The 115343-nt window shown below is 63.2% G+C and carries 97 protein-coding genes, 1 pseudogene and 1 riboswitch (2 of these 99 cut by a window edge); of the genes and pseudogenes, 56 read left to right on the forward strand and 42 right to left on the reverse strand.

Annotated elements, in window-relative coordinates; all coding sequences use genetic code 11:
* Window positions 1-185, reverse strand: partial view of a PhnD/SsuA/transferrin family substrate-binding protein gene (locus LFL96_RS32095; RefSeq protein ID WP_281001911.1) — the 5' end (the start) only. 637 nt of this gene lie to the left of the window's left edge; 185 of the gene's 822 nt are visible here — the first part of the coding sequence; it begins with the start codon at window positions 183-185; the stop codon falls past the left edge of the window.
* 46 nt (window positions 186-231) lie between these two features.
* Window positions 232-510, reverse strand: coding sequence for a DUF1488 family protein (locus tag LFL96_RS32100; protein WP_281001912.1), 279 nt, complete (start codon window positions 508-510; stop codon window positions 232-234).
* 202 nt (window positions 511-712) lie between these two features.
* On the opposite strand from LFL96_RS32100, the gene LFL96_RS32105 reads away from it, so the two are divergent.
* Window positions 713-1459 (forward strand): DUF2278 family protein, encoded by a 747-nt coding sequence (locus LFL96_RS32105; protein WP_281001913.1) that lies wholly within the window; start codon window positions 713-715, stop codon window positions 1457-1459.
* A gap of 107 nt (window positions 1460-1566) precedes the next feature.
* Here LFL96_RS32105 and LFL96_RS32110 read toward each other — a convergent pair whose 3' ends face one another.
* Window positions 1567-2400: an oxidoreductase gene (locus LFL96_RS32110; RefSeq protein WP_281001914.1), complete on the reverse strand. Its 834-nt coding sequence runs from the start codon at window positions 2398-2400 to the stop codon at window positions 1567-1569.
* Window positions 2401-2493: 93 nt separating this feature from the next.
* Here LFL96_RS32110 and LFL96_RS32115 point away from each other — a divergent pair, with 93 nt between their 5' ends.
* The 3 genes from LFL96_RS32115 to LFL96_RS32125 all read left to right on the forward strand — a co-directional run bounded on the left by LFL96_RS32115 (window position 2494) and on the right by LFL96_RS32125 (window position 5355).
* Complete coding sequence (locus LFL96_RS32115) at window positions 2494-3465, forward strand: AraC family transcriptional regulator (RefSeq protein WP_281001915.1); 972 nt, start codon at window positions 2494-2496, stop codon at window positions 3463-3465.
* A 137-nt stretch (window positions 3466-3602) separates the two neighbouring features.
* Window positions 3603-3827 carry a hypothetical protein gene (locus LFL96_RS32120; protein ID WP_281001916.1) on the forward strand — a complete coding sequence of 75 codons (225 nt, stop codon included), beginning with the start codon at window positions 3603-3605 and terminating at the stop codon, window positions 3825-3827.
* Window positions 3828-3891: 64 nt separating this feature from the next.
* Window positions 3892-3959: riboswitch (Fluoride riboswitch) on the forward strand.
* A 76-nt stretch (window positions 3960-4035) separates the two neighbouring features.
* Entirely contained in the window at window positions 4036-5355 is a 1320-nt protein-coding gene (locus LFL96_RS32125) for a voltage-gated chloride channel family protein (RefSeq protein ID WP_281001917.1), read from the forward strand.
* Between the two features lie 57 nt (window positions 5356-5412).
* Here the strand turns inward: LFL96_RS32125 and LFL96_RS32130 are convergent, their stop codons facing one another.
* From LFL96_RS32130 to aceE, 3 genes are all read right to left on the reverse strand, one after another.
* On the reverse strand, window positions 5413-6447 hold the full coding sequence (locus LFL96_RS32130; RefSeq protein ID WP_281001918.1) for an NADP-dependent oxidoreductase: 1035 nt from the start codon (window positions 6445-6447) through the stop codon (window positions 5413-5415).
* Window positions 6448-6801: 354 nt separating this feature from the next.
* Window positions 6802-7764 (reverse strand): HPP family protein, encoded by a 963-nt coding sequence (locus tag LFL96_RS32135; protein ID WP_281001919.1) that lies wholly within the window; start codon window positions 7762-7764, stop codon window positions 6802-6804.
* A 40-nt stretch (window positions 7765-7804) separates the two neighbouring features.
* Window positions 7805-10489, reverse strand: a complete 2685-nt coding sequence (gene aceE / locus LFL96_RS32140) for a pyruvate dehydrogenase (acetyl-transferring), homodimeric type (RefSeq protein WP_281003919.1) — start codon at window positions 10487-10489, stop codon at window positions 7805-7807.
* Window positions 10490-10658: 169 nt separating this feature from the next.
* Here aceE and LFL96_RS32145 point away from each other — a divergent pair, with 169 nt between their 5' ends.
* Window positions 10659-11111, forward strand: a complete 453-nt coding sequence (locus LFL96_RS32145; protein WP_281001920.1) for a MarR family transcriptional regulator — start codon at window positions 10659-10661, stop codon at window positions 11109-11111.
* Window positions 11112-11128: 17 nt separating this feature from the next.
* On the opposite strand, the gene LFL96_RS32150 is transcribed toward LFL96_RS32145, so the two are convergent.
* The 7 genes from LFL96_RS32150 to LFL96_RS32180 all read right to left on the reverse strand — a co-directional run bounded on the left by LFL96_RS32150 (window position 11129) and on the right by LFL96_RS32180 (window position 20056).
* Complete coding sequence (locus tag LFL96_RS32150; RefSeq protein WP_281001921.1) at window positions 11129-12169, reverse strand: pyruvate dehydrogenase; 1041 nt, start codon at window positions 12167-12169, stop codon at window positions 11129-11131.
* Between the two features lie 282 nt (window positions 12170-12451).
* Entirely contained in the window at window positions 12452-14011 is a 1560-nt protein-coding gene (locus LFL96_RS32155) for a DHA2 family efflux MFS transporter permease subunit (protein ID WP_281001922.1), read from the reverse strand.
* A 30-nt stretch (window positions 14012-14041) separates the two neighbouring features.
* On the reverse strand, window positions 14042-15340 hold the full coding sequence (locus LFL96_RS32160) for an efflux RND transporter periplasmic adaptor subunit (protein WP_281001923.1): 1299 nt from the start codon (window positions 15338-15340) through the stop codon (window positions 14042-14044).
* A gap of 57 nt (window positions 15341-15397) precedes the next feature.
* Entirely contained in the window at window positions 15398-16888 is a 1491-nt protein-coding gene (locus LFL96_RS32165; protein WP_348638436.1) for an efflux transporter outer membrane subunit, read from the reverse strand.
* Between the two features lie 121 nt (window positions 16889-17009).
* The gene (locus tag LFL96_RS32170) at window positions 17010-18014 is read right to left on the reverse strand and encodes an AraC family transcriptional regulator (RefSeq protein ID WP_281001924.1); all 1005 of its coding nucleotides are present in this window, start codon (window positions 18012-18014) and stop codon (window positions 17010-17012) included.
* Window positions 18015-18098: 84 nt separating this feature from the next.
* A complete protein-coding gene (locus LFL96_RS32175) occupies window positions 18099-19199 on the reverse strand; it encodes an NADH:flavin oxidoreductase/NADH oxidase (RefSeq protein ID WP_281001925.1) in 1101 nt (366 codons plus the stop codon).
* A 143-nt stretch (window positions 19200-19342) separates the two neighbouring features.
* Window positions 19343-20056: an alpha/beta hydrolase gene (locus tag LFL96_RS32180; protein WP_281001926.1), complete on the reverse strand. Its 714-nt coding sequence runs from the start codon at window positions 20054-20056 to the stop codon at window positions 19343-19345.
* A 395-nt stretch (window positions 20057-20451) separates the two neighbouring features.
* Between LFL96_RS32180 and mdeB the strand changes: the two genes are divergently transcribed.
* From mdeB to ribB, 3 genes are all read left to right on the forward strand, one after another.
* Complete coding sequence (gene mdeB / locus LFL96_RS32185) at window positions 20452-23166, forward strand: alpha-ketoglutarate dehydrogenase (protein WP_281001927.1); 2715 nt, start codon at window positions 20452-20454, stop codon at window positions 23164-23166.
* A gap of 272 nt (window positions 23167-23438) precedes the next feature.
* A complete protein-coding gene (locus LFL96_RS32190) occupies window positions 23439-23948 on the forward strand; it encodes an Lrp/AsnC family transcriptional regulator (RefSeq protein ID WP_281001928.1) in 510 nt (169 codons plus the stop codon).
* A gap of 24 nt (window positions 23949-23972) precedes the next feature.
* Window positions 23973-25121 (forward strand): 3,4-dihydroxy-2-butanone-4-phosphate synthase, encoded by a 1149-nt coding sequence (gene ribB / locus LFL96_RS32195; protein WP_281001929.1) that lies wholly within the window; start codon window positions 23973-23975, stop codon window positions 25119-25121.
* Window positions 25122-25182: 61 nt separating this feature from the next.
* Here the strand turns inward: ribB and LFL96_RS32200 are convergent, their stop codons facing one another.
* Window positions 25183-26031, reverse strand: coding sequence for a helix-turn-helix transcriptional regulator (locus LFL96_RS32200; protein WP_281001930.1), 849 nt, complete (start codon window positions 26029-26031; stop codon window positions 25183-25185).
* 191 nt (window positions 26032-26222) lie between these two features.
* Here LFL96_RS32200 and LFL96_RS32205 point away from each other — a divergent pair, with 191 nt between their 5' ends.
* The 7 genes from LFL96_RS32205 to LFL96_RS32235 all read left to right on the forward strand — a co-directional run bounded on the left by LFL96_RS32205 (window position 26223) and on the right by LFL96_RS32235 (window position 33379).
* The gene (locus tag LFL96_RS32205; RefSeq protein WP_281001931.1) at window positions 26223-26993 is read left to right on the forward strand and encodes an enoyl-CoA hydratase/isomerase family protein; all 771 of its coding nucleotides are present in this window, start codon (window positions 26223-26225) and stop codon (window positions 26991-26993) included.
* A complete protein-coding gene (locus tag LFL96_RS32210; protein ID WP_281001932.1) occupies window positions 26990-27778 on the forward strand; it encodes a creatininase family protein in 789 nt (262 codons plus the stop codon). The genes LFL96_RS32205 and LFL96_RS32210 overlap by 4 nt, the downstream gene beginning before the upstream one ends.
* Before the next feature lie 290 nt (window positions 27779-28068).
* Window positions 28069-29223: an LLM class flavin-dependent oxidoreductase gene (locus tag LFL96_RS32215; RefSeq protein ID WP_281001933.1), complete on the forward strand. Its 1155-nt coding sequence runs from the start codon at window positions 28069-28071 to the stop codon at window positions 29221-29223.
* A gap of 8 nt (window positions 29224-29231) precedes the next feature.
* Complete coding sequence (locus LFL96_RS32220) at window positions 29232-30020, forward strand: enoyl-CoA hydratase-related protein (RefSeq protein WP_281001934.1); 789 nt, start codon at window positions 29232-29234, stop codon at window positions 30018-30020.
* Window positions 30017-31924, forward strand: a complete 1908-nt coding sequence (locus tag LFL96_RS32225; protein ID WP_281001935.1) for an AMP-binding protein — start codon at window positions 30017-30019, stop codon at window positions 31922-31924. Before LFL96_RS32220 ends, LFL96_RS32225 begins: the two co-directional genes overlap by 4 nt.
* 61 nt (window positions 31925-31985) lie before the next feature.
* Window positions 31986-32492 carry a flavin reductase family protein gene (locus LFL96_RS32230; protein ID WP_281001936.1) on the forward strand — a complete coding sequence of 169 codons (507 nt, stop codon included), beginning with the start codon at window positions 31986-31988 and terminating at the stop codon, window positions 32490-32492.
* Between the two features lie 602 nt (window positions 32493-33094).
* Window positions 33095-33379: a DUF4148 domain-containing protein gene (locus LFL96_RS32235; RefSeq protein WP_281001937.1), complete on the forward strand. Its 285-nt coding sequence runs from the start codon at window positions 33095-33097 to the stop codon at window positions 33377-33379.
* A gap of 68 nt (window positions 33380-33447) precedes the next feature.
* Here LFL96_RS32235 and LFL96_RS32240 read toward each other — a convergent pair whose 3' ends face one another.
* Complete coding sequence (locus tag LFL96_RS32240) at window positions 33448-34620, reverse strand: porin (RefSeq protein WP_281001938.1); 1173 nt, start codon at window positions 34618-34620, stop codon at window positions 33448-33450.
* A 609-nt stretch (window positions 34621-35229) separates the two neighbouring features.
* Between LFL96_RS32240 and LFL96_RS32245 the strand changes: the two genes are divergently transcribed.
* Window positions 35230-35970, forward strand: a complete 741-nt coding sequence (locus LFL96_RS32245) for a helix-turn-helix transcriptional regulator (RefSeq protein ID WP_281001939.1) — start codon at window positions 35230-35232, stop codon at window positions 35968-35970.
* Here the strand turns inward: LFL96_RS32245 and LFL96_RS32250 are convergent.
* The 5 genes from LFL96_RS32250 to LFL96_RS32270 all read right to left on the reverse strand — a co-directional run bounded on the left by LFL96_RS32250 (window position 35891) and on the right by LFL96_RS32270 (window position 40904).
* Window positions 35891-36913 (reverse strand): fatty acid desaturase, encoded by a 1023-nt coding sequence (locus LFL96_RS32250; RefSeq protein ID WP_281001940.1) that lies wholly within the window; start codon window positions 36911-36913, stop codon window positions 35891-35893. The genes LFL96_RS32245 and LFL96_RS32250 overlap by 80 nt on opposite strands.
* A gap of 162 nt (window positions 36914-37075) precedes the next feature.
* The gene (locus LFL96_RS32255; protein WP_281003921.1) at window positions 37076-37828 is read right to left on the reverse strand and encodes a CDP-diacylglycerol diphosphatase; all 753 of its coding nucleotides are present in this window, start codon (window positions 37826-37828) and stop codon (window positions 37076-37078) included.
* A 32-nt stretch (window positions 37829-37860) separates the two neighbouring features.
* Window positions 37861-39315 carry an indoleacetamide hydrolase gene (iaaH, locus tag LFL96_RS32260; RefSeq protein WP_281001941.1) on the reverse strand — a complete coding sequence of 485 codons (1455 nt, stop codon included), beginning with the start codon at window positions 39313-39315 and terminating at the stop codon, window positions 37861-37863.
* A gap of 130 nt (window positions 39316-39445) precedes the next feature.
* The gene (locus LFL96_RS32265; protein ID WP_281001942.1) at window positions 39446-39661 is read right to left on the reverse strand and encodes a transcriptional regulator; all 216 of its coding nucleotides are present in this window, start codon (window positions 39659-39661) and stop codon (window positions 39446-39448) included.
* A gap of 559 nt (window positions 39662-40220) precedes the next feature.
* The gene (locus LFL96_RS32270) at window positions 40221-40904 is read right to left on the reverse strand and encodes an NAD(P)H-dependent oxidoreductase (RefSeq protein WP_281001943.1); all 684 of its coding nucleotides are present in this window, start codon (window positions 40902-40904) and stop codon (window positions 40221-40223) included.
* Window positions 40905-41478: 574 nt separating this feature from the next.
* On the opposite strand from LFL96_RS32270, the gene LFL96_RS32275 reads away from it, so the two are divergent.
* Window positions 41479-42237, forward strand: coding sequence for a J domain-containing protein (locus LFL96_RS32275; RefSeq protein ID WP_281001944.1), 759 nt, complete (start codon window positions 41479-41481; stop codon window positions 42235-42237).
* Window positions 42238-42253: 16 nt separating this feature from the next.
* Here LFL96_RS32275 and LFL96_RS32280 read toward each other — a convergent pair whose 3' ends face one another.
* On the reverse strand, window positions 42254-42931 hold the full coding sequence (locus LFL96_RS32280) for a gamma-glutamylcyclotransferase (protein WP_281001945.1): 678 nt from the start codon (window positions 42929-42931) through the stop codon (window positions 42254-42256).
* 362 nt (window positions 42932-43293) lie between these two features.
* On the opposite strand from LFL96_RS32280, the gene LFL96_RS32285 reads away from it, so the two are divergent.
* The 3 genes from LFL96_RS32285 to LFL96_RS32295 all read left to right on the forward strand — a co-directional run bounded on the left by LFL96_RS32285 (window position 43294) and on the right by LFL96_RS32295 (window position 46211).
* On the forward strand, window positions 43294-44907 hold the full coding sequence (locus LFL96_RS32285; protein ID WP_281001946.1) for an MFS transporter: 1614 nt from the start codon (window positions 43294-43296) through the stop codon (window positions 44905-44907).
* A 201-nt stretch (window positions 44908-45108) separates the two neighbouring features.
* The gene (locus LFL96_RS32290) at window positions 45109-45318 is read left to right on the forward strand and encodes a hypothetical protein (protein ID WP_281001947.1); all 210 of its coding nucleotides are present in this window, start codon (window positions 45109-45111) and stop codon (window positions 45316-45318) included.
* A 419-nt stretch (window positions 45319-45737) separates the two neighbouring features.
* Entirely contained in the window at window positions 45738-46211 is a 474-nt protein-coding gene (locus LFL96_RS32295) for a low molecular weight phosphatase family protein (RefSeq protein ID WP_281001948.1), read from the forward strand.
* 9 nt (window positions 46212-46220) lie between these two features.
* Here LFL96_RS32295 and LFL96_RS32300 read toward each other — a convergent pair whose 3' ends face one another.
* Window positions 46221-46547, reverse strand: coding sequence for an H-NS family nucleoid-associated regulatory protein (locus tag LFL96_RS32300; RefSeq protein WP_281001949.1), 327 nt, complete (start codon window positions 46545-46547; stop codon window positions 46221-46223).
* 833 nt (window positions 46548-47380) lie between these two features.
* Here LFL96_RS32300 and LFL96_RS32305 point away from each other — a divergent pair.
* The 3 genes from LFL96_RS32305 to LFL96_RS32315 all read left to right on the forward strand — a co-directional run bounded on the left by LFL96_RS32305 (window position 47381) and on the right by LFL96_RS32315 (window position 49998).
* A complete protein-coding gene (locus LFL96_RS32305; RefSeq protein ID WP_281001950.1) occupies window positions 47381-47713 on the forward strand; it encodes a hypothetical protein in 333 nt (110 codons plus the stop codon).
* A 266-nt stretch (window positions 47714-47979) separates the two neighbouring features.
* Complete coding sequence (locus tag LFL96_RS32310; RefSeq protein WP_281001951.1) at window positions 47980-49320, forward strand: MFS transporter; 1341 nt, start codon at window positions 47980-47982, stop codon at window positions 49318-49320.
* Window positions 49321-49494: 174 nt separating this feature from the next.
* Window positions 49495-49998 carry a low affinity iron permease family protein gene (locus LFL96_RS32315; protein ID WP_281001952.1) on the forward strand — a complete coding sequence of 168 codons (504 nt, stop codon included), beginning with the start codon at window positions 49495-49497 and terminating at the stop codon, window positions 49996-49998.
* Window positions 49999-50122: 124 nt separating this feature from the next.
* Here the strand turns inward: LFL96_RS32315 and LFL96_RS32320 are convergent, their stop codons facing one another.
* Window positions 50123-50503, reverse strand: a complete 381-nt coding sequence (locus LFL96_RS32320) for a hypothetical protein (protein WP_281001953.1) — start codon at window positions 50501-50503, stop codon at window positions 50123-50125.
* Between the two features lie 355 nt (window positions 50504-50858).
* Here LFL96_RS32320 and LFL96_RS32325 point away from each other — a divergent pair, with 355 nt between their 5' ends.
* From LFL96_RS32325 to LFL96_RS32415, 19 genes are all read left to right on the forward strand, one after another.
* Window positions 50859-51161 carry a hypothetical protein gene (locus LFL96_RS32325; RefSeq protein ID WP_281001954.1) on the forward strand — a complete coding sequence of 101 codons (303 nt, stop codon included), beginning with the start codon at window positions 50859-50861 and terminating at the stop codon, window positions 51159-51161.
* Window positions 51162-51191: 30 nt separating this feature from the next.
* Complete coding sequence (locus LFL96_RS32330) at window positions 51192-52184, forward strand: sigma-54 dependent transcriptional regulator (RefSeq protein WP_281001955.1); 993 nt, start codon at window positions 51192-51194, stop codon at window positions 52182-52184.
* 49 nt (window positions 52185-52233) lie between these two features.
* The gene (locus LFL96_RS32335; RefSeq protein WP_281001956.1) at window positions 52234-52479 is read left to right on the forward strand and encodes a hypothetical protein; all 246 of its coding nucleotides are present in this window, start codon (window positions 52234-52236) and stop codon (window positions 52477-52479) included.
* 557 nt (window positions 52480-53036) lie between these two features.
* Window positions 53037-55688 (forward strand): type VI secretion system contractile sheath large subunit, encoded by a 2652-nt coding sequence (tssC, locus tag LFL96_RS32340; RefSeq protein ID WP_281001957.1) that lies wholly within the window; start codon window positions 53037-53039, stop codon window positions 55686-55688.
* Window positions 55689-55724: 36 nt separating this feature from the next.
* Entirely contained in the window at window positions 55725-56291 is a 567-nt protein-coding gene (locus tag LFL96_RS32345; RefSeq protein WP_281001958.1) for a type VI secretion system tube protein Hcp, read from the forward strand.
* 61 nt (window positions 56292-56352) lie between these two features.
* Entirely contained in the window at window positions 56353-56763 is a 411-nt protein-coding gene (gene tssE / locus LFL96_RS32350) for a type VI secretion system baseplate subunit TssE (RefSeq protein WP_281001959.1), read from the forward strand.
* Entirely contained in the window at window positions 56760-58604 is a 1845-nt protein-coding gene (gene tssF / locus LFL96_RS32355) for a type VI secretion system baseplate subunit TssF (RefSeq protein ID WP_281001960.1), read from the forward strand. Before tssE ends, tssF begins: the two co-directional genes overlap by 4 nt.
* Window positions 58568-60082, forward strand: a complete 1515-nt coding sequence (locus tag LFL96_RS32360; protein WP_281001961.1) for a type VI secretion system baseplate subunit TssG — start codon at window positions 58568-58570, stop codon at window positions 60080-60082. Before tssF ends, LFL96_RS32360 begins: the two co-directional genes overlap by 37 nt.
* On the forward strand, window positions 60079-62769 hold the full coding sequence (locus LFL96_RS32365) for a contractile injection system protein, VgrG/Pvc8 family (RefSeq protein ID WP_281001962.1): 2691 nt from the start codon (window positions 60079-60081) through the stop codon (window positions 62767-62769). Before LFL96_RS32360 ends, LFL96_RS32365 begins: the two co-directional genes overlap by 4 nt.
* A gap of 7 nt (window positions 62770-62776) precedes the next feature.
* The gene (locus LFL96_RS32370; protein ID WP_281001963.1) at window positions 62777-65425 is read left to right on the forward strand and encodes a DUF2169 domain-containing protein; all 2649 of its coding nucleotides are present in this window, start codon (window positions 62777-62779) and stop codon (window positions 65423-65425) included.
* A complete protein-coding gene (locus LFL96_RS32375; protein ID WP_281001964.1) occupies window positions 65422-66540 on the forward strand; it encodes a pentapeptide repeat-containing protein in 1119 nt (372 codons plus the stop codon). The genes LFL96_RS32370 and LFL96_RS32375 overlap by 4 nt, the downstream gene beginning before the upstream one ends.
* Entirely contained in the window at window positions 66537-67106 is a 570-nt protein-coding gene (locus tag LFL96_RS32380; RefSeq protein ID WP_281001965.1) for a DUF3540 domain-containing protein, read from the forward strand. The genes LFL96_RS32375 and LFL96_RS32380 overlap by 4 nt, the downstream gene beginning before the upstream one ends.
* A 4-nt stretch (window positions 67107-67110) precedes the next feature.
* A complete protein-coding gene (locus LFL96_RS32385; RefSeq protein ID WP_281001966.1) occupies window positions 67111-67497 on the forward strand; it encodes a PAAR-like domain-containing protein in 387 nt (128 codons plus the stop codon).
* The gene (locus LFL96_RS32390; RefSeq protein ID WP_281001967.1) at window positions 67494-67964 is read left to right on the forward strand and encodes a hypothetical protein; all 471 of its coding nucleotides are present in this window, start codon (window positions 67494-67496) and stop codon (window positions 67962-67964) included. Before LFL96_RS32385 ends, LFL96_RS32390 begins: the two co-directional genes overlap by 4 nt.
* A gap of 61 nt (window positions 67965-68025) precedes the next feature.
* The gene (gene tssK, locus LFL96_RS32395) at window positions 68026-69636 is read left to right on the forward strand and encodes a type VI secretion system baseplate subunit TssK (RefSeq protein WP_281001968.1); all 1611 of its coding nucleotides are present in this window, start codon (window positions 68026-68028) and stop codon (window positions 69634-69636) included.
* Window positions 69623-70561 (forward strand): DotU family type IV/VI secretion system protein, encoded by a 939-nt coding sequence (locus LFL96_RS32400; protein ID WP_281001969.1) that lies wholly within the window; start codon window positions 69623-69625, stop codon window positions 70559-70561. Before tssK ends, LFL96_RS32400 begins: the two co-directional genes overlap by 14 nt.
* On the forward strand, window positions 70558-75042 hold the full coding sequence (locus tag LFL96_RS32405) for a type VI secretion protein IcmF/TssM N-terminal domain-containing protein (RefSeq protein ID WP_281001970.1): 4485 nt from the start codon (window positions 70558-70560) through the stop codon (window positions 75040-75042). The genes LFL96_RS32400 and LFL96_RS32405 overlap by 4 nt, the downstream gene beginning before the upstream one ends.
* 12 nt (window positions 75043-75054) lie before the next feature.
* The gene (tssA, locus tag LFL96_RS32410; RefSeq protein WP_281001971.1) at window positions 75055-76503 is read left to right on the forward strand and encodes a type VI secretion system protein TssA; all 1449 of its coding nucleotides are present in this window, start codon (window positions 75055-75057) and stop codon (window positions 76501-76503) included.
* 46 nt (window positions 76504-76549) lie between these two features.
* Entirely contained in the window at window positions 76550-76843 is a 294-nt protein-coding gene (locus LFL96_RS32415; protein WP_281001972.1) for a DUF6150 family protein, read from the forward strand.
* A 140-nt stretch (window positions 76844-76983) separates the two neighbouring features.
* Here the strand turns inward: LFL96_RS32415 and LFL96_RS32420 are convergent, their stop codons facing one another.
* The gene (locus tag LFL96_RS32420) at window positions 76984-77568 is read right to left on the reverse strand and encodes an SPOR domain-containing protein (protein ID WP_281001973.1); all 585 of its coding nucleotides are present in this window, start codon (window positions 77566-77568) and stop codon (window positions 76984-76986) included.
* 168 nt (window positions 77569-77736) lie between these two features.
* On the opposite strand from LFL96_RS32420, the gene LFL96_RS32425 reads away from it, so the two are divergent.
* Window positions 77737-79281 carry a hypothetical protein gene (locus LFL96_RS32425; RefSeq protein ID WP_281001974.1) on the forward strand — a complete coding sequence of 515 codons (1545 nt, stop codon included), beginning with the start codon at window positions 77737-77739 and terminating at the stop codon, window positions 79279-79281.
* Between the two features lie 15 nt (window positions 79282-79296).
* Entirely contained in the window at window positions 79297-81759 is a 2463-nt protein-coding gene (locus LFL96_RS32430; protein WP_281001975.1) for a GNAT family N-acetyltransferase, read from the forward strand.
* 30 nt (window positions 81760-81789) lie between these two features.
* Here LFL96_RS32430 and LFL96_RS32435 read toward each other — a convergent pair whose 3' ends face one another.
* From LFL96_RS32435 to LFL96_RS32450, 4 genes are read right to left on the reverse strand one after another with little or no spacing between them, the layout of a single operon-like run.
* Entirely contained in the window at window positions 81790-82131 is a 342-nt protein-coding gene (locus tag LFL96_RS32435; RefSeq protein ID WP_281001976.1) for a hypothetical protein, read from the reverse strand.
* Window positions 82132-82141: 10 nt separating this feature from the next.
* The gene (locus LFL96_RS32440) at window positions 82142-83197 is read right to left on the reverse strand and encodes a sugar-transfer associated ATP-grasp domain-containing protein (protein WP_281001977.1); all 1056 of its coding nucleotides are present in this window, start codon (window positions 83195-83197) and stop codon (window positions 82142-82144) included.
* A 37-nt stretch (window positions 83198-83234) separates the two neighbouring features.
* Entirely contained in the window at window positions 83235-84617 is a 1383-nt protein-coding gene (locus tag LFL96_RS32445; RefSeq protein ID WP_281001978.1) for an undecaprenyl-phosphate glucose phosphotransferase, read from the reverse strand.
* Window positions 84618-84669: 52 nt separating this feature from the next.
* Window positions 84670-86184, reverse strand: coding sequence for a mannose-1-phosphate guanylyltransferase/mannose-6-phosphate isomerase (locus LFL96_RS32450; RefSeq protein ID WP_281001979.1), 1515 nt, complete (start codon window positions 86182-86184; stop codon window positions 84670-84672).
* A gap of 327 nt (window positions 86185-86511) precedes the next feature.
* Between LFL96_RS32450 and LFL96_RS32455 the strand changes: the two genes are divergently transcribed.
* Window positions 86512-87759 carry an O-antigen ligase family protein gene (locus tag LFL96_RS32455; RefSeq protein ID WP_281001980.1) on the forward strand — a complete coding sequence of 416 codons (1248 nt, stop codon included), beginning with the start codon at window positions 86512-86514 and terminating at the stop codon, window positions 87757-87759.
* A 34-nt stretch (window positions 87760-87793) separates the two neighbouring features.
* Here the strand turns inward: LFL96_RS32455 and LFL96_RS32460 are convergent, their stop codons facing one another.
* From LFL96_RS32460 to LFL96_RS32485, 6 genes are all read right to left on the reverse strand, one after another.
* On the reverse strand, window positions 87794-88993 hold the full coding sequence (locus LFL96_RS32460; RefSeq protein WP_281001981.1) for a glycosyltransferase family 4 protein: 1200 nt from the start codon (window positions 88991-88993) through the stop codon (window positions 87794-87796).
* A 72-nt stretch (window positions 88994-89065) separates the two neighbouring features.
* Window positions 89066-90391, reverse strand: coding sequence for an oligosaccharide flippase family protein (locus tag LFL96_RS32465; RefSeq protein ID WP_281001982.1), 1326 nt, complete (start codon window positions 90389-90391; stop codon window positions 89066-89068).
* A gap of 36 nt (window positions 90392-90427) precedes the next feature.
* Window positions 90428-91438: a glycosyltransferase family A protein gene (locus LFL96_RS32470; RefSeq protein ID WP_281001983.1), complete on the reverse strand. Its 1011-nt coding sequence runs from the start codon at window positions 91436-91438 to the stop codon at window positions 90428-90430.
* Window positions 91439-91520: 82 nt separating this feature from the next.
* Window positions 91521-93041, reverse strand: a complete 1521-nt coding sequence (locus LFL96_RS32475) for a hypothetical protein (protein ID WP_281001984.1) — start codon at window positions 93039-93041, stop codon at window positions 91521-91523.
* Between the two features lie 3 nt (window positions 93042-93044).
* The gene (locus LFL96_RS32480) at window positions 93045-94160 is read right to left on the reverse strand and encodes a glycosyltransferase family 1 protein (protein WP_281001985.1); all 1116 of its coding nucleotides are present in this window, start codon (window positions 94158-94160) and stop codon (window positions 93045-93047) included.
* Window positions 94161-94228: 68 nt separating this feature from the next.
* A complete protein-coding gene (locus LFL96_RS32485; protein WP_281001986.1) occupies window positions 94229-96571 on the reverse strand; it encodes a polysaccharide biosynthesis tyrosine autokinase in 2343 nt (780 codons plus the stop codon).
* 928 nt (window positions 96572-97499) lie between these two features.
* Between LFL96_RS32485 and LFL96_RS32490 the strand changes: the two genes are divergently transcribed.
* The 4 genes from LFL96_RS32490 (at window position 97500) to LFL96_RS32505 (ending at window position 101587) form a co-directional block, all read left to right on the forward strand.
* Entirely contained in the window at window positions 97500-98438 is a 939-nt protein-coding gene (locus tag LFL96_RS32490; protein WP_281001987.1) for a helix-turn-helix domain-containing protein, read from the forward strand.
* A 78-nt stretch (window positions 98439-98516) separates the two neighbouring features.
* A complete protein-coding gene (locus LFL96_RS32495; RefSeq protein ID WP_281001988.1) occupies window positions 98517-99431 on the forward strand; it encodes an ATP-grasp fold amidoligase family protein in 915 nt (304 codons plus the stop codon).
* Between the two features lie 58 nt (window positions 99432-99489).
* Window positions 99490-100593 (forward strand): hypothetical protein, encoded by a 1104-nt coding sequence (locus tag LFL96_RS32500; protein WP_281001989.1) that lies wholly within the window; start codon window positions 99490-99492, stop codon window positions 100591-100593.
* A 214-nt stretch (window positions 100594-100807) separates the two neighbouring features.
* Window positions 100808-101587, forward strand: a complete 780-nt coding sequence (locus LFL96_RS32505) for a hypothetical protein (RefSeq protein ID WP_281001990.1) — start codon at window positions 100808-100810, stop codon at window positions 101585-101587.
* 149 nt (window positions 101588-101736) lie between these two features.
* On the opposite strand, the gene LFL96_RS32510 is transcribed toward LFL96_RS32505, so the two are convergent.
* Complete coding sequence (locus LFL96_RS32510; RefSeq protein WP_281001992.1) at window positions 101737-103302, reverse strand: hypothetical protein; 1566 nt, start codon at window positions 103300-103302, stop codon at window positions 101737-101739.
* A 660-nt stretch (window positions 103303-103962) separates the two neighbouring features.
* On the opposite strand from LFL96_RS32510, the gene LFL96_RS32515 reads away from it, so the two are divergent.
* Complete coding sequence (locus LFL96_RS32515; RefSeq protein WP_281001993.1) at window positions 103963-104130, forward strand: hypothetical protein; 168 nt, start codon at window positions 103963-103965, stop codon at window positions 104128-104130.
* Between the two features lie 113 nt (window positions 104131-104243).
* Here LFL96_RS32515 and LFL96_RS32520 read toward each other — a convergent pair whose 3' ends face one another.
* From LFL96_RS32520 to LFL96_RS32550, 7 genes are all read right to left on the reverse strand, one after another.
* Window positions 104244-105428, reverse strand: a complete 1185-nt coding sequence (locus LFL96_RS32520) for a serine hydrolase (protein ID WP_281001994.1) — start codon at window positions 105426-105428, stop codon at window positions 104244-104246.
* 94 nt (window positions 105429-105522) lie between these two features.
* Complete coding sequence (gene glnQ / locus LFL96_RS32525; protein WP_281001995.1) at window positions 105523-106251, reverse strand: glutamine ABC transporter ATP-binding protein GlnQ; 729 nt, start codon at window positions 106249-106251, stop codon at window positions 105523-105525.
* Window positions 106248-106904: a glutamine ABC transporter permease GlnP gene (gene glnP, locus LFL96_RS32530; protein ID WP_281001996.1), complete on the reverse strand. Its 657-nt coding sequence runs from the start codon at window positions 106902-106904 to the stop codon at window positions 106248-106250. Before glnP ends, glnQ begins: the two co-directional genes overlap by 4 nt.
* Entirely contained in the window at window positions 106901-107653 is a 753-nt protein-coding gene (locus LFL96_RS32535) for a transporter substrate-binding domain-containing protein (RefSeq protein WP_281001997.1), read from the reverse strand. Before LFL96_RS32535 ends, glnP begins: the two co-directional genes overlap by 4 nt.
* 81 nt (window positions 107654-107734) lie before the next feature.
* On the reverse strand, window positions 107735-108352 hold the full coding sequence (locus LFL96_RS32540) for a RidA family protein (RefSeq protein WP_281001998.1): 618 nt from the start codon (window positions 108350-108352) through the stop codon (window positions 107735-107737).
* A complete protein-coding gene (locus LFL96_RS32545; protein WP_281001999.1) occupies window positions 108349-109248 on the reverse strand; it encodes a PhzF family phenazine biosynthesis isomerase in 900 nt (299 codons plus the stop codon). Before LFL96_RS32545 ends, LFL96_RS32540 begins: the two co-directional genes overlap by 4 nt.
* 87 nt (window positions 109249-109335) lie before the next feature.
* Window positions 109336-110211 carry an AraC family transcriptional regulator gene (locus tag LFL96_RS32550; protein WP_281002000.1) on the reverse strand — a complete coding sequence of 292 codons (876 nt, stop codon included), beginning with the start codon at window positions 110209-110211 and terminating at the stop codon, window positions 109336-109338.
* A 331-nt stretch (window positions 110212-110542) separates the two neighbouring features.
* Between LFL96_RS32550 and LFL96_RS32555 the strand changes: the two genes are divergently transcribed.
* The 6 genes and pseudogenes from LFL96_RS32555 to LFL96_RS32580 all read left to right on the forward strand — a co-directional run.
* Entirely contained in the window at window positions 110543-110851 is a 309-nt protein-coding gene (locus tag LFL96_RS32555; protein ID WP_281002001.1) for a type II toxin-antitoxin system RelE/ParE family toxin, read from the forward strand.
* Window positions 110848-111120: pseudogene (locus LFL96_RS32560) on the forward strand (addiction module antidote protein); the annotation flags it as partial. The gene LFL96_RS32555 and the pseudogene LFL96_RS32560, both read left to right, overlap by 4 nt.
* A 554-nt stretch (window positions 111121-111674) precedes the next feature.
* On the forward strand, window positions 111675-112427 hold the full coding sequence (locus LFL96_RS32565) for an SDR family NAD(P)-dependent oxidoreductase (protein ID WP_281002002.1): 753 nt from the start codon (window positions 111675-111677) through the stop codon (window positions 112425-112427).
* A 132-nt stretch (window positions 112428-112559) separates the two neighbouring features.
* The gene (locus tag LFL96_RS32570; protein ID WP_281003922.1) at window positions 112560-113915 is read left to right on the forward strand and encodes an MFS transporter; all 1356 of its coding nucleotides are present in this window, start codon (window positions 112560-112562) and stop codon (window positions 113913-113915) included.
* A 55-nt stretch (window positions 113916-113970) separates the two neighbouring features.
* Window positions 113971-115149 (forward strand): L-rhamnonate dehydratase, encoded by a 1179-nt coding sequence (gene rhmD / locus LFL96_RS32575; protein WP_281002003.1) that lies wholly within the window; start codon window positions 113971-113973, stop codon window positions 115147-115149.
* A gap of 108 nt (window positions 115150-115257) precedes the next feature.
* Window positions 115258-115343 carry the start of an SDR family NAD(P)-dependent oxidoreductase gene (locus tag LFL96_RS32580; RefSeq protein ID WP_281002004.1) on the forward strand. It continues 697 nt past the right edge of the window, so 86 of the gene's 783 nt are visible here — the first part of the coding sequence; the start codon lies at window positions 115258-115260; the stop codon falls past the right edge of the window.

Below are 115343 nucleotides of genomic sequence, written 5' to 3' on the forward strand. Positions count from 1 at the left end.
GAGATCAGCAGGTCGGGGCGCCGCCAGAAGTCGTGTAGCGCGTCGTCCGGCTCGACGATGCGGCAATCCGGCGCGGCGCGTGCGATGCGTCCGGCCACATCCAGCACGTGAGCCAGCCACTCGCGCCATTCGATGGCGAGAGCGGGGGTGACGTTATACATCGGTAGCGCGGCGATCCAGGTCATGCCCGCGATTCTGGCACAGGTGTCGACGCCCGTGACTAATCCGTGACTAATGTCTGACCATACGGAATTCATCGAGGCCGAGCCTGACTGCCTCGGTCGGAACGAAGCGCCATTCCTGCGCGGCGACGCTGAGAATGTCCTGTTGCGCATCCTCGAAGGCAGCCAGCAAATCCTGCTTGCGGGTACTCGCCGCACCGCAGAAAGTGACGAGCGCCTCCGCGCTGACTTCGAACACCTGCGCGCGATCGTCGCAGCAAACGCGGAAGGCGACGGTCGCGCTTTCCGTAACGCAGGGACGGAACCCTTCATCGACATAGACCGACATGGCGACCTCCAAACACATCACGCCTGAGGCGTCAGGATGACAAATCGTAATCCGGCGGTATGTGGGCGAACCGGCATTGCACGCGAGACGGTGCGGCCGTTTTATGCATAGAGGCTAATTTGAGTCGCGCGTTCCGTGCGTGTACGCAATTGTCTCTAAAGCGTGCTAGAACTGGACGCCCCGATCTATGGAGCGTACCTCGATGAATGAATACTGCATGTTCAAGGGCGAACTGATCAACGCCGCGCCGTATCTGCCGACCTACCACGGCAGTCCGCACTACGTGATCAACGTGGCCGACACGAGAAAGGCTGACGGTTCGGTGTTCAAGATCGTGGTGAATTCGGCGTCGACGCAGATCGGCGAGGACAACAACTACAACGTGTACTCGTACGCGGATCTCAACTTCTCGGACCCGGTCGCGGGCAAGCTTGGCGCGCTGAACCCGGGGCTTTACACGACGGGCTTCCCGCGCCTCGACTACTGGCAGGATCAGAGCCTGCTCGACCTGCATCGCATGCGGCCGATTCCGTACGAGGGCGAGGACGGCAGTCGCGCGGACGTGAACGACATCATCAACCAGATCCTGACGATCGACACCAGCCAGCCGGCCACATCCATTCCTTATGACGACGGCAGTGGAAAGCCGCCGCAGCCGCGCGACTTTTACCCGCCGCGCGAGAAGGGCGTGATCGTCTACGGTTTCGGGTTTCTGTTTCAGCCGCAGGAAGATGGGCTGCATGAAACGCACATGAATCAGGGCAATCCGCGCGGACCGCACTGGAAGGAAAACAGTGCGTTTCAGGACGGCGCGGTGATCGTGCAGCAGGGCAATAATTTCGCGGCGATTTTTACCGCCTTCCAGACGCAATATCTGCCGACGGATTCGAACGGCTGCCCGATGAAAGGCGCGCGGCCGCTGCCGGAGTTTGTGCTGGGGTCGAGTTGAGTTGCGTTGAGTTGCATTGATCGACAGGCACGTGTTGCACGCATTGCCCGGATTGCCCGCATCGCCGGCAATCCGGGCCCGGCGGTGACAGGTCGTCGAACGATCGCCTAGCCGTCCGTCGACACCGTCACCGCTTCCCACTCGCGCATCTCGCGCTCCAGCGCCGCGAGCTTGCCGGTCACGAGCCCGAGCGCATCGCTGCCCAGCAATAGATGCGCGGGCGGCCGTGGCGCGGCGATCGCGGCGAGCATCGCCCGCGCGGCTTTCGCGGGATCGCCCAGCTGTTTGCCGCTCTTCTCCTCGCGCGCCTTGCGGATCGGATCGAAAAGCGCGTCGTAATCGGCGATCGAACGCGGCGTTCGCGACATCGATCGACCCGCCCAGTCCGTGCGGAACGAGCCGGGCGCCACCGCCGTCACCGCGATGCCGAACGGCGCGACCTCCTTGCCGAGCGCCTCGGAAATGCCCTCCAGCGCGAATTTGCTGCCGCAGTAATAGGTGATGCCCGGCATCGTGATGTAGCCGCCCATCGACGTGATGTTCAGGATGTGGCCGCGCCGGCGTTGCCGCATGAAGGGCAGCACGGCTTTCATCATCGCGACGGCGCCGAATACGTTGACGTCGAATTGCCGGCGCATGTCCGCGAGCGGCGATTCTTCCATCACGCCTTCGTGGCCATAGCCCGCGTTATTGACCAGCACGTCGATCGGGCCCACGTTCGCCTCGACCTCGGCGACCACGCCGTCGATGGAGTCGAAGTCGGTCACGTCCAGCACGCGGGCGAAAGCCGCGGTCGCGGACAGCGCCTCGAAATCGCGTTTCGCCTGCGCGCCGCGCACCGTGCCCACCACCGTGTGCCCGGCCGCCAATGCTTCCTGGGCGAGCGCGCGGCCGAAGCCGCTGCTCACGCCGGTAATCAACAGAATCTTGTTCGCTGCCATGATGCTTCTCCCGTGTATCGACTGGAGAGTGCATACTAGTCTGGTCGAGTAGCTCGAATAACCCTGATTCCGCTGATTTTATTGCCTAAAACTATGAACGAGTCGCAACTTGCCCGGCGCGGCGAAGCGCTGTCTTCGCGCAGCCGGAAGCGCATGATCGCGTTGCTGCGCAAGCTGGCGCCGGACGAGGGCTACAACCTCACCGCGTTGCCGAGCGTTCGCATCCTGCGGTCGAACCGGCCGCTGTCGCGCACGCCGGTGCTTTACGATCCCGGCATCGTGGTGGTGTGCCAGGGGCGCAAGCGCGGTTACTTCGGCGATCAGCTTTATCTCTACGACGATCGTCATTACCTCGCGGTCTCGGTGCCGGTTCCGTTCAGCATGGAGACCGAGGCGAGCGCCGAGCATCCGTTGCTGGCGCTGTATCTGCACCTCGATTTCACGCTGGCCGCCGAAGTGGCCGTGCTGATCGACCGTGAGGGCCGGGCGGACAGCGTGCAGGCGCCGCAAAGCATGATGTCGACGCCGATGGACGAGCCGATGCAGGCCTCCGTCCTGCGTCTGCTGGAGGCGTTGAGCAAGCCGCTCGAAGCGGCCGTGCTCGGACCAGGCCTGTTGCGCGAACTGTATTTCCGCGTGCTCACCGGACCGCAAGGCAGCGCGATACGCGAGGCGCTTGCGATGCGCGGGCAGTTCGGCAGAATCGGCAAGTCGTTGCGCGTCATTCACGCCGAGTACGCGCATCCGCTCGACGTGACGCAACTGGCCGGCGAAGCGAGCATGAGCGTGCCGACATTTCATACGCATTTCAAGGCGATTACGCAGATGTCGCCGATGCAGTACGTGAAGTCCACGCGTCTGCATCAGGCGCGCCTGTTGATGATCCGCGAGGATCTGAGCGCGGAGGCGGCGTGTCATGCGGTGGGTTATACGAGCGCGTCGCAGTTCAGCAGGGAGTTCAAGCGGCTGTTCGGCCTGACGCCGGCGGCGGAAGCGAAGCGCATGCGCGACAATTTCGCGATTCCGGCGGCGTTCGCGGATGCGGAATTCGTTTCGTCGCATTGAAGCACCGAGCTCCGGGTGCCGCGTCGCCGAGATGCCGAGATGCCGAGATGCCGAGATGCCGAGATGCCGCCCGGCGATCTTTCATACGCGGCTGCCGGTATCGCGGCATCATGAGAAAGCGCTGAACGGAGGCACCCATGAGCAAGATCACCCTGCTGCATAACGACGACGAAGTCCTCGATCCCACCGATTCGACCCTGCGCGTACGCGGCACCGTCGAGGTGGACGGCAAGCACAAAGGGTCGTGGGCCGAGCATCTGAATGGCTCGTGGACGGCGCTGATCGACGGCGAATCGTTGAGCGCGTCGTCGAAGGAAGGCTTGATTGCGCAGATCGACAACCGGTTCGGAGCGAGCGGCTGACGATCGGCCGGGCAGGCGTGCAACGCAATCCGTTGTTGCGTTGCGAAAATCATTTCGCTTAAAATCGCTGCCCGGAGATGGCATTCCTCCGAACAACCGCCGGGTCGACCGGCTGATGATGCCTACGAGTTCCTGGGTGAAGGAGGTCGTAGCGCGTCCATTCTGGCGTCCTGCCACCCAGGTTTGATATCGATCGAATCTGGAAATCATGAAGCGTCTTCAATCCGTCGAGCAATTCGCCATGCTGCCGTATCTGGCGCGCTGGCTGTTGCTGTCCTGCCTGCTCGGCACCCTCGCGGGGTCGGCATCGGCTCTCTTTCTTTTCGCGCTCGATCTCGCCACCGAGACTCGCACCGGGCATCCGTGGCTGCTGTGGTTGTTGCCGGTGGCCGGTCTGGTCACGGGATGGGTGTATCTGCGTGTCGGCAAACCCGTCGAAGGCGGCAACAATCTGCTGATCGACGAGATCCACGATCCTCAGAAGATCGTGCCCAGGCGCATGGCGCCGCTCGTGCTCGCCGCGACCGTGATCACGCATCTGTTCGGCGGCTCGGCCGGCCGCGAAGGCACGGCGGTGCAGATGGGTGGCGCGCTGGCCGATCGGGTGACGCATCTGTTCAGGCTCGACAACGAAGACCGGCGGATTCTGCTGATGGGTGGCATCGCGGCGGGCTTCTCGTCGGTGTTCGGCACGCCGCTCGCCGGCGCGGTATTTGGTCTGGAAGTGCTGGCGATCGGCCGGCTGCGTTACGACGCGCTGCTGGCGTGTCTCGCGTCGTCGGTGGTGGCGGATTGCGTGTGCCGGATGTGGGGCATCCACCACACGATCTATACGATTCCGTTCGTGCCGGCCGTGACCGCGCCCGGTCTCGGCTCGGCGGTCGTGGCCGGGATCGCGTTCGGCGTGGCCGGCATGCTGTTCGCCGATTCGACGCACGCGCTGTCCGCGATGATGAAGCGCAGGATCGCGTGGGCACCGTTGCGGCCGTTCATCGGCGGCGCGGTGGTGGCGGTGATGGCGACGCTGCTCAATGTGCCGCAATACCTCGGCCTCGGCATTCCGACGATCGAAGCCGCGTTTCGCGGCAATCTGCCGGTCTACGATTTCGCCGGCAAATTCGCGTTCACGGTCGTGACGCTGGCGTCGGGTTTCAAGGGCGGCGAGGTGACGCCGCTGTTCTACATCGGCGCGACGCTCGGCAATGCGCTCGGGCATGTGCTGGCGTTGCCGGTGCCGGTACTTGCGGGGCTGGGGTTCGTGGCGGTTTTCGCGGGCGCGGCGAATACGCCGATCGCGTCGACCATCATGGCGATGGAACTGTTCGGCACGCAGGTCGGCGTCTATGCCGCGGTGGCCTGTGTGGTGAGTTATCTGTTCTCTGGCCACACCGGTATTTATCGATCGCAGCGGGTGGGACATTCGAAGCATCTGTTCCTGCCGGAGGGTATTCGCCTTGCCGACATTCCCGCGCTGCGCCGCGCGCGGGGCAAGGAGGTTGCCGAGGCGGACACCACGGCACAGTCGTAGGTCGAATGCACGAGCGTTCGTGATGAGCTGGTTGATCGCTTTGCGTCGGCCTGCCGGTTAAAGCTCGACCAGCACCACGCCCTTGAGCTTGCCCGCACACGCTTGCTGCAATGCCAGCGGCGCGTTATCGAGTCCATTGAACGTCGTGCTCGTCAAGACGATCGCGTCTTCGTTCCGCCATTCGTTCAATCGACGCATCCATTCGTCGAACGCGCCGGCGTCGTCTTCACAGGCGCTGTAGCCGCGCAGGGTGATGCCTTTGATCGGTAGCTGGAACGTATCGATCTCGGCGAGTGCGACGCAGGCGGAGCGCTCCCGCTTCAACTCCGCGCCAAGCGCGCCGAGCACCACGCAACGCGCGTCGTCACGCGCCAGCGAGAGCGCGGCGCTCAACTGCTCGCCGCCGACCATGTCGACGATCACGTCGAGGCCGCGCGGCGCGGCCCTGGCCAGTTGTGCGGCGAAGGGACCGTCGTCGCGCGTCACCACGGCGTCGTAGCCGAGTTCGTGCTTCATCCAGGCGGCCTTATCGCGGCTGCCCGTGCTGCCGATCACGTGCCCCGCGCCGAGTTTGCGCGCGATCTGTCCGGCCATCGAACCAATGGCGCCCGCGCCGCTGGAGACGAACACGGTGTCGCCGCTGCGGATTTGAATGCCGCGTGTGAGTGCCGCGTAGGCGGTCCATCCGTGTCCGAGGTAAGCGGCCGCATCGACGCGTTCGTGTGGTAGCCGCGTGCAGCGATGCGCGTCGACGAGCGCATAGTCGCGCCAGCCCAGCGGATGCATGACGATCTCGCCGCGCCGCAGTCCGCAATCCGGCGCGGCGTCGATCACTTCGCCGATGGCTGCATCGGCCAGCGCGTCGCCCGGTTTGAGCGGGGGAAAAGGAATGCCCTTGATTTCCTGCGCGTCGCGGCTCGCCATCAGGCGTGTCGAAACGGAGACTCGAAAGCTGCGGTTGCGTATCAGCACCTGAGCGCCCATCAGCGGCGCTAACGGTGTTTCAACGATCGAGAAATCGGTGGATTGAAGCTCGCCTTCGGGATGGGCGGCGAGTTGGACCTGGCGCGAGTAGCGGGGCAGCGGTTGCATGAGAGGTTCCCTTGACCAATGGCAAGCGGCAAGCTGCAAGCGACCGCATGGTGCGCGCTGTCTTGCCGGTGACGGTATGGAGGAATTTTTGCGTGGAACCGCGCCGATGACTACTCGCTTTCCGGGCGATTGTGTCGGAATGCGGCGGCGCAGGATAGGGATAGCATTCTGGTCAAGAGAGTCGTGAGTAAAGCGAGCAAAAAGCTCACATTTAAGATCCGGAGAAATACTGCGCGAACGCCGTCAGCACACTTGTTGTCACGACACATTCTGTGTCGTAGGTCTTGGCCTCTAGTCATGAGAGCGTCGTTCCAGCGCTGACATCGCCAACGTGATGACGAGTCAAAAATGATCTCATTCGGCAGTGCGGTTACTCACCGATCGCGACTGCAGCGACGCGTGCGTGTCGAGCATTGACCGCGCCGCGACAACCACCGACGTTCCCGCCCCGATCGCCAGAGGATATTTCCAGTCCGTGTGATGCATGATCTGCGGAATCACGGAAATGGCGAGTGCCGGTAGCATGAATGTATCGGTGACATGGATTAACAGAATGCTTGCGGCGAGGGCGAACAGCACGGATAGCGGTCCGGTGCCGAACAGGTCGACGCCGCACCACCCGAGTGTCGCCGTTACCATGCATATCAGCGGAAGCCATGTGCAACGGTGGCTCCACGGGCAAGTTTCGATCCGCACGAGTGTTTCGTACGCGATCACGATCAACGGCGGAAAAAGAATGAGCCTCACGCCGGTGAGATCGGCCAACAGGTAGGCAAGCGCCAGGACGATCGAAAACACCCCCCATCGCACCGTCTTACTGGAGGCATGAGCTGGCGCCGGCCCACGCCTCGAAGCGATGCCCGGCGCGGCGGTTCCAGACTGCCACCATCTCCGGTATGCGATCGACAGCAGCCCAAGCAAAGCGGTATCGAATGCAATGAACGCGACATAGTGCGCACTCGTGACATTGAATACGAGCGGCAGAAATCCCGCCGGGACGGCGGGAAACACCGCGGATTTCATCGTCCTGACGACAAGGATCGAGCCCGCAATGCATAGGCATGCCGCCGGTATGCCGTACGGCAGATGGCTCGCGACAGTGAAACCCCAAAGCGCCGTCACCGTGGGCGTGGCGACGACCATCAGAGGTGCCGTGGCCCATGGTCCCGCTGGCCGCATGAAGACGCCATAGGCGAGTGCCGCAAGTTCGGGGAAGAAGGTGTAGTCGTTATGGACAAGCTTCCCCATCCCTGAAACCACGCAAAGTAGAAATAGAGTCATGCCGGCGCCGGGCAACGGACTCGTGCGAAAGTTCATGCTGTCTTTTCCTGTCGTTCCACGATCTGATCGCCAGGCGCTAGACCGTTGCGGGATCGAGCTTCCCGGTATCGATTCCGTAACGTTCGATCGCTTCGCCGATGCGCGCACGCGCAATCCTGCCGTCGTCGGCCAGCGCCTTCAAAGCCGCGAGGACGATGAAATGTCGATCGACTTCGAAGAACGTGCGCAGCGATTCCCGCGTGTCGGAGCGGCCAAACCCATCGGTACCCAACGCAATGAACCGGCGATCGGCGATGAACGGACGAATCTGATCGCCGACGATCTTCATGTAATCGGTCGCCACGACGACCGGACCAGGATGGTGCTGCAAGCATTGCTGAACATACGGAATACGCGGCTCCTGTTCCGGGTGCAGCATGTTCCAGCGCTCCGCGGCCAGACCGTCACGGCGAAGCTCGGTCAGACTCGTCGCACTCCAGATGTCGCTGGATACCGAGAAATCCTGTCTCAGCAATTCTGCCGCGGCAATCACCTCGCGCAGAATGGCGCCACTACCCATGAGCTGGACGTGCGTATGAGTTGGGTTATTCGAGGTGTTCGCCGGTGCTGCGTCGGGCAGCTTGTACAGGCCCTTGAGAATGCCGGCCTCCGCGTCCTGCGGTAGCGCCGGATGGGGATAGTTCTCGTTGAGCAACGTAATGTAGTAGTACACGTCCTGCTGTTCCGCGTACATCCGGCGCAAGCCATCCTGGATGATGACCGCGAGTTCGTACGAGTAAGTCGGATCGTACGACACGCAGTTGGGTATCACCGATGACAGCACGTGGCTGTGGCCGTCGTCGTGTTGCAGTCCTTCCCCCATCAGCGTGGTACGCCCGGAAGTCGCCCCCAGCAGAAATCCGCGGGTGCGCGCATCGCCGGCTGCCCACGCGAGATCGCCGATACGTTGCAGACCGAACATCGAATAGAAGATGTAGAACGGAATCGTCGGTAATCCGTGATTGGCGTAGGCGGTGCCGGCTGCGATCCAGGATGCGAATGCGCCGGATTCGTTGATTCCTTCCTGCAGGATCTGACCGTCCGTGGCCTCCTTGTAGTAGCTCAACTGGCCGGCATCCTGTGGCGTGTAGAGCTGCCCAACGGGCGAATGAATGCCGATCTGACGAAACATTCCCTCCATCCCGAAGGTGCGGGATTCGTCAGGCACGATAGGGACGATCAGCTTGCCGAGATTCGGATCTTTCAACAGCGTGCCGAGAATTCGCACGAAGGCCATCGTAGTGGACGCCCCTCGATCGCCGCTGTCTTTCAACTGCGTCGCGAAAGCGGCGAGCGGTGGAATCGAAAGTGGCGGGACGTCGGCAAAGCGTGCCGGCACATAGCCACCGAGCGTTGCGCGGCGCTGCGCGAAATAGCGCGCCTCGTCGCTGTCCGGAGCGGGTTTCAGATACGGCATTTCGTCGAGTTGCGCATCGCTGACCGGCAGCGCGAATCGATCGCGAAACGCACGCACGGCCTCGGCACTCATTTTCTTCAACTGATGATTGATGTTCTGGCCTTCTCCTGCCTCGCCCATGCCGAAGCCTTTGACCGTTTTCGCAAGAATGACGGTTGGCCGGCCTCCGGTCGTCATGGCCTGTGCATAGGCCACATGGACTTTTTCCGGATCATGACCGCCGCGCGCAAGCTTCCAGATGTCATCGTCGGACAGGTCGGCCACCATTTCCAGAAGCTCTGGATACTTGCCGAAAAAATGCTCGCGGATGTAAGCGCCGTTCTGCGACTTGAACGTCTGATAGTCGCCGTCCACGCATTCCATCATGCGACGACGCAGCAGGCCGGTGTGGTCTCGTCGCAGCAAAGCGTCCCAGCCGCTTCCCCAGATCACCTTGATGACATTCCAGCCGGCGGCGCGAAATGTGCCCTCGAGTTCCTGAATGACCTTGCCGTTGCCCCGCACCGGACCGTCGAGCCGTTGCAGGTTGCAGTTGACCACGAAGATAAGGTTGTCCAATCGCTCGCGGCCGCCGAGCGAAATCGCTGCCAGCGACTCCGGCTGATCCATTTCTCCGTCGCCCAGGAATGCCCACACCTTGCGGCCTTGATGTTCTTTCAGCCCACGGAATTCCAGGTAACGCATGAAGCGCGCCTGGTAAGCGGCAGTCAGTGGCCCCAGACCCATGGAGACCGTCGGAAATTGCCAGAATTCGGGCATCAGGCGCGGATGCGGATAAGAAGAGAGGCCATCGCGGCCCGCTTCGCGACGGAAGTTGTCGAGTTGAGATTCCGTCACGCGGCCTTCGAGATACGCGCGGCCATAGATACCTGGTGCGGAATGCCCCTGAATGTAGACCAGGTCCCCCGCGAAATGCTCGGTGCGTCCGCGGAAAAAGTGATCGAATCCGACGTCGTATAGCACCGCGGCGGACGCGTACGTCGCGATATGGCCGCCGACGTTGGAGTGCTTGCCGGCGCGCAAAACCATCACCATGGCATTCCAGCGGATGTAGGCGTTCAGGCGCCGCTCGAGAATCAGATCTCCGGGGTACGCGGGTTGCCGCTCGAGCCCGATGGTGTTGACGTAGGCACTCGTTACGCGGCCATGCATATCCCCATGTCGTGCGGTATCGCGATCGACGAGTTGATCGATCAGATAATGCGCGCGCGGCCGTCCTTCCACCGCCACGACCGCTTCCATCGCTTCCAGCCATTCCTGTGTTTCCTGTGGGTCGAGATCAACGGGTTCGGCGATGGAATTCATTGGCATTTCTCCGGAATAGGTTGCAGGTCGTTCCGCACGCACAGCGTGCTGCAAAAACTGTCGGTATATCGAATCGGCTCCATACGATTGCAATTGCAATCGTATGGAGGGCCATTGTAGCGACGTCATGTAGAATTGCAACTGCAATTACTTCGAGGAGCGGTTTTATATGTCGAGGAACGAACCTGATCTGTGGTTTTCGTTTGTACGCACGCATCGTTTGATGATCCGCGAGATTGAGAGACGGCTCGCCGACGGTGGCTTGCCGGCGTACGCCTGGTACGACCTGTTGTGGGGACTCGAAAGCGGCCCGGACGGCACGCGCAGAATGCACGAACTCGCCGATGTGATGGTTATCGAGCGCTACAACCTTACGAGGTTGGTCGATCGTCTGGAGGAAGAAGGACTGGTGACTCGCGCTCGTTCACAGGAAGACGGTCGAGCGGCCTATGCGTCGATCACCAGTAAGGGACGTGCGCTGCGAAAAAAAATGTGGAAAGTGTATGAATCCACCGTCGCGGAATTGTTCCTTGCGGAGTTCGGCGCGGACGAAAGACGTGTGTTTGCGCAAGCGCTCGACCGCGCCGGCGCATCCGCGCGAGACGCATCGTCGAGTAAATGAAAGCCGGTTATGCACGGCTATTTCAGGTCATAGACTTGCAGCGCGGATTCCAGCGTTTGCGCGGATAAAACGCCATCATCGGCGAGCGCTTTCAAGGCGATCACGGTAATCCATTGTGTGCTGGGAAAATCCCCGCCCGGCGTGTCGCGCCTGGGCGTAGCGCCGAGCGCCACGAATCGCGCGGGCGCGAACGGGGCGATCTGCTCCGCAATGTGCTGTGCGTAGCCCGTCACTGCGATAACCGGGGCCACGCACGGTTCCAGACATCGAGCGATATGTGCCCGTTGCGGTTGTGATTGCGGATGAAGCATATTCCAGCGCGCGGCGGTGCGAGCTTCGCGGGCAAGACGCGTGTAGCTCGGACAACTCCAGACTTCCGCGCTAATGCCCCAGTCCCGTGCGAGTAGATCCGCCGCATCCAGCACTCGCTGTAACGTCCTGCCTGCGCCGCATAAACGGATATCCGGCAGTACTCCATTGTCGCGGTTCGTGCTCGCATCACGCGCGACCCGCAGCCGATACATGCCGCGCATTGCAGCTTCCGCATCTTCATCGCGGATCGGGCCGGTATCGACGAGCGTATCGTCGTGCATCGCAAGATAGTAGAAGCCTGCTTCATGGTCCACATAGAGCGCTTGCAGCGCCGCTCGCAAGATGACCCGAGCTTCATGGGCGGAGGCTGGATCGTAGGGCGTGCAATCAGGGTGTGACGCGAGCCAGAGCGGAAGCGCGGGTTGCACACCTTTGCACCATATTGACCGCCGCGTTTCGGCATCGTTGCAGAGAATCCCTCGTCCCGATGATTCGAACGACAGCATCTGCAGTCTGTTCAGTGTCTCCGAGCCGAACAGATACAGCAGTGGCTTCTCGAACGAGTGACGTTCGCTTTGAAACCATCGAGGCCATGCGCTTTGCAAACCGGATTCCGAACCCGGCCGTTCCCCGATGACTGCGCGGTGCGGATCGTCCCAGCCCCGATTCGCTCTGACGATCGAAATTTTCTGCGAGAGCGATTCGTCGCCGCCAAGTTCATCGGCAATCGCTTCGATTTCGCACAACGGAGACCTATGCCGAGCGTGTCCGGCCTCCGCCACATCGAGCGCTTCGAGACAGGCTCGCGCGGCACCTCGGGTTTCGTTCGAAAATGCGGGAGGGTGGAATCGCACCGAAGTCATATCGATACCTGGAACGGGGTGGATGGCGTGCAGACTTGAGGTTTCGTTCTTGTAATTGTAATTGCAACGATTGTATTTGCAATACAAAAATGACGCGACCTGATTCAGCCTGTAGGTACATGATGCGTCGGCGCCGGCAAACTGTTTTCATGCCTGAATCGTTTTTCAATGCGCCGCCGAAGCCGCCGCCGCCGAGTCCCCGCCATCCGATCGCTCAGGTTGAGTGATCCAGATCAGCGCGATCAATGCGACAAAAATCGTCGCCGAGATATAGAACAGATCGTTCACGCCCAACTGCGCGGCCTGCTGCGTCGCCATGCTGTTGAACAGCCCATAGCTCTGGTCCCTGCTGAAACCCGCCGCACCGAATTGCTCCATCGATGCAATGAAGTTCGGGTTATACGGATTGGCCTGCTCGACAAGCTGCGCATGATGCACGCTTGACCGGTGATCCCATGCGGTTGAAAAGATCGATGTGCCGATACCGCCGCACATGATCCGCACGAAGTTCGACAATCCCGATGCCGCGGCAATCCGGTGTCCCGGCAAGCCTGACAATGTCAGCGAAACCAGCGGAATAAAGAACCCGGCCATGGCGATGCCTTGAATCAATGTGGGCAACATCAGGGTGAACGAGTCGACGCTCGTGGTGTAGTGCGAGCGCATCCACAACACGAGAGCAAACACCAGGAATGCACCCGTTGCGATCTTGCGCGGATCGATGCGCGGCAGGAATTTGCCGACCACGGGCGAGAGCAATACCGCGAAAAACCCGACCGGCGCGAGCACAAGGCCGGCATCGGTCGCGGTATAGCCAAGATTCGTCTGCAACCACAACGGCAACAGCACGATATTGCCGAAATACAAGCCGTAGCCCACCGCGAGCGCGATCGTTCCACCCGTAAAATTGCGCAGCTTGAAGAGCGAGAGATCGATGACCGGATGTGCCTCGGTCAACTCCCACACAATGAAGAACGCGAGCGCGATCACCGCGATCAGCGTCAGTACCACGATGGTCGTCGAATTGAACCAGTCGAGATCCTTGCCTTTGTCCAGCATGATCTGCAGCGACGCGATCCAGATGACGAGCAGGGCCAGACCGACGGTATCGATAGGCGCCTTGCGAATGACCGAATCGCGCTCACGGAAAATGGCAAACGCAGCGATCGCGGCAATGACACCCACCGGTATGTTGACGTAAAAAATCCACGGCCAGGAGATGTTGTCGGAGATCCAGCCGCCGAGAATCGGTCCCGCGACAGGCGCAATCAACGTGGTCATCGACCACATGGAAAGCGCCAGGGGCGCCTTCGCTCGAGGATAACTGGCGAGCAGCAAGGTTTGCGAGAGGGGGATCATCGGACCCGCGACCGCGCCCTGGAAGACCCGTGCGGCGAGCAGAAAGGGAAGGCTCGGTGCGAGCCCGCACAGCCACGATGCGATCACAAACAGCACGATCGACATGGTGAACAGTTTCACTTGCCCGAGGCGCTGCGTAAGCCAGCCGGTGAGCGGCACGGAAATCGCATTGGCGACCGCGAATGACGTGATCACCCAGGTGCCTTGATCCGACGCGACCCCAAGGTCGCCCGATATCGTCGGGATGGACACATTCGCAATCGATGAGTCGAGCACGTTCATGAACACGGCGAGCGACACCGCGATCGTGCCGATCACGAGTCTGGCGCCCTCCAGCGGTGGATGGGCGACGTTGGGTTGAGACATGGGAACAGCTCCGTGAATAGTTGCGGGCGCTTATGCCGGTTTGACGAAATCTCGCTTCGCCGGGAGCCGAATGTTGTTCTTCGAGGTTTTTAGCGAGCTGTCGTTACCATCGCTGCCGCTGCTATTGCCGCGGTCTTCTCCACGTGCCGTATCCAGATCACGCGTGCCTTCGTTTGCCGCGATGATGCGTGCAATTTCAGCATCGGCCTTATCGCCGTAGCGGGCGAATACATCGGTCTGGTACACGGTGTTCGGCGCGGTACTGAGCTGGCCGCCGTTCTCGTCTTCGGTAGACACATCCACGTTCATCGACAACCCGATCCGCAGCGGATGCGTCTGCAGTTCGTGCGGATCGAGTGCGATACGCACCGGCAAGCGTTGCACGACCTTGATCCAGTTGCCGGTCGCGTTTTGTGCCGGCAACAGCGAGAACGCCGAGCCGGTTCCGGCGGAGAAGCCGATCACCTTGCCGTGAAATACGACGCCTGAACCATAAACGTCGGCCGTCAATTCGACGGGCTGGCCGACACGCATGTGGGTCAATTGCACTTCCTTGAAGTTGGCGTCGATCCAGACTCCGTTCAACGGCACGATGCCCATCAGTGGCGTGCCGGGCAACACGCGCTGACCGACCTGCACCGAACGCCTCGCGATGTAACCGGTCACCGGCGCGGGCAGGGTGTCGCGCGCGAGGTTGAGATACGAATCGCGGACCCTGGCGGCGGCCGCGAGTACATTCGGATGGTTCGCGAGGGTCGTATTCGACGTCAGCGAACGATTCGACTGCAACGCTTGTCGTGCGGCGTCGAGAGAAGCCTGTGCGCCGCGCACGGCGTCGCGGGCATGAGAGATTTCCTCGCCGGAGATCGCGCCGGTCTGCACAATCGTCAAGCGCCGCCGCAGGTCGTCCTGGGCACGCGACAGATCCGATTGACGCAATGCGACTTGCGCCCGGTACTGGTTATCGTCGACGAAGAGCGTGCGGACCTGGCGAACGGTTTGCGCGAGATTCGCTTCGGCCTGGTCGAGCGCGATCCTGGCGTCGGCTGGATCCAGGACGACAAGCGGATCACCCGTCTTCACGGTTTGGGTGTCGTCGGCATTCACCGAGATCACCGTGCCGATCACTTGCGGCGTGATCTGCACGATGTTGCCGTTCACATACGCGTCGTCGGTGTTTTCGTGGAAACGCGCGACCAGAAAGTAGTACAGCCCGTAGGCAACCGCCGCGATGATCAGGACCAGCACGATCAGGGACATCAGCACGCGGCGCCTGGTGTTGTTTTGGGGCGCCGGTTCCGCTGCGGCATGGTGTTGAGAGTCGTTCATGAATAGCTCCGTATTCTCCGTCTGGCGTTGCTGCCAATCGATTCGATGTGGTCGGGTTCAGTCGGCGGTATTGAAGCCGCCGCCCAGTGCCTTGATCAGGCCAATCTGAAGATCGCGTCGCTTCATCCGCAAGTTCGTCACGGTTTGTTCGTTCGACAAACGGTTCTGGTCGGCGGTGAGTACCTGCAGTTGTGGTGACAACCCGGCCTTGTAGCGGGTCACGGCGAGTTGATAGGCTTGCGTGGCGGCGTCGAGGGCCCGCGCCGCGTCGAGGCTTTGCCGATCGACCGAGCGAATCGACGCGATCTGCGTCGCGACATCGTTCAGCGCATTGATCAAGGTCTGGTTATAGTTCGCGACGTCGAGATCGAAGTCCGCGTAACGGCCTTTTAACTGGGCGCGTAATGCGCCGGCATCGAAGATCGGCAAATGAATGGCCGGCCCTGCGTTGAACTGGCGGCTGCTCGACGTGAAGAGGCGGCCCCAGCCGAAGGCATCAAGACCCGCCGCCACCGACAGATTGATGTCGGGGAAAAATTCGGCCTTGGCTTCTTGTACGTTCGATGTCGCCGCTTCGACCTGCCAGCGCGCGGCGACAATATCTGGCCGCCGCGCGATCAGATCGGCGGGCACGTTGTCCGGCAGCGCGATCTCGATCTTCGAGTTCAGTACCGGTTTCGCTATTGTCAGGCCACGATCCGGGCCTCGACCGAGCAATGCACCAAGTTGATAACGCGTCGTCGTGATCTGACCGTCGAGTCCGGATAAATTCGTCTGGCTCGTCGCGATATTGGCGGCCGCCGTGCGGATTTCGACATCGGTATCGAGTCCCGCCGCCACGCGGCCGTTCGTGATGCGACCCACCTCAGTGCGGTTGGCGAGCTCGCGCTGCGCGACCTCGCGCAACGCATAGAGCAGCGCGAGCTGGTTGTATGTTTGCGCAACTGATGCAGCCAACGTCACGCGCGCCTGTTGCATGTCAGCCTCGGCGGCCTTCTGGCGCGACACGGCCTGCTTCAGCCGGGAGCGGTGCTTGCCCCACAGGTCCAGGTCCCACGAAGCGCTGACGAGCGCATTGTTCTCGCTATACCAATTGCCGCCGTAGGGGGGCGGGTAGAGCCCGTTCGCGGAAGAGAGCTCGCGACTCCAGGCGTACGAGCCGTTCACTTGCGGGAATAGCGCCGCACGCGAACTTTCCCTATACGACGATGCCTTTTCGATCCGGGCTTGCGCCTGCGCGATCGACGGATTACCCGCAAGCGCTTCGTCGATGAGTCGCGGCAATTGCGGATCGCCGAACTGCCTCGCCCAATCGAGCGACGGCCACTGGCCGCCTTGCGACGGCACGCTTTGCGTAGCCTGTAGTGCGTCGTTTCGCGGGTCGGTGATCTGTTTGTCAGTGTCGATGCCGGCGTAGTTGGCACAACCTGCGAGGACCAGCGTGGCCAGGACCAGCGCACCGCGTTTCATCGTGCTCGCAGGCGCCGCAATCGCCGGTAACGCCAATCGCGCGACGATTGAAGTAAAGCTTGTTTGAAGTTCCAGCATGAATTCGATCCGACATTAACCAGCCTCAAGATTAATGATCGGACGCGCGCATGAATCTGTTGATAATGACAAAATACTTCTAAAAACGGTCACGATTCGAAGAATGCGCTTATGGACGGCTTTAGCCTGCGGCCTCCAGACTCCGCTTCCACTCCGACGCGCTGCAACCGAAGCTAGCCTGGAACCATCTGGAAAACGCGCTCAGGCTACCGAACCCCAGCGCTTCGGCTGCCTGCGTCAATGACACCGTTTGCACGCTGAGCAATCGCTTCGCGGTGTCGCACCGGACTTGCTGTAAAAGCCCGGAATACGAAAGCCCTTTGTCCGCGAGTCGCCTGTGCAGGGTGCGCCGATTCATGCCAAGACTGGAGGCAAGCGTTTCGACGCTGCATCGCGAGTCGCGTAACTGCTGATGCATGAGCCACTCCACGCGTGCCTCGAAATCTTCCGGCGAATGATTGAAGGTTTGCCCGAGCAAGGTCTTCGCATGGCGTCGGAGTACGGCGGACGAAGTGACGACCTTCAGGGATAGTGCGTCGCGACCGAGCAGAATCCCACTGACCATCTGGTCGTACCTGAGCTCGCATCGCATGAAATTGCTTTGCAATTGCGTGTGTGCGGGACGGGAGTGTTCCTGGCAGACGGTTTCGGGCTGCCAGTCCTGTCCAACGAGCCAGCGAATCATCTGGACGATTCCGCACGCACAATATTCCATCACGTGTATTGAAGGAATCTCGGACTCTATCCGGAACGTCAATAGCGGTTTCTCGAAGCGTTCGTCGAGATCGATGAAGATACCGTCGCAATGGTGATGCAACTGCGTCGAATACGTGTGCAGCGCATCCCGTAACGTTTCCTCTTCCCGCAATAACAGACTGACCAGGCCATAGTCCGGAACGCCGCGCGCAATCGCGACGCGCGCGCCAAAATCGGTACGCGCGGACGCAGCGACGGAAAGATCCAGAAGCCTGACCCACGCATCCAGCGGAATCAGGCTGTCCGGGCTTTCGGCGATATCGCTGCTCAATCCGACCCGAGCCATCAGCGCTTTACCGTCAATGCCGACGTCGCAGGCAGCCCGCAAGTAGCCATGCAAGGTGGCGCTTCTGACGACTCGCTTGCGCATGTCCGTTGTTCCTCGCGAATAGCTGATGTGTCCCACATTGAAAAGCGTGAGTCACGAAATGTCAATTGCGCGTGGCGCCATGGGTCAAACGAACAGATTCCGGATTCGATGAGGTTGAGCGCGATGATATTGATGGGGCGCCTTGACCTGAACGCCGAAGTGCGCGGCGGCATGCCATGGCCAGCGGGGATCGTAGAGCACCGCTCTCGCGAGCGCGATCAGGTCGGCATCCCCCGTGCCGAGGATAGTTTCGGCCTGCTCGAATTCCGTGATCAGGCCAACGGCGATGACCGGCAAGTTAGTCGCCTGTTTCACCGCGCGCGCAAGAGGAACTTGATAGCCGGGTCCAACGGGGATGCGCTGTGCCGGGCTCGACCCGCCACTCGAGACATTGATCGCGGCGCAGCCTCTTCGCTCCAACGCGTCGACAAAGGCGATGGTGTCCTCGATGGACCATCCGCCTTCGACCCAATCGGTTGCGGACACTCGCATCGTCACGGGACGATCATGCGCAAACGCGTCCCGCACGGCCTCGAATACTTCCAGCGGAAACCTCATTCTATTTCCCAATGAACCGCCGTACTCGTCTGTCCTCTGATTTGAAAGAGGCGAGAGAAACTCGTGGAGCAGATAGCCGTGCGCGCCAAGAATCTGAATGAATTCGAGTCCGAGCCGGGACGCGCGTCGTGCGGCACTAGCGAAGGCGTTGCGGATTGCTGCCAGACCATCACGATCCAGCGCAACCGGCGGCATCTCGCCGGACGCGAACGCGAGCGATGAAGGCCCGTGGGTAGACCAGCCATTCGGCTGCCCAGGCAAAATCTGTGCGCCACCGTCCCACGATTTTTGTCGCGACGCTTTTCGCCCGGCATGGTTGAGCTGAATACCGATCGGCATGTCCGACCAGCGCCGGACGCCGTGCAGTACGCGCGCCATGGCGGCTTCGCATGCGTCGGAATAGAGGCCAACGTCACCCGGGGTATTGCGTCCTTCCGGGGTGACGGCGGTCGCCTCGATCGTGAGCAGTGCCGCACCTGAACTGGCGAGGTGCCCGAGATGGATCAGATGCCATTCGTTCATCTGCCCGTCTTCAGCCGAGTATTGGGCCATTGGGGCGATGACGATGCGATTGTCTAATTTCAGATTGCCGATCTGGGCCGGCGTGAAAAGGATCGGGAGACTCATCGATAGCTCCATGCGGCGCCCGCCTGGGCGCCGTCCATATCTTTGGCGTGGATAGATTCTGCGGATGGGTTCGGTATGCGTGGCGGAGCATGAGGTCCGCCTGACCGGTGCTTCGTCGTGGCTGCAGTCGCCGCTCGACGATGTCAGACGTGCTTCAGCAGGATGTCCGCCACTTCGCGCGCCGTGTTGATCATCAGGTCGTGCCCGCCGTCCAGCGAATAGACGTGACTTCCGGGAAGGTCGCGTTGGGCCTCGTACCAATCCGGAATAAGGCTCGGCAATCCGATATCTTTCGAATTGTAGATATACAGCTTCTTCGGCACTTTCCTGAATTCGCCGGTGAGAGACAGTTGTTGCGTGAAGCAGGCCAACGGGTGCGACGTCAGTTTCGAGTCTGCCCACGCCTGATGTTCCTCGTCCACGCCAAATACCTTTGAAGGCCAGTGCGCAACCTGCGTGCCGCCGAGCGTGGCGCTGCTTTCGGCCCACGGCGATAACAGATTGGGCAGCAATGAAAAGAGCGAGTCGCCACTTTTTTCCGGAAGCGGACCATCGAGGTAGACAAGCGAGGCAATCCGGTCGGGTAACAGGTCGGCCACTCCGGTAATGACAAGGCAACCATACGAGTGGCCGCACAGCACGACATCATGGAGATCTCGCCACTTGATGAGATTGACGATGTCGAGGATGTGAGTTTCCAGATTGACTGGACCCAACGTCGCAAGATGAGAGCGCTCTCCGACGCCCGTCAGCGTGGGAGTGAGAACACGATGGCCGGCTTCTTCCAGGGAAGGGCGGACCTTGTCGAAACACCAGCCTCCATGGAAAGCGCCATGCACGAAGAGAAAATTTGTCATGGTGGACGGGACCTCTAACGTTAAATTTTGCGAAACGCGTCGACCTACAAGCCGAATATCACGCGTCATCTTTCCGGATAGTTGATCTGCCGGGACACAAACAAGTGTATCGACATCAGCGTTTGTCTTTTGACATTACGGGACACGTGTTTTGCAAATCAGGACAGTCCGCCCGCGATGACTGCCGGCCGATGCCCTCGCGTGTCGACATCATCCACGACGATGTGGCTCGAATGCCGAGTGCCGAAAAAAATTTGGTGAAACTGTACTTTCACCAAACGGATTGCAGGCGGCTTTGCTTCGCAGGCCATCAATACGGCCACACATTCTGTTGCTTCACCCGTAATCTTTGCACATTCACCCAGGCATTCGCATTGCTCTTACGGAGTTGAAAAATGACCGATTTATCTTCGGGAACCCGCTCGCTTGCTTCCCTGCATCGGGCCCGTATCGACGAGGATCCACAGGAAACGGCCGAATGGCTCGACGCGCTCGATGGCGTGGTCAGCCATGCGGGTGTTGAACGGGCGCAGTATCTGTTCGATCGGCTCGCGGCCCATGCATCGTCCAACGGCGTGACGACAGCGCGTCTGAATATCACGCCCTACGTCAATACGATTCCCGTCGATCGTCAACTTCCGTATCCCGGCGACATCGAAACGGAAGAAAAGCTCGCGGCCGCGCTGCGCTGGAATGCATTGGCCATGGTGGTGCGGGCCAATCGTGCCTATGGTGAACTTGGCGGCCATATTGCCAGCTATGCGTCCGCGGCCGATCTGTTCGAGGTCGGCTTCAATCATTTTTTCCGCGGCGCCGATGATGCTAGTGGCGGCGACCTGATTTATTTCCAGCCGCATTCTTCGCCGGGCGTCTATGCGCGCGCTTTTCTGGAAGGCTTTCTCGGTGAAACGCATCTTGAACACTACCGTCAGGAAATCGCGGGTCCGGGTCTGTGTTCCTATCCTCATCCATGGTTGATGCCGGATTTCTGGCAGTTCCCGACGGGCTCGATGGGCATCGGCCCGATCAATTCGATCTATCAGGCGCGCTTCATGCGTTATCTGCAGAACCGTGGACTTCTGCGCACGGAGGGCCGCAAGGTATGGGGGTTTTTCGGCGACGGCGAAATGGACGAGCCAGAGTCGATCGGCGCACTCTCACTGGCCGCACGCGAGAGCCTCGACAATCTCGTGTTCGTGATCAACTGCAATCTGCAACGCCTCGATGGTCCGGTGCGCAGCAACAGCCGCATCATCGACGAACTCGAAGCGCAGTTTACGGGTGCGGGATGGAATGTGATCAAGGTACTGTGGGGCTCGGACTGGGACACGCTCTTTGCCCGTGATCGCACAGGGGCGTTGGCGCGCGCGTTCTCTCATACCGTGGATGGACAGTTCCAGACCTTTTCGGCCAACGACGGCGCCTACAACCGCGAACGCTTCTTCGGACAGAACGCCGAACTGGCCGCGCTCGCCGCGCACCTGAGCAACGACGACATAGATGGCCTGCGGCGCGGCGGCCACGACGTGCGCAAGCTGCATGCGGCGTATGAGCGCGCGGCGAAACATGCAGGTCAGCCCACGGTCATTCTCGCGAAAACGATGAAGGGCTTCGGCATGGGTTCGATCGGCCAGGGGCGCATGACCACGCATCAGCAGAAGAAGCTCGACATCGACCAGTTGAAGGCCTTTCGCGATCGCTTTCGTCTACCGCTCTCCGATGACGACGTCGAACAACTCAGGTTCTACAAGCCGGCAGAGAGCAGCGCGGTCATGCAGTATCTGCACGCGCGCCGCGTGGCGCTGGGCGGCTATCTTCCGAGAAGGCGGACAGCGGCGTCGCACACGCCGGCCGTGCCCGCCATGTCTTCGTGGGGACAATTCGCGTTGGACACGAACGGCAAGGAGATGTCGACCACCATGGCGATCGTGCGCATGCTCGGCAATCTGCTGAAAGATGCCGAATTGGGTCCGCGTATCGTGCCCGTCGTGGCGGATGAAGCACGCACCTTCGGCATGGCCAACCTGTTCCGGCAGGTGGGTATCTATTCGCCGCACGGTCAGCTTTACGAACCGGAAGACATGGGGTCGATGCTTTACTACCGGGAAGACACAGGCGGCCAGATTCTCGAGGAAGGGATTTCGGAAGCGGGTGCGGTGTCTTCGTGGATCGCCGCGGCGACGTCGTACAGCGTGCACGATCTCCCGATGCTGCCGTTCTACATCTACTACTCGATGTTCGGCTTCCAGCGTATCGGCGACCTGATCTGGGCGGCTGCCGACCAGCGTGCGCGCGGTTTCCTGATCGGCGCGACCGCTGGCAAGACGACGCTCGGCGGCGAAGGTCTGCAACATCAGGATGGCACGAGCCATCTCGCGGCATCGACCGTGCCGAACTGCCGTGCTTACGATCCGGCCTTCGCGTACGAGGTGGCGATGATCGTCGACGAAGGCATGCGGCAGATGATCGAACATCAGCGCGACGTGTTCTATTACATGACCGTCATGAATGAAAATTACGCGCAACGTCCGCTCGCCGAAGCCGATATCGAACGCGTGCGCAGCGGTGTTCTCAGGGGCATGTACGCATTGGAGCCGGCACGGATCGAGGTCGCCGAGGTGCAGTTGTTGGGCTCGGGCGCGATTCTCGGTGAGGTGCGGGCCGCGGCGCAGATGTTGAAAGACGACTGGAACGTCGAAGCCGCCGTATGGAGCGTGACGAGTTTCACCGAATTGCATCGCGACGGTGTGGCCTTGGAGCGCGCGAATCGATTGCTGGAAAACAGCGGAGATGCCGTGCCCTATGTGACGGCTTCGCTGGCTGCTTCGCGTGGTCCGGTGATCGCCGCGACGGACTATGTGCGCGCCGTGCCGGAACTGATCCGTGCGTACGTGCCGTCCCGCTACGTGACACTCGGCACGGATGGCTTTGGGCGCAGCGACACGCGCGCGGCTCTGCGCGCGTTCTTCGAAGTGGACCGTGCGTCGATTGTGATTGCCGCGTTGAAAGCACTCGTCGACGATGGGCTGCGGGAGGTGGACGTCGTGCGTCAGGCGATCGATAGATACGGGCGTGCCGGAAGCGGACGGCACGAACCCTGGCTCGTCTAGCACGATGAAATAAAGGACGCCCGGCTGATCTGCGCAACGCCCGTTACGTCAGTGTGACCGATCAACGGGTTTTCCCGTACCTCGGCCGGAATGTCTGTTTTTGGTGATAACTCGACTTTTTATCGGAATTTCCGACGAAGCCAACTGGCATAAACTCGTTCATCAGGTGCTGTTGTTCGAATACGTGCTGCAGCGGAAATCGCTGTGCTGGCCGAAAGCCGGCGTATGAACTTCGGGGCACCTCGGCCTTAAGTGAAGAGGAGACCTGGGCCATGAACGTTGCGCTGGATCGGATTGACCTCAGCATCCTGAGTGAACTTCAGGAAGATTCGAGTCTGACAAATCTCGAGCTGGCCGCTCGAGTCAACCTGTCACCCTCTCCCTGTCTCGTCCGGGTCAGGAATCTGGAGCGTCTCGGCGTGATCAGCCGGCGCGTTGCCGTGCTCGACGCGTCTCTACTCGGGCTGGTGGTGATGGCCATCGTCGAGATCGGCCTGGAGCGGCAGGGCATGCATGCGCGAGAGAGTTTCGCTGACACGGTGAAGGGCATTACCGAGGTCATGGACTGTTTCATGATGACCGGGCCAACCGACTACCTCCTACGCGTGGTGGCGCGGGATCTCGTGGAGCTCGAACACATCATCACGCACAAGCTGACATCATTGCCCGGCGTGGCCAGCGTTCGCTCGAACGTTGTCCTTAAACGGCTCGCCAATAAAACGACGCTGCCGATCGACACCACGCGGCCTATCCAGATTCATGCGATGTCGCAGGCGTCGTGACGGCGGAAATGAAAAGGTATCCGGATGAATGACGTTACTTCTACCTTGAAGCCGATGGATTTGCACAGCGATATGTCGACAGCCTCGGAGATTGTCGAGGAAGCTAGAGCTGGCCGCATGTTCATTCTGGTGGACGATGAAAACCGCGAGAACGAAGGCGACCTTATCATTCCCGCCCAGTTCGCCACGCCCGACGCGGTGAACTTCATGGCGAGGCATGCGCGCGGCTTGATCTGCCTTGCCATGACCCGTTCGCGGTGTGAATCGCTGGGGCTGCGCCCGATGAGCCGGAGCAACGGATCGCGGCACGAGACTGCATTCACGGTGTCGATCGAGGCGCGTGACGGCGTGAGTACGGGGATCTCGGCAGCCGACCGTTCCCGCACCATTTCGGTTGCCATCAATCCGGAAACGAGCCGCGACGATATCGTCTCTCCCGGCCATGTTTTTCCGCTCATGGCGCGCGACGGCGGCACGCTGGTGCGCGCGGGCCATACCGAAGCCGCGGTCGATATCGCGCGTCTGGCCGGGCTCGTGCCGGCCGGTGTGATCTGCGAGATCATGAACGACGACGGCACCATGGCGAGGCTGCCGGATCTGATCGGTTTTTCGCGGCGGCACGGGCTGAAACTGGGCACCATCGCCGAGCTCATCGCGTATCGCCGGCGAACGGAAAAGCTCGTCGAGGTCGTCGAAAACGGCAGCTTTACCGAGCCGAACGGACGTCACTGGCGCATTGTCGTGTACCGGAACCGTATCGATCAGGTCGAACATATCGCCTTTGTCATTGGCGATCTGCGCGGAGCCGATCCGGTACCCGTGCGCATGCATGCAGTCGACACCATGAACGACATCATGGGAGGCCATCACCTCGCGTCTTTACGCGGTGCCGCGCGGTTGTTGGGAAACGGGAATCGCGGCGTCATCGTGCTCATTCGCGAGTCGCGACCCACGGCGGTGTCGGAACGTGTGCGCTCGATGATGCACCCCGAACCCGCGGAACCGGCACTCCGCGATTACGGCGTAGGTGCGCAGATTCTTGCCGATCTCGGCGTGAGGAACATAATTCTTCTCTCCAATCATGAGAGAACGATTGTCGGCCTGGAAGGCTATGACTTGAATGTCGTGGAACAAAGAGGAATAGAGCGCGTCAGGGAGTATCAGGACGATTGAATCCATCGGGAAGGGTCCTGGTTTCGGCGCTGCGCACCGATGCTCCGATGCTCCGATTCACTCAAGGTTGAGAAGCTTCTATTTTCTCCACCCGGAATTTTCCCGGACTTTGCCCCATGGTCTTCTTGAACATGGTGATGAACGAATTGGGACCTTCGTAACCGAGTTCAAGCGACACGGCGTGAACCGAGGCGCCCGCCGACAAACGCTGAAGCGCGATGATGATGTGCAGGCGTTCGCGCCAGCGTCCGAACGTCATGCCCGTTTCGCTGAGTACCAATCGCGCGAGTGTCCGCTCGCTCATGGCATAACGACGTCCCCATTCCGCGATCGTGCTGCGATCGGCAGGATTGTCGAGCAACGACGAAGCGATCTGTTGAAGCCGATGGTTATCGGAGATCGGCAGAAAGACATCGTCGGGCGCGAGTTGTGTGAGTTGGTCCAGCAATACCGTGGCGAGCCGGCTGGTCGGTCCTTCTTCTGGATAGAACGGCGAGAGCCTGGCCAGTGAGCGTATCAACTCGCGGATGAGCGGCGTGATCGTGAAGCTACGACATTCCTGGGGCATATCGGCTGCGTCGGGCGCGATGCAGATCACGTACAGGCTCGCAAAGTCCGACGCGTGATTGCTATGAGGAATGCCGCCGGGAATCCACACCGCGCCATTGGGCGGCACGATCCACCATCCGTTCGGCGATCGGCACATGACCGAGCCTCTCAATGCGACCACGAGTTGTCCTTTTCGATGGACATGCATGGGCAACTCGTCTTCTTTACCCTGCGTCTGCAGAAGCACGGCTGTTACTGGAGAGTCGATGGAATCCGGATCGAACGGGTGATAGTCGATCGTTATTTCGTCGGTCGCGATCGACGACGCTGCAGGATGGGTGTCAGACGTTGCTGGGTCCACGGTTCACTCGCTTCGGCGCTGATCGTATTGCCTCTTCCAGTTCATGTTGCCGTTCGCAGCGCAACATTGGGCGGCGCATCTGAATGACGCGATTTTAATCCGCCGAATCAATACAGGTGCCGACAATTCAAAATTAAATTTTCCACCCCTGCACCTACACTAAACAGACAAACAAAGACGAGTCATCACGAATGAACACCGACGAACTTATCCTCACGAACCTCGATGCCGGCCTCGTGCAGATCACGATCAACCGGCCGCCGGCGAATGCGCTCAGCGCGCCATTGATTACCGCGTTGATGTCTATCTTCAGCGAGTTGTCCAGACAATCTACGCCGCCCGGCGTGGTCCTTACCGGCGCTGGGGAGAAGTTCTTCTGCGCGGGCGGCGATATCAACGAGGTGGCGAACCATGCGCTCGCTGTATCCCGCATGGAAGACTTCAACGCGTTTCTGTGTCAGATCGAACAGTATCCCGGTCCCCTCGTGTGTGCGGTCAATGGCTATGCGGTGGGTGCGGGATTCGAGATCGTCCTGCATGCGGATTATGTGATCGCGTCGCCGCAATCCCGGCTGGGATTTCCCGAGATCAATCACGGGCTGCTACCGGCGGCAAAAGGTATGCGTCAAGCGGCGTCCCTACTGGGTTACCGGGCCGCACGCTCGCTCCTGTTTTCAGGTTCTCTGATTTCCGCCGAGCACGCACTCGCGATCGGCGCGGTGGACGCGATCGCCAAGCCAGAAGATAGGCTCGCACAGGCGATCGTCAAATGCCGGCAGCTTTGCGACAAAGATCGCCAACTCTTTGGCGCAATCAAAAATACGCTGCGCCGGAGTCCGCAAATGACGGACGACGCTTTACTCCAGTTGACGCTCAGCGACCTTCGAGGATATCTCGACAATCCGAAGACCGCCGACGCGAGAGCCCATTTCCTGGCACGTAACAAGAAGGTGGAATCGTGAGCAATATTGAACAACCCGAGACACTGCATCTCACGCATATGACCTATGAAGACGTGTCGGCTGCGCTGGCTAGCGGGTTTGACAGCGTCCTCATTCCTTGTGGGGCGGTCGAGCAGCACGGACCTCATCTACCCTTGAGCATGGATGCCGATCACGCTGACGCGCTCGCGGTGAAAATCGCCGGGATGCTGGGGCGAACGCTGATCGCACCCACCATTCAGGTGGGATGCTCCAGACACCATATGGACTTTCCCGGCACGATCTCGTTGCAGGAGCAAACCTACGCCGCGCTTTGTCATGATTACTGCACGAGTCTGGCGAAGCACGGATTCAGACGTATTTATCTGTTCTCGGCCCACGTCGGCAATTTCAATGCTTTACGTACGATGCTGCCGCGTCTGAGAGACGCGGTCGGACCGGCGACCGAGGTGTTCGCGTATACGAATCATGAGGCGTGGCTTCGCGAATGGCGATTGGCGGTCGAGGAGGCGGGTGGCGATCCGGAATCCGTGGGCGGCCATGCCGACATCGCCGAAACGTCTCTCATGATGCACCTTCATCCCGACAGCGTTCGACACGGACAACTAGTGGCCGGCCACGTCGGTTTCCTGACGACCGGGCAATTGAATCTGATGTGGAAAAACGGCATTGCCTCGATATCTCGCAACGGTGTGCTTGGCGACGCGAGGGGATCATCACGCGAGATCGGCGAGACCTGTCTGAATGCCACGGCGAGACTTCTTGCCCTGACATTCGCGGCTGAATCGTCGCGAGAAGGTGGTTGATGTCCAGTGGTCTGGTTGTTTGTTCGGCAGCATGATCTGCGGGCGAGCACGACGTAGCGGCATAAAAAGAATAAAAAATGCTGCGGAATCTGCGGCAATATTTCTACACGACAACAAGATAAATTCGAAGACGAATGTATGAATAAGTAGGTAAGCATACCTATCGTCTTCAGTGGATTTCATTTCAGAGTTTCGACACACCGGCGAGGGCCGTCATTCAACCAGAAGTCATCAGGTTGGACTTCGTGCGCGCCACGAGTTTGTATATCAAGACTGTCAAGGAAACGAAAATGACATTGAAAATCGGTTTTTGGTCAGAGCAGGAAACACAGGTCGGGCATAGCTACTCGAACAGATTGCGCGAACTGGTTCGTGAAACTGTTCTCGCGGAGCAGATGGGATTCGACTTCGTGGCGCTCTCGGAACAGCACTTTGCGCTGGGCGGTATTTCGAGCTCGGCGCCGGAAGTGGTGTTTGGCTACCTCGCCGCCGTGACTTCGCGAATCAAACTTCGCCCGTCGGTGGCACTGATGCCCAAAGCCATCAACCACGCACTGCGTACGGCCGAACGGCTGGCAGTGACCGACATACTGTCCAACGGCCGGATGGAAATGTATTGCGGCCGGGCCAACACCACGATTGCGATGCGTGCATTCAACGTATCGCCCGACGAAACGCTGCCGCAGATGGAAGAGGGCATGGCGCTCCTTCGCACGGCCATGCGGGAAGACGTTTTCACCTTCGAGGGAAAGTACTACCAGGTGCCGCCTCGCTCGCTCGTACCCAAGCCGTTGCAAAAGCCTTATCCATTGCTTGGCGTCGCGGCAACGAGTCAGAACAGCCACGTTTGGGCCGCTTCGGAAGGGCTCGCTGTAATGAGCCACGCCATCTATCAGGGATGGGAGAAGCAGAAGGGGCTACTCGATTCGTACTGGCAGAACTGGAAGCGCGATGAAACCGGGCCGCTGCACAAGCCGCGTGCCGGCGTGCCGCTTTTCATCGGCATCGGCAAGACGGACCAGGAAGCGAAGGACACCTTCGCCGGTCCCATCATGCACTATGCGCGCATCTCGACCGATGCGTACCCGCGGCTCGCAAAGCTCGCCGACAACTATGCCTACATGGCCGACAGCGTGCCGGCGATGCAGCGCGCCGCCGAGGATTGGGATTATCTGCTCAACGAGTCCGCCACGACGGTGTGCGGAAGCCCCGATACGGTCATTCGGCAGTTGGAACAATACGAAAAGCTCGGCATCGACGAAGTTCTGCTGCATATGGATTCGGTTCCCCACGAACAGATCATGGCGGCGATCGAGATGGTCGGCCGATACGTCATTCCTCATTTCAATGATCGCAACAATATCGTTCGGCCATTGGACGAGGTTCTCGGCAAGATTCGGGCAATGCGTCCGCAGACCGCCAACCCGACCCAAACTCAAGGATGAACTCACACATGGACACGTCTTCCCGCTACCAGTATCTGAATGTGGAACATCGGCCTTCCGGGGTCGCGATTGTCACGATGAACCGGCCAGAGATTCTGAACGCGATCAATTGGGACATGCACAGCGAGCTGGAACAGGTATTCGTCGATCTGGACCACGACAAATCGGTCAAGGCGATCGTTCTGACCGGCGCGGGGCGCGGGTTCTGCTCCGGCGGCGATCAGAAGTCGATCGATAACGGCGATCTTCCGTCGCCGACACGAGGTGGCCGTCGCTTGATCAGGAACATGCTGGAGGTCGAGGTGCCGATCGTGGCGGCGGTCAATGGTGCAGCGGTAGGGCTGGGTGCCACGCTCGCGTTGTTTTGCGACATGATCTACGCCAGTCCGACCGCGCGATTCGCCGACACGCACGTCAACGCGGGTGTCGTGGCGGGCGATGGCGGCGCGGTGATCTGGCCGCTTCTGCTCGGCCCGGTCCGCGCGCGGCACTATCTGATGACGGGCGACTTCGTCAACGCCGATGAGGCGCTGGCCATGGGCATGATCAACAAGATCGTCGAGAGCGACAGACTGCTGGAAGCCACCGTCGAATACGCGGAACTTCTCGCGGGTGGTCCGCGCGACGCGGTGGTCTGGACGAAGTATTGCGTGAACAAGATCACCAAGCAGTACACGCATCTGATACTCGATACGTCAACGGCGCTGGAAACGATCACCTTCAATTCGCCCGAGCGCCGTGAAGCGGTGACTTCGTTCGCCGAGAAGCGCAAGCGCTTTGGAGACAACTACAAATGACCGCCGCACCCTGGACTTCCGGTAGTCAATTCGCTTCGACCAGTATCCCGGCTTTGCTGTTGGCGAGGCTGAAAAACGATGCCGGAGCAAACGCCTTTTTTCAGAAACGTGAAGGGTCCTGGATATCGACCACCTGGAAAGAATATGCGAACGCGGTCTGTTCCATTTCCGTGGCGCTCCGTCATGCCGGTATAGACAAAGGCGACCGGATTGCCATCATGGGCGACGTTTCCCAGGAGTGGGTCATCGCCGATATGGCGACGATCTGCTCGGGCGCGGTGACGGTGGGCGTCTATTTCACGTCGTCGGTCGAAGAGGTTCGCTACTATCTGGAAGATTCGGGGGCGCGACTGGCTTTTGTCGGCAATGGAGAACAACTGCGCATCATCCAGGCTGCCGATCCGTCTCGCAAGCTCCTCCACATTGTCGTACTCGACCCGGCCTGGAAGAATACGCCTGGCGAAACCGCCGCGAATGTCGTTTCATTCGCCGAGTTCGCCGTGCCGTTCTGCGAAGACGAGACGGCTTATCTGCGGGAGCAGTCGGAGTCCGCGCGGTCGACGGATCTGGTGAGCCTCGGTTACACCTCGGGGACCACGGGGTCGCCCAAGGGCGCGATGCTTACGCATCGTTCCATGCTGGCGGGCGCATTCACGTGGCCGACCTTCTGCCCCGCGATCATGTCGGAACCGCAGCGCATGGTCATCCATCTGCCTCTGTCGCACACGGTGGCGCGCGTGCAGGCCATGACGCTGCCACTTATCACGAAGACAGTGCCTTACTTTGTCGATGCATCGGCCGATTTCGCCAGGTGCATTCAGGAAGTGAAGCCGACGTCTTATATGGCGCCGCCGCGCTTCTACCAGAAGTTCGCGACACAGATCATCAATCACGTGAACGGCAGTGCCGAAGTGGATCGGCAAAACTACAAACTGGCTCTCGGGATTGCGAGAGAGGTGCTGGCCGACCGCTTGGAGAGGGGCCGCAGCGACCCGTTCAAGGAGGCGATCTATGCCGCCTGCCAGCGTTCCATCTTCGCGCCGCTATTGGCGAGAATCGGGTTCGACGATTTGCGGTATCCATATACCGCGTCCGCTCCGATGCCGCCCGAACTCGTCACCCTGTTTCAGCTATGGGGCGTCAATCTGCGGGAGATCTACGGACAAACGGAGATGGTGGGGGGGAATCTGGCGCAGATGGCGGACTGGTCGAAGCCGGGCAATTCCGGCGTGCCGATCGACGATCCAGCGTGGGAGACGCGCGTACTGGCGGACGGTGAAATGCTCGTTCGCGGGCCGGGACTATTTGTCGGGTACTGGAACAAGGAGGCCGAGACACAAACGGCCCTGCGGGACGGCTGGCTCTACACCGGCGATATCGTGGAGATCGGCGAAGACGGTGCGTACAAGCTGATCGATCGAAAAAAAGAACTCATCAATACCGCCGCCGGAAAATCGATCAGCCCTGTTCAGATCGAGAACGAGCTTCGCCAGAGCCCCTATATCACCGAAGCGATGGTGATTGGTGAAGGGCGTAAGTATCTGACGGCGTTGATCGAAGTGGACGGCACGCTCACCATGGATTGGGCCAGTGCGCGCGATGCGTCGATCACGCGCTATGCCGATCTGGCCGCGTCGGAAGTCGTAATAGGTCTGATCCGCGCGGAAGTGGACAAAGCCAACGCGAGATTGGCGCGAGCGGAACAGATCAAGGCATTCAGGATCATTCCCGAGGAGCTCACACCTGAGCGTGGCGTGATGACCGCGACGCGCAAAAAGCGCCGCAAGCCCATCATGGCGCGCTACGAGCGCCTTATCGCCAGTCTTTACGACGACGCCGAGGCGCAGTTGATCAAAGATCAGATTGCCGGGGCCGAGCCGCCCGTTCCGGTATCCCGGCAATGAGCCCATGACACGCCGACTATCCTGCCGCAACACCCTTTCGTCAACCGAGGGAGATACCGCCGTGATCGCACTTTCCCCAGACCGCACTACCTTCCGCGAGGCCATGGCACGGATCGGCGCGGCAGTGAATATCATCACCACCACGACGCCTACCGGCGATGTCGGCATGACCGTGTCCGCGGTTTGCTCGGTGACCGACGACCCGGCCACCGTGCTTGTCTGCATCGGCCGATCCAGCCGTCAATATCATCATTTCAGCTCGGCGGGCATCATCTGTATCAACGTGCTCTCGCACGAGCATGAGGCACTGTCGCCGATCTTCGCAGGCAAGGGAGACCTCGGCATGACCGAGCGCTTCACGTACGGCAAATGGCTCCGGCTTGCCACCGGCGCGCCGGTACTGGAATCCGCCGCGGCGAGTCTGGACTGTACGGTGAGCCGAAGTGTCGACATCGGCACCCACACGGTTTTCTTCTGCGCGGTGCAGGCAGTGCATCTCGGTTCCTCGGTGTCGGGTCTCGTGTACCACGGGCGTGCTTACCACAGGATTCCGCAGAAGCAGGCTTGAAGCATCCGCGAAAAATCGCTCCACACCCATCCTTTACGCTTGACGGGGACGTGACGTCAGCGTTCCCGATCAACAATGCGCGGCCAGTCATCAAACATCAATAATCAATAGCCGCCGCTGCACGCCGACAATCCACCCGCTTCTCGACACACTCGACGCAGGCCGCGTTTCCACAGGCGCTCGCCTGCGTTTGCTTTTTAAGGCAGTGCACTGGGCTGTGCCAGCGTATCAGTGCACGAGGCGGCCTTTCGGCCTGTGAAGAGCACACGAGGCGCGCAAAAACTCTGGCTGTTTTTAGCGATAAGTTGTCATCTTCCAAAAATTCAGGCCGGAAGGTTCTCGATAAAGTACTACTCATGGCGACGCTTCAAAGCACGCGTCGTCCAGATCCTCTCGCTTTGAACGAGCAGTGAAAATGGGTTCCGTATCATGAAGAATATCTTTTTACGAGTCGCAAGAGCGTTAACGTCCATGTTCACTATCCAGAAGCTGGACATCATTGTCTGTAACTCGGCGGGGCAGGAAATTCCGTATGTCATGTTGTTCACCATGTACGGTTTCGTCTGATCGCGACGCCACAGCTTTACGAAGAAGGAGTATTCATGAAAACGATAATCGCAGCGGTACTCTGCCTCGTGGTCTTCTTTCCGTTGGCCGCAAGTGCCGGCACTGACAAGACAGACTGCCCGGGCGCGTCGGTGGTGGATGAGAAGACGCGTGCCGAGGTACGAGCCGAACTTCTTCAGGCCGAACACGACGGCTGGATAACGGCGACGAAGCAAAGGGCCTACCCGCCGGATTCGGAACGGGGCGGCCTGAACCGGAGCGTATATGACGCGAGTGTTGGCACGAGACCGTACTACCAGGCGTCGAATCGGCAACCCTGAGAGGCGAGGGCGGCGCCTGCATTCAGGTGGCGAATGCAGGCGCCTTCCTTCGTCACGGGATGGGTTGCCTAGAATTTGTGGCGAATAGCCAACCTGTAAATCATCTGGTGGTTATTCGACGAGTCTCCGGAGCCTCCAATGTCGGCGACAGCGGGCGCGCCCGTCGACGCTGTACCCGAAGCACGTTGCCAGCCGCCCGAGAAATACACATCCGTGCGTTTCGACAGCAAATAGTCCACCAGAAATGCCGCCTGATTGTAGTGCTGGTTACCAACGACGTTGCCCTGTGCGGTGGTGACGCTGCGGGCGTTCATATAGTCATACATCACGCCGACGGAAAACGCTGGCGTGATGCGATAACTCAAGCCGATGTCGTAGTTGTTGAAGATCGCGGTGCCGTTCAGAAACGAGGGCCCCAGATTGGCGTACTGCACGTTCGAGTAGGAGGCGCTGATCGCCGCGTTGCCGATGGTGTATGTCGCCGCGACAACGGCGTCCTGATACGCCTGCGCAACCTGGTAAGCCGAGTTCAGTGAATTGGCGAGCAGGTTGAAGCCGCTTGCGTAGGCAGTGAACCAGCCGCTTCCCGGCGTCGCGGTCGGATGTTTGAAGTAATCGAACGCTGCGCCGACCTGAAGCGGGCCGTGGGTGTAACCCGCGCCGATCGAGTAGCCCGATGTGGACGTGAAGTCGCCGGGTATTCCGCCAAGGCTGTATTCGGCACCGAAGGAGAAGCCATGAAAATCCGGGCTCATATAGCGCACCGAATTATTGAATCGCACGCTGTTGCCGACATTGTCGAGGTCGCCCGGGTGGCCGCCGGCAATATCGCCGACGGCTGCGGAGCCCGCGAGAAACTCGGGGAAGTACCACACCATGTCGTACTGGCGCCCCGCGGTGAGCGAGCCGTAGGTGTCGCTGCTCAGTCCGACGAAGGCCTGGCGGCCGAAGGCCGTACCGCCCTGAGCGAACTGTCCGTTGTTCACGTTGATCCCGGATTCAAGGGTAAAGATGGCTTTAAGACCGCCTCCGAGATCTTCCTTGCCGATCAACCCCCAGCGGCTGCCGTCGATGCCGTCCAGCGAGTCCATATAGACCGCTTTGCCGCCGCCCACATTGGTCTGGTAGTGAATGCCGTTGTCGATCTCTCCGTAGAGCGTGACGCTACTCTGGCTATGCGCGAAAGGGCTGGCAAGCCCCACGAGCGAACCGACTATGACTTCCATTTTTTTCTTTTTCATAAGATCTCCGGATTTCAAAGTGAATTTCAAAAGAACGGTCAAACCTTGTCCTGTCGAGCCGGGTGACGCGATGCGGAAAGCCCCGCAACCGGCGGTCTTTTCGAGGGCGAGCGAAGACCGCGCAGAGGCATTCCGCGGTGCTTGTCGTCGTGGTTATTCGAATTCGAAATGCGGAGGTGTCTCGTCCACGTTTGTATTTCGCCGCGGCGGATTTCCGCGTGGTTATTGAAATCTGGCGCGTCGTGCCCTTCGATTGTTTTTATCGAGTCGCCCGCGCCGTGAATTCATTTGACTGCGTGGAGAAATATTGCCGGAGTTCAGGCAGAATTTTCTATTCTTGTTCTATTGCAGTTCGGTTCCGGTCAGCAGATTGTGCGGTGGGAGCGCTCAATCGAAGCGCAATGCGCGGGTGGGTGCGGACTGAACGTTGCTGACATGGTCTCTCGCGATCCCGGCGTGGCGCTCCTTCGAAACGCCGGCTTATTTTTCGGTTGAAGGTCGCTACAATGGCAGCATGTCGCTGAGAAAAAGCCCGCTATGGATCGTTACCCTGGCCTTCCTGATTTAGACGATCCCGATCGAATCGATCGCCCGGCAGTGGCGCTTCGCATGCAACTCGACGAGCACGTGGAGGAGATCCCGGTACACACGCATCGAAAAGGGCAACTGGTATTGGCATTACACGGTGCGGTGACCTGCCAGGTTGCGGGCGCGTTGTGGATCGTGCCGCCGCAGTGCGGGGTCTGGATTCCCGGCGACATGCCGCATAGCAACCGTGCCACACCCAACGCGCAGCTGTGTTATCTGTTCGCCGAATCAGGCATTGTCGATCTGCCGAAGGAGTGCTGCACGCTGTCCATTTCGCCAATGGTGCGCGAAATCATTCTTTATCTGGCAGCAGCACCGCTCGACTACGAGAAGGGCGGCCATATCGACCAGCTTGCACGTGTGCTGTTACGCGAGCTGACGTTGATGCCGGTCGAACGCCTCTATTTGCCGGTTACCGATCATCCGAAGATCCGTCAGATTGCCGACGCGCTGAACGTCAATCCCGGTGATCGCAGCACTATTTCGCAATGGGGCAAGCGTCTGGCAATGAGCGAGCGTTCGTTGGCCAGACTTATCGTCAACGAAACGGGACTGACGTTCGGCCGGTGGCGACAGCAGTTGCAATTGCTGGTCGCCGTGCGCGAGCTTGCCGGGGGCGCGTCTGTGCAACGCGTATCCGACGAACTTGGCTATGAGTCGGTGACTGCGTTCATCACCATGTTCAAGAAAGCGCTCGGACATCCGCCTGGCCGTTACTTTGCGGCGCTAGCGCGTAGCCAGTCGCAGGCTGCGGGTGAATAGCGGATCGAGTCCCAAACGCGGGATGGGCGGCAGCGGCAAGCACATAACGTCTGAACCACTCGCTATAACCGTTGACTACGAACCCGCCAGAGCGCTCGACATATTGCTCGCGCGACGCTTCATACACACGCGGAATCGCAAACCACGGCACATGCGGCAGATCGTGATGCACCACGTGGAAGTTGTTGTTCAGAAACAGCAATCGCCAGAACCACGCCGCCTCATTGATCACCGTGCGATGCGCGACCACCTCCGCCACGCGATGCTCCTGAAACGAGCGAACCGCCCCGAGCGACAACGCGCCATATCCCGCACCGACAATAAACACCCAAGCCGGCATCGCGCACACGATCTGCAGCCACGCGGCGAGCGCACCCAACGCGACAACATGCGCAAGCCAGACCGGCACGTCCCGCCAATCGCCACGCCTGAGTTTGGCGAACGCCTCCACGCCCGTCGCCGCGATGGAAAACGCCGGCCCGATCAGCAACCGCCCAACGAACGTATTGCGGAAAACGAGTAACGCGCGAAACGTCCGCCCTGCACGTTGCCAAACGAGCGGACTGACGAAATAGCTCTCGGGATCGCGTTCGGGATGCGTCAGATGCGCATCGTCATGATGCAGCAGATGCGAGTCCCGATAGACGCCATACGGAAACCACACGGCCAGCGGCGCGAAGCCGAGCAACGCGTTGAAGCGTCGCGAACGGGTCGGGTGACCATGGAGAAGTTCGTGTTGCAGCGACATGTACCACGCGCCGAACACGGCCAGCAGCGCGACGGTAAGCGGCAGACCCAACTCGCGTGCATGCGTCGCGACGCCGAACCAGCCGCCGTAGATCGTCACGATCAGCAGCCACGTCGGCCATTGCGTGCGCCACGTCCAGCTGGACGCGAGCCGGGCGAGGGTAGAGCGTTGCGTGTCGTCGAGATAGAACGCCATGGGCAGGAACGGTCGAAGTGCAGATTCAGACCGATCCTACGGACCCTCGCGTGCCGCCAGAACCAATTTGTTCAGCAATGCATCTGCGCGAACGTGCTTAGGCGGCGGGCATCACGCCGCAACGCGCTGGCAGGACCGCAAACAGGACAGCCAACGCGATCCTTACGATGCATCCGCAACGCGGCATTCGTGATCGAGCAGGCCCTCGGCCGAGCCGCTGCCGTCGTCGACACGGGTGCCGCTGTTCACGATCAGCCAGCCGTCCTGTTGCGCATCCGGGCCGGCGCCCGTCACGAGAATGGTTTGGGTGGACATCGCCGCTTCGCCCGGGTTGTCTCTCGCGACGACGCGAAACGGGTTGTCCCCGTTCGCGAGCGTCGTGACGCGCATGATCCGGTAACGCTTACCGTCGAGCGAGTCCCAGCGCCATTCGCCCGGCGCATCCTTCGCGTGGCGTGACAGCGCTTCGCCGATATCGTTGCGCATGCAATCGATATGAATATGTAGCTGGTTCTGCGAGCGCTGGTACTGCGAATTGATTTCGAGTCCGAGCAGGCTGTCGGGCAAGCTGCGCTTGACCGATTGCTCGACGTCGCGCCGCGCGTCCCACGCATCGACCCAGTAGTCGCGCGCATGCGGTGCGAGCACGAGCGGACTTTCGATGCCGGTAATGCGATCGGTCGGAATCAGCAGATGCTGCGAACGCCCGACGATGTCCTTCAGGATCGCATAGCGTTTGTCGAGATCGACGCTCGTGCATTGGCCCGGCGTGCCGGTGGCCTGTTGCGACGGCACGCAGCGCAGATCGACGATTTTCCAAAGCGCGTTGGAATCGACCGCGGCGAGACGCGCGCAGGCGCCAGCCGCGAGTGCGACGGTCAGCGCGGCGGCAATGCCGGCGACGCGACGCGCCATCGCCATGCGAGTAGACAACCCGGCCGTCCGCATCAAAGCGCGGGCGCCGGCAGCGCACCCAGCAACTGCTCGAACGCGATGCCGATCGCCAGCAGCCGCCGGTCCTCGCCCAGCGGTCCGTCCAGTTCGAAGCCGACCGGCAGGCCGCTCGCGCTCATGCCCGCCGGCAACGACAGCCCGGGAATGCCCGACGTGCTGGCCGGATCGGTATTGCGCAGGAACGCGTCCATCGTGTCGATCGGCTCGCCGCCGTCGATGCGCACGAACGACGAGCCGTGCACATCGTCGATCGGCGTGGCGACCAGGCGCGTGGTGGGAAACAGCAGCGCATCGAGCCGCTCGCCGGCGAAGATGTCCGCCATGTACTGCCGCAAGCGCGGACGCCACAGATTCAGCGCGTCGTCGTAACGTTCGCCGAGCACGTCGCCGAGCACGGCATCGTAGATCGCGCGTACGTCCGGGCTCGCGATGCGTGCCGCGAGTTCGGCAACGCTTTTGACCGGCGCATCGTTCGCCGTGAGCCACGCGAGCACATCCTCGCGCGGCTCGTGCAACGCGATCGGGCCGCCCACCATTCCGTTCAGGTGGTCGAGTTCGGCGATCTCGACCGGCACGAACACCACGCCGGCCGCGTCCAGTCGTTTCAGCGCGGCGTGCGCGACGGCTTCCACCTGCGCTTCGAGTCCGGCCCAGAGCGGCGCGGGCAAACCGATACGCAAGCCGTTCAGCGCGACGGACGGCAACGCGCCCGCGCCGGTGATCACGCCGTCGAGCAGGGCGATATCGGCGACGGTGCGCGCCATCGGCCCGACGGTATCGCGCGTATGGCTGATCGGCAGCACGGCATGGGGATCGTGATAGCGCCGCTCGCTTTCGCCGTTGCCGACCGATGGGCGAAAGCCCGCGGTGCCCGTCAACGCTGCCGGAATACGCGTCGAGCCGCCGGTATCGGTACCGAGTCCCGCGGGCGCGATGCGCGCGGCGATCGCCGCGGCAGTGCCGCCCGACGAGCCGCCCGGAATCAGCGTGGGGTCGTACGGATTGCGCACCGGCCCCGCGTGCGTGGCGAAATTGGTACTCGTGATGCCGAACGCCAGTTCGTGCATGTTCGCCTTGCCGAGCACGATCGCGCCGGCGTCGACGAGCCGCTGCACGGAAGGCGCGTTGGTCTTCGGCACGAAGCCTTCGAGCGCGGGCGTGCCCGCCGAGGTCTGCAAGCCGGCCGTGTTGATGTTGTCCTTCACGACCACCGGAAGGCCGGCGAGCGGCAATTGCGCGCGGGCTTCGGCCGGCAGCGCGTCGATGCGCCGCGCGGCGGCGAGCGCGCCGTCGAGGTCGAGTGTGGTGAGTGCGTTTAGGCTCTCGAGCGAGGCCGCGCGTGCGAGCAGGGTGGCGATGTAGTCGGCGGCTTTCAGACGCCCCGACTGAATGGCGGCGACGGCCTCGGTGGCGGTCAGCGCGAGTTGTGCATCGACGGTCCAGGTCATGGCCGGTCTCTCCGTAACGGCAAGCGTGCAAGGGGCGTGCACGAGGGCCGTCTATTCTGGCACAACCCTTCGCACGTCGACGCCGGCCGGCGCAAAGCCGGAGCGAATCGCGGCTTCCCGCGACCCGGACTTACTGATGGTTATCGATCCACATGCGGCCCCAGCGGAACGCATAGGCGAGCGCATGTTCCTCGTCGAAGAAATAATCCAGTGCATCGAACGAATACGCCTGCCCGTGGTTCGCGCTGGTTTTCTCGATCGTCAGATTGGCGGCGAACAGGCCATTGGGCAGGCGTTGCGCAACCGGTGCGACTTCGTAACCCTTGTAGCGGATATGTGGATTCATGGTCGTGGCAGTGAATATGCCCGCGTGCGTGTTCCAGGGAGCCGGCACGGGGACGCGCACTGAGCGTCGGGGGCCGGTAAGGCAGCGGGCAGGGTCAAGCGTAGGTGGCACTGCACTGCCGGTGAACCAATCATTCGTCGTAAGCAAATCAGCGAGGTTCGGGAACGGTCTTCACATGGCCGCGACGCCCCATATTCGCCTTGCTCGAACACACTATCCGGCGTGACAGGCAAGCGGTCTGTTATGTGGCGCACGGAGCGCGCAAGCACAAGCAGAAGCACAAGCGCGCACGCCGTGGGCCGCGAAAGCGGCGCCACGGCGTGCGTGATGCGGGTGACGATGTCGATGTGTGCCTGCGGCGTTGACCCGAGGCGTGAGCGGAGGGGTTGAGCGAGGCTGCGGCGCGAAGGCGTCGAAGCCCGGTGTTGAACCGGGCCAGGCGTTAAATCCAGGCGTTAAATCCAGGCGCTAAACCCAGGCGCTAAACCCAGGCGTTAAACCCAGGCGTTAAACCCAGGCGTTAAACCCAGGCGCTGAACCGTGCCCTACCACAGCGCTGCTAAACCGCGTGCAGCAGGCGCGCCGGTTGCGCTTCGCTGCGTGCTTCACCGCGCGAGTCGCCCTGTCCGCCGACCACCGGCGCGACGGCCGGCTTGCGATGCGAAGCGAACGCCAGCGCGAACTGCGCGGCCTGCTGACCGACGGTGGCGAGCTGCTCGACCACCTTCGGATCGGAACAGGTATCGACGCTGTCGAAGCGCGTCTCCAGCGTATTGATGCCGGCACCGAACGGCGTGGGCCAGCCGCGCAGCGCGTGGACGATCGAACGTAGCGAAGTCAGCACCGAACCAGCGGCCTGCCAGCCGTACGCGGTGACGATACAGCCGACCGCGCGGCCGTCGAGATAAGGACGCTCGTCGGCGCGCAATTCCTCCAGCGTATCCAGCGCGTTCTTGACGAGCCCGGACACGCCCCCGTGATAACCGGGCGTGGCGATGATCAACGCGTCCGCATGGCGCACGGCTTCGATCAATTCGAGTTGTTCGTCGGTGCGTTGCGTGTGTTCCGGCGCATAGTGGGGCAGGCTATGCAGGAAGGTGCCGCCGAACAGGCGGGTATTCGCGCCCGCGGCTTCGGCGCCGCGCAACGCAAACCCGAGTGCGCGTTCGGTCGACGAAGCGGCGCGCGTGGTGCCGCCGATGCCGATGACGAGCGGCCGGCGATGATAGTCGAAACTGGTCAACGAAATGCTCCTTCGGTAACGGCTCACGGTTCACCGGCGCGGGGCTGCGCGCGATAAAACCGGGGCGAACCGGACTTTGAAGTGTCATCTTAATGACCGCGGCGGGCCGCGCGAAGCGACTTTTTGTTCTAACGATATAACGCGCGGTAGGCGAGAAAGCTTTTTTCGTACCGCTCGATGCCGGATAAAAGGGGGATCGCGGCATGATCGCGGCGTGATGGATGCACGTCCGGCGCCGGATCGAAACCCGCTCCCCGCCCGCTGCAATGCACTTGCGCCGCCGTCGGATAAGCATATGGCGAACGATTGTTTGGGGGCGCGATGCCCGCGGGCTATGATCGAATCGTCTCCTCCATGACATCTCCTTGACATGGGACTCGGCCTCGCCACGTCAGTGGCGAGGCCTTTTTTTCGTCTGTCGTTTGCTTTCTTCGTGTTCGTCCATCATGACGCCGCCGCGAGAGGCCGCATTCGATGCCGAACCACGTCGGCTGCGCGCGTCGCTTCACGATAACGCCGTTTTTCGCGTGCTAGGATGGCCCGCGAAGCGAATCACGGCGAGGTCGAGCAGGCAATGGCAACTCTTTATGAAACGCTCGGCGTGCCCACGCACGCCACCGACGACGAGATCAAGCGCGCCTACCGCAAGGCCGCGATGAAGTGGCATCCCGACCGCAACAGCGGCGCCGAGGAAGTGGCGCGCGCCACCTTCCAGGAAATCAAGGACGCGTACGCGATCCTGTCGGACGCCGGGCAACGCAAGGTGTACGACGCCGTCTACGCCGAACAGATGCGCGGCTGGGAGGCGCAACGCGCGCGGCAGCAGCAGGCGCGCGCCGAGCGCGAAGCCGCGGCGAAGGCCGCCGACGAAGCGGCGTACGCGGAGATGGTGTCGCTCGCCATGCGCTTTGCCGACCAGGGCCACAATCGCGATGTGCTGTTCGGCGTATTGCTCGGCCGCCGTTGCGAGACGCGCCGTGCCGCGCAGATCGCGGATAGCGTGGCGGCGTTGCAGGCGGCGCGTCGCGCGGCGGAGGAGGCGGTGAAGGGGGATGGTGGGGGCGAAGCCGACACCGAGGTCGAGATCGAAACGGCGGGCGGCGAGGCGGCTCCCGCCGGGACGCGGACGCGATCCCGGACGAAGGCGGGCTCGGCCAGCGAGGATGCAACGCCGACGCAGGCCGCGTCGTCCAATCGCGGCGCCCAAGGCAAGCGCGGCGACCAGTCCGGCGATAAGCCGGACAACGCGTCGAGCGACGCTGGGGCCGAGGCCAACCCGGCCGGCGTGCTCGGTGGGCTGTGGTTCCAGTTCCTGAACGGTCTGCGTTTTTAACGCCGTTGCCAACGCATCAAGCAGGCTGCTCCGGCAACTTCGCCTGCTGTTTCGCGAGTTCATCGACGAGTTCGTCGACATAAGCATCGTTCAAGCCGCAATCCGCGAGCGCGTGTTGCAGCTTGAACACGTACTCCGCGTTGCTGCCGAACAGACCCGTCGCCATCGCCATCGCAGGCGCGATCGTCGCCGCCCGCGCATCGCGCTCGTACTGCTGATCCTGAGGTTCGGCGACGAAGGCGATCGCCTGAACCTGGGTGCCGTCGTCGAGCGTGACGGCCGCCCACGTCGGACGATACGCGCCCGTCACCATCTCGCGAATCCACAGGATGCGCAGTTCCTCGCCGAGCGTCGCGCCGCATAGCCGCAACGCGACGCCCTCGGTGCAGCCGCCCGGTTCGAGCGCGAGCATGCGTCCGGGTTGCTCGGGCGTACCGCGTCCGGCGATCAACCGGATGCAGAAGCTGCGATGCCAGCCGTGCAGCGTGGCGATGCGCCGGCAATCGAAGTCCGACACCGGGTTCCACATCAGCGAGCCATACGCGAACACCCATACGTCGCCATTGTCCGGACGCGCGGCCAGCGTTTGCGCGAGCGATGCGTCGATGCGCGCCTGCGTCCACAGCATCTCGCTGGGCAGCGAGTCGAAGCTCTCGAGGTAGGCGCCCGAGCTAATGGCGTTTCTGTTCAGCATCCGGTGGTTCCGTCGTGGTGGGCCGCATACGCGATGCGCAGCGCGTGCCCGTGAAAGTCGTTGTCAGTATGAACGCGACGGCCGCCCGGAAAAATCCGTCTGACGGAAATTGTGTGTCGCCGTGCTGGCGACAATCGTTGCCTTGCGCACGTTTTTTCTTCGTTCCCGCATGACCTTCGAATACGCGTCGAGGGGATCGATTGTCGCGTTTCGGGCCGCTCACTCACGACCTGCACGCTCTTTATCCGCGGCGGCGCCGTCGCCAGAATGACGGCCTTGAGCGCTGCATGTGGCCAGCGCGTCTGGCCGGCGCGCGTGACAGATCGCGTGACAGCCGGACGACCACGGGAAAGGAACGATCGATGAAAACGACTACGCCGGATAGTGACGCCAACGCCAACGCCAACATTCAGCCCGGCACCCGCGCCAAACCGCTGATCCTCGCCGCCGTCTGCCTCGCCGCGCTCGTACTGCCGCTCGCCTTCTCCGGCGGCGCGGTCGCGACGCCGGCCATCGGACGCGACCTTGGCGGCAGCGCGACTGCGCTGACGTGGATCACCAACGCCTTCCTGCTGAGCTTCGGCAGCCTGTTGATGGCGGCCGGCGCGCTTGCCGATCAGTACGGCCGCAAGCGGCTCTTCGTGGCCGGGCTTGGCGGCTTCATCGTCGCGTCGCTGGGGCTGAGTCTCGCGCCCTCGGTGTCATGGCTCGACGCATTGCGCGCGCTGCAGGGCGTCGCGGCGGCGGCGTCGCTGGCGAGCGGGTCGGCCGCGCTCGCGCAGGAGTTCGCGGGGCATGCCCGCACGCGCGCGTTCAGCCTGCTCGGCACGAGCTTCGGCATCGGTCTCGCGTTCGGCCCGCTGCTGGCCGGCGCGTTGATCGCGCATTTCGGCTGGCGCGCGATCTTCGCGACGATCGCCGCGATCGGTGCGCTCGCCTTCGTGTTCGGCGTGCCGCGCATGCGCGAAACGCGCGATCCGGATGCGGCCGGTCTCGACTGGCCGGGCACGCTGAGCTTCAGCGGCACGCTCGCGTTGTTCACCTTCGCAGTGATCCAGGCGCCGCAGGCGGGTTGGGCGAGTGCGCGGGTGGTCGGTCTGCTGGCCGCGTCGGCGGTCTTGCTCGTGCTGTTCGCGAGGGTGGAAACGCGGGTCGCCCGGCCGATGCTGGACCTGAGTCTGTTTCGCTATCCGCGTTTCGTCGGCGTGCAGATCTTGCCGGTCGGCACTTGCTACTGCTACATCGTGTTGATCGTGATGCTGCCGTTGCGGTTGATCGGCGCGGAAGGACTCAGCGAACTCGATGCGGGGCTGCTGATGATTGCGTTGTCCGCGCCGCTCGTCATCGTGCCGCTGCTGGCCGCCTCGCTGACGCGCTGGCTGTCGGCGGGCGTGCTCTCGGGCATCGGTTTCCTGATCGCGGCGGCGGGGCTGTTCTGGCTGAGCCGCGTCGACATCGGCGCGGCGCGTGCATCGGCGATCCTGCCGATGCTGATCATCGGCGTCGGCGCGGGCATGCCTTGGGGTTTGATGGATGGACTGTCGGTCAGCGTCGTACCGAAGGAGCGCGCGGGCATGGCCACCGGCATCTTCAGCACGACGCGCGTGGCCGGCGAGGGCATCGCGCTCGCGATCGTCACCGCACTGCTCGCGGGCCTCGCCCAGGCGCGGCTCGCGCGACTGGCTCCCCTCGCGGCCGACGGCAGCGCCGACACCGCGCGACGCATCGCCGAAGCGGCGCAACGTCTGACCACGGGCGATCTCGCGAGCGCCGCCGCAAGTCTGCCCGGCCTCGACCGGCATGCGCTCGCGCTCAGTTATACGCAGGCCTTCACGAGCATGCTGCACGTGCTGATCGTCATCACGTTGCTGGCGGCGTGCGCGTCGTTCGCATTCCTGAGCCGCGCGGGCGAACTCAAGCATGCCCGCGACGAAGCCGAAACGTCGCGCGAGGCCGCGCGATCTGCCGTGGTGTGACGAAAGCGGTATTGGCCGTCAGGCCATAGACGTCGGCCGATTAGATAGAGACTGCGGCCTTTAGCACGACACGCCGCGCTTCTAGAATCGAAGACACGTTCGACGCGTTCGCGGCGCAGGCCGTCCGGCCGCGTTCGAACGTCGTTTCTTTTCGCCCGTTCCCCATCGTCGCATGCGGGTCATCCGGGAGGCTCGACGCTCATGTTCACCTTCATCATCGTCGTCGCGGTCGCGGCGTTCGTCCCCTATGTCGCCGCGCCGGGCATCGCGAATGGCGTCAAGGCCATCAACAAACCACCCGCGGCGACCACGCAGATGCAGTTCGAGACCACGCCGGCGACGACGCCGCAAAACGGCGATGCGACCAACCGGCTCGTCTCCGGGCGTCGCGACAACGAAGCCGCGAGTTGACGCGCAATGATGCGTGGCGGTCATGCGACGCAATGCGCGCGGAACCGCGCGGGTCCGTCCGCGAGAGTGACAGCATAATGAAAGCTTGGGCGAGTGCGCTGCTACACTTGCGTGCGGCGGCGGCCTTAACCTTGCCGGGCGCCAGGCCGTAAACGTGTGGTTGAGCACGAGGTTGAGCGTGTGGTTAAGCGCGGCATCCAGCAGTGGGAGCGCGATCGCCAAGGCAATCAGGACGCGATCCGAACGTGACCCAGGACGCGACCCGGCGGCGACCGTCGCTCACCCGATGATCCCTTATCGCTCCTCCACCTGGTGCAAATTCCCGTGGCGCGAAAAATCAGGTCATCGTAGTGTCACGGGGGCGCAAGACGGCGACGGCAGAATGCCATCCAGAAGTAAAAAGAAGGGACGGGGAAAGCGTGACCAGAAAATACAAAGTGCTGTTTCTCTGTCGCGAGAATTCAGCCAGCAGCATCATCGCCGAAGCGCTACTGCGCGAACTGGCGGGGCACCGTTTCGAAGCATTCAGCGCAGGGCCGGAACCGGCCACGCGGGTTCATCCGTATACGGTCGCGCAATTGCGCCCCGGCATTTCGGAACTGGGTGGGCTCGGCGCGAAAAGCTGGCTGGAATTCACCGGCGAATGGGCGCCGCGCATGGACGTCGTCGTCGCGATGGATGACTGCGTCGCCGCGCCGAATGCGCCGGTGTTTCCAGGCGAACCGGTGTTTTACCGCTGGAGTTTTATCGATCCGCTCGTCGACGGCGTGACCGAAGCGGAACGTGGCCGCCTCTTCGACAAGGTGTTCTGGCAGATCGTGCGGCAGGTCAGCGCGTTCATTCAATTGCCGCAATATGCGCGGCCGCCGCACATTTCCACGTGCGACGCATGACCGCGCGTTTTAACGATCGCTCGAGCGTGCGAGCGGACTGCCCGCGAACGGATCGTTTTTCCAGTCGACCTGTTTTTTCGGTTGCGGCGCCGGTGCCGGCGTGCCCGACAATTCGAAGTGATCGATGGATTGCCCCGCGCTGATGGCCTGTTTGAGCCATTGAGGCATTTCGCCCTGACCGTCCCAGCTGTCGCCGGTCGCGCTGCGGTAGCGCGCGGCTTTTTCCGCGGCGGGCTCGGCGGCTAATACCGCGGCCAGATCTTCCGGCTCGATGCCAAACTCTTCCATGCGATGGCGGAGATACGCAATCATGCTATCTCGCTTCCGTTCGTCCATAAGATATTCGTCCTTCTAAAGCGTCCGGCGTTCTGTCAGTTACAGATTGCAAGGAAAGCCGCGTAAGCCCTTGGCCCATCTGAATGGGCCGGCCCGCGGTAGGGTTATCGATTGAAGGAAATGCCAATGGCAGCGTTAAAAAACGTTGCTCCGTAAATTGCGGTACTGCATTTGTCCGGTCAGGCTGCCGTTATTACCGGCTGTGCCGTTCAACTCAATCAGCGGCCAACAAGTCGCCAATCAGCTGCAAATCAGCACGTTATACGGGCACGCCGCCAGGCGACGGATGAGGCTGGATAAGCCTCGCGGCCGCGGGGGGACGAACGATGATGTCGATATGCTGATTGTTGCCGGCTGGCTTCACGCCCACACTTCCGTCTCTCGCCGGTGCTGCACGTGGGGCCGTTTTTTACGTTATTGCAGCATGATAGCGCACTGCGCGGCTAATGCACGTACTCAATTGCGGGATTTTGTCGTGGAGTGCGGTTATCCGAACTGAATTGGGTATCGGGTATGCGCGGGGTATCGGCGCGGCGATCGTCGGCACCGGTTGAAAACCGGTGATTGAATTCCTGTGCCGCCGGACTATAACGGAACAGCGGAGCCGATATCCGCATTTCCAGCCTGTGGCGACCGAATCCGGTGCGCCGCGACGACGCGTCCCACATCGGTTGCAGGTCTGGCAACGCTTCACTTGCCTGTTACGGCGATTCGCCGCAGCGGTTCTGCATCGGCACCGGCTCGTCCGTCGGCCCTGAGGGGGCTGGCGATGTTTCGCCAATCGATTTTGTCAAAGGACGGGTACCGCTGCGCCGGATTCGAGGAGTCTGGTCATGAAATTTCATTGGATGTTGGCAATCGCCAGCGCCGTTCTGCTGCTCGTACCGGTGACTGCCGGCGCGCTGCAGCCGGATGACGCGCAAGGCGGCAGTCCATCGGGCCGCACGATGATGCAACAGAACGCGAACGAGTCGGTGCAGGCGACGACCGACATGTCGTTCAGCGACCCGGGACAAGCGGGGAACGTGCGCAATGCGTCGTATGGCGGCATCGCCGCGGGGCAGTCGGACATGGGCGTCCGGCAGGACGCACACGGTACGCAGGGCACTCGAAACGACAGGCCGTGCGCGAACGGACCGCTGTGCCGGACCTATTTCGGTCAATGACGTACGGCGCAACGTGCTATCGATTCGCCAGGCCGCGCTAAATAACCCCACCGGCGACCGCGATTTTTCGTCGTGCGCTGCGAGCGTCTTAATACGATGTTAAGGTGTGACCCATTCCGGTTTTCTCGCTGATTTTCCGGCAACGCAATCGCAAGCAGGTCCTAGACAAGTCATCAGGGCCTGCTTTTTTATTCGGGGCGCGCATCGATTAGTACGGCCGCGCCGCTCCAATCCCATTCGTTGTTAAGTCACTCGCAAACAATACTATGTTGATGGAAGAAAATCCGTCGTCGAGCATCGCCTCGACGGACGATGGCACGTCGTCGCCCGTGCGTTCCTGGCTCGCGGTCGGCGCGGTCGCGATTGGCGCGTTCGCCTTCGTGACGACCGAATTTCTGCCGGTCGGGTTGTTGCCGCGTATCGCCGCCGATCTGGGCGTGAGCCCAGGGACCGCCGGCCTGATGGTGACGGTGCCCGGCGTGATCGCCGCGCTCTCGGCACCGGGCTTGATGATCGGCGCCGGGCGCATGGACCGGCGGCGCGTGTTCCTGTTGCTCACGGCGTTGCTGCTCGCGTCGAATCTGATCTCGGCCTTCGCGGCGAACTTCATGATCATGCTGCTCGGACGCGCGTTGCTCGGCGCCGCGCTCGGCGGTTTCTGGACACTCGCGACGGCAGCTTCCGCGCGTCTCGTGAAGCCGAAGGATGCCGCGCGGGCGATGGCCACGATCCTCACCGGCGTGACCTGCGCGACCGTGATCGGCGTGCCGCTCGGTACGTTTATCGCGAGTTTCGCGTCGTGGCGCGCGTCGTTCATGGCGACTGGCGTGCTGGTCGCGTTCGCGCTCGCCGCGCAGTTCCTGTTCGTGCCTTCGCTGCCGTCCGACGCGGCGATACGCGCGCGCGATCTGACCGCGTTGCTGCGCCGGCCGCATCCGCGCCGAAGCCTGTTGATGGTGGCGCTCGTGTTCGGCGCGCATTTCTCGTCGTACACGTACATCACGCCGTTCCTGCTGCGCAATGCGAATCTGGGCATGTCGACCATCACGTGGTTGTTGCTCGGCTTCGGCATGATCGGTTTCATTTCGAACTTCGCGGTGTCGTCGACGGTCACGCGCAATCTGAAAATCTCGCTCGGGGCGATGATCGCGTTGTTGATGGTGGCGCTCGTGTCGTTGCCGCTGCTTCAGCAGTCGTCGCTCGGTGTGGCGGCGCTGGTGCTGGCGTGGGGCATTTCGTTCGGCGCGCTGCCGCTGTGCTTGAGCATGTGGATTCAGCGCGCGACACCGGATGAACCGGAAGCGGGTTCGGCCTTGTTCATCGGCATCATCCAAGTGGCGATTGCGCTCGGCTCGCTGGTGGGCGGGATGGTGGTCGACCACGTCGGCATTCCCGCCGATTTCACGCTCGGCAGCGCGCTGGCGTTGCTGGGGTTGGGTGCGTTGGTGAGTTTTGGACGCGACCGGCAGCAGCCGAACGAGGCGACGCACGCCGACGCCAATCCGGCACGAGCCGCGAAGAACGCAACGACGAGGCCCGTGACGGTCGCCGCGACTACGACAAGCACGGCGACTGTGGACGCAACCTGTTCCGCGTGCGCGGACTGAGGGTTTCAGCGTTTCCGATGTTTGCGGCATTTGCGATGTTTGCGGCAGTCAGGCCGCGCACCGCTGCCGTAACGTAATAGCTTGCCTCCGTGTGTGCCGTGTTGGTGTAACCAACGCGGCACGCAAAATGCTGGTAGCCGGTGTTAACCGAAACTACCTTCGACGGAGGCAGCCATGCGAGAAACCGCGCCGCGTTCCCACGCAGACAGCCTGAGCACCGTGCCCGACACCGCGAGTCCGGCGTATGCGGCCAGTCATCCCGTCACACGCGCATTCGATGCATTCGCCAGTTCGGTAACACGCCTCGCCGGCTCGCCGGTCGCTTTCGGCGTGGCGGCGATCACCGTGCTCGTGTGGGCCGTGACGGGGCCGCTCTTTCATTTCTCCGACGGCTGGCAACTGGTGATCAACACAGGCACGACCATCATCACGTTCCTGATGGTTTTCCTGATCCAGCAGAGCCAGAACAAGGACAGCGTGGCGGTACATCTGAAACTGAATGAACTGCTAGCGTCGCACCGCGCGGCAAACGATCAATTGATCGGTATCGAAGATGCTTCCGAGGACGAATTACGGCGTCTCGCCGCCGCTTATTTGCGGCTCGCGAGCCGCGCGCATCGCAACGACGAGGAGAGTGTCGATGTGGATGCGTGCATGGAGAAGCCACTCAGGCCGTAAGACGGGATTTGATTCAGATTGCTAATCAGTTATCGAAGCAGTTATCGAAGCTTGTCCGAAATTGATTAGACCGCGATGCAATCAAAAACGACGGCGATTAGATTCGCCTCGCTATTCTTTTCGTTCAGCGCACTATCTCAACCGCCGCAACGTCATTCTTCACGCTCAGCACATTGCCTTCGGGCGTGATGATGCGGGGGATGTCAGTAGCGCGCGGCGCCACGACGGGCGGTTTCACGCTATCCGTTACACGCTTGCCGGGCAGGGCGCGCGCAACAGGATCCGCGATGCGGCGCGTGGCAACCTTCGGCGTGTGACGCATGGCGAGCTGAGTTTTGGCATTGCCGCCCTTGACGTTCGCCGCCGGCTTTTGCAATCGCGCCTCGGGCGGATTCCATATCTCGACATAGTGTTCGCCGGCCACGGCCGCGGTCGACACGGCAGTCGACGCGACGATCAGCGCCGATGCCAGCACCCGCCCGCCTGGAACCGTCAATCGAAACATGTCTTCTCCTCAGCCTGTCGTGTTCAAACGTATTCACGCGTGTTCAGGCACCTTCAGGTGCCGCGCGAAGGACTGTACATTCATACAGCTTTTTTCGCAATCGGGAGATGATCGGCTTGTTGTCGAGCGAGAACATTGTGCGTGCATTTCTCGTGGACAAAACACGTCGCCATTGGCATGGACATTTCGCGTCGGCGTGCTGCGCGCAGTCATGGTTTTTTTCGCTAGCTACACGCGCCGCGATTCGCTATGCTGCGGTTCTCCGTCGTCGGGATAACGTGTTTTCTTATGCAGTTAGCACAGCTTTATTGCAATTAATTGAAATACGACATAGGACGGAGCGCATATTGGGAATATGCGAAATGCAACACGCAATGCAACAGCAAGCAACACCGAATACAACAAGAACGACAACGAACCTGAAAGATCCACGCACCGGTATTTCCAGAAAAAATCATCGGGCAACAACGCAGGTGGCGCGCACGAAGCGCATTGCTGCGGTATCGCAAGGCCGTTCCGAACGGCCGGCAGCTTCGGAGCACGTGCGTGCGTTTTGCCGCCCGGCATTCGATGTAGCAATACGCTTGATTGGACATTGCGGCAGCGCGGCGTCGCTCGACAAAGCAAAGAAGCAATCGGCGGTGCAATCGCGGATTGACAAATCTATAGACCAGGGTTTGGGGTGCGCATGGATCAGTTCGTTCGTCTTAATCTGCTGGGATCGTCGCCGGCCATGCTGGCGATGAAACGGCAGATCGAAAAGATCGCGAGTGTGGACGTGCCGGTCACGGTACTCGGCGAGACAGGCACGGGCAAGGAATTGGCGGTGCGCGCCATTCACTATCTCGGCGAGCGCAAACAGCGCGCGTTCGTGCCCGTCAATTGCGGTGCGTTGCCGGAAATGCTCGTCGAAAGCGAGCTGTTCGGCCACGAACGCGGCGCGTTCACCGACGCGAAACTCGAAAGTCCCGGCCTGATCGGTGAGGCGGACGGCGGCACGCTGTTCCTCGACGAAATCGACGCGCTCGGGCTCAAGGCACAGGCCTCGCTGCTGCGCTTTCTGCAGGACGGCACCTATCGCCGCGTCGGCGGCACGCGCATCCGTCAGGCGAACGTGCGCATCGTCGTCGCGACCAATGCGAATCTCGCCGAACTCGTCGAGGCTCGCCAATTCCGCCGCGATCTGCTGTACCGGCTCGACGTCGTCACGCTGCGCATTCCGGCGCTGCGCGAACGCGGCGAAGACCGGGTCGAGCTCGCGCAGGTCTTTCTCGACCGGCTGCGCAAACGCTATTCGCGGCACGAGATGCGTTTAGACGCGCAATCGCTGGACTATCTGCGCGAACATGCGTGGCCCGGCAACGTACGCGAACTCGAAAACGCGGTGCATCGCGCGTTTTTGCTGGCCGAAGACGATCGTGTCAGCGTCGGTCCCGCTACCACGGCAGCGGTGAGCGCGGCGGGCGGCGTGGGAGACATGGCCGGCGTGGGCGAGCTGCCGCGCGGTTTCAAGACCGAGAAGGCCGCCGCGATCGCCAGTTTCGAGGTCAACTATCTGCGGCGTCTGCTGGCCGAATCGAACGGCAATCTGTCGCTCGCCGCGCGCCTCGCGGGCGAGGAGCGCAGCGCGTTCGGCAAGCTGGTTCGCAAGCACGGTCTGGCCCGTGACCGCTCGAATTGACGGGGTCGCGCATGCCGCCACGTCGTAGCGTGAGACGACGGATCGTATCGTGATCGACGACCAGACGCGCATCGCCGCGCTGCATATCCTGCGCTATCTGCTCGACCATCCGGCCGCGGCGGATACGGTCGAAGGCGTGCATTTCATGTGGATCGGTCCCGAGTCCGCGTATCTATCGCTCGATGTGACCCAGGCCGCGCTCGAGTTGCTGCTCGAGCAGGGGCTCGTCGCGTGCGTGCCGATCGGCAGCCGTTTGCTGTGGCGCGCGCGGCGCAATTCCGCGGCATTGGGCTGAGTCGCGTCAACCCGCTTACGCCGGATCGTTCGACACCGGCGCATCTCCGTTTCATCCCCTTCGTCCAATTCATCGATGCACGCCGAGGCAGGCGTCGTGTCGCGCATCCGTATTGGCGGCGCGTTGTCAGCGCGTCGTGTCGTCGACGCAGCGCGAGGGCACTGCGATTGCTTTGCAACTGCTTTGCAACTGCATCGAAAGTGCATTGCAACGGCGTCGCGAGTACACGCATCGCTGGGTGAAATCCAACCCACGGTGAGGCGATTGCATCCCACCGCGAACCGTGCCGAGCGCATCGCCGCGCAACCCGCGCCACCATGCATTGGCATCGATTTCAGCGCGACGACATCACCGCGCCGGACTGGGTGAATTCCCGCTCACCGCGCACGTTTCACACGCGGTCCATCGCTGCTGCGTCAGCCCCGCCCAGCAAGCGTCGCGCCATCCGGAGCGTGAACTGGCACGAAGCTTGTATGAAGAATGGCCGGGAGAAGCATCCGATCAGGCTGAGTCTGGTTCGCCTTCTCTTTCTTAACCGATCGAAGCGAGGCGAGCACATGGGGTTTAGAGAGGACGACAACGTCCAGCAGAAGTTGACGCGCGTGCGGCCACCGCGCGTCAAGATCACCTACGAGGTGGAGACCGGCGGGGCATTGCGGGCGACGCAGTTGCCGTTCATCGTCGGCATCTTCGCGAATCTTTCCGGCGACTCGGGCAGCGCGGATCTTCCGTTTCCGTACAAGCAGCGCGAGTTCATCGAGATCGATCGCGACAATATTTACGACATCATGAAAGCGTCGGGCGCGAGCGTCGATCTGTCGAAGGTCGCGTTGCCGCCGACGACACCCGGCGGCCAGCCCGAACACGATCCGACTCAGTTGACGTTCGAGACGCTCGACGATTTCAAGCCGATGTCGGTGGTCAAGAAGGTGGGGCGTCTTGCCGCCCACAACGCCGCGCGTAGCAACGTGCGGATGCTGCAGGCACGCGCCGAAATCGACGACGCGCTCGCCGCGGCGCTCGACCGGACCTGTGCGCCGGATCAGGGCGCGCTGCGCAAGGCGATCGCGGACAAATACGCGGCCGCAGCGACGGCGGGCGCGAATGGTACCAACGGCGGCAACGCTTCGGGCGGAACGAACGGCGCGAATGCCGCCAATGGTGCCAACGGCGCCAACGGTGCAAATGGCGCCAACGGTGCGAACGCATCGAACGGCGCCAATGCATCGAACGGCGCAAGCGCTGCCGCCGGCAACGCCAAGCCGACCCCGCAGGACAACTGGCGCAAGCTCGGCGTGACGCCGGCCGCATCGGACGCGCTGCTGCCCGCCGCGCAACTGACCGCGGACAACGTGCTGGAGCAACTGCTCGGCCATCTGGTGACGACGCAACCGCCAGCGGCACCGGCGAACGGCGCGGGCACGCAGAACGGCAACGCGCCGCAAAACGGCGGCGGGGCACAGGGCGCACCGCAAGCCAATCCGCAAGCGCCCGCGAAGGATGCGAACGGCGGCGCGCAGGGCGAAGCGGCCGGCGCTCAAGGCGCGGACCAGGGCGGCGATAAAGGCCAAGGCGCACAGGAAGCACAAGGCGCACAGGGAGCCCAAGGCGCACCCGACAACGCCGCGCAAGCCGCACCGAACAATGCCCAAGCGCAAGCGGCAGCAGCGGGCACACCCGCACCGGCCGCAAACGCGAGCGGCAACGGCAATGCAGCCAACGCCAACAACGCCCAACCCACCCCCGCCGACTGGTCCGACGCCCTCGTGCTGCTCGGCTACTTCAACGACGTGGTCCTCACCACGATCGACGCGCAGCAGCCGCAGCCGGTCCCGACGATGCATGCCGCGCAGTGGATCGACGCCGCCGTCGTCACGATCGACGCGACGCTCAGCGCGAATATCGACGCGATCCTGCACGCCGACTCGTTCCAGACGCTCGAATCGACGTGGCGCAGCATCGCGAATCTGGTGGCCAACACCGAGACCGGCACGATGCTGAAGCTGAAGGTCTTCAACACGCGCCGCGAGGAGCTGTCGAACGATCTGGAGAACGCGGTCGAGTTCGACCAGAGCCTGATGTTCAAGCTCACCTACGAAGCCGAATACGGCACGCTCGGCGGCAATCCGTTCAGCGTGCTGGTGATGGACTATCCGATCGGCAACAGCTTCCTCGACATCGAGTTCCTCAGCAAGGTCACCCAGGTCGCGGCCGCCGCGCACGCGCCGCTGATCGCGGGCGCGGCGCCTTCGATGTTCGGCCTCGACGACTACTCGCAACTCGGCAAGCCGCGCGATCTCGCGAAGATCTTCGAAGGCAACGACTGGATCTCGTTCAACGAATTCCGTCAAACCGAGGACTCGCGTTACGCGACGCTGGTGCTGCCGCGTCTGCTGCTGCGCCTGCCGTACGACTACACGGTCTCGCCGGTCGGCTTCAACTACATCGAAGATATTTCGAGCGACGGCACGCGCCCCAGCACCGATCCGAACAACCTGAACGCGGATCAGAACGGCGTGAAGTTCGCCGATATCGATTCGGACAGCAAGTTCCTGTGGGGCAATGCGGCCTACGCACTCGCGCAGCGCATCACCAATGCCTTCGCGCTGTATCAGTGGACCGCGGCGATTCGCGGCGAAGAGGGCGGCGGTCTGGTGGACGGTCTGCCGCTGTACCAGTACCGCACCGATCGCGGCTCGCAGGTGCTGTTCTGCCCGACCGAGGTGGCGATCACCGACCGTCGCGAGAAGGAACTGAGCGACCTCGGCTTCATCGCGCTATGTCACAGCAAGGGTTCGTCGAACGCGGTGTTCTTCGGCGGCCAGACGGTCAATCTGCCGATCACGTATCTGTCCGACGAAGCGAACGCGAACGCGCAATTGTCCGCGCGTCTGCCGTACATGCTCGCGGCGTCGCGTTTCGCGCATTACGTGAAGGTGCTGGTGCGCAAGAAGGTGGGCGGCTTCCAGAATCGCGCGACGCTCGAAGCGTATCTGAATACGTGGATCGCGCAGTACGTGCTGCTCGACGACAACGCGACTCAGGAAGTCAAGGCCAGCTATCCGCTGCGCTCGGCGAGCATCGTGGTGACGGAAGAACCGGGCTCGCCCGGTTCGTACAAAGCCACCATGTTCCTCAAGCCGCACTTCCAGCTCGAAGAACTGACCACCTCGATCCGGCTCGTGGCCGACCTGCCCAAGGCGGGCTGATCGCACATTACGCGCTCTTTACGTTAAGGAACAACGATGGACCTCATACTGTTGCAGCCGGGCGACCCGGACGTATTCGGCGGCCCGAACAACTGGGACAACGGCGGCAGCCTGATCGACAACACCTGGCGCGATCAGGTGCTGGCGCTCGGCGAATGTATCGAACTCGTGTCCGTGCATCAGGGCATGAAACAGCAGATCACCACCGACGTCAGCAACTCCGCGCGGACCTCGGGCCGGCCGATCATCACCGAGTTCACCTGCACCAAATACGTCGACAAGACCTCGGTGAAGTTCTACGAGTACTGTCTGCGCGCGCAGCCGCTCGGCAAGGGCAAGGGGCAGCCCACCAAGCTGTACATCGCGCGCAACTCGGGCGATCTGACCGGCAACATCATGACGTTCCAGCTGCGCGACGCGATCATCAGCGAGATCCAGTTCCAGTCGCATCCGGACGACATGCCGACCGAGCAGTTCAAGCTCAACTTCACGGAAATCCTCTGGACGTACACCGTGCAGCGCGCGGATACGCAACCGGCGGGTAACCTCGCGACCGGCTGGTCGATCGCGCGCAACCGTCCGATCGGTCAGTTCACCGACTGAGCGAGGCGGTCCGCCGCTTCGTCACGTTCGCCTCGTCCGCTATCCACAGGGTCCACGCGTCATGCGCTATCTGTTCGAACGCCTCGCCGCCGCGACGCCCACCTCGGCGGCGCAAGCCCGGCCCGTGGATCTGCGCGAGGCCGTGGCCGAGCAGATCCAGCGCATGGTCGCGACGCGTCCGCGCAGCGCGGGCGACGCGAGCGATCTGCTCGGTTTCGGCATGCTCAACGTGGTGGACGTGTCGGCTAACGGCGGCGTGGGTCTCACGCGCTACGCCGCGCGTCTGAAGCGGATGATCGAGCGCTTCGAGCCGCGTCTGGCGAACGTCGAGGTGACGCTCGTGCCGGACGCGAATCCGCTGATGCCGAACCGGCTGCGCGTGTCGGGCGTATTGCGCAGCGCCGAGGCGCTGCCGTTTCGCGTGCTGCTCGACGCCGCCACCGGCGCCGCGCTGGAGGTGATGGTGCGATGAAGCTCGCCGATACCACGCTGGCCGATTACTTCACCGCGGAACTCGCGGCGCTGCGCGGCGACGCCGCGATCTTCTCGCGCAATTTTCCGGCGGCGGCGGGCGCGCTCGGCTTGAGCCAGGGCCGTTCGACCGATCCGCAGGTGGAGTTGCTGGTGCAGTCGTTCGCGTTTCTCGCGGGACGTCTGCGCTATCAGCTCGATCTCGGTCAGGCTTCGCTGCCCAATGCGCTGACCGATTATCTGTATCCGCATCTGTCGGCGCCGTTGCCTTCGATGACGATCGCCGCGCTCGACGTCAAACCCGACGGCGCGAATTTCGCCAAGCGTCAGGTGCTCGAACGCAAACGCCTGATGACCGCGCAAGGTCACGATGTGCGCGGCAATCCGGTCGCGTGCCGCTTCATGACCTGCTACGACACGCCGCTCGTGCCGCTGAAGATCGACTCGATCCAGCTCGCCGCGCCGAGCAGCCGCTCGCTCGATCCGGCCGACTGGAAGAACCCGAATCTGCGCTCGCTGCTGAGCGTGACCCTGCATCGCACGGGCACCGGCACGCTGAGCGAATTGCAGCTCGGCACGCTGCGTTTCTACCTGAACTGCGCGCCGAACGATCTGCGCACGTTCTACGAAATGCTCGCGCTCGGTCTCGCGAAGATCGTCGCGCAGCCGCTCGATGGCGACGGCAAGCCGGCCGGCGCGCGTCAGGAACTGCCGGCGAGCGCGCTGACGTGGCGCGGCTTCGCGCAGGACGAAGCGATGCTGCAGGTCAGCGCGAACACGCATCCCGGCTACCGGCTGTTGCAGGAATACTTCGCGTTCCCCGAGAAATTCCTGTTCTTCGATGTCGAGGGACTGTCGTTCACGAGCGGCGCGACTTCGTTCGAACTGATGTTCGTCGGCACGCAGACGCTCGATGTGGTGGCGACGCTGCCGTCCGATCTGCTGCGGCTGAACTGCGTGCCGCTGATCAACCTGTACCCGCAGCGGCTCGAACCGATCGCGCTCGATCACACGCGCTACGAGTATCGCCTGCAAGGCAACGCGGGCGATCATCGTTACTGCGAGGTGTACGCGCTGACCGAGCTGTACTCGACGCGTCCCGGCGATGCGCCGCGTCCGCTCGCGCCGTATTTCTCGATGGACGATTTCCAGCGCCTGCAGGGCCAGGACTATTTCTACATGACGCGCCGCGAAGAGGCGCAACTGGGCGACGTGCAGGGCACCGAGTTCTACGTGTCGTTTCTCGACGCCACCTTCAACATCGCGAAGCCCGCCGACGAAACGCTCGGCGGCTCGGCGCTCTGCACCAACCGCAATCTGCCGGAGCAGTTGCGGCAGAACGATCCGCTGCGTCTGGAAGGCGCCGGGCCGGTCGCGGGCGCGATCATCGTCAGTCCGGTGACGCCGCATCAGACGCCGCGCCTGATCGGCGCGCGGCCGTGGGCGCTCGCCGCGCAGCTCGCGTTGAACCGGCTGTCGCTCGCCGACGGCCCGCACGCGCTGGCGGCGCTGAAGGACCTGCTCAAGCAGCACGTCGGCATGCGCGGCGAGAGCGGCTTCAAACAGATCGACGGCATTCGCGACATGCGCACCGCGCGCGTGATGGTGCGCCGGGGCGACGACGCGTGGCGCGGTTTCGTCGACGGGCTGCGGGTCGATCTGTGGCTCGATCGCGCGAGTTTCGCGGAAGGCAGCGTGATTCTGTTCGGTGAAGTATTGCGGCATTTCTTCGCGCTGTATGGCGCGGTCAACGCCGGGGTCGCGCTGCGGATCAGCGTCAACGATATCAAGGGAATTCTGCGCGAATGGCCCCAACTCGTTGGCCTCCAGCCGGTTCTGTAGAAGACCTGCTGTTCAATCAGCCCGAACGGATCGACGTGTTCCAGCTCGTGCGGCTGCTGCGCGTGCGCGATTCGTCGCGCCCGGCGGTCAGCCGGCGTCTGAAGGCGCTGCTGACCTGGCGGCTGATGAGCGGCGACGCCGACACGCGCAGCTTCGCCAGTTTCGCGCGCCGCCTGCGCTTCGCCGCGGATCTGTCGCCGGCGTTTCCGGGCGTCGAGGTGACGGCGTGCCGCCGGCTCGAACCGTCCGATCTGCTCGACACGCCGGGCGGCAAGGCGGCGATGCGGCGCATGCAGGAGGTGGCGGAATACGACAGGGTGACCGGCGCGGCGCCTGATTCCGCCGCTGCCGTTTCGGCGCAAGCTGGTGCTTCGGGTAGCCCGGCCGACACGCCACGCGCCGACCCGTTCAACGACGCGCGCGCCGGCGCGTTGAACCAGGCGCTGCGCAGCGTCGTGAAGGGCGAGATCGTCGAGATCCGCACGCCGAACTACAGCGTGGCCAGCGAGCTTGGGCCGCTGCCGGAGCCGTTCCTCGAATGGGTGCGCGACCGTCTGCGCGACGACGACGCGACCTTCGCCGCATTCCTCGACGTGTTCAATCACCGCATCAACGTATTGCGGCATCAACTGAAAGCGACCCAGGACGTGGCGCTCGATTACGCGCTGCCGCAGGACACGTTGCAGGCGGATTTTCTCGCGAGCCTCGCGGGCATGGCCTCGCTCGACGCGGAAGCGCAGATCGTGCTGCCGCGCCGGGCCTGGCTCGGCATGACCGCGACGCTGGCCGATCCACGCCGCAGCGCGACCGCCGCGCTGACCGCGCTGCGTCAATACCTCGGCATTCCCGGCACGCAGCTCGAACAGCTGGTCGGCGACTGGCGGCCGCTGTCCGCCGCGCAATGGTCGGGACTCGGCCGGCAGGGCACGCTTGGCGGCGATGCGGTGCTCGGCACGCAGGTGTGGGACGAGATGGCCGGCGTGCGCCTCGTGGTGCCGAACGTCGACTACGACCGTCTGTGCTGCCTGTTGCCGCCGCCATGGCAACCGCCGGAGCTGCAGGAAGCGCTGGCGCGGCACGAACGGGAGCGAGCCCATCGCCACGAGAGCGCCGCCGAAGCCGCCGCGGACGCCGACATTCCGCTGAACGGCTACAGCGGTCTCGCGGCGATGGTGCGTTTGCTGTTCGACCGGCGCGTCGATTGCACGGTCGAGATGACCACGCCCGCCGCGTATCTGCCGGCGTCGCTGCTGAGCGCGACGCCCGGCACCGGCGTCACCGCGCCGATGGTTCCGCTGAGCGCCGCCGCATTGCCGGCCGGCGTGCGCTATCGCGGTCTGCGGCTTGGCCAGACGGCCTGGCTCGCGGTGCGCTCCGAGGCGTTCACGCAACCTGCCGTGGACGACGATGCCGCGCAGCCCGAGCTTCGCACGGTCAGCTATGCGATCGCGGGCGATCCGCCAGGAGCGCTGCAATGAGCACGCCTGGCACGATCGGCAATATGGCCAACATCGGCATCACGCGCATCGAGAAGATCGACGGCCCCGCGCCGGCGGTGTTCCTGCACGTCGCGATCTTTTTGCCGGGCGGCTACCTCATCGGCGCGGAGCGTTTTCGCGCGACTAAAATCAGCGGCCAGGAACAGGTCTCGCAGCCGTTCGAGTTCCAGCTCGAACTACGCGCCGACACGGTCACCGGCAACGCGCCGCCGGTGCGTTTCGAGCAGTTGATCGGCCGGCCGGTGACCTTCGGGATCGACCGGCCGGACTTCCGGCTGCCCAACGACAGCACGCTCGACGCGCTCGCCGGCGCGTCCAACGATCGCTTCGCCGCGGCGCTTGGCGGCGGCGCGGCGGACCCGACGCTGTCGCTGTTCAACGGTATCGTCACGTCGTTCTCGATGAGCGAGCCGGGCGTCTACAAGGCCAGCGTCAAGCCGGCGCTGTGGAAGCTCACGCTCACCAACCGCTACCGGATGCTGGTGCAGCAGAGCGTCGCGCAGGCGATCGAAACCTTGATGCGCGAGCACGGCGTGACGTTCTCGCTGAACGGCATCGCCGGCACGCACAACCTTGCGCAGACGCGCGTGCAGGACTGGATGCAGGCCGGCGAATCGGACTACGCGCTGTTGCAGCGTCTGATGGCCAAGGCGCAGATTCATTATTTCTTCACGCATACCGGCGACAGCCACACGGTGGTGTTTTCCAACCGCCCGCAATATCAGCCAATTCCGTTCGACCGGCCGCTGCGCTACACGTCGACCGACACGAGCGCGCTCGGCGTCTCGCAGGCCGACGTGGTGTCGCAATACACGTACGAACAGTCGCTCGTGACGAGCGGCGTGGAATGCGTGCTCGCGCGCCAGCAGGAATCGTGGGACGTGGACGCGATTCCGACGTTCCAGACGTTCGCGGCCACGCCGGCCGATTCGGGTGACCTGCCGTTCGTGCAGTACCGTCAGTTCCAGTACGGCGTGAGCGACTGGCAGGCGCGCGAAACGCTCGGCCTGTCCGAAGCGTCGCGGCGCGGCTCCGCCGAAAAGTTCTCCGGCGCGAGCACCTGCGCGCAGATGCGCGTGGGCCACAGCTTCCTGCTGCAGATGCCGGCCGGCGGCGCGGCCGGTCAAACCATCCAGCCGTCGCTCGACGAACAGCGTTTCGTGCTCACCCAGGTCTCGCACGACGCGAGCCTCGACGGCGACTATCACAACAGCTTCAGCGCGACCGATCCGTCGAGCCTGATCACGCCGTTCTCGATCGAACAGACGCAGCAGGGCTCGCTGCTCGCCACGGTGGTGGACGCGGACGGCAGCACCGCGCCGAAAGACTGGCGCTATTACACCAGGCAGAACTTCGAGATGGTCACGAGCAATCAGACCGATCGCGATGCGAGTCCCGCGACGCTGAATGCGAAAGGCGTCTACGTGAATTTCGCCACGGATCGCGCGCTGAATGCGGCCGCGCAACCGGTGTGGGTGAAGCTCGCCGGGCACATGCAGACGGTGCCGGAAGTCGGCGTGACGGTGGTGGTGGCGCGCGCGCAGGACGAGTCGGAGTTGCCGGAGATCCAGAGCATCGTGCATGCGAACGGCTCGCACGTGGTGACGCCGTCGGGCTGGACCGCGAATACGTCAGTGGGCAACAACTATTCGACGTCGTACAGCGACAGCAAGAGCATCCGCTTCGGCGCGACCTCGGACGTGAGCGACAGCACGCTCGACACGGCGATCGATCAGGTCACGAGCGCCTACGCGAGCGGCCAGTATCGCGACGCCAGCTATTCGCAGGGCGGCAGCTACAGCTATGCGGTCTCCGAGAACAAGGAGAAGGGACTGCTGAGCCGGTCGTATTCGTACGGCAGCAGCTTCGGCCATAGCTGGGCGTTGCAGCAGCAGAATTTCTCGGCGGTGGGCAGCACGTACAACCAGAGCGTGGTCGGCAAGTCGAGCCCGGATGCCGCGCAGCCGTCGCCGTCGCCCGCGCCGGACGCGGTCAGCGTCAGCGTGAACGACGTGTTCGGCGACACCTACGGCACGTCGTCGAACTTCGGCAACGTGAAGAACTACAGCACGGTCACGGGCGATTCGTTGTCCGAGAGCACCGTGACGGGCGTCAGCACGTCCAAATCGACCATCACCGAAAGCCGTTCGACCTCGGTCGTCGGCAAGTCGACCAACAGCAGCACGACCGGCGTGTCGGAAAACAGCAGTATCACCGGCACGTCGAGCGGCACCAACGTGATCGGCTCGTCGACCGAACACTCGACGATCGGCAGCTCGCACAGCAATTCGCTGACCGGCACCCAGAACAGCACGAGCGTGACCGGCAGCGCGGATGTGACGAACATCACGGGCATGTCGTCGTCGACCTCGATGACCGGCGTGCAGACTTCGATGAACATGGTCGGCGTGTCGAACTCGATCGACATGCAGGGCGCGGTCTCGTCGGTCAGCATGGTCGGCGCGTCGAATCGCGTGAACATGTCCGGCGTGACGTCGGACGTGACGCTCGCGGGCGTGCAGAGCCAGGTGACGATCTCGTCGGAGAGCCACACCATTTCGCTGGCCGGTCCCGGCTTGCGGATCTCGGAAGAAGCCGCCGTGCCCGAGATCAAGATGTCCAATGCGACGATCACGATCGTCGGCGTGATCCAGATCTACCTGTGAGCGCCGCATGAAAATCGTCAAACCGTTGACCCTCGGCACGCTGACCCGCTCGTATCTGATCGGCGGAGAACGGCGTTTCGTCGTCTCGGCGCTGGGCTTTTTTCCGCTCGGCGTGCCGGCGCAGCGCTTCGCCGCCGAGAACGAGCAGTGGCCCGCCGTGTTGAAGACGCTGGCCGCGCAAGGCGTCACGCAGCCGCTCGACGAAGTGCTGCCGAAGTCGCGCGCCGAGCTGCTGGTGTGCGGCAGCGCGTATGCGCCCGGCGGCAAGGCGGTCGAGCGGATGCAGGTGAATCTGCAGGCAGCGGGTATCGACAAAACGCTCGACGTGATCGGCGAGCGCGCGTGGCGCTACGACCCGTGGCTGCGCATCGACCAGCCCAAGCCGTTCGTCACCATGCCGCTTGCGTACACGCATGCGTTCGGCGGCGCGCATCATCCGGACAATCCGGTCGGCTGCGGCTATGCGCGCAACCGGCTGGCCGCGCTGGTCGGCGTCAACAGTCTGCCGATGCCCAACGTCGAGTTGCCCGGCACGCCGGTGCGGCGTCACTGGGTGCGCTATGCGCCGGCCGGCTTCGGTCCGCTCGCGTTCGACTGGCAGACGCGTTCGCGGCACGCGGGGCGCTACGGCGCGAAGTGGCTGGACAGGGAAGCGCCGGGTTTTTCGTCGAGCGCGGCGCCGGCGTTGTTTCAGCGCGCACCGGTCGACCAATGGCTCGACGGTTATCTGCAAGGCGGCGAAGCGTATCGATTGAGCGGCATGCATCCGCAGCGGGCGGCGATCGAAGGGCAGGTGCCGCCGTTCGCCGCGCGGGCGTTCATTCAACGCAGCGGCACGGCGGCGCTCGAAGAGGTCGCGCTGAAGTTCGATACCGTGTGGTTCTTCCCCGATCTGCTGACCGGCGTGGCGATGTATCACGGCGAGGTCGCGCACCAGCATTCGCTCGCTTTCGACATCGATGCGGTGATGGTGGGTTACGAGCATCGCGACCGGCCGCGCTCGTTCGCGCACTATGCCGATGTGTTCGCGCGGCGCACCGATCCGGTGGAGGCGGCCGCGCATCTGTTCAACGAATCGGACCTGGCCGCCGATTACGACGAAGCGACGCGTGTCGTGCGCGCGGCGGCGAGCGCGATGCGGGCCGAGCAGGCGGAGGCCGCGCAGCAGGCGATGGTCGATGCGCAGCTTGCGGAATTTCATGCGGTCACCGGGATGCCGGTGAAGGAGGCGGCCGCTACCGCCGCGCCCGCCATGCCGACGCGCTTGCCGCGACTCGACCGCGTCGCCGTCGCGGAATCGGATTTCGATCTCGCGCCGATTTTCGAAGGCGCGAAGACCATGATCGCCGAGGCGCGTGCCTATGCGGACAGCTTGCGCGCCGCGTTGCCGGAACTGCCGAAGCCCGCCGCGCCCGACCCGGCCGTGCGCCGTGAAAAAGCCTGGGCGCGCGTGAGCGTCGCCGCCGTCGATCTCGTGCCGCTCGATCCGTCGGCGAGTCTCGTGCCGCCGGACCGGGCCGCGAAAGCGCCTGCCGCAGGTACGGCCTTGTCCGCCACCGGCGTCCCGCAACTCGACGCCGCGCTCGCCGCCCAGCCCGCGCAAGCGCGCGCCGCGCGCCGCGCGAGCCTGCGCTACACCGACCCCGACGGTCCGCTGCCCGCCGACCTCGCACACTGGCTCGGCCGGCAGGTCGAGCAATGGCATCGCGCCGGCGTGCTGCTGGCGGGCCGCGATCTGGCCGGCCTCGACCTCTCGGGTCTCGATCTGAGCGGCGCCGATCTGCGCGAAGTCCAGCTGGAAAACGCCGATCTGCGCAACACGTCGTTCAACGGCGCGCGTCTCGATCGCGCCGTGCTGAGCGGCGCGCAACTCGACGGCGCCGATTTCACCGGCGCCACGCTCGCCGATGCGAACCTGTGCCACAGCAGCGGTTCGGCGATCGGTTTCGCGGGCGCCGATCTCACGCGCGCGTGGGCGATCGACGCGCAATGGCCGCAAGCCGATCTGAGCGACGCCCGTCTCGATCATTGCCTCGCCTCCGGCATCGGCCTGGCGGGCGCACGGCTCGCGCGCGCAACGGCCACGCAAGCGGTGCTGATCAACGCGCTCGCGCCGTCGAGCGACTGGCAGGCCGCGCAACTCGCGGCCACCGTGCTGATGCGCGCGGACCTGAGCGGCGCATCGTTCGCGGACGCGACGCTGCGCAAGGCGGTGCTGATGGACGCGACACTCGCGGGTGCATCGTTCGAACGCGCGACGCTGGTGGACGTGGCCGCGGGCGGCGCCGACGCCGACTGGTCGAACGTGCGCGCCGCCGGTCTGCGTGCCGAACATTGCAGCTGGCAGGGCGCCGCGCTGCGCGGCAGCGACTGGCGCGGCGCGACGCTGGCCGCGTGCGATCTGGGCCGTACCGATCTATCGCAGGCACAACTGGCGGACGGCCAGTTCAGCGGCTGTCTGTTCACCGCCGCGACGCTCGCGGGCGCGCGTGCCGAACGCGCGAATCTGTTCCGCGCGGTATGCCGCGAGGTGAACTTCAGCGACGCGTCGCTGATCGGCGCGAGCCTTTATCAAGCCGACACCAGCGACGCGCAGTTCACCCGCGCCGATCTGCGGGACGTGAAGCTGGAAGCCGGCAGGAGGGCGATCGCATGAGCGCGCTGCCGTCGATCACCGCCGCACCCGCTACGCCCGCCACGGCCGCGGCCTTCGCCGTCATCGCGAAACAGCGCGCGCTCGGCCGTCCCGTCACCGAACTCGATCTCGCGGGCGCGGATCTGCGCGGCGTCGATTGGTCCGGTCTGGTGTTCCAGAAGGTGGGTCTCGTGGGGGCCGACCTGCGCGGCGCCGATCTGAGCGCGGCGCGTTTCATGTACTGCGACCTGTCCGGCGCGCGGCTCGCCGGCGCGACGCTGACGCGCGCCGCGCTGATCGGCTGCACTTGCGTGGGCCTCGACATGGCGGGCGCCGACGCGCAATTCCTGACGCTGATGCAATGCGCCGCCGCCGGCTCCGACTGGCGCGGTGCGACGCTGCAACAGTCGACGCTGTCCGGGACCGTGCTCGCCGGCGCGCGCTTCGGCGGCGCGACCTTGCTGCGCAGCGTGCTGTTCGGTTGCCAGGTGGGCGGCGCGGATTTCAGCGCCACGCGTCTCGATCAGGCGGCGCTCGCCTCCACCGATCTGCGCGCGGCCACCTTGACCGGCCTCGACGCCGACACCTCGGTGCTGATGGACTGCAATTTCGCGGGCCTCGCGCTGCCGGCGATCAAGCTGGTGCGCTGCACGCTGCAAGGCTGCGATTTCAGCGACGCGGATCTGCGCGACGCCACGCTGACCGAGTCGAACTGCCGTCAGGCGATCTTCGCGCGCACGCGGCTCGGCGGAGTGCGCGCCGAACGCGCGCTGCTGCTTGCCGCGCAACTGAGCGACCTCGATCTGTCGCGCACCATCTTGACCGGCGCGATGTTCGCCGACGCGCAACTCACGCGCGTGCGGCTCGACGGCGCGCACATCGAACAAACGGTATGGCACCGGAGCCGTCTCGTCGACGTGAGCTTCGACGGCGCGCAGCTGTCGTACGCGCAGTTCGACCACGCACGCGGCACGCGGGTCTCGTTCGAACGCGCGCGGCTCGAACACGCGAGCCTGCACGATGCGGTGTTCGACGAGGCGTCGTTCGCCGGCGCGCGCACCTACCGGATGAAATCCACCGATACGGCGCTGCTCGACGCCGAGCGCCCCATGTTGCAACTGGAGACCCTTAGATGAACGACGAGTTGCTGAAACACCGGCACGCGGCGCCGCTCGCGCCGCATCTGCAGGAAGCCTCGGTCGCGGTCGAACTCGACGGCGGACGCTTTCTGCTCGACGACGGGCGCGTCGCCTCGACCGCGCTGACCTGCCTGATCGAGCCGCGCGTCGGCGATGCGGTGCTGCTGGTGGAGCGTGCCGATACGAGCCGTTACATCGTGCATATTCTGGCGCGCAACGCCGATGCCGGCGCGGCTCACCACGACGCGACGCTCAGCGTGCCGGGCGTGCAGAAACTGACGATCGCCCAGGCGTCGATCGATATCGTCGCGACCGAGCGCGCCGCGCTGCGTTCGATGAAGCATGCGGACATCGTCGCCGCGACCGGCACGCTCAGCGTGAGCGCGAACGATCTGTTCCGCAGCGTCGCGCAGAGCGTGGTGGACGCGTTCAAGGATTACGTGGGCCACGCCGAACACTATCTGCTCGACGTCGATCAACTGCTGCGCCAGCACGGCAAGCAGGTGATGGTGACGGCCGAGAAAGACGTCAAGGTCGACGCCGACCGCATTTCGATGGGTTGATGCCATGTTCGCCAATACCAACCTCGGCGTGCTCAATTTCGCGTTTCCGGACGTCTGCAAGTTGTTGCCGATTCCGATCCCGTTTCCGTTTCCGAATTTCGCGCTGTCGTTCACGCACATTCCGTCGGTGTTCAACGTGATCTTCGGCGGCGGCCTCGCGGAAAACCTGATGACGCAAGGCACGATCAGCCTGGGCGACATCTCGGCGGGCGGCGTGGTCTCGCAGATCGAGATGGGCCCGGACCGGCCGCTGCTCGGCAGCTTCAAGGTGATGGTCGGGGTGATGTTCGCGACCCGTCTGACCACCATGACGATGCAGAACGGCATGCCGCCGAACGCGGTCGGCATGTCGATCACGCCGGCGCAGTTTCGCGTGATCCTGCTGTCATGAGTGGGCTGCCGTCACGTCGTTGCGTGCTTGCGCTGGTGTCCGGCTGCGCGCTGGCGCTGCTGGCCGCGTGCAGCTGGTTCGGTCCGACGAAGACCGCGCTGCGCGGCGTGACGGTTTTCGCGCAGAACGGCGCGAACAACGCGAGCGCGACCGCGCTCGACTTCGTGTTCGTGTACGACGCGACCAGCGCCGCATTGCTGCCGCGTACCGGGCCGGACTGGTTCGCGCGCCGCGCGGCGCTGCTGCTGTCGCTCGGACCGAAGGTCGAGGCGGTGTCGGTGCAGTTGCCGCCGAACCAGAGCGCCGCGCCGGTGCCGCTGCCGGCGCGCTACAAGAAAGCGCTGGTGGTTTATTGCTATGTGAATTTCGCGGCGCCCGCGGGGCAGGGCGTTGCCGATCTGACGCAGTACAAGCGCGTGGCGATCACGCTAGGCCCCAACACCGTCACGTACGACGGCACGCAATGAGCGTGCAGGTCGAGCCGTTTGCAATAAACACAGCCGCAGCACTTGCCGTATCGAGGACATGATGAACCAGTCGAGCCCGCCCGTGGATCTGCCGTATGGCCTGCAATGGTCGGAAGGGCTATTGCTGTCGCCGCAGCATCTTCAGCAGAACGACCGCTTCTGGCACGCGCAGTTGCGCTATCTGGTCGGCCGCGCGAATCCGGATTTCGTCGGCGTGCGTCATCTCGAACTCGACGAGGGTCTGCTCGGCAAGGGGCGCATCGCGGTGCGCGCGCTCGAATGCGTGCTCGACGACGGCACGCCGATCGTGCTCGACAAGACGCGCGACCCTGCGCTCGAACTCGACGTCAGCGCGAGCCTGACGGCCTCGGGCGACCGCGCGCGCGTCGCGCTGGTGCTGCCGTTGCGCGGCGATGCCGCGGCCGCCTCGGGCAGCATGAACCGGCGCTACCAATCGGTGCCGGGCGTCGCCGCCGTCGATGAAAATACCGGCCGCGTGCCGGTGCTGGTGCCGCGCCTGAAACCGGTCGCGCGTCTCGAAACCGGCTGGACGCGCGGCACCAATCTGCTGGCCGGCTGCCCGCTGTTCGAACTCGAACGCACGCCGCTCGGCACCTATCGCTGCACCGACTATCTGCCGCCGCTGGCCGTGCTTGGTGCCGACGATTTTCTGCGCGAGAAAAGTCTGCAACGCCGCGTCGCCGCGCTGCGCGACAGCGTGCGCATGAAGCTGCGCGAACTGGCCCAGGTGGGCGAGGGCGCCTATCTGAACGCAGCCATCGGTGACGCGTTTCTCGCGCTGGCCGCGCGCCGTCTCGCGGCGATCCTGCCGGAACTCGACGTGCTGGGTCTCGGCGCCGACGTCGCGCCGCGCACGCTGTATCTGGCGCTCGCGCGCGCGGCGGGCGAGGTGGCCGCGCTCGATCCGCTACCGGACCCGCCAGTGCTGCCGCCGTACGATCATTTCGACTGCCAGCCGGGCTTCGACACGGCGCTGGCTTTTGTCGAAAGCCGCGTGAAGGCGCTGCGTCCGAGCTTCGAGCGCTTGCCGTTCCATCGCGACCAGCGCGGCGAGTTCTCGTTGCGCCTGCCGCTCGATGCCGGCGACCGTCTGCTGATCGAAGTGGTGCCGTCGGCCGCGCAGACTCGCGCCGATCTGGAACGCTGGCTGGAGAGCTGCACGATCAGCCATCCGCAGTGGCTCGACGCGCTCGACAGCCGGCGCATGCCGGGTGCGCCGGTGCAGGCGTCCGACACGCGCCGCAAGGGTTTGAATCCGGCCGGCCTGTACTACGAGATCCGCAATGCCGCGTTCGATTTCGATAACGTGATGCGCGACGTGTTCACGGCCGGCGACATGCTGACGATTCGCGGCGGCGGCCGTTACGCGGCCTCGCACGCGCCGGGCGGGATCGTGCTGTATCGCGAGCCGGGCGGCGCGCAGGCGGGTCACGACGCACGCCACGGTCACGATGGGCGCCATGACACGCATGGCGATGCGGCGCGGCGCATGGCGCGGCAGTTGGGGGCGCAGCAGGGCGCGCAGGCGCTGCAGGCTAACTCGCAGTCGAACCTGCAGCCCAACCCGCCGCAGACCCAGCCGCCGGCGCAGCAAGCGGCGCCACCGTATGCGCCGGGCAATGGCGAGGACGCGGGGCATGCACACATCTGAGCGCGAAGCGCTACGCACACGGCTGCCGCTCTACACCTACTTCTGCGATTTCTACGGGCAGCTGGTGGACATCAAGCGGGGGCTGGCGGCGTTGCCGGCGGGGCATCCGGCGCCGGTCGAGCTGACGGCGGCGGCGGTCCACGCACGTCTGGTCGAAAGTCTGCGCGAGCAGTACAGCAGCGTGCAGCGCGATTGCACGCCGGATCAGTTGCAAATCTATCGCGACGCGCAGTACGCGATGGCCGCGCTCGCCGACGAGCAGTTGCTGCTCGAAGTGCGCTGGGCCGGCTGCGGCGAATGGCTCGACCTGATGCTCGAAACCGCGCTGTTCGACACGCGTCATGCGGGGGTGCGCTTCTATCGCCTGATCGACAGCCTGCTCGCGGTGGCGCAGCCGAGCCAGGCGCATGCGGAACTCGGACTGGTGCTGCTCGGTGCGCTCGAAGTGGGATTTCGCGGCGCGCTGCGCGGCGACAGCGAGGCGCCCGCGCTGGCCGCGCGTCGTGCCGATCTGGTCAAGTTCGTCACCGATGTGCGCGGCGACGACGCGGGTGGCCATGCATTCGAGCAGGCCTACGAACATACGATCGGTCCGCGCGAACCGGAGCCGGCGAGTTGCCGGCTCGCGCCGCTGTCGCCGTGGTTCAACGCGGCGCGCCTCGCGCTGGTCGCGTATCTGCTGGTGTCGGCGGCGATCTGGTTCATCGTGATGTTTCCCTTCGAGCGGCTGGTCGCCAACGATCCGGCCGCGCAGCGCGTGCGCGCGGAACAGAAGCTCGGCAATGCGGTGGCGGCCAACGACGCCGGTACGGCAACCGGACCGACACAGACGTCGGGCGCGGTGAGCGTCGCGCCGGTGACCAGCGCCGACTCGCTGACGGTAAAACCCGCGTCTAAACCGGCGCCTCGGGGAGATGTGTTGTGAGCGCGGTATTCGACATTCTGCTGGTGACCGGTCTCATCCTCGGCGTGATTGCCGGGCTGCTGATCTGGCGTGCGCGCAGCGCGCCGCGCACGGCCGCCGCCGCGGCTTCGGGCGCTGACGACAGCGTCGCGCCGGGCTGGATCACCAGCACGCTGGCCGCGATCGACTACGCGCGCACGCGCCGCGAGTGGCGCTATCGCCTGCCGTGGATTCTGCTGCTCGGCGAACGCGATGCCGGCAAGACCAGTTTCGCGCGCTCGGCGGCGGTGCGGCTCGCGCAGTCGAATCCGGACCGGCGCTATGCGTCGTTGCGCATTCCGGACAGCGTGACCACGGTGATGAATCGCGGCGTGCTGATCGACATCGACGGTGGCGTGTCGTCGCAGAGCGCGAGCGGGCCGGCGAATGCGGCTGCGGCGGTTTCGGCATCGGCATCGGCAAGCGCGCCGGCTAGCGCGCCGGCTAGCGCATCGCCGAACGTCGCCCCAAGCGCTTCCACAACGTCACCCGCTTCTTCCACCACGACGGCCCGCGACAAAAAATCCCGCTCGCGTTGGGAGACGCTGCTCAGAACGCTCGTCGATCTGCGGCCCGAGCGTCCGGTGGACGGCATCGTGCTGACGGTGTCGGCGCGCAGTCTGCTGAATGCGAGCCCGGACCTGCTCGACCGTCTCGCCGCCGACGCCTATCGCCAGCTCTGCGACGTGCAGGACGCGTTCCGTTTCGTGCAGCCCGTCAGCGTGGTGGTCACGCAGTGCGACCGCATCGACGGATTCGCGCCGTTCTGGCGCGCGCAACCCGACACGCTGCGTCAGCAGATGTTCGGCTGGTCGGCGCCGGTCACCGCCAGCAACGACACGCCGCAGGACTGGTGCCGCGAGGCGCTGCGCGTGGTGATCGAACAATTGCGCGCGTTGCAGATTGCCGGCGCGTCGACTGGCCAGGCCGCCGCGAGCGAAGCCGATCGCGACGGCACGCTGCTGTTTCCCGCGCATCTGCAACAACTGCGCGCGCCGCTCGCGCAATGGCTCGCGGGCGCATTCCGCGCGACGCTCGACCGCCCCGGCCATCTGTGCCGCGGCATCTATTTCACCGGCGATCTCGGCGGCGGCAGCGTCGGCGCGAGCGAGACCGTGAGCTTCGTGACCGGCCTGCTCGACGACAAGGTGTTCGCCGAACGCGGCAACGCGCGCGTGGTGCGCGCGTCGGCGTGGTCGCGCAACCGCTATCTGCGCGGCTTCCAGGTCGCCGCGCTGGGTGTCGCGGCGGCCCTCGCGATCGCGCTGGGGTTCGCGGGCGCGCGGCTGTACCGCACCGTCGATCAGCTCGACCGCGCGCTGGTTCAGTTGCAGACCGTGCAGCCGTACAGCGGCGGCGTCTGTCCGAGCGCGAGTGAAATCTCCACGCTGCTGATGTCCGTGCACGAACTCAATACCCGTTCGTTCGATCTCGCCAATCCGTGGTCGTGGCCGTGGTTCTGGCATCCGCTGCGCGACGGCGCCGCGCAGGTGGTGGCCGGGCGCGTGTTCGCCAACGTGGTGTTGCCGGGGCTCGGTTGCCAGCTGGCGGTGCGCGCGAAAAACCTGAGCATGAGCGGCGCGCAGGCGCCGCGCATCACCGGCGATTTGGGCGAGGATGCCCGCGAGGCGCGCCGCCGTCTGAACCGCCAGTTGCGCGACGTCACCGATCTCGAAGCCGGCCTCGGCACCTTCTACAAGATCGCCGAGCCGTTCGCGGGCGGCGCCAGCGAACAGGACCTGATGCGTTTCGCGCGGCTCGTCAATTTCGCGTACGGCCTGCCGCTGTCGCTCGTCACGCAGGACGGCGACGGCGGTTTGCTGGCCACCTCGCTGAGTTCGGCGTCGACCGATTACCGGCCGGATCTGCCCGACAATCTCGCCGCCGGTTATCGCGATCAGCTCGCGCAGATGGAAACGCATCTGCGCAATGCGCTGGTCACGCAGGCCGGCTCCGGCGAGCAACTGCTGATCGATCTGCAATCCGGCCATGGCGACCCCGCCGGGCAGACCCGTCAACTGGTCGGCTGGCTGTCGTGGACGCGTGACAACTGGCTCGGCGCGGTCGGGCAGGAAGCGCAGCGCAATCTGTGCGGGCAGATCCGCACGGATTTGCGGCAGCAGATCCGGCAATTGATGCTGGTCGATGCGTCGTCGGGACAGCATGCGGCCGGCGCGGCGAATGCGTCGGCGTCGTCGAGTGCATCGGGTGCATCGGGCGCGTCGGGCGCTTCGGGTACGGCGATCGCGCAGATCGAGCGCGCCGCTTACGCTTCGCCCTATGGCGCCCTGCTGGAGACCACCGCGAACACGTTCTCCGCGACGGAATGCGACGACGAGGTCTATCAGAAGCTGGACGCGCTGTCGGTGCCGCCGTACAACCCGCTGATCGTTCGCGAGCAGGGTCAGCGGGTGTTCAATGCGTCGTTCAGACAGGAGTTCGCCGGTCTCGCCGCGTTGTCGCAACTGCATTTCATGCAGGTGACGAAGCGGCGCGTGGCGTTCGCGTGCTCGATCAACGGGGCGGGTCCGACCGGCGCGCGTAGCTGGAATGCGAATGCGCTCGGCGACGCCACCACCTACATCGACGAATACCGGCGCTTCGCGCAGCAGTTCGCGTTCGCGCCGGGCAAGGCGTCGTCGCCGGGCGGCACGAGCGCGGCGGGACCGCGTCCGCTATATGTCCAGATCGCCGCCGTGCAACTCGAAAACGCGCTGAACGATTCGCTCGTCGAAGCGCAGGCGCCGCCGCCGCCTGGTCCGGATGTGTGGCCGGCCGCGACGTCGTCGAACGCATTGAGCGCGGTGCCGTTCGACGAGCAGGCGCTCGCGCAGACGAGCCGCGATCTGTCGCGCACGCTCGGGCCGTTGATTCAGGTGGAACGCGCGTACAGCGAGTTCGGTTTCAGCAAGGGCTTCAGCGCGCTGTCGGGCTGCCTGCAGCAGTACGCGGCGAACCAGTTGTCGACGGTCGGCAGTCTCGCGGTGCAGAGTCAGCTGTATCAGCCGCAGACCGATACGACCGGCAGCGAGTTTTTCGAACTCGGCACGGTGCCCGTCACGCGCGATTACCTCGCGCGCCAGGTCGCGCGCTCGCAGGTGCTGGCCGCATACGCCGCGCCGTTCGCGGCGCTCGCGCAGAACTCCGGCAATGCGCCCGCCAACAGCCCGAACGTGCAGACGGCCTCGTACTGGAGCAATTCGATTGCCGAGGTGAACCGCTATGTGCCGTCGAACGATCCGGCGAGTCAGATGGGGCAACTGGCGTCGCTGTTCGTCGATCGTCTGAACGGCATGACCGCGCAGAACTGCGGCTCGCGTCTGCAGGACGCCGCCGCCGCGCCCGCCACCGACGACGGCGCGAACGATCTGTTCGCGGCGCGCCGCCGCGATCTCGTGAAGGTCGCGCAGTCGCTCTGTCAGGGCAGCGATTCGGTTGCGTTCCAGAATCTGTTTGCGCTGTTCGATGCGACGCTCGGCGGCCGCTATCCGTTCGGGCTCGCGGGCGCGCCGGAAGCGTCGCCGGTCGCGGTGCGCGATTTCTTCTCGGTGTACGCGCAGCAGAGCGCGGCGTTGCGCGCGCAACTGAGCCGTCTGCCGAAGGCGCAGCGCAATGCCGCGAGCGCCTTTCTCGATCAGCTCGACGACGACCAGAAGTTCTTCGCGCAGACAGTGCGCGCCGACGGCAGCCTCGCGGTGCATCTGAACGTCGGCTTCAACGTGCGGCAGGGCGCGGAGCGCGGCGCGGATCAACTGGTCGGCTGGATGCTGAGTTCCGCGAACCAGTCGGCGGTTTATCCGAATGGGCAGAGCGGGCTCGACTGGGTCGCCGGGCAACCGCTCGCGCTGGATCTGACGTGGGCCGAACTGTCGCGCTGGGCGCCGTACGCGAATCCCGCCGTGCCGGATTCGCCCGATGTCGAAGGCCGCACCGCCACCTTCGGCACGGGCGGCACGTGGGCGTTGTTGCGGCTCGTGCAGCAGCACGCGATCGACCGGGGTGCGACCGCCGCCGACGGCATCACGCTGCGCTTTAATGTGCCGGTCGCGAGCGCGGCGAGCGTGGCGGCCTCCACGTCGGCGATGGCGGCGGCCGCTGCGTCGGGTGCCGCGAGCGGGGCCGGTGCCAACAATGCCGCGAACGCCGGTGCGAACAGCGGCGCGTCATCCCGTCCCGCGCCGCCGCTGACGTCGGCGAGTACCGCGCAGTTGCTGGTCAATCTGCAATTGCAAGGCGTCGATCCCACCAGTCACGCCGCCACGCCGCTGAAGCTTCCGGCCTTCCCGACCGGCTCGCCGTCGATGCCGGCGGCGAGCGGGCAGAGCGTTTCGTCGCGCAGCCTGCGCGGCACCGCGCTGAGCGCGCAGATTCCGACCATTCCCTCGCTACCGCCGCTGCCGCCGGGCCTCGATGGCCCCGCGCCGGTCGCGAACACCGCTGCCGCTTCGGCGGGCAGCCACTGACAGGAGTTAGACATGGAGCATCCGCTCGCTTATGCCAACGCGTTTCTGGCCGCGCATTACGGCATGGATTGCGCGACGCTGCTCGCCCCGATCGATGTTGCCCAGCCCCAAGGCGCGACGCTGCGCGGCACGCCGGTGTGGAACGCGATCCGCCGTGCGCGCGAGTCCGACGACGCGTCGTTGCCGCTCGGCGCGTGGGTGCGTCAGCTGAAGCGCGCGAACTGGGGCGAGGTCGCGCGCGCGTCGCTCGATGCACTCGCGTATCGCAGCAAGGACCTGCACCTGGCCGTGTGGCTGTGCGAGGCGCTGTTGCAGGAGCGAGGCTTCGCGGGACTCGCGGCGGGCGTCGCGGTCGTCGATGCGCTGTGCGAGCGCTACTGGGACGTGCTGTATCCGGGCAGTCCGGACGGCGACTACGAGCATCGGGCGAATCTGGTTCGCTGGCTCAACGAGAAGCTGATCGCGCCGGCGCGGCTGGTGCCGTTGACCGCAGCGTATGGCGCCGACGCATCGACGCAGCCTGGCGGCGTGGGGTTGCAGCAGAGCGGCACGTCCGACAGCGAGCGCGCTTACACATGGGCCGACTGCGAGCAACTGCGGCGCCAGCAGCAGGCGTCGTCGCAAACGCGCGGGGGCGACGAGGGCGGCCTCGATGCCGCCGGTTTCGACAAGGCGATGGCGGCGACCTCGGACGAGTTGCTGAGCGGCCAGCATATTGCGCTGAGCCAGGCGCTCGCGGCATTGGCCAAACTCGGCGCGACGCTCGATCAATGTTTCGACGACGATGCGCCGGGACTCGGCGCGCTGCGTGGGGTGCTCGAACAGATTCACGCGTTCATCAGCGCGCAGCTGGTGCAGCGTGGTTTGCCGTTCGGCGTGACCGCGCGCGCGGCGAGCGCGGCCGGCGTGGGGGCGGGGTCGGCGCCGCTGCCCGCTGCGGCGTCGTATGCGGAGACTGGCGTCGTGCCGTTGACGGAGACGATTTCCGTGTCGGTGTCGATGGCGGCGCCCATGCAGGGACAGGCGGGTGAGGGCGGGTACGTGGAGTCGAACGGCGCTTCCGTGGCGGATGTGGGTGATGCCGCCACGGCGGCTCATCATGCGCCGGCTCATGCGTCGGCTCACACGCCAGATGACTCGTCTAGTCACGCTAACGAAAACCCGCACGAGCCCACATCCGCGCCGCCCATCGACGCGAACGCGAGCGCCGAAGCCCACTCGCTCGCCAACCCGATCAACGCGCGCCGACACGCGTACACGCAACTGGCGGTGGCCGCCGCCACGCTTGCCGAGCTCGAACCGCACAGCCCGGTGCCGTATCTGATTCAGAAGGCGATCGAATGGGGTTCGCTCAACACCGCGCAACTCTACGACGAGCTGTTCATCCAGGGACGTGGCCAGTTGAACGTGTTCGAACTGCTCGGCATCGGCATGCAGCAACCCACGGAGAACGAAGCATGAAGATCATTCAAAAGGCACGGCTCGCGCGATTCGCCAGGAGCCTTTGATGGCACGCATCTTTGAGGCCAGGTCGCTGGGCGTGGCCGATGTGCGTGTGGCGATCGTCGCAGATCGCGGGCGGGCGGATCTGCTGGTGTGTCGCGTCAACAGCTACGGGCTCGCGGTCGGCGATGCACTGTGGTGTATCACGCCGGACCGGGGGAACGCTACCTCGGTCGCGTTTTGTAGCGAAGGCATGGCACAGCTGAAGGTGTGCTTCGTGCAAACGCGCGGCGAAGCGGGATGGGTGCATGACCGGCCGCATCCGTGGCGCGGGCGGCTCGGACGGCAAGGTAGGTGAAGCGGGGGACGCGGTGGCAGCAGTGGACGCGGGAGCAGTGACTGTGGTGGATGAAGCGGGTGCGGTGAGTGAAGGGTGCGGTGAGTGAAGCGGGTGAAGCGGGTGAAGCGGCCGAATGACTCAGGCGCACGCTTTATCGTTCAATGCGGGGGTGGCGGCAGCAGAACGACGGGCGGCAACGCGGTCGATTTCAGTTGCCGGCCGACCACGAGTTGATCGGCGCTGGCCGCTTCCGCCGAGGGGTAATCGCCCACCGCCACGATCAACGGCTGGCCGCTGTCGGTGATCGGCACGATGGTTGCCTTGAAGCCCTGCTCGGTGATCGAGCCGGCGAACAGCGACGCGGCGTCGCTCGACGTGAAGGTGGCGGCCTGCAATGCGTAGTGGCCGTGCGCGGGCGGCGGCGCCGGGACCAGCAGACTGGCGAGCGGCGCCGATGCCGCGTATGCGGCGCTGGCGGGCCCGGCGTTCTTCGCGATGACCGCGCCGCCCGCGACGGTCGAGCCGGCCGAGGTGGCCGAAGCGCCCGTGGGACCGCCCGATGCAGCGTTCGACAGCGCGCCCGCCTTGCCGCGCTCGCCGGACACAGCACCGGGCAGCATGGCGGCGGCCCGGTTGGCGAGGTGTTCGATCGGCGCCTTCACGTTCGAGGGCGCGAGGGTGCCGGCGGCGAACATCGCGGCGCCGAAGGCAATCAGCAACAGCAGGAAGAAGGCTTTGAGCATGCTGGCAGCGTTAACAGCGGACAGTGAGGTTCGTGAAAACAGCGGCCTCAATCATAGACAGAGGCGCGCCGCTTGGCGAGCGCGATCTGGAAGATTCACGCAGCGTTCGTCGCGTTCGGTGTTCGAGGCGGCACGTACAACGTATCAGTCAATGGAGACGCATTCGTCATGAATGGATCGCGCAAACCCCCCAATCAGGACCGCCGCCCGGTCAAGCAACTGCCGACTGCCGCCGAGTATCGCGCGAAGCGCCAGGAGAAGATGGACGAGGCGCGCAAGGTTCGACGGCACGAGATCCTTCAGCAACGGCGCAATAACTTGACGTCGACGTTCCCGGGGTCGGGCGGAACGCAGCCGCATTCGCCGTTCACCGCGCCGTTCTCGAACCCGTTCTCGACGCCGCAACACAGCACACCGTTTTCGACGCCGTTCTCGAACCCGTTTTCCACGCCGTTCACCACGCCGTTTTCAACGCCCCAGCACAGTACGCCGCTTTTCACGCCGCCACCGCTTCATCAGCCGCTTCAGCAACAGCCGAGGCAATCGTCCACGTCGATGGAAATCGAAACGCACACGCCACACACGCCGACGCCGAGTTCGCCGCTCACGCCGATGACCCTGCCGCAAACGCATGCGCCTCAACCCACGGTGCAACAGACGCCCGAACAGGTGCTTGGCATGTCGCAACAGGCCTGGGCGAAATTCAGCGAGCGCTCCGCGACCGAAAACCGCCGCGACGTGATGGGTTTGCCGGCGCCGGTGCATCGTCCATCGCCGGAACTCAGCAATTTTCTCTACGACAAGGGGGGCGTGAAGCTGGACCATCAGGTGAAGTACGGACCAGGGGCCGGCATCGATACGACCCATCAAGGCCAGATCGACACGCACTACGGCGCCAAGACCAAACCCCGCCTCACGCAGTACTCGTCGAACCGCAATCACTATGTACGCGCCGCGAACGAGTCCGGCCGGCCGCTCACGCACCAGGAATTCGACGTCAGCCAGGGACGTAATCCTGGTCCCACCAGCATCAATCACGTGATCGCGAGCGGCACCGGCCAGAATCTGATGAATCAGATGACGATGCAGTTCGACAGGGGCGTCGAAACCTTCGACTCCGGCCGGGCTGGTCTCGCCAAGGCCGGCATTGCGAAGCGCGACCCGACGAAATACGACGCATCGAAGCTGGGCGTGCTGAACCGTGATCGCCTCGACGTGCTCGGCGGCATCGCGCAGCAGGCGGCGGCGGTCGGCCGGATGACCGGCATCGGCCGCGCAATCGTGACTGAAGAAGCGCCGCTTGAGGTGCTCAGCAAGAATCCTGGCGGCGCGCAGGGCGAACAACGACACTGGCATCTCGGCAAGCGCGACGCCATGGCGAAGAACGTGCTGTCTGCATTCCAGGCGCCGACCCTGGATGCGCGCTACAGCGGCTACAAAAGCTACCTGAAAAGCACCTTCGACTCGTTCGGCAATTTGCGGCTCGGCCACGGCACCGGCAATGGCCGCGTCAGCACCGGGATCGACATTCCGTTGACCAGCAGCATGACCCCGACCCCGCGCGGCGAACGGCTGTACCAGGCGAATCTGACGTTTGGCTTGCCACATATGGAAACGGCGCAAACGGTTAGTTCGGGCGGGGCCTCATACCGCTCAGGGTTCTTCACGACAACCTCGGGAGGACTTAAGCTGACCAGCAGTACGGAAAAATAAATCGAAGGAGACGGTATGACGGGGATCGAGTCAGCGGTCAGGCCAGCGACCAGGCGTTTCGCCGAAGTCTGCGCGATGCTGCCGGGCGCGCCGCCGCTCGCGGACGCGTTGGCGGGGCCTGCGTGGGCGGCCATCTGGGCCGACGCGATCGTGGCTTTCTGGGAGACCGAGCGCGAGCTTGGCGCGCTCGATGCGAATGAGCCGCTTTATCTGCTCGACGTCTCGCCCGGATGCGGTTCGCAGGCGTGGCTGTTGATCGACGCGCTCGCCGAACGCTTGTCGTCGAGCCGCGTCGCGGATCTCGAGTGGCGTTACGTGGTGTGCGAGGCTGGCGCGGGTCTCCAGGACGGGCGCGAGCTGTCGGCATCGCGTGCGACAAGCGTGTCGCGACATCGTGTTCTTTCTCATCCGCGCTTCGCGCCGTTGATCGACAGCGGGCGTGTCGGACTCGCGAACTGGCAGCTGTCTGGAGAGGGTTTTCTACTCGGGCATACGGATTCAGACTCAGATTCGATCCCGATCGAACGTTTCGCGAATCCGGTGGCGGCCATTGCCACCGGCTGGTTCTCGCGGCAACCCGCGGATCTGTACGGCGCGCATTACGGTCAATGGCTCGAAGCGACAGTCGAGGTGACCGCCGACGCTTCAGGTTATGCGTTGGCCTATCAGTGGCAACCGGCGTCGATGAATGAGCCGGCGGACGTATCGGCGAACGCGTCGGCGGCTGCATCCGCAGGCGCGTCGACGAACGAATGGGCGCCGCTCGTCGAGCGATACACGACGAATCTCGTCAGCGCCTGCGTGTTGCTGCCCACCGGCGCGATGACGTTGGTGAACGCATTGCGTCGCATAAGCGGCGAACGTTACCTGCTACTCGCGTGCGATGTGGGCGCGGCCGGCGAAACCGCGCTGCGCGACGGTGCGTCGAGCGCGCCCGATACGTGGCAGCCTGGCGACACGCTGTCGCCCGTCAACTTCCACGCGCTCGCCTGGCGTCAGCGTTGCGCGTGCGTGATCCAGCGCGAGACCGGCGCCGACGGTCTCGTGCTTCAGGCGGTGTGGTCGCGCGCTAACGAAGCGTTGCCGTCTTCTGCGCAGCGTGCGCTCACCGGCTTGATCGAACGATGCGAGCCGTGGGATGCGCGGCGCCTCGCGCAAGCTGCCGGATCGATCGGGGAAGGCGCGCCGCTCGATACGTCGATGACGTTGCTGCGCGCATCCAATGATGATCCGGTCGTGCTCGGCGCCGTGCTGTCGAACTGGTCTGCGCGGGCCGCGGACTTGTCCGCCGCGCCGGAACGGATCAGGCAGGCGTGGCGGGACGCGCTGGCGCGGACGTGGCGTCACTATCTGCCCGGTACTCACACCACGCAGTTCGACGCGCAACTGGCGAGCGCGGCCACGACGCTCGGCGCCTGGGGACTCGCGAAGGATATCTGGCGCAGCGTGCTGGCATTCGATGAAACGATGCGCCTTGATGCGATCACAAGCGCGATCACAAACGCGATCACAAACGCGATCACAAACGCGATCACAAGCGCGAGCGACGCGCATCGTCAAGACGAAGCGTGCGATGCCCGCGAGCAACGCGCAACAGCTTTGCAAGCCGTCCTGCAGGGCGATGAAGGGACCGGCGGGACCGGCGAAACCGATGACCTCGCCCGCCAGCATCACGCACGCTGGCGCGCCTGCGTCCATCTGCATCTCGCCAATTGCCTCGCCTCGTCGGGCGCGCTCGACGAGGCCTGTACACACATTGCTCACGCGCTCGCACTCGAATCCGACGATCCCGATGTGCACGCATGGCAAGACGAACTGAACGCGCGCGCGACCCGCCGGGAGGCGTTGCCCTGGTATCGCCCCGATCTAGCGCGCGATGCCGCGCTGTCGATCGAACCGCTTGGTCTCGAACACGCCGATGCGCTGCTCGATGCGTACGCGGACCCGCACATCGCCGAGTTCGCGAATCTGCCGACGTTGAGCGATCCGGAACAGGTGCGGGCCTGGCTGATCAACGACGCCGCCGAAGCGGGGCGCACCAGTTACGCGGTGATCGATTCGCAACGCGGTCTGGTCGGCGTCGTAAGTCTGTGCCGCGCAGGCGACGCCGCGCATTTCTATTTCTGGATCGATGCACGCGCGCAAGGCCAGGGTTTCGGTACGCGCGCCGCGCGCTTGCTGTTCGAACAGGCGAGGGCCGCCGGCATCGACGAGATGTTCACCGCTTCGTATGCGGCCAACGCGCGCTCGCACGAAGCATTGCGCCGGCTTGGGTTCCATTGCTTGCCGGTGCGGTCGGTGGAAGATGCCGACGTCAGGTTCTTTCATCGGCGTCTTGTGCCGGCGAACGGCGACGCTGAACATGCGGCGATCGAGAACACAGTCGCACGTTTCTCGGCGCTCTCCGCCGCGATCGATTCGCCGGTCGAACTGGTTCTTCAAACGCGGGAGAGTGTCGGCGCGATGGCGGGCACGTGACGCCGTAGCTGGTTCGTTACGGGCGACGCGTCACCGGCCGCGCGTCACCGTCAACAAGCCCTTCACCCGCCGCGTAACCTGCGTGAGAAAACTGCCGGACGTACTCACCTGCGCGCGCCGGTGCGGCATGCGCTGAAGGTCCTGCCAGTCTTCGGACAGCGCGCGCGCATGATCGGCGGCGGGGAACGGCCATTCGACCGCCACCGCGCGCAGCAGCGTCGCGTGCTGTCCATGCTGTCCGTGCTGTCCTTTACCCGCGCTGTCGAGATAAGCGTTGATCGCGGAGGCCTCCTGCGCGGCCGAGCGTTGCGAATCGGTCGCGATGAAATCGTCGAGTCCTTCGATATGGACGCACCATAAAGTTTCGCTCACGTCCTGTCTCCTATCGGTTGCGCAGCCGCTCCCATTTCAGATCCGAAAAGCACGGCCCCTGGGTCGCCTCGCTGAATTTCACGTCGTTGTGCTCGCCGTTCCATTCGAGAACCTGCACGTTGCCGTCCGCATCGACGGTCAAATCCCAGCCTATACAGCGCGCGAACGGAATCTTGCGGTGCAGGTCGACGACCAGCGCGACGCATTGTGCGAAAGCGGGAATCGTCACGCCGTCGAAGCGCACGCCGGAGTCAGGATGCGCGTCGACCGCGCCCCAGTCGTGCAGATAACCCTCCCGGCCCAACTCGCCGGTCGCGAGATCGACCGGCACGCTGACTTCCCGGTCGGCGCGAACGTGCGTGTCGTGTTCCCTGCCAAAGCGGCAATAACAGGCCCGAACGGAAATGACGCCGCTGTCGTCCACCACCGTCGTGAAGCGCAGCGTCGCAACGGAGCGGGACGCAAACGCGCTGAATACGCGATGCTGGATCACGTACTTCTGAAAGACGCCATTGCCGAGCGCCTTGATCGTGTCGAGATCGACCGTTCCCTTGTCGAACAGATAAACGCCTTTGCCCTGACTCGACGCATCGAGCTTGAACACCACGCGCTCGCTTTCGCGGAACACGACGTCGTTCAATTCGCTCTGCGGAATCACGACACTTTTATCCGTGAAGAACAATCCATTGGCGAAATAGGCGACGTCCGGAAAAGCCTCGCCGCCGAAGATCAAGCGCGACAGCGGCTTCAAATCGGAGATCTTTCCGTACGAACCTTTCAGACTGGGCACCACGACGCTGCCGTAATAGTTGTCCGGAATCCAGCCTTCCTTGAAGGTCCTGCTGAACGCCGTATACGCGCGAAGCCATGGTGCGTAGATCGCGTGGCCGAATACGTCGCGTGCGTAGGTGTCGGCGAGCTGCAACTGCGCCGGGTCGGTTCTGCCGTGCCGCATTTCGAGCGCACGCAGCACGCGTGCCGCCTCCACGCGATGATGCCGGTGGAACTTGAGTTGTCCCGCCTTCTTCAACGATCGTCTGACCACATGTTCGACATCGAATGGCATCAGGTTCTCATGGTTTGCGCGGTTCCGCCATGGAAGATCAGTAGGCGTTCTGGTGGTGCAATCCGTTGGCGACCGTCGCGAGAATGATCTTCACGTCGAGCCTGAACGACCAGTTTCTCAGGTAGTACAGATCGTGCGCGACGCGGCCTTCCATCTTCTCGATGCAGTCGGTTTCGCCGCGAAAGCCGTTGATCTGCGCCCAGCCGGTAATGCCCGGTTTGATCCGGTATCGGTGGATATAGCCGGAGACGATGTGCTGATAGAGGTCGTCGTGTTCGAGCGCATGCGGGCGCGGTCCCACTACCGACATATCGCCGCGCAGCACGTTGAAGAACTGCGGCAGTTCATCGAGACTCGTGCGGCGCAGAAATCTGCCCACGCGCGTGATGCGCGGGTCGTCGCGTGTCGCCTGTTCGAGCACGCCTTGCTTCTGGATATGCAAGCGCATGGTCCGGAACTTGAAGATCGTAAACACGCGGCCGTCCGCCCCTTTGCGGCGTTGTTTGAAGAACACCGGTCCGGGTGAGCTCAGCTTCACCGCGATCGCGCAGGCGAGCAGCACTGGCGAAACCGCGATCAGCGCGCCGAGTGCAAAGAGGCGATCGAACAGTTCCTTCTGCACGAGCGCATTGGGTGGCAACGGCGAGGCCGCCAGATTGATGGTCGGTACGCCGAGCAGATCGGTGACGCTGCCTTCGAAAAGTGCCAGCGTTCGTACGTCCGGCATGAAGCGGATGTTGATCAGATCGTTGCGGAATTCGTTGACGAGCTTCAGTATCGTGCGTTCCTCGGTCAATGGCAGCGCGAGCCAGACTTCGCCGATCTGCTGGTCACGAACGTAGCGGGCAAAGCCCTCGTGTTCGTCGAACACATGAATGGCGGCGGGCATCGCGGCGCCCGCGGTGGAACCGACCTTGTACAGCGCGTTGGGGCGGAAACCGGCGGCCGGCGCCATGTCCATCTTGCGGAAAATCTCGTTGCAATGATCGCCGTGGGCCGCCACCGCCACCTGCTGCAAGTTCAGACCCGCATGCCGCACGCGGCCGAGCAGCATGTGAGTCGCGATGCGGCCCGCAATCATCAGCGCGCCTGACAGACCGGTCCAGTACGCGAACCACAGACGCGAGACGAAATCGATCCGATGCAGCGAGAACATCAACGCCATCGCGCAGGCCTGCACGACCAGCCAGCCTAGCGCGACCTGTCCGACCAGCGCGCGCTTGGAACGCCCACGCCACGATTCGTACACGCCGAGCGCCGGAAAGAACGCCAACGAAAACGCGGCGGCGAACGCCACGAACGCAAAGTAGAAACCCCGCTGCGAAACGTCGTCGAAGCGAATGCGCGAGGCGACGATCGCGCCGGCGAGGATCATCGCGACGTCGAACAACCTCGCCAGCAGACCTGTAATCAATCGCATTGCAGCCCCCCTGAGAGCGCCCGTCGGATGACTGGAGATCGGTCGAGATCGGTCAACCGCAACGTCCGTACTTGTCGTCGAAGCGGACGATGTCGTCCTCGCCGAGATAGGTGCCCGATTGCACCTCGATGATCTGCAGCGGGACACGGCCGGGATTTTCCAGACGATGCCGGATGCCGAGCGGGATATAGGTGGACTCGTTTTCGCCGAGCAGGAACTGTTCGTCGCCGCGCGTGACGAGCGCGGTGCCGCACACCACGGTCCAGTGTTCGGCGCGGTGATGATGCATCTGCAAGGAAAGACGCGCGCCCGGCATCACGACGATCCGCTTCACCTGGAAGCGGTCGCCATGATCGATCGAATCGTAAAAACCCCATGGCCGACGCACTTTTCTGTGCGCGTCGGCTTCCGGCGATTTGTCACGCTTGATGCGCGAGACGAGTCCCTTGATGTCCTGCACGTGCGAGCGGTCGACCACCAGTACCGCGTCGTCGGTATCCACCACGATCAGATTGCTGGTGCCGACACAGGCCACCAGGCGCCCGCCCTGCGAACGGCCGTACGTAGCGGTCGCGCCTTCGAACAGCACGCGGCCGCTCGCCGCGTTGCCGTCTTCGTCTTTCTGCATTGCCTGCCAGACGGCATCCCACGAACCGAGATCCGACCAGCCCGCGACCAGCGGCACGACCACGCCGTCGAACGGCGAATCGGCTTTGCCGATCTGTTCCATCACCGCATAGTCGATCGAATCGGATGGCGAGCGCAGGAACTCGGTGGCGTCGGGCATCATGCATTCGTCGGCTTTCTTCGCGTGTTCCCACGCCTGCAGACACGCGGCATGAATCTCCGGCTGGAACCGCTCGATCATCGCGAGCCAGACCGACGAGCGCACCACGAACATGCCGCTATTCCACCAGTAGTTACCGGATTCGACGTACTGCGCCGCGAGTTCCGCGGCGGGTTTTTCCACGAATCGTTCGATACGGTGCGCGCCATCGTGCAAGGCCTCGCCGAGGCGGATATAACCGAAGCCGGTGTCGGGTCGATCGGGCGGAATGCCGAGCGTGGCAATCTTGCCGCTCAGCGCGTAGTCGGCGGCAATTTCGATCGATTGATGAAGCGCGTCCAGATCCGCGATCGCATGGTCGGCGGGCATCGCGATCAGAATCGCGTCGCGGCCGTCGGTGCGCGCGGCGAGTGCCGCCAGCGTGAGCGCCGGGGCGGTGTCGCGCCGGCCCGGTTCCACCACGATGCGCGCATTCACGCCGATTTCGCGGGCCTGCTCGTAAGTCGCGAAGTAGTGTTCGGTGCCGCAGACGATCACCGGGTCCGCGGCAATGTCCCATGAAGTGCTGAAGCCGGCCATGCGTCCCATCGTAGCCTGCAGCAGCGTCTGGTTGCCGACGAGATCGATCAGCTGTTTCGGAAACTGCTCGCGCGATACCGGCCATAGACGCGTGCCCGAACCACCGGCGAGAATCACCTGAACGAGAGTCGGACGATCCAGCAGAACCTGCTCGACGTTTTCGCTTTTTGCGTTGCTGGCAACTTCCGTAACCTTGCTCATTTAAAGCTCCTTTACATGTTGGTACCAGCCGTGGCCGATGAATTCATCTTAGCCAGATTACGCTGCACCACAGCATTTCTGGCGCGAAGCGTTGAGGTTTTGGCCCGGCTCGTTGGACCTGTTTTGATGAGCGAAATCGAAGCGTGCCGATTTGTCGTTCGATGGGACATGTCGCGTGGAAAACGATGTAATGGCGTGGTAGGGTTCGAATGAATACGTCGATGAACTCGCGGCGATTGCACGGTCAAAGGTAGGACACCGGATGTTCTTTTTGTTCTATTTGTCCAGTCCCTCGACATCGCATGCCGTCCGTTTCCAGGAACCGCAATGGCCTACATCTCGCTACTCGCGCTATTTCTGACCGTGACGAATATGGTGCCCGTGAGCGCAGTGGGTTTGCTTCCGCTGGTTGTGCTGCCGTGGCGATTCTTCGGTCGAAGCTACCCGGCATTCATGACGCCGCTCACGGCATTCACGCTGCTGGTCATCATTTCCACGCTGCTCTACGATCCGCACTCGTTTCTGGAATTCGATTTCTACCGGCGCGACGGCAACTTCTTCATCTCCTATGCGCCGATCTTCGCGGGTTGCCTGTACACGCATCGCTGGGATCTGAATAAAGTACTTCGCACGTTCTTCATCTTCGCGGTGGCCATCAACATTCCGCCCTACGCGTACTACGTGATTCACAACGGTTTGCTCAGCATCCTCGCGCGGCCGGACGACAGCTTCGGCAGTTTTTTCATCGCGCGTAACGCGGCGGGTGGATTTCTTGCCATGCTGTTCTGCCTGGGCGTGGCCTGCTATCTGCACAAGCGCAGTAAATGGCTATTGGCGTTGCTCGCCGCGAATGTGCTGATGCTGTTCTCCACTTACAGCCGTGGTTCGCTGCTGGGCGTGCTGATCGTGTTGCCGTATCTGTATTTCGGCCGCAAGCGCTGGATGCTCGCCACGCTGCTGGCCTGCCTGCTGGCGGGTTCGTTCGCGATGGCGATCTATCACACGGACTCTCGGGTCGATTATTTCGGCTATCCCTTCACCATCGAGAATCAGGACGCGAAGGTCGCCAACCTCGACATCCGTTACGAATGGCTCTGGCCGCGCGCGTTGGCTTACTTCGAGCAGAGCCCGATCGTGGGGCTCGGGTTCGGATCGTTCGACGACCATATCGGCAATCTGACGTCCTATTTCGGCTTGTTGAGTATTCCGTCGAACATGATCATCGAGCACAGCGATTCGCACGCTCACAACTCTTACCTGAACTTTCTCGCGGAGATGGGCGTGGTGGGACTTGGGCTGATGTTGTGCTTCTACTGGCGGCTGGTCGAATGGGGCAAGCATGGTGCGGCGGCTGCCGCGCTCTTCGGCAATGGCGAGAACTTCGCCGCGTTCCGGTTCGTCGAGCTGTCGTCGGTTTGCCTGCTGGTCATGGCGGCGACCGAACACCGGTTGGTCTCGCCGTCCAATGTGCTGATTCTCTCGCTGGTTATTTCGCTGCTGCTGGCGGCGCGCTCGGTCGATAACGCCGCGATTGCCCACCTTCAGCGCAAATCCCGCAGCGGCGCGCCGCTTTGACGGCGTGCGCGGGATGACGTGTCCCGCTAATCTGTCATAGCGTCGACGACGCGACTTCGGCGTGATTGCGCTCTTCGGCGCTCAGTTCGCCCAGTACCGGATAGGGCAGAAACTGCTCAAGACCGCCATAGGGCAAACGGGCATCGACAAAACTCATCAATGCGCTCTTGAAGTTCTCCGACGAGAAGCGCTCGGCGTTTCGGCGGCATACGCGAGGATCGAACAGATGCGCGTTGTGCTCGAAGCGCGTGACCGCTTCGAGCAGCGAGTCGATCGTCTGATCGCCGAAGAACACGCCGGTAGGCCGTTCGAGCGGCAGACCGATGACGGATTCCAGCGCACCGCCACGGCCGAATGCGATCACCGGCGTCCCGCATGCCTGTGCCTCCACCACCGAGATACCGAAGTCCTCTTCGGCGGCGAACACGAAAGCGCGAGCCCGCCGTAAGTGATCGACAAGCACGTCGAAAGGTTGATGGCCGAGTATCGATACGTTCTCGCCCGCGGCCGCCTTGATCTTCTTCATCTCCGGGCCGTCGCCGATCACCACGAGGCGGCGCTCAGGCGTCTGCGAAAAAGCCCGCACGATGAGATCGATGCGCTTGTACGGCACCATGCGCGAGGTCGTCACGTAGAAGTCGTCCTTCTGCGCGCACATCGTCATGTTGGCCAGATCGACCGGCGGATAGATGACGGTCGCGTCGCGCCGATAGGTTTTCCTGATGCGTCGCGCGATGAATTGCGAATTCGCCAGCAGATGATCGACGCCGTTGGCCGAGCGCGAGTCCCAGCCGCGAATGTAGTGCAGCAGTACGCGCGCCAGCGCGGATTTGAGGCCGGTTTTCAGGTGCGATTCGTTCAGGTACTGATGTTGCAGATCCCACGCGTAGCGGATGGGCGAATGCACGTAACTCACGTGGAGCTGGTTCGGTCCGGTCAGCACGCCTTTGGCCACCGCGTGCGAACTCGAAATGACGAGGTCGTATGCGGAAAGGTCGATCTGTTCGATCGCGAGCGGCATCAACGGCAGATACGCGCGATAGCGCCTGCGCGCGAACGGCAGCCGCTGAATGAAGGAGGTGCTGACCGGTTTCCCTTTCACGCATTCGCGGTCTTCGAGAAAATCGACCAGCGAAAAGAGGTCGGCTTTCGGAAAGCACTCGATGATGTTTTTCAATACCTTTTCCGCGCCACCCGAAACCACCAGCCAATCGTGAACAATAGCGACTTTCACTTCAACCTCCTGTGAGATTGCAATCACGGTCCATTGTCTGCATAGGCCCTTGCCATTGCGCGATGAGCCGGCTCATTCGTCTTCCGCGCCGCGCGCGGCGCGTGCGGCGGTCCGCAAGCCGCAGGCCCCGCGCACCAGGCTCAGCGCCCGCGTGCCGCCCGGCACGAGATCGAAGAGTTCGAGACGAATCACCACGCCCAGCAGCATGAACGACAGAATCGCCTCGCCGGTCACCCGCGCGAACGCGATGCCGATGGCGCCGTAACGGGGCGCCAGATACAGCGCGGCGACCAGATTGATCAGCCCCGATGCGATACCGACGACGGCGAGCAGACGATCTTTCTTGCGCGGCACGAACACATAGCCCGCGACGAATTCGTTGAAGGCCGCGAACGGAAACATCCACGCGAACACCTGAAGTACATGCGCGCTGGGGCCGAACGCGGCGCCGAGAATCAGCGGCAGCACGAACGGGGAGAGCGCCAGCGCGCCGCAGAAAATCAGCAGGCCGTAGCCCATCAGCAGCATCGCGCCATGCCGGGTCGTCTCGTGCGCGCCGGCGTTGTCGCCCTGGGCGAGTTGCCGCGTGATGGTGGGAATGAACACCTGCGCGGCCGGGCCCATCAGCGCGAGCCCGATCGTCGCGAAACGTTCGGCCGCGCCGAAGTAGCCGACCTGTTCAGGCGTGGACAACAGCGTCAGCAGATAGGTCGACGAGGCGGTGAACACGACCGAGCCCGACGAGTAGAGAAACAGCATCGTCGAATTACGCACGAGGGCCGTGATGCCGCTGAAGCGGATGCGCGGCCAGCCGATCTGGCGAATCGTAATGCCGTACGAAACGATGGACGACGCCACGCCCGCGATCAATAGACTCGCCAGCACCCAGACCGAATCCGCGGGGCCGCGCACGAGCGGCAACACCAGCACGAGGCTCAGCGCGAAGCCGAATACCTCGATCATGATCGGCGTGCGGAATTGATGACGGCCCTGGAACATCCAGCCGAGGTTCATGCCGGAGACGATCCCCAGCAGGGTGGCGAGAAAACCGATCAACGGTCGCTCGGAGAGCACCGGCGAACACAGCGTCCCGATCACGCCGATCAATCCGCCGACCAGTCCGTGGACCACGCGCGCGCTCACGTGCAGCGAGAAGATCTCGTTGCACTCGGCGTCGCTCTGCGCTTTCGACACGTCGCGCATGCCGACCGGACTGAAGCCGTAATTGACGAGCATCCAGATCACGTTCATCAGCGACATCGACGCGAGAACCTGGCCGTATCCCGCTACGCCCAGCATCCGCCCGTAAAACGGCACCACGATGATGAGGTACACGTACCGCATCAAGTAGCCGCCGTAGACAAAGCCGATTACGCGGATGCTTTTTCGTCTATCCATGCCGTTCTCCGTGCCTGCGTCGTGGACTGGTGGACTTCAACGTCCAGCCACGCGATGGCGGGCCAGCGGGTTCGAGATATAGCGCACCACGAAGTCGGACAGTGGCGAGTACGGAATCAGGCACAAACTCGACAGCACCAGCGTGCCGAGTTTCTTCTTCAGGCTCCAGAAGGGATTGGCGACGATGGTGTGCAGATACGCGCGCGAATCCCACATCATCCAGTGCCAGCGGTTATGCAGCGGAGCGCGATAGACGCCGCTGCAAAAGCGCGCCTTCTCGTGCGAAAAGTCGTGGAAGGCGGGCGGCAGTTCCATCTGCAGACGGGTGCCGGCAATGTCGCGCAGGATCGACCATCGCGAGGTGAACGCTTCGGGCGCCTTGCTCATGTCCTCGGAGTTCGAGAAGGACACGGTGACCTTGTCGGCGTTGTGCACGCGATAGCCGCCCAGTGGCCTTGGAATCGTCGCGACGCGGCCCAGCAGTGCGGTGCCGTAGATCGCGTAGAAGTCGGCCCCGTAGCGGTTGATGGCGGCTTTCGGCACGGGGAAAATGCGCCGCAACGCACTCACGCGATAAGCGTTTCCCGAAGCCGGCGGCGAGGGATACAGCCAGCCGGACAGCAGCAATCTTCCGCAGTCGGCCGGCGGCTCGGTGTGCGGCACATGCGCGCCCGTCAGCTTGCCCGCGCTATCCATCACGTCGAGGCGGAACTGGACTTTCGCCCAGTCTCCGGTCGAGAAGAAACGCATCACTTCGGAGACGGCGCGGGGATACAGAACGTCGTCGGAGTCGAGAAAGATCGCGTACTCGGTGTCGAGCGCCTCGATCGCGCGGTTGTAGGCGGACACCTGGCCGCCGTTCTCCTTGAGGATCGTCGAGATGCGCGTGCCGAACCGTTCGATGACCGCGCGCGAACCGTCCGTCGAGCCGTCGTCGATCACCAGCACGGACGTGCCGGGATAGTCCTGCGCGAGCGCCGATTCGATCGCGGCAGCGAGGTAGCGCTCGTAGTTGTAGTTGCAGATCACGACGGTGATTGGGCTCATGGTAGCGGGCGCGGTTTGTATTTGAGTCAATGCTTGGGTTGCCAAATAAGTTATTGAACGAGTCGTTGCGTCAGTCATGTCGTCAGGCCATGTTCACGTCGTGCACGACGACGTAGGCCAGATGCCGGTGCGGCGGATTATTCGAATTGCCGGAATGACCGGAATTACTGGAATTGCCGGTCCCGTCCGCTCCATTGGTGACACTCGGTACCTTGAAGCGAACGTTCAGCGTGGCACCGCTCCACGTTCCAGCGATATCGCTTGCAGCGCTCGCACCGCCCGTCACCGCATCGATCAATTCGACACGTGCATTGGCGTTGGCGGGCGGCCTGATACCGGTCACGCCGACACTGCGCCAACCCGGCTCGGCACTGACCTGCATCACCAGATCGCGGCCCGAAAGCAGTGCCTTGCCGTCGACGCCCGCGCCGAATTTCATCGCCTTCGGAAACGCGGACAGCGTGCCGTTCGCGGTCCGGCACAGCGCGACGAGGCTTCTGCCGGACACGTTGTAAGTCCGCTCGGGCGGTCCGCGATGCGTGAGACGAAAGGGCTCGTAGCCGTCCCAGTGATAAACCATCGACAGGTATTTGTTGGGGTCGTCCCAGTCGCTGTCGAGCGCCCACACGGCGAGGTCGAAGAAATAGCGCGGCAGGTAATGCGGGTCCTTCATGTACGCGTCGCCGATTTCCGTTTGCCAGACGCCGCGCGCGGGACCGTTCTTCACGTACTGCCGGTACAGCGAATCGAGATCGGTCACGGGCAGATAGTGGGTGTCGATGTAATCGACCCAGTCCAGCATCCGTTCATTCCATACCGGACTGCGGTACTCCAGCCACGTCTTGAAGTTGTCGAGGCCGCCCTGGTCCGGCCATCCGCCATACACGACGTAGGCGCGATAGCGGCGGATGATGCGGGCCGCCGGAATATGAATCTTGTCGACGTAGTCCTGCATCGCGCGCGCGTATGGCTTCGAGGTCTTCAGGTTGCCGTCCGCATCCGGCCCATGCCAGAACGTCGCCTGCGCGAGGCCGCCGGACAGCGTGCCGGCGGCCTCGTTCCAGATCTGGAAATGGCGGAGGTTATAAGGCGGCGCGGAGTACTGACGCACCACCGCCTCGACGTAACGCGTCCAGCCTGCCACATCCACCGGCGCGGAATTGGCGTCGCGCGGCACGCGCGAATTCCACCAGGGCGTGTAGCCGAGTTGCAGCAGCGAGCCGATTCCATTGCGCTTGTTCGCGAGCAACGCGGGCGGCAGATCGGCATCGAATGCGGAACTGGTCTTGTCGACCCGCATCACGTCGAGCGGACTGTGCGGCTGGCCAGGACCTACTGAACCGCGCCCCCAACTGATGCCCATCGCGCGCCACATCTCGACGTCGTCCGGCGCACCTGCCCAGCCGTTCGAGCCGATCAGCTGGGTGATCCGCCGCTCGTGCATCCCATGCGCCTGGGTGCCTGGCGCCCCCGCCGACAGCGACAGCGCAGTCCTGGCGCGTGCGAGCGGCGTCGCCATGCCGGCGCACGCGGCGAGCAGGCGCAAGATGCGCCGCCGTCCGGCAAAGTGCGCGAGGGTGTCGATGCGCTGGCCTGCGAACATGGGCTAGCTCGCCGACGCGCTGGGCGCCAGTTGCGGCAGGCGATTGCCAGCGTGACCATGAAGAACCTGCAGAACCTTTTGCGCGGCATCTTCCCAGCGGAACTCGCGTGCGCGGGCCATCCCCAAGGTTCGGTAATGCTCGCGCAACTGCGGGTTACGCATCATCAGGGAGATCTTTGCCGCGATGTCGGCGGCCGACGTCGCATCGCAATACAGCGCGGCATCGCCGCACGCTTCCGGTATCGACGTGCGGGACGAGGCCACGACCGGACAGCCGCAGTACATCGCTTCGAGCGGCGGCAGTCCGAACCCCTCGTACAGCGACGGAAAAACGAGGCAGGCGGCGTTCTCGTAGAGCGACTTCAATTCGCCGTCGCGTACGAAACCAGCCCAGACGATGTGCTTGCCGTAGTCGCGCGGTTTCGCTTGTGCATCGTTGAATACGCGGGGATTGCGGCCGCCGACAACGACAAATTTGACGCCGTTCAGATGGCCGAGCGTATCGATCGCTTCCAGCGCGCATTGGAGATTCTTGCGGGGATCGAGGCTGCCGACGATCACGCAATAGGCGTCTCTCGCAAGATCGAGGCGACTTAACACACTGGGGTCCGCCACGACCCGGTCCAGATGATCCGCGCCCGGCGTGATGACGGTGACGCGCGATTCATCGATCTTCATGTGATGGCAGATCCGCGTCCTCGAATACGCGGACACCGTCAGGATGGTCGGCTGCATGCGCGGCAGCAGGCCGAAACAGACGCGATACCACAGGCGGAATTTTCTGGAGAAGGCGTGCGGCACGTCGTAGATCGCCATGTCGTGGACCATCACGACCTGCCCGCGCTTGAACACCGGATGCGTATTGCACAGATTGAGCAGCTTCGTGCCGCGCGCCGCAAAGGGCAGGGTGATCTGCTCCCACAGCGTGCCGCGCAGCCACGGAAAGCGGCGCTGGCGTTTCAGTTGCGCGCCCGGCTCGACGACATTGCGCGGCACGAACACTTCCAGTTCTTCACCGGGCGTCGCGCTCATCTGCATCGCGCGCGTCAACTCGTACGCGACACGTTGAACGCCGGTGACGGACTGCGAGGTGAACTTTCCGTTGATTGCAAAGGCCATCGGGTTCTCCGTTTGACGATGCCGCGCGGGGTGTGATCGGGTTGTGAACTCGCTCGCCGCCGACGCATTCAGTGCGTGGTTTCGAGGTCGCCGTAATCGCTGGCGTAGTTCGCCGCGTAGCCGTAATTGCGCGTGCTTCGCCGTAGCGGAATACCGTTGAATACCGCGCCGGCAATGCGCCCCTCGGCGCGTTCCAGCTTCTTGACCGTATCCGCGATCTCCTGCTCGCTTTGCATGCCCGAGCGCAGCACCAGTAGCGACGAGCCGGTCTGGCACGCGATGATCGACGCGTCGGTCACCGCGAGGAACGGCGGCGTGTCGATGATCACCATGTCGAACTGCGTCGCGAGCCGGTCCAGCAATTCCTTGAACTGCGGTTTCATCAGCAGGGCCGCGGGATTCTCCGGCCGTATGCCGCACGACAGGAACGTCAACCCGTCGACGCTGGTCGGCCGCAATGCATTGCGTAAGGTCATGCGGCCCGAGAGCACTTCCGACAGACCGCCACGGTTCGGCTCGCCGAACAACGCCGCGAGATGACCGCGACGCATGTCCGCGTCGATCAGCACGACGCGCGAACCGATTTCCGCATGCAGGATCGCGAGATTGGCCGCCACGAAGCTCTTGCCCGCGGAGGGTGTCGGTCCGATCACCATCAGGTGGGGATTGCGCGCGTGGGCCAGATCGCGCGCCACCGCTGTACGTACCGCTCGCAGCGCTTCCACCGACGGATCGTGCGGATAGCGCGCGGCGAGAATGCGCGTGTGATTGGCCGTGAGCGCCGCGTCGAGATCGGCGTCGGCGGGATCGCGGAGAAACTGGGGCTCGACGGCGCCTTGCTGGAGCGGTAAACCAGCGCGTCCGCCTGCATCGCGTAGTGCCTTGCGCCCGCCACCCGCGCCGTGACGATCGAGCGACAACTGCTGCTGACTGAACAGGATCTCGCCGAACACCGGCACGCTCATGCGGCTTTCCACGTAGCGCGGGTCGGTGACGCCCGTCATCACGTGACGGCGCATGAACACCAGCATCACGCCGGACAGCAGACCCAGCACCATGCCGCCGGCCAGCACGATTTCAGGCTTGGGCTTGACCGGACGATGCGGCCGGATCGCGGGATCGACGATATGCACACCGCCCGTCGTGCTCGCGCGCCGCACCTGCAATTGCTCGGCCTTCTGCACCATGCCGAGATAGACCGTCTCCGCGACTTTCTGTGCGCGCACCAGATCGACGCTTTGACGCTCGGACGAGGGCATATCGTTGAAATGGCCGTCGAATTGCGCCTTCGCGTCCTGCAGTTGCTGGAGCTGCCGGTCGGCGGTTTGCACCCAGCGGCTGTCCGGCGTGTAGCGTTCGAGCAGTTGCGTGCGTTGTATCTGCAGCGTCGCGATCTGCTTGTCGATGTCGAGGCCGCCTTGCAGATAGGCTTGCGCTTCGCTGGTCGGCTGAATGGATTGCGAGCCGGAACGGAAATGCTTGAGATCGTCCTCGGCCTTCCTCAGGTCTTTCAACAGCCGCGGTAGTTCGCCATTGATGAACGCGAGCGTGGTCGTGTCGTTCTGCTGACGCGCCGCGATCGCGTAGGCGAGGTACTGATCCGCCATGGCGTTGGCGACATCGGTGGCCCGGTCGGGATTCTTGTCTTCGTACGCTAGCTGCATCAGACCGGACTCTTTCTCCTTGTCGCCGATCTTGATGTGCTTTTCGAACTGCGCGATCGCGTCGAGCGGATTCCAGCGGATCACCTGAAACTCGGTATCCGGACGCGCGCTGAGTTCCTTGATGAGCATCGACACGCCATTGCCCTGCGCGGGTTTGCCGACGAAACCCTTGACGAGCACCTGGCCGGAAGGACCGCGCAATTCGTACGCGCCGTTCTCGAGCGCGGTGAGGGTGAGTTTCTTTTCCTCGAGATCGCGCGGGACATCCAGCGAGCCGACCTGCACGCGCTCGCCGCCCCACGCAAACGAAGAGAGGCCGAACCACGCGCCGGACGGCTCGCCTGGCGTCGCGAATTTCTCGGCAATGCTGCCGAGGACAGGGACCGTGCGCGGCGTGACCGACACGTCGAAACGGAATTTCTCGATCACCGGATCGAGTACCGCGCGGCTGCTCATCACGGCCATTTCGGTCGATGCGGACGGCGCGGGCGGCGGCAACGCTTCCTGCCCCTGCAAGGCGAGGCCGAGCGCATTCGGCTCGGGCGGATCGACGCGCATCAGCACATCGGCGGAGTAGATCGGCGAGGCGATCAGCAAGTACGCCACGGCGAGCGTGAGCACGGCGACGGCCGTCGTGACGATCTCCCAGATATGGTCCCGCATCAGCGTGAACATGCCGCCGACGCTGAGTTGACCGCGCTCGGCATGGGGAGCGTCAAAGAGCGAATTTCTCGGGTAGTAATCCACCGGTTGATCCTTCCATGTTCGACGCGCGCAACGATGACTCGTCATCGGTTCGTCGCGTCTCGAGTTCGTGATCTGGAACCGCCGTCGCCGGTCCTGACTGTCTGGACCGGCGACGCTTCGGGGTCGTACGCTGCAGCAGGTTGGGGCCAGGTGCCACGTCAGGCATTCGGGGCGGGCGCTCGCGATTCACCGTGCGGCGCATGCCGGCCTGGTCAGGCTTTCAGCCGTGTCGTAAAGCGGTAAGTGGTATCGCCATTCCATCAAGCCGGAATGAGGAATTTAAATTGAATTAACCGGTGAGAGGATTCGAAACAGGCTGAATCGTCAATGCAAATAACCACGTATGTTGCGGTGAAGCATAGCGCGCAAATAATGCGTAAATCTGACGACGGCATAAATTCGGGTGTTAATGGCCGAATAAGCGGAATGGATTACAGTTTCCGCTGTTCAGAAAGTGTTGTTGCGATATGTAACTGCTGTAACGTGGTTATACAGACAGCCCGCGATGCAGTAACAAAAGCGCAGTGACAATTCAAACGGAAAAAACGCCCGTTCGAACGATTGAATCGCGACGAACCCTTTGATGCAAGGGGCGTGCGAGGTAGCCATGGGTGGCCGGATCGAACGCGAAATTGCGTAGGCGGTCACGGCAAATCTTTCTCGGAGCCTTTCATAATACAGCCATTTAACGGTGATGTACAGGTAATAATTTCCCCGATCATGACAATTACGCCAAAACACCCATGAATACAGCCAAGCTCGTCTGGAAAATTTCAATGCGCTAATCTCGCTACGTGACTTTATTGGAACGTCCGGAGAATCGAGTGTGATGAATTCAACCAGTTTTCTTACGTCGTGCTTCAATGAAGGTCAGAAAGGAGATAACGCTGTCAAACACATAGGCCTTCTGCTTTTCGAAGATTGCTCCATGTCCACCGCAGGCACTGTCGGCGACGCATTCCGGCTCGCCAACGAGTTCGAGGCCGCCGTCGGCGAAGAGCCGCCTTACCGGCTGTCGGTGTTGTCGGGCGGCGGCGGTCTTGTCACCAGTTCGTCGAGCATTTCGATCTGGACGCAGAATCTCGAGCGATATAGCCCGTCCGACTTTCATGCGCTGTTTGTAGCGTGTCGCGATGTCACGGAAACGGTGGAGTCCGACGATCGATTGATCTCGTGGATCGAGCGCGAAGGGTCGATGGTCTCGTCGAGCATTCAACCCGGCACGAGTCTCGCGGTCGCGTGCCGGAATCCGCCTAAATCCACGGTACCGATCTTTCTCTTCGACGAAGGCGGCGCGCGAAGAGGCGGCAGCAGCAATGGAAGCGGCGCGACTGCGTCGCCGGCCGATCTCGTGCTCGCGCGAATCGAACGCGATGTCAGCGCGGATACGGCACGCAAGGTTGCGCGTGTGCTGCAAACGAATTACGTCGAGCAGAATCTGCCGGAGCTGGACGATGCGGTGATTGCCACGACCACCGAGAAGATTCGCGAGTCCGCGCGCTGGATCAAGGAGAACTACAGCAAGGCGATCTCGGTCGCCAAGGCCGCCGAATCCGCGGCCATGAGCAAGCGCAATTTTCAGCGCCGCTTCAAATGTGAATTCGGCATGACGCCGCTGGAGTATCTGTTGCGTACGCGCTTCGAGATTGTCTGCGCGATGCTGAGAAATACCGAACTACCGGTCGACAAGATCGCGCGACGTTGCGGGATGGGCGACGGCAACCGGTTGGGACGGCTCTTCAAGGAGCGCTACGGGATGTCGCCCACGCAATATCGCGCGCGGCAACAGCTCGAATCGGTGGAGCGGTGGCTGGCGCCGGAGGAAAGCTGGAGCGCGGTTCCGGAACTGGTGCGGGAAATGCCGTAACGTGCCGATGCCTCCAATGCGTTGCGTTCCCCTACATCGACACGCAGTCTCGCGATCTCACGAGCCATGGATGGAGACATGACGATTCTCAAGTCTGCAACGTTGCATCGACCGACACAGCAATACCCCGTGCCGGTTCTCAGAAGAATCAAGGAGCAGTTGAAATCGCGGTTGCCCGCTCCGGTGTTCCTGACACTCCTTCATCACAAGTGCATTGGCCGCTATCCGAATCTGCTCCGCCCGGCCACCTTCAACGAAAAGATCCTGCAGCGAAACCTGCGCCCCGATCCACGCTATATCGACCTGAGCGACAAGCTCGCGGTGCGCGACTATGTCGCGCGGAAGATTGGGCGCGCGCATCTCATTCCATTGATCGCGGTACCGGATGCATTCACGCGTGAAGTGTTCGATGCGCTTCCGGAGGCCTTCGTGATGAAGGCCAATCATGGCAGCAGTTTTGTCGAGGTGGTGAGAGACAAGTCGGACACGTCGTTCGAACATCTGCAGGCACTCGCGCAGCGATGGCTTGCCACCGACTTCTATCACGTCGCGCGAGAACGGCACTATCGCGCGATCACACCGCGCATTTTCTTCGAGCATCTGCTGCTGGACCGGACCGGGCACATACCGGCCGATTTCAAGCTGCACTGCTTCGGCGGTCGGCCCGGCGGTCCCGTCATCTATCTGCTCGTGATTTCCGACCGGTTCGGCCATGCCACGCACGGCGACGTGTACGACGTGGACTGGAATCATCTCGACATCGCGATCGGGTATTACAAACGCAGTGCCGTGCCCGCGCCGCGGCCGGAGAACCTGGACGACATACTGGAAACAGCCGCGAAGCTGTGCGAAGACTTCGACTACGTGCGCGTCGATTTATATGCGCCGGACAACCAGGTGTACTTCGGCGAATTGACCTTCACGCCGGGCGCGGGCGTTCTACCTTTTACACCGGATAGCATCGACTACGAATGGGGAAAGCTGCTCGCTTGACGTGGTACTCGCCCATCGCCTGTCTTTGCGGCCTTGAACTCAATTGCAGAGGTACACGATGAAGCCAACTGTCGACGAGGTCCGCGAGCGTCCGGCCACCGGGCCTCGGCCGCGCGTGATGATGTGCCCGTTCTACAACCCGACCAACCGCTACATCGAGATCCAGAAGGATCTTTACCGTTCGATCGGTTACGACGTCGTGCCGCTTTCCATCAAGGGGCTGCTCAAGGGAGGATTGCCGCAGCTATTCAAGCCGGAGAACATTCTCGCGTTTCACTGGCTGGAGTACAGACCGTTCAGGCGTAGCCAGGGTACAGCGCGTTTGAGCGTGACGGGGTCGCTGATGTTCGCGTTCTATTGTTCGCTGATGTGGATCGGCCGGGCCAAGGTCGTCTACTTCGTGCACGATCACGCGGTGCACGACACCGAGGGTTTCAACCGGCGTCTGTCGATGAAAATCATGGCGTTCGTGCGGCGGCTCGCGGATTTTCGCGTGGTGCACGCGCCGGACTATCAGCAACAGTACGACGCGCAGTACCTGCCGCATCCGCTCTATTGGGACGCGCCCGGACAAACGCCCATTACGCCGAGAGCGGACAGTGCGACGCCCCTGTATTCACTGCTTGGCGTGATTCGCCCTTACAAGCAGATCGATGCCGTGCTCGATGTGTGGCCGCCCGAGTGCCGTCTGCATATCGCGGGGCAGGGCACGCCGGCCTATCTTACGGCGCTCGATGACATCATTCGGCGCCGCTCGCTGGGCCATGCCGTTCATCTCGACGCGCGCTTTCTCAGCGATGCGGAGTTTGCCCAGTGCATTGCCGACAGCGATGTACTGATCCTGCCGCACGCGGCGGATTCGATGCTGGTCAGCGGCGGGTTCTTCGAGGCGATCGGTCGCGTGCCGTTGCTGATCGCGCGAGCCACCCCGTTCATGACGTGGGCGGCGAGGAAGTTCGACAACGTGTTGCTGTTCGACGATGTCGGCGAGCTACCCGGCATCGTGCGCTCGGTGAATGCGTCGTGGGCGACGCGGGCTCGTCAGGCCAGCCCGCGTCTTGCCACCGACGAGTTCGGCTGGACCACCTGTCAGCGGCGCTACGAACAGTTCTTCGATGCGATGGACGGGCATCGCAATGCGGTCGAACGGCCGCTCGTTTAATCAACGCGTACGCGGGAGAAAGATCCGAATGTTCCCTTCAAAACTGGTTCCGCGCCGGCTGCGGAATTTCGTGTACCGATACGTTGCCGAGCGTCCACGAGAAGACAAGCTCTTCCATACGCTTCGCCCCAGGTTCGTGTCGATGCAGATTCCTGGACACTATCGGCCCTGCAATCCTTCGCTGTCTTTCGATGGGAATGGCTATGCGGTAGTCGTGAGATCGGTGAACTACGAGTTGATCGACAGCGAGGTGAAGCTGCACGGTGCGGGTTACGACACGGTCAACTATGTCGGCAGTCTGTCCACGAGCCTCAACGTACTCAGCATGGACTCGCTGGAAGACACGGCATTCAGGCAAGGATCGACGGCGGCCGACGGCTTCGAGGATCTCAGAACGTTCTTCTGGAAGGGCGACCTGTGGTGCCTGGGCAGTGCGCGCAGCAATTCGGACGACACCAACACCATGGCGCTGCAGAAGCTCTCCGGCAATCGCGTCGTCGAAAGTTATCTGATTGCGTCGCCATTTGGCTGGACGCGCGAGAAGAACTGGATGCCCTTCGTCGCCGACGGCAAGCTTTGCGCGATTCACACGATGAACCCGCTGACCATCGTCGAGATCAGCGAGCAGGGCGCGACCGTGATGCTGCGCAAACCCTTGAAGGTATCGAAGAATCTGCTGGGCTCATCGCAGCTCGTGCCGTGGAGAAACGGTTGGCTGTGTGTGGTGCATGAGCGCAGCAGAGGCAAACGGCATCTGTACAAACACCGGTTCGTGCACTTCGACAGCGAGTGGCGCGTGACGCTCTCCGAGCCTTTCTATTGGGTCGAGTACGGCGTGGAGTTCTGCTGCGGACTGGCGGTGCACGACGCGACGGTGGCGGTCGGACTCAGCGTCAACGATTCGCAGGCGATCGTCGCGCAGTTCGAGCAAAGCGATATCGACCGGCTGCTGCACCCGTATCCATCGGGCCGCGGCCGGCTCGCGTATGCGTGAACGAAGCAGGCTCCGGTCTCCGCCAGGCTGCACCAGCCAGGGAGGAGACCGGCATTGCCGGACATGGCAACGCATCGGAAGACAAACGACCCGCCAGCAAATCAGCAAATCAGCAAATCAGCGGATCAGCGGATCAGCGGATCAGCGGATCAGTTGTCCGGATTGCTCGACGTGAAGCTCGTGAACGCGCCATACGATGGGTTGATCGGCGCGCCGTTCATCATAATGCCGAACGTGTTGTTGCCACTGTCGAGCACGTAGTACATCACCGACTGGATGTTGTGCGTCTTGCGCGCCTGATAGAACTGACCCAACTGCGTCGTGATGTAGTTCGCCCGATACGCTTCCGTCTGTTCCGGGCCCGTGTTCCATTCGGTGATGATGAACGGCACACCGTAACGGGCCTTGCAGTACGTCGGCAGATCGAAGCCGGGACCGGCGCCGTCGGTGCCGATGTCGAAGATGTCGCCGTAGACTTCGTAATTGTGCCAGGTGGTGATGTCCCAGCGTACTTTCGAATAGCCGCTGCTGCCGTCGGGCTGCGTGCCTTCCCACAACGCGTCGGACGCGCCCACGTCGTTCACGCAGAAATTGATCCCGCACTTCGCCGAAGACTGCACCGACTTCACGCCGTCGATCATCCCGCGCATCACGCCGCGCATGACCGGCCAGTTCGTGTTGTTGAAGTCGAGCGCCTTGGTGCCCGCGTTGGTGGAGTCGATGATGATCGCGCCGTCGCGGGTCAGCTCGTTACCGCATTCGTAGATCGTCACGCCGTAGGATGCCAGCGCTCGCGCGATCGTCGAACCCGCCGAATAGCCGGCACTGTAGGCGGTCGATTCGCCGCTGAACAGTTTGCCGCTCGAATCGTAAAGCCCTTGCTGGATCAGCACGACCAGCTTGATCCCCGCCGACTGGAACGCCTGCGCGAGCTTGACCACCGCATTGAGCTGCGACGAGTCGGAGGTACAACCGACGCGATAGCTCGTGCAGCCCATTGCCTGCAGCATGGAGACCAGTTGCGTGGGCGAATAGGTGTAGTCGTAATGGCCGTTCACACCGTAGAAGCTGCCCGCCGTCGGCGCGACGGCGATACGCGGGTCGGTACAGGCGAGCCATTGCGCGGCGACCTCGGCATTCGCGTAGAAGTTGCCGCTGTTGTTGCAGTGATAGACCTTGCCGCCGTACCAGAGCACGAGCGACACGTTGAAATTGGTGCCCACCACCGTGCCGTTCTTGTAGACGACGCCGTTGACCAGCGTCCACTTCGCGCCCGACTTGTCGATGATGTTGGCGGCGGCTGGCAGCGTCGTGCCGTCGGCGGAGACGGTGCCCGTGCGCGGGTCGATGCACGACACCCATGCCGAGCCGTTCCATTGATAGAACTGGCCGCTCGCGTTCTCGTGGTACATGTTGCCCGAGTACCAGAGCGCCAGTTGCACGTTGTAGTTGACCCCGGCCACCGAGCCGTTCCGGTACACCACACCGCCGGACAGCGTCCACACGGCGCCGCTGCTGTCGGTGATCGAACCTGCCGGCGGCATGCTCGTGCCGCTCGCGGACGCGGCGCTTGCATGGGCTGTCGCCTTGAGGGCGGCTTGTGCCGCGGTGCTGGTGTTGCCCGTGCCGCCTTCCGAGCCGCCGCCGCAGGCGCTCAGAAGATAGCTGCCGCCGAGGGCCGCCAGCCCGCTCATGAATTGACGTCGTTTTACCATTGCTGAATATTTCCCACTGTCGACAAAATATCGAAAAAAATCCAAAAATTTTTTCTGGAGTTTTAAACGAATCAATGTTTGTAGATGAATTCTGTTTTATTGCGGATCGATTGATGAAAAGACACGGCTTTCCGGATATCGAATTCCGCACGAAAATCGATCGCGAGGTATAGCTCGATAAAGCGACCCATTGCCGTGATTCAAACAGGCGAAATAATCCAGCGGACGCGATGCGCCGATAGACCGGCGCGAATGCATTCGCATGGACGACTGCTCGAAAAAACAATGGGAGACAACGCGACCGCGGCACGGACTACTGCCTCAAACCCAGCCAACTCACCGTCAGCAAACGTTTTCGTCTGACGAATTACGCCTGAACGCCGAGTGGTAATTTCTTCCGTGCTGTTGCTCAAACCGGGGTAAAGCGTACCCGGAATGACCGTTTCAGCCTATAAGAAATAGTAATTTTCGGACAAAAAGTAAAAATCTTTCTAATATTCTGGTGCATCGCAAAAATCCCTGCTTTCTCATGATGATATTAAGATTGGATTGTTGCGATCATTGGCGATTCGACCCCGGGAAAATTGATGATTCTGGAGTGGGGTAATTTGAATGTGACAGGAATAAATTCCGCATGCACCGTTATCGGGCGTCTATTGCTTGCAATTGGATAACGATCGGAATGGAAAACTGCTGATCCTGTCGCTGCGGCTTGCCGCGGGTGGCGTGGAAAACCCGAAAGGAAATGGCGGCGTGCTTCAGCGAGCGCGATGCGATGTCGATAGGAAACGACATCCTGAAGTCACGGCAAAGGCGCGCGAGGAATGATTTTATTTATGCGTGGCCGGCATTGGCTGGCCGGCCACGAACGACATGGACGCATCAATTGAATCAGCGCGGTAATAATGTAATGAGGCGCTGATTGACCGAATTCGTGCCAATCATTTCATTGCCGCGATCGCTTCGAACAGCGCGAGGTTCAAAAATTTGACTGCGTCGTTGGTCGGGTCCGGTTGCGACGAGAACTTGGCGATCACCGTCTCGCGCAATGGATCGACATACAGCCACTGACCATGAATACCAATCGCGAAGCAGGCGCCGCTCGCATTGCCGACCTGATACCACTTGTTGCGATACCTGCCGTTCGGCAGCCAGGCCGAGAAGCTGCCCTGTCGCCACGCTTCGGCGCTGCCGCCGCAGCGCGTATCGTCGATCCAGGCCGCCGGAATCAGTCTGCGCTCGCCCACCATGCCGCCCAGACGGACCAGTTCGCCGATCCTCGCCAGATCGCGCACCGCCATGCACAGGCCGCCGCCCGAGCGCGCGGTGCCTTCGATGTCCACCGTCACGCAGCCGTCGTGGCGCAACCCCAGCGGCTGCCACAAACGGGTCGCGGCGAAATCGGCGTAGCGTTCGCCCGACGCGCGTTCGATCACGAGGCCCAGCACGTCGGAATTCGGCGAGCAATAGTGGAACGGGCCGCCGTGGTCGCCCGCGCCTTTCGTCAGCGAAGCCAGCAGCTCGATCACCGTCTGCCGCGGTTCGCCTTCGCGCGGCGGATCGAACTGGCCCGCGCGGCGATAGCGCGCGTACAGGCCGTCCGGATCGAGATAGTCCTCGTTGAAGTCGAGGCTGGTGCGCATGTCCAGCACGTGCTGCACGCGCGCATCGCCGAAAGCCGAACGTGCGAGTTCCGGCACGTAATGCGCAACCGGAGCGTCGGGGTCCAGCAGACCGTCACCGACCAGCATCCCGGCGAGCAGTCCCGCGACCGACTTGCTGGCCGAGAACATGATGTGCCGGGTTTGCAGCGTGAAATGCGGGGCGTGAAAATCCGCGACGAAACGTCCGGCGCGCATCACCGTGATCGCGTCGGTGGAGGTTTGGCGCAGCACGGACGCCACCGTGCGGCGTTCGCCGTCGAACGTGAATTCGTGTTGCGTCAGCGCGTCGGCGTCGGCCTTCGGTTCTTCGGCGAGACCGGACGTGGCGACGATACGCGCGGTCGGAATCAGTTCATGGACATGCCGGAAGGCCCAGACATTCCACGGCGCATCGCGCCAGTTGTCGTGCCGGACGGCGTCGCGGCGAAAGCCGTAATCGTGTTCAAAACGTGATGGTGTCATCTTGACGGCGCACTCCTGTGGCGGGCGGTCGTAAGTCGCGAAAGTATCAACGGAGGTATCGACGAAGGTATCGCTGAAGATACCCGCGCAGAGTTCAATGAACGTGTTGCAGGAATTCGCGGAAGCGCTCGCCGGGCGGCGCCGACAGCATCTCCACGGGACGCCCGTCATGAACGACGCGGCCGCCTTCCATGAACAGCAGGCGCGAACCCACGCGCTGCGCGAAGCCCATTTCGTGCGTCACCACGACCATCGTCATGCCTTCGCCGGCGAGCGTCTGCATGACCTTGAGAACTTCCTGGCGCAATTCGGGGTCGAGCGCCGAGGTCGGTTCGTCGAACAGCATCAGCTTCGGCTGCACGGCAAGGGCGCGTGCAATCGCCACGCGCTGCTGCTGGCCGCCGGAAAGCTGCGAAGGGTAGTGCTGCATGCGCTCCGACAAACCGACCTTCTGCAGCAGCGCGGCGGCGATCTCGCGCGCTTCCGCCTTGCTGCGGCCGCGCGCGCGGATCGGGCCGAACATCACGTTCTGCATCGCGGTCAGGTTGGGGAACAGGTTGAACTGCTGGAACACCATGCCGGCTTCGAGGCGGATTCGCCGGATGTCGCGCGCCGGGCCCTGCACGCTGATGCCGTCGACGCGCAGGTCGCCGGAGCTGATGGTTTCGAGACCGTTGATACAACGCAGCATCGTCGATTTGCCCGAACCCGACGGGCCGACGATCACCGCGACCTCGCCCGGCTCGATCGTCAGATCGAGCGGTTGCAGCACGACGTGCGGGCCGAAACGCTTCGAGGTTTGCTGGAATTCGATCATGCTCATGGCAACCGTACTCTCCGTTCGAGCACTCGCAGACTCAGCGCGAGCAGGCTGATCACGAGCAGATAGATAACCGCCACCGCGGTCCAGATTTCCACGGCCCGGAAGTTCTCGGCCATGATTTCCTGACCGCGGCGGGTCAGTTCGCCGACGCCGATCACGAGAAAGATCGACGTGTCCTTGACGAGGTTGACGAACTGGTTGCCCATGGCCGGCAACGCGCGCCGGAACGCGATGGGTGCGATCACATGGGCGAGCACCTTGTGAAACGGCAGGCCCATCGCCAGTCCGGCTTCGCGCAGTCCATTCGGCACGCCGTCGAGCGCGCCGCGGATGATCTCCGCGTTGTAGGCGCCCGAATTGACGATCAGCGTGATGATCGCGGCGCTGGTCGCGCTGATGCGGATGTTCATCATGATCGGCAGCGCGAAATAGACGAACATCACCTGGACCACGATCGGCGTGCCGCGAATCAAGGCCACGTACGCTTGCGCCGGGAACATCGCGAAGCGGCTGCCGTAGGTCAGCGTCACGCCGGTCAGGATGCCGAGCACGACGCCGCCCGCGAGGCCGGCCAGCGCGATCAGCAGCGTCAGCCGGAGACCTTGCAGCAGATCCGGTAGCGCGGCGGTGACTGCCGCCCAATCGAAACTCATGCCGATGCCTCGCCGAACCATTTCCGGTTGAGCGCCGCGAGGCGGCCGTCGGCCTTCATGGCGGCCAGCTGCACGTTGGCCGCGGCGACCAGCGGACTGCCTTTCTGAAAGCCCATGCCGACATCGAGCCCTTCGAGCGGCGGCTGCACCACGCGGACCTTGCCCTTGCCTGCGGTGTTCGCGTAGTAGAGCAGTTGCGGCTTGTCGTACACGACAGCGTCGGTACGGCCCGCTTCCAGCGCCAGCAGGGCGTTGTTGATACTCGGCAACTGGTCGAGCGTCGCGTCCTTGACGTGGTCCTTGATATAGCCGACCGCGACCGTGCCGGTCTCCGTGCCGATATGCTTGCCGGCGAGATCGGCCGGCGAGTGGATGCTGGTGTTGTCGGCGCGGGTCAGCGCGATCAGACCGCTCTTGTAATAGGGCGTCGAGAAATCGATCACCTGCTGACGCTCCGGCTTGATGAACAGCTGCGAGACGATCACGTCGATGTTATGGGTTTGCAGCGCGGGGATCAGTGCGCCGAATTCCATCGGCTGGAGGCGCCATTTGCGGTTCAGTCCTTTCGCGACTTCGCTCCAGACTTCGACGTCGAAACCGGAATACGTATCGCCCTGCTTGAAGGCGAACGGCGGCGCGCCCACGTTGGAGCCGACGACGAGTTCGGCATCGGCCGCGAACACGGAACGGGACAACAGGACGGCGGGTCCGGCGGCGAGGCCGAGTTGCAGCAGTTGACGACGATTCATGGTTTCCTCCAAGGGTGAGTGAGTGCGCCGGAGCGGCCGTTCGCGCGGCGGTCCGGCGTTTCGTTTTGTTATGAAACTGCGCTAGGTCGTGCTCGTGGTCGTGCCAGCGGTCGCGCTTTCAGTCGCGCTTTCAGTCGCACTTTCAGTCGCACTTTCAGTCGAGCTTGCAGCGGTGCCGGCGGTCGCGTTCACATCAGGCCGCGCGCTCAGCGCGACGGTGAGTTCGATTTCGAGCAGACCATTGCCCGGCAGGCTCGCGACGCCGAGCGCCGAGCGTGCATGACGGCCGGCGTCGCCGAAAATCTCGTGCAGGAGCGACGACGCGTCGTCCAGCACCTGACTGTGATGCGCGAAGCCGGGCACGGCATTGACGAAGCCGCGTAGAAACAGCACGCGATCGACGGCCATCGTGGCTGGCAGCGCGGCGTCGAGCGCACTCAACGCGCGCAGCACGCAGGTGCGCGCGGCGAGCTGGATCACGTCGGGCGGCGTCGCGTGATCGACGGGGCCGGCGACGACCTGATCGCCGATGCGGCTCACCTGGCCGCTGACATAGGCGATGCCGCCATGAACGACCACGCCCGTGTAGGCGCCTCGCGGCGCGGGTGAGGGCGGCAGCGTCATGCCGAGTTGCGCGACCCGCGCGGCGATCGACGTGTTCGCTGTGGCCGCTGTGGCCGATGGAGCCGATGCGGTCATGACGGCGCCCCGATCCGCGCTTCGAAACAAACCGGGCCGCCGAGCCAGCAGCCGTCCACGCGGCCGGACTCGATGCTGAAGCGCACCGAGATCTGCGACGGGCGTTGCATCGCGCGTCCCTGTCTGACGGTGATGCTGCGCGACGACGCTTCCACCATGCCGTTGGCCAGCAGGCCGAAGCACAGCGCGGAGGCCGCGATGCCGGTGGCCGCGTCTTCCGGATAGCCCGACGCGCGCGGGAACTGCCGCGCGTCGAAGATCTGCCGGCCGGCGTCGAAGGTCGCGTAGGGATAGAGGCCGGTGGAGCCGATCCGCTCGCACACCGCTTCGATCCTGTCGAAGCGGGGCTGCAGGGCGTCGAGTATCGCGGGGCTGGCGAGCGGAATCAGCGTTTTGACGCGGCTGGTGCTGGCGTTCTGAATCGGCAGGGGCGCGAGTTGCGCGGCGCCGATACCGAGCGCATCAAGGATCGCATCGCGGTGTTGTTCCGGCAGCGGCAAGGGTTCGACAAGGCCGACGGGTTGAGAGATTTCTACAGCCGCGTCGGCGCCGCCAAAGCCGTCGATCCGGACGGCGACTTCGCCGCTACGGGTTTGTACGGTGAGCCGGTCCTGCGTCAGGCATCCGTTCTGATGCAGCAGCCAGACCGCGCCGACCGTCGCGTGGCCGCACATCGACATTTCGTGGTTCGGGACCCAGAAGCGGAATTCGTAATCGCAGCGGGAACCGGCGGGGGCGGGCAGCACGAAGCCGCTTTCGTGTCCGTAGCGTTGCGCGACGGCTTGCATGTCGGCATCGGACATGCCGGCGGCGTCGACCACGATGGGCGCCGGATTGCCGCCGCCGGGGCCGGCTGAGAACACGCTGACGAGTTCGGCTTGATGACGCAAGGACATAACGGTGTGAGCCCCGCCGACCGGGGGATGTGTTTCCATCCGGTCAGATTACGGGGATCGACGCCGCGCCGCGCGGCCGCGCGGGCCTTACCTTTTGACCGAACGGGCCATGCTGTCGCGCAGCTCGGAAGGCGAATGGCCGCCGATGCGGCGCATCGCGCGGGCCAGCGCCGCGCCGCTTTCGAAGCCGACGCGAAACGCCACCTCGCCGATCGGCAGATCGGTTTCGGCGAGCAGGCGGCAGGCGTTGTCATAGCGCGCGCGTTGCTGGAATTCGCCGATCGAGATGCCCTTGCCTTCGCGGAACAGACGCGTGATGTGGCGCCGGGAAATGCCGAAGCGCGCTTCCAGCGTGTCGAGCGGTATCTCCTGGTCGGCGTTGCGGGTCACGAAGGCTTCGAGGTCGGCGACCAGCGCCATGCCGTGTTCGCGCGGCGAGGTGCCCGGCTCGGTTTTGCCGGCGATCACTTCGCCGATGCACTGCATCAGCAGCGCCGAGGACAGCGCCTGGCGGGTGGCCATGGCGCCGTAGCCGTTCATATCGTTGCGCAGCGACAGTTCCTGCAGGGTACGGATTGCCGCGGTGCGGCGCACCAGAATCGGCGTGCGCGTGCGGCGGCGGAATTCGCTGAGCGAGCCGACGCCGGTGTCGAGCTGGTGCAGGGCGTCGCTCGTCACGTAGACGGCCACGTGCGTGTGCGTCGCGCAGCCGGCGCGGGTTTGATGGGCGCGGCCCGAGGGGACCACCGCGAAGCGGTCCTGCGACAGCCAGGTGCCCGCGCGGCGGTCTTCGTGGCGCAGTTCGACAGCGCCGTGGCTCGGCAGGATAAACATCAGACAGTCGTGCCAGTGCCAGGGCATCGCGTAGGTGCCGCTGCCGGTGAGCGTCGCGTGTCCCGCGTCGGCGGCGACCAGCAGGGACTTGTCGGCGGGTTCGCAGAGTTGGTTGAAGGGTCGTAGCATGGCGAGGCTCCATGCGGTTGCGGATGAGCGCGAACCGAAAAGCAGAGCATAGCAGCGCAAAAAAGGTTCGATTGAATAGGGGCGTCAGAAAAGGGCGTCAGAATTTCAACCGGGCCGAACCGCATGCATGGAAGGTGGGCTGAGTTCAACTTACGTTTGGAAGTGATACTAATTTTTCGGGGAGGCGTACCTGCGGCTTCGCGTTCGCACGCCGAATCGCGGACTTGACAACAAAATGTTAGTTGTTCATGCGTGTTGTTTCGGATACACTTTGTCAAGCGTTCGGACGAAGCGCATCCGAATCCATTACATGCAAATTCGATGTTGGAAGATGAACACAATAAATCAGACCGACGAATTCCGGGCGTGGCTTCTAGGTATCCAGGATGCAACGCTGAAGGGCGCGATCGTTGCTCGTATCAACCGCGCTCAGCACGGACTGTTTGGTGATTGTCATGATGTCGGCGACGGTGTTTGGGAGATGCGAATTCATTTGGGAGCCGGTACTCGTCTCTACTACGTGCGAGATGGATTGACGGTCTACCTGCTGCTTGATGGAGGCGGCAAGAACGGTCAGAACGCTGACATCGCTGCGGCAAAGACGCTGTGGAGCAAAATCAGGAAGGAGCGAAAGCAATGAGCCAAACTAACATTACCCCGTTTGACGCTGCGGAATACCTCGACAGCGAAGAAGCGATCGCTGCGTATCTGAACGATGCGTTCGAATCTGGGAACGATGAAGTGATGCTTGCCGCGCTTCGAGACGTTGCCAAAGCTAGAGGCATGACAAGAGTAGCGGCTGACGCCGGCGTCCAGCGAGAAAGCCTCTATAAATCATTGGCAGACGGTGCAAAACCGCGGTTTGACACGGTAGTTAAACTGGTTGGGGCGCTTGGAGTCAGGTTGACGGTCGCGACGGTTCCAACTGCCGTAGCGGTGTTAGACCCACAACCTGCCAAAGCTGAACGAGCGCCGAAAGGCGTGAAACGAGCAGCATCAGGACGAAAGACTACGACAAAAGCTGCACGGACAGAAAAAACTGCCCACGCATGAAGCTTGTCGATGTATGTGACGAGCCGGGGCTCCAGGAGAGCCCTCGCTACTCGATAGCCTGGCGAACGAGATGGACGGCGTGGTGAGATCCTCATCCCACATCTTCGCGATGCTGCTTAAAGAGGGAGTGGTCTGTCTCGGGACCGCGCGGCCCCAGCAGCGTTTTTAGAGCCGCTTGCGCAACGAAGTCTCACGCGACCTCCCGCTTCCCGATCCACTTTTGTTATCACCCCCTCCAATACTCGGATTGTTGGCGCATCACCGCGCTCGTATATTGGCTCGACAGCAGGCAGCCGTACCAGATGGAGAGCAGCGCGGCACGCTGCGAACGTCAGGACAGGCCGCCGGCACCCCAGCCATCTATAACGACATGACGGCGCGCCGACACGGCCTGCCGCAGGAGCACGGCGATGAATCGGATCGATCTGGAGGGACGCGTAGTCGTCATCACGGGCGGCGCGCGCGGTATCGGTTATGCGGTGGCGCAGCGCGCGCTCAATTCGGGCGCCTCCGTCGCGCTGTGGGACGTGGACGCGGAGCGCCTCGCGCGCAGCGAGCGCGAGTTGGGCGAACTCGGCAAGGTGACCGGCGTCGTCGTCGAACTCACGCAGGAAGCGGCCGTGGCGCAAGCGGTGGAACACACCGTGGCCGCCCACGGCGCGATCCACGTGCTGATCAACTGCGCGGGCATCACCGGCGGCAACGGCACGACGTGGGAACTCGAACCCGACGTGTGGCGCCGCGTGATCGACGTCAATCTGATCGGCCCGTATCTGACCTGCCGCGCGGTCGTGCCGCAAATGCTCAAGCAAGGCTATGGCCGCATCGTCAATATCGCGTCGGTGGCCGGCAAGGAGGGCAATCCGAACGCGTCGCACTACAGCGCGTCCAAGGCCGGGCTCATCGGTCTGACCAAATCGCTCGGCAAGGAACTCGCGACGAAGAACATTCTCGTCAACGCCGTCACGCCCGCCGCCGCCAAAACCGAGATCTTCGATTCGATGTCGCAGCAGCACATCGACTACATGCTGTCGAAGATTCCGATGAACCGCTTTCTGTTACCGGAGGAAGCGGCTTCGCTGATCCTGTGGTTATCGTCGGAAGACTGCGCGTTCAGCACGGGCTCGGTGTTCGATCTGTCGGGCGGTCGCGCGACGTACTGAGCGTGGCTTAGCGTCACGGCGCATCGGCAGGCGGCTCGACCCGGCGCCGTCGATCGCATGCCGCCGTACGCCGTCCCCGGCACAAAAATACGGCGCCGCCGCCAGGCCGGCGCCGCGATGGAGACAGACGACATGGACCCGCACGCGAGCGTCACGCCGAAGTCGCTGGAGTCACAGGAGTTGCTGGACTTGGTTAATGGCAAGGTCATGCGCCGGCTGTTGCCGTTTCTCCTGCTGATGTACGTGCTGGCGTTTCTCGATCGCGCCAATATCGGCTTCGCGCAGAAAGCGTTGCAGCACGACACGGGTCTATCGAATGCGGCCTTCGCGTTCGGCGCGGGCGTGTTCTTCGTCGGCTATGCGCTGTTCGAGGTGCCGAGCAATCTGCTGCTGCATCGATTCGGCGCGCGTGCGTGGATGTGCCGCATCATGGTCACGTGGGGGCTCGTTTCGGCGGCGATGTGTCTCGCGCATTCCGCCACGACGTTCTACGCGCTGCGCTTTCTGCTCGGCGTCGCCGAGGCGGGTTTCTTTCCCGGCGTGATCTATTACCTGACCCATTGGTTTCCGCAGCGGGCGAGGGCGCGTGCGGTCGGCGTGTTTTATTTCGGCGCGCCGCTGGCGTTTATTTTCGGTAGTCCGCTATCGGGCGCGTTGCTCGAACTGCATGGCGCGTTGGGTCTGGCCGGCTGGCAATGGCTGTTTCTGATCGAGGGCGTGCTGGCGTCGGCGGTCGGCGTGTGGGCGTTCTGGTATCTCGACAATCGACCCGAAGACGCGCAATGGCTCGACAACGACGAGCGCGCCGGTCTGCGTGCCGCGCTCGACGACGACGCGCGCGCTGCCGCCACGCACGGACCGCATCGCATTCTCGCGGCGCTCGCGGATCGTCGTGTGCTGCTGCTCTCGCTGATCTACCTGCTGATCCAGATGAGCGTGTACGGCGTGATCTTCTATCTGCCGCAACAGGTCGCCGCGTTGCTCGGGACGTCGGTCGGTTTGCGCGTGGGGCTCGTCGCCGCGTTGCCGTGGCTGTGCGCGCTGGCCGTCACCGGGTACGTGCCGCGTCGCGCGGATCGTACCGGCGGACACCGGCGCTGGGCGGTCGCGCTGCTGGTGCTCGCGGGGCTCGGCATCGGCGTGTCGGGACTCGCGCATAGCCCGGTGCTCGGCTTGCTCGCGCTGTGTTGCGCGGCCAGTGGTTTCATCGCCGCGCAGCCGCTGTTCTGGACCTTCCCCACGCGTTATCTGACCGGCGCGGCCGCCGCCGGCGGCATCGCATTGATCAACTCGCTCGGCGGGCTCGGCGGCTTTATCGCGCCGAGTCTGCGCACCGCCGCCGAACGCGCGTTTGCGTCGACGTCGGCGGGACTTGTCGTGCTCGGCCTTTCGAGCCTGCTGGCCGCGCTGCTGATCGGCACGTTGCTGCGCCGCGAGCCAGGCGAGTCGCGCGACGCATTCCAACACTTATTGCATCGCGCCCGTTAGGCGCAGGGTCGGCTGCATCGTCGCCGACGTACTCATTCATCACGGAGCCTTCCTCATGGCCATGCCTACCATCCGGCACGTGCGTGCCTTCATCGTCCGCGGCGGCGGCGCCGATTATCACGATCAGCCCGGCGGTCACTGGATCGACGATCACATTGCCACGCCGATGGCGCGCTATCCGGAGTACCGGCAAAGCCGCCAGTCGTTCGGGATCAACGTGCTCGGCACGCTGGTGGTGGAGATCGAGGCGAGCGACGGCACTGTCGGCTTCGCGGTGACCACGGGCGGCGAGATCGGCGCGTTCATCGTCGAGAAGCATCTCGCGCGCTTTCTCGAAGGGCAGCTCGTGACCGACATCGAGAAGATGTGGGATCAGATGTACTTCTCGACGCTGTACTACGGCCGCAAGGGCGTGGTGCTGAATACGATTTCCGGCGTCGATCTCGCACTGTGGGATCTGCTCGCGAAAGTGCGCAAGGAGCCGGTGTACCAGCTATTGGGCGGCCCGGTGCGCGATGAACTCGTGTTCTACGCGACGGGCGCGCGGCCGGATCTCGCGAAGGAGATGGGGTTCATCGGCGGCAAGCTGCCGTTGCAGCACGGTCCGGCCGAAGGCGAAGCGGGCCTCAAGCAGAACCTCGACAAACTCGCCGACATGCGCTCGCGCGTCGGCGACGATTTCTGGCTGATGTACGACTGCTGGATGAGTCTGGATGTGCCGTACGCGACCCGCCTCGCGCAGGGGGCACACGAGTACGGCCTGAAGTGGATCGAAGAGTGCCTGCCGCCGGACGACTACTGGGGTTACGCCGAACTGCGCCGCAACGTGCCGCGCGGCATGATGGTATCGACCGGCGAGCACGAAGCGACGCGCTGGGGTTTTCGCATGCTGCTGGAGATGCAGTGCTGCGATCTGATCCAGCCGGATGTCGGCTGGTGCGGCGGCATCACCGAGTTGATCAAGATCTCCGCGCTAGCGGATGCGCACAATGTGATGGTCGTGCCGCACGGTTCGTCGGTGTACAGCTATCACTTCGTCGTCACGCGTCACAACTCGCCGTTCTCGGAGTTCCTGATGATGGCGCCGAAAGCCGACGAGGTCGTGCCGATGTTCACCCCGCTGCTGCTCGATGAACCGGTGCCGGTAAATGGCCGCATGAAGGTGCCGGATACGCCGGGATTCGGCGTGCGGCTGAATCCGGAATGCGCGCTGGTGCGGCCGTATCCGCGCTGATGGGGTTGACGGTGCTGACGCTACTGACGGTGCTAACGGTGCTAACGGTGCTGACGGTACGAATGGCCGATGCGAACGATGCGACGGATTTCAAACAGGGAGAATGACGTGCTGCTCAAGGACAAGGTCGTGATCGTCACCGGCGGCTCGCGCGGCATCGGCCGCGCGATAGCCGTTGCATGCGCAACCGAAGG

It is taken from the genome of Paraburkholderia sp. D15, from assembly GCF_029910215.1.
In the GTDB taxonomy this organism is placed as follows: Bacteria; Pseudomonadota; Gammaproteobacteria; order Burkholderiales; family Burkholderiaceae; genus Paraburkholderia.

Coding starts and splice junctions, on each gene's coding strand:
- LFL96_RS32100 (WP_281001912.1), bottom strand. CDS start 510: ATGTCGGTCTATGTCGATGAAGGGTTCCGTCCCTGCGTTACGGAAAGC.
- LFL96_RS32105 (WP_281001913.1), top strand. CDS start 713: ATGAATGAATACTGCATGTTCAAGGGCGAACTGATCAACGCCGCGCCG.
- LFL96_RS32110 (WP_281001914.1), bottom strand. CDS start 2,400: ATGGCAGCGAACAAGATTCTGTTGATTACCGGCGTGAGCAGCGGCTTC.
- LFL96_RS32115 (WP_281001915.1), top strand. CDS start 2,494: ATGAACGAGTCGCAACTTGCCCGGCGCGGCGAAGCGCTGTCTTCGCGC.
- LFL96_RS32120 (WP_281001916.1), top strand. CDS start 3,603: ATGAGCAAGATCACCCTGCTGCATAACGACGACGAAGTCCTCGATCCC.
- LFL96_RS32125 (WP_281001917.1), top strand. CDS start 4,036: ATGAAGCGTCTTCAATCCGTCGAGCAATTCGCCATGCTGCCGTATCTG.
- LFL96_RS32130 (WP_281001918.1), bottom strand. CDS start 6,447: ATGCAACCGCTGCCCCGCTACTCGCGCCAGGTCCAACTCGCCGCCCAT.
- LFL96_RS32135 (WP_281001919.1), bottom strand. CDS start 7,764: ATGAACTTTCGCACGAGTCCGTTGCCCGGCGCCGGCATGACTCTATTT.
- aceE (WP_281003919.1), bottom strand. CDS start 10,489: ATGAATTCCATCGCCGAACCCGTTGATCTCGACCCACAGGAAACACAG.
- LFL96_RS32145 (WP_281001920.1), top strand. CDS start 10,659: ATGTCGAGGAACGAACCTGATCTGTGGTTTTCGTTTGTACGCACGCAT.
- LFL96_RS32155 (WP_281001922.1), bottom strand. CDS start 14,011: ATGTCTCAACCCAACGTCGCCCATCCACCGCTGGAGGGCGCCAGACTC.
- LFL96_RS32160 (WP_281001923.1), bottom strand. CDS start 15,340: ATGAACGACTCTCAACACCATGCCGCAGCGGAACCGGCGCCCCAAAAC.
- LFL96_RS32165 (WP_348638436.1), bottom strand. CDS start 16,888: ATGCTGGAACTTCAAACAAGCTTTACTTCAATCGTCGCGCGATTGGCG.
- LFL96_RS32170 (WP_281001924.1), bottom strand. CDS start 18,014: ATGCGCAAGCGAGTCGTCAGAAGCGCCACCTTGCATGGCTACTTGCGG.
- LFL96_RS32175 (WP_281001925.1), bottom strand. CDS start 19,199: ATGAGTCTCCCGATCCTTTTCACGCCGGCCCAGATCGGCAATCTGAAA.
- LFL96_RS32180 (WP_281001926.1), bottom strand. CDS start 20,056: ATGACAAATTTTCTCTTCGTGCATGGCGCTTTCCATGGAGGCTGGTGT.
- mdeB (WP_281001927.1), top strand. CDS start 20,452: ATGACCGATTTATCTTCGGGAACCCGCTCGCTTGCTTCCCTGCATCGG.
- LFL96_RS32190 (WP_281001928.1), top strand. CDS start 23,439: ATGAACGTTGCGCTGGATCGGATTGACCTCAGCATCCTGAGTGAACTT.
- ribB (WP_281001929.1), top strand. CDS start 23,973: ATGAATGACGTTACTTCTACCTTGAAGCCGATGGATTTGCACAGCGAT.
- LFL96_RS32205 (WP_281001931.1), top strand. CDS start 26,223: ATGAACACCGACGAACTTATCCTCACGAACCTCGATGCCGGCCTCGTG.
- LFL96_RS32215 (WP_281001933.1), top strand. CDS start 28,069: ATGACATTGAAAATCGGTTTTTGGTCAGAGCAGGAAACACAGGTCGGG.
- LFL96_RS32220 (WP_281001934.1), top strand. CDS start 29,232: ATGGACACGTCTTCCCGCTACCAGTATCTGAATGTGGAACATCGGCCT.
- LFL96_RS32225 (WP_281001935.1), top strand. CDS start 30,017: ATGACCGCCGCACCCTGGACTTCCGGTAGTCAATTCGCTTCGACCAGT.
- LFL96_RS32235 (WP_281001937.1), top strand. CDS start 33,095: ATGAAAACGATAATCGCAGCGGTACTCTGCCTCGTGGTCTTCTTTCCG.
- LFL96_RS32240 (WP_281001938.1), bottom strand. CDS start 34,620: ATGAAAAAGAAAAAAATGGAAGTCATAGTCGGTTCGCTCGTGGGGCTT.
- LFL96_RS32245 (WP_281001939.1), top strand. CDS start 35,230: ATGCAACTCGACGAGCACGTGGAGGAGATCCCGGTACACACGCATCGA.
- LFL96_RS32250 (WP_281001940.1), bottom strand. CDS start 36,913: ATGGCGTTCTATCTCGACGACACGCAACGCTCTACCCTCGCCCGGCTC.
- LFL96_RS32255 (WP_281003921.1), bottom strand. CDS start 37,828: ATGGCGCGTCGCGTCGCCGGCATTGCCGCCGCGCTGACCGTCGCACTC.
- iaaH (WP_281001941.1), bottom strand. CDS start 39,315: ATGACCTGGACCGTCGATGCACAACTCGCGCTGACCGCCACCGAGGCC.
- LFL96_RS32265 (WP_281001942.1), bottom strand. CDS start 39,661: ATGAATCCACATATCCGCTACAAGGGTTACGAAGTCGCACCGGTTGCG.
- LFL96_RS32275 (WP_281001944.1), top strand. CDS start 41,479: ATGGCAACTCTTTATGAAACGCTCGGCGTGCCCACGCACGCCACCGAC.
- LFL96_RS32280 (WP_281001945.1), bottom strand. CDS start 42,931: ATGCTGAACAGAAACGCCATTAGCTCGGGCGCCTACCTCGAGAGCTTC.
- LFL96_RS32285 (WP_281001946.1), top strand. CDS start 43,294: ATGAAAACGACTACGCCGGATAGTGACGCCAACGCCAACGCCAACATT.
- LFL96_RS32290 (WP_281001947.1), top strand. CDS start 45,109: ATGTTCACCTTCATCATCGTCGTCGCGGTCGCGGCGTTCGTCCCCTAT.
- LFL96_RS32300 (WP_281001949.1), bottom strand. CDS start 46,547: ATGGACGAACGGAAGCGAGATAGCATGATTGCGTATCTCCGCCATCGC.
- LFL96_RS32305 (WP_281001950.1), top strand. CDS start 47,381: ATGAAATTTCATTGGATGTTGGCAATCGCCAGCGCCGTTCTGCTGCTC.
- LFL96_RS32310 (WP_281001951.1), top strand. CDS start 47,980: ATGTTGATGGAAGAAAATCCGTCGTCGAGCATCGCCTCGACGGACGAT.
- LFL96_RS32315 (WP_281001952.1), top strand. CDS start 49,495: ATGCGAGAAACCGCGCCGCGTTCCCACGCAGACAGCCTGAGCACCGTG.
- LFL96_RS32320 (WP_281001953.1), bottom strand. CDS start 50,503: ATGTTTCGATTGACGGTTCCAGGCGGGCGGGTGCTGGCATCGGCGCTG.
- LFL96_RS32325 (WP_281001954.1), top strand. CDS start 50,859: ATGCGAAATGCAACACGCAATGCAACAGCAAGCAACACCGAATACAAC.
- LFL96_RS32330 (WP_281001955.1), top strand. CDS start 51,192: ATGGATCAGTTCGTTCGTCTTAATCTGCTGGGATCGTCGCCGGCCATG.
- tssC (WP_281001957.1), top strand. CDS start 53,037: ATGGGGTTTAGAGAGGACGACAACGTCCAGCAGAAGTTGACGCGCGTG.
- LFL96_RS32345 (WP_281001958.1), top strand. CDS start 55,725: ATGGACCTCATACTGTTGCAGCCGGGCGACCCGGACGTATTCGGCGGC.
- tssE (WP_281001959.1), top strand. CDS start 56,353: ATGCGCTATCTGTTCGAACGCCTCGCCGCCGCGACGCCCACCTCGGCG.
- tssF (WP_281001960.1), top strand. CDS start 56,760: ATGAAGCTCGCCGATACCACGCTGGCCGATTACTTCACCGCGGAACTC.
- LFL96_RS32360 (WP_281001961.1), top strand. CDS start 58,568: ATGGCCCCAACTCGTTGGCCTCCAGCCGGTTCTGTAGAAGACCTGCTG.
- LFL96_RS32365 (WP_281001962.1), top strand. CDS start 60,079: ATGAGCACGCCTGGCACGATCGGCAATATGGCCAACATCGGCATCACG.
- LFL96_RS32370 (WP_281001963.1), top strand. CDS start 62,777: ATGAAAATCGTCAAACCGTTGACCCTCGGCACGCTGACCCGCTCGTAT.
- LFL96_RS32375 (WP_281001964.1), top strand. CDS start 65,422: ATGAGCGCGCTGCCGTCGATCACCGCCGCACCCGCTACGCCCGCCACG.
- LFL96_RS32380 (WP_281001965.1), top strand. CDS start 66,537: ATGAACGACGAGTTGCTGAAACACCGGCACGCGGCGCCGCTCGCGCCG.
- LFL96_RS32385 (WP_281001966.1), top strand. CDS start 67,111: ATGTTCGCCAATACCAACCTCGGCGTGCTCAATTTCGCGTTTCCGGAC.
- LFL96_RS32390 (WP_281001967.1), top strand. CDS start 67,494: ATGAGTGGGCTGCCGTCACGTCGTTGCGTGCTTGCGCTGGTGTCCGGC.
- tssK (WP_281001968.1), top strand. CDS start 68,026: ATGAACCAGTCGAGCCCGCCCGTGGATCTGCCGTATGGCCTGCAATGG.
- LFL96_RS32400 (WP_281001969.1), top strand. CDS start 69,623: ATGCACACATCTGAGCGCGAAGCGCTACGCACACGGCTGCCGCTCTAC.
- tssA (WP_281001971.1), top strand. CDS start 75,055: ATGGAGCATCCGCTCGCTTATGCCAACGCGTTTCTGGCCGCGCATTAC.
- LFL96_RS32415 (WP_281001972.1), top strand. CDS start 76,550: ATGGCACGCATCTTTGAGGCCAGGTCGCTGGGCGTGGCCGATGTGCGT.
- LFL96_RS32420 (WP_281001973.1), bottom strand. CDS start 77,568: ATGCTCAAAGCCTTCTTCCTGCTGTTGCTGATTGCCTTCGGCGCCGCG.
- LFL96_RS32425 (WP_281001974.1), top strand. CDS start 77,737: ATGAATGGATCGCGCAAACCCCCCAATCAGGACCGCCGCCCGGTCAAG.
- LFL96_RS32430 (WP_281001975.1), top strand. CDS start 79,297: ATGACGGGGATCGAGTCAGCGGTCAGGCCAGCGACCAGGCGTTTCGCC.
- LFL96_RS32440 (WP_281001977.1), bottom strand. CDS start 83,197: ATGCCATTCGATGTCGAACATGTGGTCAGACGATCGTTGAAGAAGGCG.
- LFL96_RS32445 (WP_281001978.1), bottom strand. CDS start 84,617: ATGCGATTGATTACAGGTCTGCTGGCGAGGTTGTTCGACGTCGCGATG.
- LFL96_RS32450 (WP_281001979.1), bottom strand. CDS start 86,184: ATGAGCAAGGTTACGGAAGTTGCCAGCAACGCAAAAAGCGAAAACGTC.
- LFL96_RS32455 (WP_281001980.1), top strand. CDS start 86,512: ATGGCCTACATCTCGCTACTCGCGCTATTTCTGACCGTGACGAATATG.
- LFL96_RS32465 (WP_281001982.1), bottom strand. CDS start 90,391: ATGGATAGACGAAAAAGCATCCGCGTAATCGGCTTTGTCTACGGCGGC.
- LFL96_RS32470 (WP_281001983.1), bottom strand. CDS start 91,438: ATGAGCCCAATCACCGTCGTGATCTGCAACTACAACTACGAGCGCTAC.
- LFL96_RS32475 (WP_281001984.1), bottom strand. CDS start 93,041: ATGTTCGCAGGCCAGCGCATCGACACCCTCGCGCACTTTGCCGGACGG.
- LFL96_RS32480 (WP_281001985.1), bottom strand. CDS start 94,160: ATGGCCTTTGCAATCAACGGAAAGTTCACCTCGCAGTCCGTCACCGGC.
- LFL96_RS32490 (WP_281001987.1), top strand. CDS start 97,500: ATGTCCACCGCAGGCACTGTCGGCGACGCATTCCGGCTCGCCAACGAG.
- LFL96_RS32495 (WP_281001988.1), top strand. CDS start 98,517: ATGACGATTCTCAAGTCTGCAACGTTGCATCGACCGACACAGCAATAC.
- LFL96_RS32500 (WP_281001989.1), top strand. CDS start 99,490: ATGAAGCCAACTGTCGACGAGGTCCGCGAGCGTCCGGCCACCGGGCCT.
- LFL96_RS32510 (WP_281001992.1), bottom strand. CDS start 103,302: ATGGTAAAACGACGTCAATTCATGAGCGGGCTGGCGGCCCTCGGCGGC.
- LFL96_RS32520 (WP_281001994.1), bottom strand. CDS start 105,428: ATGACACCATCACGTTTTGAACACGATTACGGCTTTCGCCGCGACGCC.
- glnQ (WP_281001995.1), bottom strand. CDS start 106,251: ATGAGCATGATCGAATTCCAGCAAACCTCGAAGCGTTTCGGCCCGCAC.
- glnP (WP_281001996.1), bottom strand. CDS start 106,904: ATGAGTTTCGATTGGGCGGCAGTCACCGCCGCGCTACCGGATCTGCTG.
- LFL96_RS32535 (WP_281001997.1), bottom strand. CDS start 107,653: ATGAATCGTCGTCAACTGCTGCAACTCGGCCTCGCCGCCGGACCCGCC.
- LFL96_RS32540 (WP_281001998.1), bottom strand. CDS start 108,352: ATGACCGCATCGGCTCCATCGGCCACAGCGGCCACAGCGAACACGTCG.
- LFL96_RS32545 (WP_281001999.1), bottom strand. CDS start 109,248: ATGTCCTTGCGTCATCAAGCCGAACTCGTCAGCGTGTTCTCAGCCGGC.
- LFL96_RS32550 (WP_281002000.1), bottom strand. CDS start 110,211: ATGCTACGACCCTTCAACCAACTCTGCGAACCCGCCGACAAGTCCCTG.
- LFL96_RS32555 (WP_281002001.1), top strand. CDS start 110,543: ATGAACACAATAAATCAGACCGACGAATTCCGGGCGTGGCTTCTAGGT.
- LFL96_RS32565 (WP_281002002.1), top strand. CDS start 111,675: ATGAATCGGATCGATCTGGAGGGACGCGTAGTCGTCATCACGGGCGGC.
- LFL96_RS32570 (WP_281003922.1), top strand. CDS start 112,560: ATGGACCCGCACGCGAGCGTCACGCCGAAGTCGCTGGAGTCACAGGAG.
- rhmD (WP_281002003.1), top strand. CDS start 113,971: ATGGCCATGCCTACCATCCGGCACGTGCGTGCCTTCATCGTCCGCGGC.